Origin of the sequence: Pseudomonas arsenicoxydans, from assembly GCF_900103875.1 — a bacterium.
Lineage (GTDB): Bacteria > Pseudomonadota > Gammaproteobacteria > Pseudomonadales > Pseudomonadaceae > Aquipseudomonas > Aquipseudomonas arsenicoxydans.
The window spans coordinates 1,645,138-1,740,000 of sequence record NZ_LT629705.1 but is presented as its reverse complement, the minus strand read 5'-3'; the positions used below and the strand labels follow the sequence as shown (position 1 = coordinate 1,740,000).

Sequence of the window (94,863 nt, the reverse complement as noted above, 5' to 3'; positions counted from 1 at the left end):
CCTCACCATCTATACGCACACCACCAGAACCCAGAAGGTCTCGCGCGACAGCCGAGTTCTTGACCAGGCCTGCCTTATTAAGGACAGCTGCGATCGGCATGTCTTCTGCTGCAGTCAATTCGATCTCAGGCAGATCATCCGGCAACTGACCTTCCTTCATACGGTTACCCGCCGCACGATGCGCATTGGCCGCAGCCTCTTCACCATGGAAACGCGCAACGATCTCTTCAGCCAGCTTGATCTTGATATCGCGCGGATTGGCGCCTGCCTCTACATCGGCACGGAACGCATTGATCTCATCCATGGACCGGAAGCTGAGCAACTCGAAGTAGCGCCACATCAAAGCATCTGGAATAGAAACCAGCTTGCCGTACATGACACCTGGCGCTTCCTGGATACCGACGTAATTGCCCAAGGACTTGGACATCTTCTTCACGCCATCCAGACCTTCGAGCAAAGGCATGGTCAGAATGCATTGAGCTTCCTGACCATAGCCGCGCTGCAACTCACGCCCCATCAGCAGATTGAACTTCTGATCGGTACCGCCCAGCTCGACATCCGCGCGCAATGCGACCGAGTCATAGCCCTGAACCAGCGGATAGAGAAATTCGTGAATGGCAATTGGCTGATTGGTTGTGTAGCGCTTGTCGAAGTCGTCGCGTTCCAGCATCCGGGCCACAGTGTATTGCGACGTCAGACGAATGAAGTCCGCCGGCCCCATCTGATCCATCCAGGTGGAGTTGAACGCCACTTCGGTCTTGGCCGGATCAAGAATCTTGAAGACTTGAGTCTTGTAGGTCTCGGCATTCTCGAGAACCTGCTCGCGAGTCAGCGGAGGACGCGTCGCGCTCTTGCCACTCGGATCGCCGATCATCCCGGTGAAATCACCTATGAGGAAGATCACCTGATGCCCCAGCTCCTGGAACTGGCGCAGCTTATTAATAAGCACGGTATGACCCAGGTGCAAATCCGGCGCAGTCGGATCGAAGCCTGCCTTAATACGCAGCGGCTGGCCACGCTTGAGCTTTTCGATCAGCTCGGACTCGACCAACAGTTCTTCCGCACCACGTTTAATCAGCGCTAGCTGCTCTTCAACCGACTTCATAACAGACCCGCAAGGCTCGAATTCAAAGGGAACCAACCATACAAGATCACGCGTCAAATACAAAGTTTGGCCGGCGCAATGACGCCAATCCGGTGACAGAGCGTCCGCGGACTTGCTTCAGAGATGATTTGGTTATATTTTATACAGTTATTTCATCTTCATCATGTCATTCATCTTTTCCAATTCATCTTTTTCAAAGTCAAAAATTACTTATGACCAAAGAATCGTCTAAAGCGCCCCCGCTTTACCCGAAGACCCACCTGCTGGCAGCAAGTGGTATCGCCGCTCTATTGAGCCTGGCGCTTCTGGTATTCCCTTCCAGTGATGTAGAAGCCAAAAAGACGACCCTGAGTCTTGAACTGGAAAGCCCTGCTGAACAACTGACACAAGATCAAGACGCTGCTGAAGCCGTTCAAGCCACAAATGAGCCAGCAGTCTCCCCTTTCGCGCAGATCGAAAACAGCGCCGAAGACACTCAGGAAACCGCCCAAGCCGCACCAGCGCCAGCACCTGTACACGCCGCCGAAGCAAAGAAGGCGCCAAACCACAGGGAAGTGATCGTAGGCAAAGGCGATACGCTTTCCACGTTGTTTGAAAAAGTCGGGCTCCCTGCAGCCTCTGTGCATGAAGTCCTGGCCAGCGACAAGCAAGCCAAGCAGTTCAGCCAGCTCAAACACGGCCAGAAACTCGAATTCGAACTCAACCCCGATGGCCAGTTGACCAACTTGCACAGCAAGGTCAGCGACCTCGAAAGCATCACCCTGACCAAGAACGACAAGGGCTACACTTTCAATCGAATTACCGCCAAGCCTACCGTGCGCTCTGCCTACGTTCATGGCGTTATCAACAGCTCGCTGTCGCAGTCTGCCGCGCGCGCCGGCCTGTCCCACAGCCTGACCATGGACATGGCCAGCGTGTTTGGCTACGACGTCGACTTCGCTCAGGATATTCGCCAGGGTGACGAGTTCGACGTGATCTATGAGCAGAAAGTCGTCAACGGCAAAGCTGTCGGCAACGGCCCTATCCTCTCTGCACGCTTCACCAACCGCGGCAAGACGTACACCGCCGTGCGTTACACCAACAAACAAGGCAACAGCAGCTACTACACCGCTGATGGCAACAGCATGCGCAAGGCATTCATCCGCACTCCGGTAGACTTCGCCCGCATCAGCTCGAAATTTTCCATGGGCCGCAAACACCCTATCCTGAACAAAATCCGCGCCCACAAAGGCGTTGACTACGCAGCGCCGCGCGGCACGCCGATCAAGGCGGCAGGCGACGGCAAAGTGTTGTTGGCCGGTCGCCGTGGCGGCTACGGCAATACCGTGATCATCCAGCACGGCAACACCTACCGCACGCTGTACGGCCACATGCAAGGCTTCGCCAAAGGCGTGCAGACTGGCGGCAACGTCAAGCAAGGCCAGGTGATTGGCTACATCGGCACAACAGGCCTCTCCACCGGTCCGCACTTGCACTACGAGTTCCAGGTCAACGGCGTGCACGTAGACCCGCTGGGCCAGAAGCTGCCGATGGCCGATCCGATCGCCAAAGCCGAACGCGCGCGTTTCCTGGCTCAGAGCCAACCACTGATGGCCCGCATGGACCAAGAGAAAGCCACCATGCTGGCTTCGAGCAAGCGCTAAGCCATGACGCTCTATATAGGTGTGATGTCCGGGACCAGCCTCGACGGCCTGGACATTGCGCTGATCGAGCTGACTCCGGCGATCAATCTGATCGCCACGCACTACACCCCGATGCCTGATTCCCTGCGCGCCGAGCTGCTTGGCTTGTGCGCCAGCGGCCCGGACGAGATCGCCCGCTCCGCCATTGCCCAACAGAACTGGGTGAAACTGGCAGCACAGGGTATTCACGCTCTCCTCGACCAGCAGAACCTTAAGCCTGAACAGATTCGCGCGATTGGCAGTCATGGGCAGACCATCCGCCACGAGCCGGCGCGCGGCTTCACCGTGCAGATTGGCAACCCTGCCCTGCTGACCGAATTGACCGGTATTACAGTGGTCAGCGACTTCCGCAGCCGTGATGTTGCGGCTGGCGGACAAGGCGCGCCATTGGTCCCTGCCTTTCACGAAGCATTGTTTGAAGAGCACGCAGGCAATCGCGCGGTATTGAACGTAGGCGGGTTCAGCAACCTCAGCCTGATCGAGCCCGGGAAACCAGTAGCCGGTTTCGACTGCGGCCCGGGTAATGTCCTGCTGGACGCCTGGATTCACCAACAGCGGGGCGACAACTTTGATCGCGACGGTCAATGGGCCGCCAGCGGCAAGGTCGAACCGATTCTGCTGAATGAGTTGCTGAGCGATCCATTTTTCGTGACCAAAGGCCCAAAGAGCACCGGTCGCGAAGTGTTCAACTTGCCATGGCTGACGCAGCATCTTTCGAACCTGCCAACCTTCGCCGCCGAAGACGTGCAAGCAACGCTGCTTGAACTGACCGCACTGACCATCATCGAGTCACTGCAACACGCCCAGTCGGACACTCAGGAACTGCTGGTCTGCGGAGGCGGCGCACATAACGCCACGCTGATGAAGCGTTTGGCCACCCTGTTGCCGAACGCGAAGGTCAGCAGCACCGCAACGCACGGGGTAGACCCGGACTGGGTCGAAGCCATGGCTTTTGCCTGGCTGGCCCACTGCTGCCTGGAAGGCATAGCCGCTAATCGCCCAAGCGTCACTGGCGCCCGAGGCTTGCGGGTACTCGGCGCTATCTACCCGGCATAAACGCCACACAGCAAAATGCCGCAAAGCCTGGAGGCCATGCGGCGCTTGATGATGCCGTGAAGCGCGATCAGATCGAGAACGAGGAGCCGCAGCCACAGGTAGTGCTGGCGTTCGGGTTCTTGATCACGAAACGCGAACCTTCCAGACCTTCCTGATAATCCACCTCGGCACCCGCCAGGTACTGGAAGCTCATCGGATCGACCACCAGGCTCACACCTTCGCGCTCGACGATGGTGTCGTCATCGGCCACTTCTTCATCGAAGGTGAAGCCGTATTGAAAACCTGAACAACCACCGCCCGTAACAAATACGCGCAGCTTCAAGCGATCATTCCCCTCTTCATCGACCAGGCTCTTCACCTTGTGCGCGGCACCGTGGGTGAATTGCAAAGCCGTGGGGGTGAAGGATTCGACGCTCATGCTAATAATCTCCCGGCGTTACGCCGCCATAATGCGTGATGACGCGCATTATCCGCTTCTCCTAGAAAATTGGTCAACTATTGTTACGGTATATCAATCAACACATTTGTCAGCCCGAAATACAAAAAGGCCCGTCAGACGGGCCTTTTTGCTGTGCGAGATAACACCCTACGGCAGCATGCCCGCATGGGACAGGCCCAGACGCTCATCCAGGCCAAACAGGATGTTCAGGTTCTGCACCGCCTGACCCGACGCACCTTTGACCAGGTTATCGATCACCGACAGCACTACCACCAGATCACCATCCTGCGGACGATGCACAGCAATACGGCAAACGTTGGCACCGCGCACGCTGCGAGTTTCCGGGTGGCTCCCGGCCGGCATTACGTCGACGAACGGTTCATTGGCATAGCGCTTCTCAAACAACGCCTGCAGATCCACCGAGCGATCCACGACGGTAGCGTAGAGCGTCGAATGAATACCGCGAATCATTGGCGTCAAGTGCGGAACGAAGGTCAGACCCACGTCCTTGCCCGCTGCGCGACGCAGACCCTGGCGGATTTCCGGCAAGTGACGATGACCTTTCACGGAGTAGGCCTTCATGCTTTCCGATGTTTCGGAGTACAGCGAACCAACCGAAGCACCACGACCTGCACCGCTCACGCCGGATTTGCAGTCAGCGATCAACCGAGTGGTGTCAGCCAGGCCGGCTTCGAGCAATGGCAGGAAACCCAATTGCGTCGCGGTCGGGTAGCAACCCGGCACGGCAATCAGGCGAGCGCCCTTGATCTGCTCGCGATTGACTTCCGGCAGGCCGTAGACGGCTTCTTCCAGCAGCTCCGGCGCACCGTGCGGCTGGCCGTACCACTTGGCCCACTCCGCAGAGTCTTGCAGACGGAAATCCGCCGACAGGTCGATGACCTTGGTGCCGGCCGCCAGCAACTCGCCGGCCAGCGCATGGGCAACACCGTGTGGCGTGGCGAAGAACACCACGTCGCAAGCGCCCAGCGTCTTGATGTCCGGAACACTGAATGCCAGACCGTCGTAATGGCCTCGCAGGTTCGGATACATATCAGCCACGGCCAGACCGGCCTCGGATCGGGAAGTGATCACAACCACTTCTGCTTGCGGATGCTGTGCCAACAGACGCAGCAGTTCGACACCGGTGTAACCCGTGCCGCCGACGATACCGACCTTGACCATAAACCTGCCCTCAACGAACCCACTGGAAAGCCGTCGATAATAGGGGCCGCGCGGCCCTGCGACAACCGCTTAGGTGACGTGCGGCCGAACAAGCCTCTACTATCCGGGCTACCGTGAACTAGGGAATAACCAAAAATGCTTTATCTGTGGCTCAAAGCGCTTCACATCGTCAGCATGGTCTGCTGGTTTGCCGGCCTGTTTTATCTACCGCGCCTGTTTGTTTATCACGCGCAAAGCGAGGACAGCGTCAGCAAAGAACGCTTCAGCCTCATGGAACGCAAGTTGTACCGCGCCATCATGGGCCCGGCGATGATCGCCACCCTGATTTTCGGCATTGCGTTGATCTGGCTTAACCCAAGCATCTTCAGTTCGGGCGCGTGGATTCACGCCAAACTGACCTTGGTGGTCATCCTGATCGGCTACCACCACATGTGCGGCGCACAGGTAAAACGTTTTGCCCGTGGCGAGAACACCCGCAGCCATGTCTTTTATCGCTGGTTCAATGAAGTACCGGTTCTGATATTGCTGGCTATCGTCATTCTGGTCGTCGTTCGACCATTCTAATAAGCACAACTACCGGGGTACTTCCAATGTCGCTGCCCGCTTTGCTCGAACAACGTTTGCGATTGCCCGTGGTGGCAGCGCCGATGTTCCTGATTTCGAATCCGCAACTGGTCCTTGCCTGCTGTCGTAATGGCGTGGTTGGCAGCTTTCCTGCTTTGAACCAGCGCGAGAGCAGCGGCTTCAAGGCCTGGCTGGAAGAGATCGAAGCAGGTTTGGCGACACTGGAGAACCCGGCGCCTTACGCTGTGAACCTGATCGTTCACAACAGCAATCCACGACTGCAAGCCGACCTGACGATCTGCATCGAGCACAAAGTTCCGATCGTGATCACCAGCCTCGGTGCCGTGAAAGAACTGGTCGATGCCGTCCATAGCTACGGCGGCCTGGTGTTTCACGACGTGACGACCCGTCGTCATGCCGAGAAAGCGGCCGAGGCCGGTGTCGACGGCTTGATCGCCGTGGCCGCCGGCGCCGGTGGGCACGCCGGGACCTGGAGCCCGTTCTCGTTGATTGCCGAGATCCGCCAGTTCTTCGACAAGACCTTGCTGCTGGCCGGCTGCCTCAACCACGGCCACGAAATTCTCGCGGCACAATTGCTCGGTGCGGATTTGGCCTACTTCGGTACGCGATTTATCGGCACCACTGAAAGTCATGCCCCTGACGCCTACAAAGAAATGCTGCTGACGTCCAGAGCGGCTGACATCATTCATACTCCCGCGGTGTCGGGCGTACCGGCGAGCTTCATGCGCCAAAGCCTGGAAGCTGCCGGTTTCGACATGAAGGCGCTGCAAGCCAAAGGTGAAGTGGATTTCGGCTCCAAGCTCAAACCGTTGAGCGATGAAGCCAAAGCCTGGAAAACCGTGTGGTCCGCAGGCCAGGGTGTCGGCGAAATCGACGATTTGCCCAGTGTCGATGAATTGGTCGCACGACTGGACGCCGAATACCGCAAAGCACTGGAACTGGCAGCACAGCTGCCAAAACGCTGGCCGCGCTGAAATGAAAGCTTGGCCAGCCCGCCCTGGCTGGCCTTACACTTAACACCAGCAACCTCTTAAAACTCAATTATTCGCGACAAGGATGCCTCGCAATGAGCGACAACCGCTTCAAGATCGTATTCGACGGCGCTTTGCTGCCAGGTGTTGACGTCACAACCGCCAAACTGAATCTGGCCGCGCTGTACAAAAGCGAGGTCGCTGCCGTCGAACGGCTGTTCACCGGCAAATCGGTTACGCTCAAACAGGACTTGTCGCACGCCGACGCGCAAACCTATCTGCAGGCCCTGAATAAAACCGGCATTGATGCCCGGATCGAAAGCGAGCCGTCCATCGAGCTGAACCTGGCCGACGCTCATGAACACCCTCCCGCGAGTAGCCAGCCTGTCTTCACCGACCCGGCTTCCCCGTACGCCCCGCCTCGCTCCACCGTTGGCGAAAGCCTGCCCGCTTTCGCGACGCTCAAGCTCTTTAGCATCGAAGGTCGCATCGGCCGCTTGCGTTATCTCGCCTGGACGATGGCCCTGACGCTAGTGACGCTGGCCGTCGGCTCTGTATTGGCGATTTTCGCCTTTGCCATCATCAGCGCCGACTCCACCGCAGGCCTTATTCTTGGAGGCCTGGTTGCTTTTATCCTGTTCATCGTCTTGGCGGTCGTCAGCGTTCAGTTCAGTGTTCAACGCCTGCGCGATATCGGCTGGTCCGGCTGGCTCTGGTTGTTGAACCTCGTACCGTTCGTGGGCAGCTTCTTTCCGCTGGTCATCATGGTCGTGCCCGGCACTAACATCGCCAATCGCTATGGCGCGCCGCCTCCGCCCAATAGCACTGCGGTCAAAGTCCTGTCTTCGCTCTGGGTGGTATTCATCGCACTCATTCTGATTGGCGCATTGGCCGGCGGCATCACCGCCATCCAGAACGAGTACGAAAACGCCGCCCAAACCAGCTATGACAGCAGCTCGGTCATCACCGAAGACGTTGAAGTCGAGCCCGCCGCAGAGGCTGAACAAGCACCCGATTCCGCAGACGATGAAGCCGAAGAAGCCCCGGCCCCTGTAGACTCTGCAAAAGAATGAACAGCGCTCCCCGCCCGTGACACCTGCGTCGCCGGCGCGGAGCTGTTGCGATGGAGAACTGCATGACCCGTTACGCTCTGATCACTGGCGCTTCCAGCGGCATCGGCCTGGCGATGGCCGAAGCGCTGGCCCGGCGCGGCCGCAGCCTGATTCTGGTGGCCCGACAGCGTGATCAGCTGGAAAGTATTGCAATTGAACTGACTCAACGGTTTGGCGTGGAAGTGTTGTTTCGCGCTTGTGACCTTGGCGAGCCGTTACGGCTGTCGGGGTTCCTGCTGGAACTGGAAGAAGGTGACCGACAAATCGATTTGCTGGTCAACTGCGCCGGCATTGGCACTTGTGGTCCATTTCTGGCCCAGGACTGGATGACCGAACAGGACCTGATCGAAGTGAACATCCTGGCGCTGACCCGCTTGTGCCATGCCATCGGCAACAGTATGGCCTTGCAGGGCGGCGGGCAGATTCTGAACGTCGCTTCAATGGCAGCCTTCCAACCCGGCCCGTGGATGAGCACTTACTACGCCAGCAAAGCTTATGTGCTGCATTTTTCCGAAGGGTTGCGCGTCGAGCTGAAGAAATGTGCGGTCAAGGTCTCGGTGCTCTGCCCCGGCCCAACTCGCACCGGGTTCTTCCGAACGGCGCAACTGGATACCGGCAAACTGGCCGACAGTAAAATGCTGATGAGCCCGGAAGAGGTCGCGTTGTATACCGTACGGGCCCTGGAGAAAGATCGCGCGATTATCATTCCGGGTCGAGGCAACCGCTGGCGCGCCTTTCTGCCGCGGCTCGGCTCTCGCTGGTTGAACCGCACAATTGCCGGCATGGTCAACAAGGCCTACTGCCCGCGCTGACACAAGGCAGGGCTGGGCTCGGGGATAACCCATGAGTACACTCAGGCCAGCCCAAACAACGGAGAAAACAGCTGTGGATACTCTGTTCACCAAGATCATCAACCGGGAAATCCCGGCCAAGATCATTTACGAGGACGACCAGGTACTGGCCTTCCACGACATCGCCCCACAAGCGCCGGTGCATTTTCTGGTCATTCCGAAAAAACCTGTGCGCACCCTTAACGACCTCACCGAGGACGACAAGGCGTTGGCCGGGCATATTCTGTTCACCGCCCAGCGCCTGGCAAAGGAACTGGGTTGCGACGACGGTTTCCGCGTGGTCATGAACTGCAATGAACTGGGCGGGCAGACCGTCTATCACATTCATATGCATGTGCTCGGCCAGCGCCAGATGCACTGGCCGCCGGGCTGATTGTATTTATCCTGTGGGAGCAACCCCGCTCCCACAGGGGTTCTTGGCAACGCACCTGCTTCACAATGACCCAGCGCAAACCTTCCCCGGCCGATTGGGTTAAACTGGCCGCCGAGATTCTTCCCGGAGGTCAGCATGACTACCCAACGTCACTACTCGCCGATTGACCGTCTTCTGCTGCAAGCCGATGCCGCGATGCGTACCTTGCTACCCTTCAGTGGCCAGCCGTACCGTCCGTCGCCTGCCATTGTGCAGCCGGATGCGCAAATGAGCGACGAAGACACCCGGCACGTGGCCGGTCTGATGCGCATCAACCATACCGGCGAAGTCTGCGCCCAGGCGCTGTACCAGGGGCAGGCCCTGACCGCCAAGCTGCCGCACGTGCGTGCAGCGATGGAACATGCTGCCGAAGAAGAAATCGATCACCTGGTCTGGTGCGAACAACGCATCCACCAGTTGGGCAGCCACACCAGTATTCTCAATCCGCTGTTCTATGGCATGTCGTTCGGGATTGGCGCGGTGGCCGGGTTGATCAGCGACAAGGTCAGCTTGGGTTTCGTTGCCGCAACCGAGCATCAGGTGTGCAAGCACCTGAACGAACACCTGGAGCAACTGCCGGCCGAGGACGAGAAGTCCCGGGCCATTCTTGAGCAGATGCGTATTGATGAAGAACATCACGCAGAAAGCGCACTGGATGCAGGTGGTTTTCGGTTTCCGGCACCGGTGAAATTCGGGATGAGTTTGTTGGCCAAAGTGATGACCAAGAGCACTTATCGAATCTGATCTGTACTCCGAACATCAAAAAAGGCGACTGCCGTGAGGTAGTCGCCTTTTTTTTGTGCTCGAAAAATCTTAGCTCGGCATATTGCGCGCGTAGAAGATTTCCAGCATTTCGTGTTTCACACGGTCGGTTACCTGAGCGCGTTGCTCAGAGGACAGGCCGCTGGTCGCGTCACCGAACAGGTAGTTATCCAGTTCGAAGTTCTTCAGCAGCATTTTGGTGTGGAACAGGTTTTCCTGGTACACGTTCACGTCGGTCATCTGGTACGCGTCGCGGGTGTCTTCGGAGAGGTAATTCTGAATTGAATTGATCTCGTGATCGATGAAGTGCTTTTTGCCTTCAACGTCACGGGTGAAACCGCGCACGCGATAATCCACGGTCACGATGTCCGAGTCGAACTGGTGAATCAGGAAGTTGAGCGCTTTAAGCGGTGAAATGACGCCACAGGTCGACACGTCAATGTCCACACGGAAGGTCGCAATACCATCGACCGGATGGATTTCCGGGTAGGTGTGCACCGTGATGTGGCTCTTGTCGAGGTGGGCGAGGATGATTTCGGGCAGCGGGCCCGGAGACTCTTCGATCTGGCTTTCAGTCGGGGTCACCGGCTCTTCCGAGATCAGAATCGTGACGCTGGCGCCCTGTGGGTCGTAGTCCTGACTGGCAATGTTCAGGATGTTGGCACCAATGATATCGACAACTTCTGTGAGGATCTGCGTCAGGCGCTTCGCGTTGTACTCTTCATTGATGTACTCGACGTAAGCCTGTTGGTCTTGCGGGGTTTCCGCGTAGCAGATGTCATAGATGTTGAAGCTCAAGGTCTTTGTCAGGTTATTGAACCCGTGGAGCTTGAGTTTGCTTTTCACCGTTAAAAACTCTCTATGTATTGCGGCCCGGGCCGCGTGATCAAGCATGCCCGTCAGATGCGAACAACGCAGCTGCGTAGGACGGTTAACACCTCTTCGCGATGGCGATTTTGGTTGTCTGTTCGGGTGCGGGGCCTGTCGGGTGACGGGCCACGACCCTGAAAAAAGTGGCGCATTATGCAGACGTCAGCTTGGGATCGCCAGAGTCTGCACTGCTTTTATGATAGTTGAATGTCGAATCAACCGAGTTCGATGATTTCGTAGTCGTGGGTAATGGCGACGCCGGCCGCGCCGAGCATGATCGATGCCGAGCAATACTTCTCCGCGGACAGCTCGATCGCGCGTTTGACCTGAGCCTCCTTGAGCCCGCGCCCCTTGACCACAAAGTGCATGTGAATCTTGGTGAAGACCTTCGGATCTTCGGTCGCACGCTCGGCTTCGAGGAAGGCTTCACAGCTTTCGACGGCCTGACGGGATTTCTTGAGGATGCTGACCACGTCGAAATTACTGCAACCGCCGACACCCAGCAGGAGCATTTCCATTGGCCGGACACCCAGGTTGCGACCGCCGGCATCGGGCGGACCGTCCATGACCACGACGTGACCGCTACCGGATTCACCGAGGAACATGGCTTCGCCAGCCCATTGGATGCGTGCCTTCATCGCCAAGACTCCACTGTATAAAAAAGGGTCGCCAGCTTAGCACAGGGCCCGTGATTGACAGTGCCCTGGCTTTGTAGGGCATAACCTTCCGGGCAGTAGGTAATTTCTCGAAAAATGCCGGAAGTGTCTGTTAAGCTGGCGCCAATTCGCTGGCGCATAGCCAGCTTTGCAGCAACCTTGTCAACGACTCATAAAAAAACCAAACACACCGTGAAGCCTTTCGGGATACAACCATGGTTGCTATTGCCCCAACACCCAAGATCAAGAACCTCGACAAGCTGTTGATGCATTGCCAGCGCCGTCGCTATGCGGCCAAGAGCAACATCATTTGTGCAGGTGATCGCTCGGACACGCTGTTCTTCATCGTCAAAGGCTCGGTCACGATCCTGATCGAGGATGATGACGGCCGCGAGATGATCATCGCCTACCTGAACTCCGGGGACTTTTTTGGTGAGTTGGGGCTGTTTGAACAAGCGGGACTTGAACAGGAGCGCAGCGCCTGGGTGCGGGCCAAGATCGAATGTGAAGTGGCGGAAATCAGCTACGCGAAATTCCGTGAGCTGTCCCAGCAAGACCCGGACATTCTTTACGTACTCAGCGGACAAATCGCACAACGTTTGCGCAATACCACACGCAAGGTCGGCGACCTGGCGTTCTTCGATGTGACCGGTCGCGTCGCACGCTGCCTGCTGGAGCTGTGCAAGCAACCGGACGCGATGACTCATCCCGACGGCATGCAGATCAAAGTGACCCGTCAGGAAATCGGCCGGATTGTCGGCTGCTCACGTGAAATGGTCGGTCGTGTGCTCAAGGATCTCGAAGAGCGCAACCTGGTGGACGTCAAAGGCAAGACCATGGTGGTCTTCGGTACGCGTTAAATCGAGAACTCATGCCTCAAGCATGTCTGCCAGCAACTGGCGATACAGCGCATCAAGCCGCTCCAATGCATCAGGCGCGGCAAACTTCTCATGCAGGGCAATGTGGCTTTCGGCACGAACCCGCTGCTCCAGACCGCACGCCTGATTGAAGCGATTGACCGCCGCGACCATCGACTCCCGTTCGTTATCGAGCAACAAAGCGCCGTGCACCAACCCCACCGGACGCTGACCTCCCTTGCTCTGACGCCAGCGCTGAGCGGTGCCGACCATCTTGCGACCGTCGAGGTTGACGTTGAAACGGCCATCGCAGAATGCGCCGTCCACTTCACCCAGCGACGAAACCCCGCCCAGTTCATCGAGCAACTGACAAATCGGATCGCAGAGTCGGCGATAAGCGGTTTCGATCCGGTTCTGGTCACCCTCGCGACGCGGAGGTGCGTAGACCAGTGCGATATTGATGGTCGATGTCGATTGCGGCACCGGCTCCCCACCGGTTTCGCGTAATAACACTGGCCAACCAGCCGCAGCCGAGACTTCACACGCAGCCTCGAAGCCCGGCAGACGATTCAAGCGACGCGGCATGACCAGCGCCCGATCATTGGGCTGCCAGAACAGCAGGCCGAAGTCCGAATCGCCGGTGCAGACATGCGCCAACAGATCTTGCTCGGCTTGCAGGCCGGCTTCGACGGTCAGAGAGGTTGGCTGGTGCATGGACGACTCCGCAAGACAAGAAGTCTTTGGGGGCTTGATGGCCTCTTCGCGTGCAAGCCCGCTCCCACAGGGAATCGGGTTTGCCTGCGAAGATGTTTTCAGTCGAGCGTAGAACCACTCACCGCAGTACCACGCTCAGGAAAGAACAGGCGCTGCAACTCGGTACCCGGGCTTTCGGCACGCATGAACGCCTCGCCGACCAGGAACGCATACACGTCGCTGATTTCCATCAGCTCGACATCGGCCCGGTTGAAAATGCCACTTTCGGTAATCACCAGACGATCACGAGGGATGCGCGGCAACAGATCGAGGGTGGTTTCCAGATTGACCTCGAAAGTGTGCAGGTTACGGTTGTTCACGCCGACCAGCGGCGTGTTGAGGGTTTTCAAGGCCCGCTCCAGCTCGTCGCCGTCGTGCACTTCCACCAGCACATCGAGGCCGACGCTTTTGGCCACGGCCGCCAGCTCTGCCATCTTCACGTCGTCCAGTGCAGAGACGATCAACAGCACGCAGTCAGCGCCCAGCGCACGGGCCTCGACGATCTGGTACGGATCGATCATGAAGTCCTTGCGGATCACTGGCAGTTTGCACGCCGCCCGGGCCTGTTGCAGATAAGCATCGGCGCCCTGGAAAAAATCGATATCGGTGAGCACTGACAGGCAGGTCGCGCCGCCCTTTTCGTAACTTTTAGCAATGCTGGCGGGATCGAAATTCGCGCGAATCACGCCTTTGCTCGGTGATGCTTTTTTGATCTCGGCAATGACTGCCGGATGTTTCAGCTTGGCCTGGGCAATCAATGCCTTGGCAAAACCACGGGGTGCATCGGCCGCCTTGGCCAGGCTTTCCAGCTCCGCCAGACTCACACGGGCGCTGCGCTCGGCAACTTCCTGGACCTTGCGGGCCAGAATGTTTTCCAGAACCGTCGGTACACTCATCCCTCATTCTCCACTTTGAATACCGCGGTAAATGCACCCAATTCCTCGAGTTTTTCTCGGGCGAGGCCTGTGTGCAGCGCATCGTGCGCCAGGGCAACGCCTTCTTTCAAACTGGTCGCCAGGTCGGCGGCATACAGTGCGGCACCGGCATTGAGCACGATCATCTCGGCAGCTTTCTGGCCAAATTCGGTCTTGCGTTTGCCCAGGGCATCGCGGATCAGCTCAAGAGAGGCCGCCGGGCTTTCCACCGCCAGACCGTGCAAGCTCTGGCTCTTCATGCCCAGGTCTTCAGGCTCGACCCAATATTCGGTGATCTGGTCATTCTTCAGTTCTGCCACATACGTCGGTGCCGCCAGACTGAACTCGTCCAGGCCATCCTTCGAGTGCACCACCAGCACGTGCTTGCTGCCCAAGCGCTGCAAGACTTCGGCCAATGGCCGGCACAGCGCCTGGCTGAACACGCCCACCACCTGATGTTTCACACCGGCCGGATTCGTAAGCGGGCCGAGCATGTTGAACAGGGTACGCAGGCCAAGATCCTTGCGCGGACCGGCAGCGTGCTTCATGGCACTGTGATGGGTCTGGGCGAACATGAAGCCAATGCCGACGTTGTCGATGCAGCGCGCCACCTGGACCGGGCTCAAGTTGAGGTAGATACCGGCCGCTTCCAGCAAGTCAGCGCTACCGCTTTTGCCTGATACAGCACGGTTACCGTGCTTGGCCACGGTGCAACCGGCAGCCGCCACCACGAAAGAGGAAGCCGTCGACACGTTGAAGATGTTCGCACCATCGCCGCCGGTGCCGACGACATCGACTACACCGTCGAGGGTCTTGAGTTCGACCTTGTCTGCCAGTTCGCGCATGACCGACACGGCGCCGACGATTTCGTCGATGCTCTCGCTCTTCATGCGCATGGCCATCATGAACGCGCCGATCTGCGCATCCGTGCATTGCCCGGTCATGATTTCGCGCATCACATCGCGCATCTCATCGGTGCTGAGGTCGAGGTGATCGACGATACGGCTCAGGGCTGTCTTGATATTCATGGAAAGTCCTTAGCGCGTGCCGCCGGTTTGTTTGAGGAAGTTGGCGAACAGCTCGTGGCCCTGTTCAGTGAGGATAGACTCAGGGTGGAACTGCACACCCTCGATGTTCAATGTCTTGTGGCGCAGCCCCATGATCTCGTCGATCGAGCCGTCTTCGAGCTGGGTCCAAGCGGTCAGCTCCAGGCAATCGGGCAAGGTTTCACGCTTGACGATCAGCGAGTGATAGCGCGTTACCGTCAGCGGACGATTCAGGCCTTCGAATACGCCCTTGTCCTCATGGAATACCGGGCTAGTCTTACCGTGCATGACTTGACGGGCGCGGACCACATCACCGCCAAACGCCTGGCCAATGGATTGATGGCCGAGGCAGACGCCCAGAATCGGCAGCTTGCCGGCGAAATGCTTGATCGCTTCGATTGAGATGCCGGCTTCGGTCGGGGTGCAAGGACCGGGGGATACGACGATGCGCTCAGGGTTGAGGGCTTCGATTTCGGCAATGGTGAGTTCATCGTTGCGCACAACTTTGACTTGGGAGCCGAGCTCACCAAGGTACTGCACAACGTTGTAGGTAAAAGAGTCGTAGTTATCGATCATCAGCAACATGGCGTTCAGAACCTCTTGAATTCACTGACTTTTAAGACAGCCTTCGAACGATTACCCGCAGCGTCCTGCACTTTGTCTGTCGCAGGATGCGCCAGCAAAGCGGTATGTCTAACGGGTGAAGAAGGCAAAGCGGTACAGGTCCGGCCAGGCCGGCAGAAAAGATTCAGGCGCGCCAACGCCAGCGGGCATGTGCCTTGATGACTTGATCCAGGAGTTTGCTGATGATCAACACGGGGAAGGTCTCATTCATACGTCTCGGCACAGTAACTTAGCTGGGCAGAGCGTGCAATATGGCGGGGGTGACAGCTCGCGAAACAATCGAAGGGTTCGCGACAGATGGCAAAACGCCGGAAGTTTTTGGTACTGTCGTTTCGTTTACTACAACAATAAAATAAACGGACTTGCTCATGATCAAACAGACGTTGTTTGTACCTCTCGCAGGATGCCTGCTCGCGATGGCCTGCGCCCAGGCGAACGCCTCACCCAATCCGTACACCAATTTCATCGTCTTCGGCGACAGCCTCAATGACGCCGGCACGTTTGCCGATACCGGCGGGCCTGCCGGGGCGACGGAGCGCTTTACCAACCGTACGGGGCCGGTTTATCTGGATGGCAGCGGCGAAGTCCGCTCGCTCAACGCCACGCAGGTCCTTGGGGGGAAACTGGGGTTCTCGCCGGACCAGACGGCGTCATCGTCCTCGGCGGTGCGCGCCGGCGAAGGCCTGCCCGATGGCAACAACTGGGCCGTCGGCGGTTATCGCACCGACCAGATTCTCGACTCGATCACCAGCACTTCCGCCACCGGCGAACGCACCCGTGCGGGTTATCTGCCGTCGAACAACTTCCGCGCCGACCCGAATGCGCTGTATTACCTCTCGGGAGGCGGCAATGACTTCCTGCAGGGCCGCGTAACCAGCCTGCCCCAGGCCAGCGCCGCCGCCGATCGCCTGGCCAGCAGCGTGCAGACCCTGCAACAGGCCGGGGCGCGCTACATCATGGTCTGGTTGCTGCCGGACATTGGTTTTACCCCGGCTTTCAACGGCACACCCTTGCAAGCCTTCACGTCCCAGCTCAGCTCCCAGTTCAATACTGAACTGGTCAGCCAACTGCAGGGCATTAACGCCAACATCATCCCGCTGAACATTCCGGTACTGCTCAAAGAGACGTTTGCCAACCCTGGCCAGTTCGGCCTGGCCACCGACCAGAACCTGAGCGCCACCTGCTTCAGCGGCAACAGTTGCACCGAAAACGCCCGCTACGGCATCAACAGTGCCACTCCGGATCCGACCAAACTGATCTACAACGACTCGGTGCACCCGACCGAAGCCGGGCAACGCCTGATTGCCGATTACGCTTACTCGCTGCTGTCCGCACCTTGGGAAGCATCCCTTTTGCCACAAATGGCCCAAGGGACTTTGCGTTCTCATCAGGATGAGTTGCGCAACCAGTGGCTGGCCGATTGGGAAAACTGGCAAGGCGTGGGTCAATGGCGGGCGATTGTCGCCGCCGGCGGCCAACACCAGGATTTCGACAGCCAGCGCAGTGGTGCGAGTGCTGACGGCAATGGCGCCAATTTGAACATCGGTGGCAGCTATCGGCTCAATGACGCATGGCGCGTTGGCTTGGCGGCGGGCTTCTATAACCAAAAGCTCGAAGCGGGCGATAACGATTCGGATTACAAACTCAACACCTACATGGGCACCGCTTTCGCTCAATACCAACAGAATCGCATTTGGGGTGACGCGGCGCTGACGGCAGGGCATCTGGACTACGACAGTCTCAAACGCAAATTCCAGTTGGGGGTCAACGAACGCGGGGAGAAAGGCGACACCGACGGTTACCTGGTCGCCATCAGCGGCCGCCTGGGCTATGACATCGCGCCAGAAGCGAGCAGCCCATGGCACTTGTCGCCATTCGTGAGCGCGGACTTCGCGAAAGTTGAAGTGAACGGTTACTCGGAAAACGGCGCCGACTCCACCGCGCTGACATATGACGACCAGTCACGCATTTCCCGTCGTCTTGGCCTCGGGATCCAGGGCAAATACCAGATCACCACGCAAACCCAAGTGTTTGGCGAACTGGCCCACGAGCGCGAGTACAACGACGACACCCAGAACGTAACCATGAACCTCAACAGCCTGCCAAACAACCACTACACCCTGGCCGGCTACACCCCGCAGTCCAACCTGAACCGCTTGAACCTGGGCGTGAGCCATAACCTCACCAAGGACCTGGCATTGCGCGCCAGCTACGACATTCGCAAGGATGATGACTTCACCCAGCAAGGCATTAATGTCGGAGTTGCGTTGGACTTCTAGATCGCAGGCAACAAAAAAACGCGGCGCCCTCACAGGCGCCGCGTTTTTTATTGCTGATGAAGTCTGCGGCTCAAGCGTCCGGAGTCTGTTCGGCCAAGGCAACAGCGCGGAACATCGCGCGGCGCTTGTTCAAGGTTTCTTCCCACTCCAGCGCCGGCACCGAGTCGGCGACGATGCCGCCACCGGCCTGAACGTGCAGTTCGCCGTCCTTGATCACCGCGGTACGAATCGCAATCGCAGTGTCCATGTTGCCGTTCCACGCGAAATAACCAACCGCACCGCCGTAGACGCCGCGCTTGACCGGTTCCAGTTCGTCGATGATTTCCATCGCGCGAATCTTCGGTGCGCCCGACAAAGTGCCCGCCGGCAGAATGGCCCGCAGTGCGTCCATCGCCGTCAGCCCGGCCTTCAATTGCCCGGTGACATTGGACACGATGTGCATCACGTTGGAATAACGCTCGATGACCATCTTTTCGGTAAGTTTCACCGACCCGATTTCCGACACCCGACCGGTATCGTTACGACCCAGGTCGATCAGCATCAAGTGCTCGGCGATTTCCTTGTCGTCCGACAGCAGGTCTTTTTCCAGCGCCAGGTCGGCCTCTTCGTTGGCCCCGCGTGGGCGGGTGCCGGCAATCGGGCGTACGGTAATCAAGTTGTCTTCGACCCGCACCAGCACTTCCGGCGAACTGCCGACGACATGGAAGTCGCCGAAGTTGAAGAAGTACATATACGGGGTCGGGTTGAAGCAACGCAGCGCCCGGTACAGATCAATCGGCGCAGCCTTGAAGTCGATCGACATGCGCTGGGACGGGACGACCTGCATGCAGTCACCGGCCAGGATGTATTCCTTGATGGTGTCGACGGCTTTTTCGTAATCGTCCTGGGTGAAGCTGGAGCGAAACACCGGATCAGCCGATTGTTGCTTGCTGAAATCCAGGCCACGGCGCGGCGTGATAGGTTGACGGAGTTTTTCCAGCAGCGCTTCCAGACGCGCCTGACCTTGCTCGAAAGCCTCGGCCTGCGACGGGTCGGCCAGAACGATGGCGTGCATCTTGCCGGCGAGGTTGTCGAACACCACCACCGCGTCGGACACCATCAGCAGAATGTCCGGCACGCCCAGTGGATCGGGGTTCGGGCATTTGCCAAGACGCTTCTCCACATAACGCACGCAGTCATAACCGAAGTAACCCACCAACCCGCCGTTGAAGCGTGGCAGGCCCGGAATGGTCGGCACGTTATAGCGGGCCTTGAATGTTTCGACGAATGCCAGTGGGTCTTCGACATCATGGCTTTCGATCTCGACGCCATCGTGGGTCACGCTCACGTGATGATCGTGAACCCGCAACACGGAGCGGCATGGCAGGCCGATGATCGAATAACGGCCCCACTTCTCCCCGCCCTGTACCGATTCCAGCAAGTAAGAGTTGGGCTCGTCGGCCAGTTTCAGGTAGATCGACAGTGGCGTGTCGAAGTCGGCCAGGGTTTCGCAGGCCATCGGGATACGGTTATAGCCGGCAGCGGCCAAACGCAGGAATTCTTCGCGGATCATGGGGTAGCCTCGTGGCTTGAGGTGCTAACAGTCAGGTATGCAAACGCGCCGGCGAGCCGGCCAGAATCGAGTCAGGCGCGCCAACGCCAGCGGGCCAGGGCCTTCATGACTTTCATCCAGAGTTTGCGAGTGACCACCACGATGGCGTTTCCAGAAGGGGATTGAGCAACGTCGGGCAACGTTATCTCAGCGGCTGGATCCAGGCAACCGGGAATTAGTTTGCGCAGATCGTCGATCACCAGCGCTGGCGATTCTTCGGCAATCGGCCGGCCATGGTTGTAGCCATAACTGAGGGCCACGCACTTGACCCCCGCTGCTTTCGCCGCCTGCACGTCGCTGCGCGAGTCGCCGACAAACAATGATTGCGAGGCCGGGATGTTGGCCATTTTCATCACAAAGAACAGCGCAGCCGGGTCGGGTTTCTTCTGCGGCAAGGTATCGCCGCCGATGATCCATTTGAAGTAGCGGCCGATTTTCATCTGATCCAGCAGCGGCGCGACGAAACGCTCCGGCTTGTTGGTGATCAGCGCCATTTCCACGCCCTGCTTGTTCAGCCACTTCAGGGTGTCGCGCACGCCGGGGTACACCACGGTCAGATCATGGCTCTGGCTGTAGGCTTCCATGAAAATCTCCAGCGCGCCCTCGGCCTCACCGTCATCGACGGTCGAATGGTCGATTCCACCGGCCAGCGCACGGCGAACCAGCACCGGCGCGCCGTTGCCGACCCACTCACGCACCGATTCGATGCCGGCCGGCTCACGCCCCAGTTTGAGCAACATGTTATCCACAGCCGCCGCGAGGTCGGGGACCGAATCGATCAGCGTGCCATCCAGATCGAACATCACCAGTCGCGGCAGACGCCCCGGGAACAGCTGCTCAAAGCCACTCATGGACGAGCCAACGCCAGTTCGGAACGCATCTTTTCAATCACCTCTTGGTAATTCGGTGCATTGAAGATCGCCGAGCCGGCGACGAAGGTGTCCGCGCCCGCCGCTGCGATTTCACGAATGTTGTTCACGTTGACGCCGCCGTCGATTTCCAGGCGAATATCACGGCCGGACGCATCGATCAGCGCGCGTGCTTCACGCAGCTTGTCGAGGGTGCCGGGAATGAACTTCTGCCCGCCGAAGCCCGGGTTGACGCTCATCAGCAAGATCATGTCGACCTTGTCCATCACGTACTTGAGCACGTCCAGCGGCGTCGCCGGGTTGAATACCAGGCCCGACTTGCAACCGCCTTCGCGGATCAACTGCAGGGAACGGTCGACGTGCTGCGTGGCTTCCGGGTGAAAGGTGATGTAGGTCGCGCCGGCTTCGATGAAGTCGCCGACGATGCGGTCCACAGGGCTGACCATCAAGTGTGCATCGATGGGCGCGGTCACGCCGTACTTGCGCAGCGCAGCGCAAACCATCGGGCCGATGGTCAGGTTCGGCACGTAGTGGTTGTCCATGACATCGAAGTGCACGAAGTCGGCGCCAGCGGCCAGGACGTTGTCCACTTCTTCACCCAGGCGGGCGAAGTCGGCGGAGAGGATCGATGGAGCAATGACGAAGGGCTGCATGACGCACCTTTTTTGAACAGAATCACGATGGCGCGCATTGTATACCTCATGCTTTGGCCCGCGCACCGTGACCGCGATGATTGGGCCAGGCCCTAGTAGGCCGCGCGGTAGATCTTCTCGATATCAATCGCGCTTAATTTGCGTGGATTGTTGCGCATCAAGCGCTCAATCCCCGCGGCTTCCACGGCCATCGCCGGGATTGCATCCTCGGGAACGCCGAAGCTGCGAAGGCCCGGCGGGATTTCCACTGCGGCGCACAGTTCGGTCATCGCCTCCACGGCTTTGTCGGCCGCGTCAGTGGCGCTCAGATGAGCGGTCTTCACACCCATGGCCTCGGCAATATCCTGCATGCGCTCGACGCAGGCCATCTTGTTCCAGGTCATGACGTACGGCAGGAGCAAGGCATTGCTCACGCCGTGGGCGATGTTGAACCGCCCGCCCAGCGGATACGCCAACGCATGCACCGCGCCAACACCGGCATTGCCGAACGCCATGCCGGCCATCAGGCTGGCGGTGGCCATGTCTTCGCGGGCTTGCAGGTTGGACGGGTTGGCGTACGCCTTGGGCAGCGCCTTGGCGATCAGCTTGATGGCGCCGATGGCCAGCGCGTCGGTAATCGGCGAAGCGTTGAGTGACAGGTACGATTCGATGGCATGCACCAGCGCATCGACGCCACTGGCGGCGGTGACACTGCGCGGGCAAGTCAGGGTCATTTGCGGACTGACCAGCGCGACATCCGGTAATAGATAGTCGCTGACGATGCCTTTTTTCAGCTGCGCGACCTTGTCGGAGAGGATGGCAACGTTGGTCACTTCCGATCCGGTACCGGCCGTGGTCGGGATGGCGATCAGCGGTGGGCCTTTGCGCGGCACCTGATCGACGCCGAACAAATCCTCCAGCGCGCCGTGGTAACCGGCGTAGGCCGCGACACTTTTGGCAATGTCGATAGCGCTGCCGCCGCCCAGGCCAATCAGCCCGTCGTGCCCGCCTTCGCGGTAAACCCGCATGCAGTCTTCGACGATGGCGATTTCCGGGTCCGGCAACACACGATCGAAGATTTCGTAGGTTCGATCGCCCAGTTGCGCCAGCGCCAGCTCGACCGTACCGGATTTGACCAGGGCGGCGTCGGTGACGATCAGCGGGTTGTCGATGTCCAGGCGGTTGAGTTCAGCGGCCAGTTGCTCGATGGCGCCAGCGCCGGTGATCAGTTTGTGAGCGATTTTGAAAGAGGAAAGACTCATGCGCGCAGCCTCTTATGAATAGGGGAGCTGGGCACAAGAGTAGCTGGGGATTGGGGTTTGTCTGTTATTCAGGTCATGAATGAGCAACGACCTGTAGGAGCTGTCGAGTGAAACGAGGCTGCGATCTTTTGATTTTGTTTTTTAAAAATCAAAGTCAAAAGATCGCAGCCTCGTTTCACTCGACAGCTCCTACAGGGACTGGGTCAGACCTGGGCGGTGCGCAGTTTCTCGCTGCGGCCACGCAGCCATTCCAGGGTCAGCAGCAAGATCACCGAGAAAGCGATCAACAGCGTTGCAGCGGCGGCGATAGTCGGGCTGAGGTTTTCACGGATGCCGCTGAACATCTGCCGAGGCAAGGTCGCTTGTTCGGGACCTGCGAGGAACAGCGTCACCACCACTTCATCGAACGACGTTGCGAAGGCAAACAGCGCACCCGAGATCACACCCGGCGCAATCAGCGGCAACGTCACCCGGCGGAACGCCGTCAGGGGCGAAGCACCGAGGCTGGCAGCGGCGCGCACCAGGTTCTGGTTAAAGCCCTGCAACGTGGCCGACACGGTGATGATCACGAACGGCACACCCAGCACCGCATGCACCACGATCAGCGAGAAGAAGCTGTTACCCAACCCCAGCGGGGCAAAAAACAGATAACTCGCCACACCGATGATCACCACCGGCACCACCATCGGCGAAATCACCAGCGCCATGACCAGCGCCTTGCCGGGGAAGTCGCCGCGGGTCAGGCCGATCGCCGCCAGCGTACCGAAGACCATCGCCAGCACTGTCGCGGCCGGGGCAACGATGATGCTGTTCTTCAGCGAACGCATCCATTCAGCCGAAGCGAAGAAGTCCTGATACCAGTGCAGCGAAAAACCTTGCAGCGGGTACACCAGGAAGCTGCCGGAGTTGAACGACAGCGGAATGATCACCAACACCGGCAGAATCAGGAACAGCAGAACCAGGCCGCAGAGAATCCGCAAGCTGTAGAACCACACCCGTTCAATGGGCGACATATAAGGACTCAGCATTTCATTCTCCCCTTAGCTCAGGCGCAGGCGACTGGCGCCCACCAGCCAGCTGTAAATCAGATAAAGCACCACAGTCGCCAACAGCAGCAGCCCACCGAGTGCGGTCGCCATGCCCCAGTTGATACTGGTGTTGGTGTAGAAAGCGACGAAGTAACTGACCATCTGATCGTTCGGGCTGCCCAGCAACGCTGGGGTGATGTAGTAACCAATCGCGAGGATGAACACCAACAGGCAACCGGCGCCGACACCGGCATAGGTCTGCGGGAAGTAAACCCGCCAGAAGCTCGCGAACGGGTGGCAACCGAGGGAAATCGCGGCGCGCATGTAGGTCGGCGAGATGCCTTTCATCACGCTGTAGATCGGCAGAATCATGAACGGCAGCAGGATGTGCACCATGGAGATGTAGACCCCGGTGCGGTTGAACACCAACTCCAGCGGCTTATCGATGATGCCCATCGCCATCAGGCCGCTGTTGATCAAGCCTCCCGATTGCAGTAACACGATCCACGCGGCCACCCGCACCAGGATCGAGGTCCAGAACGGCAGCAGCACCAGAATCATCAGCAGGTTGCTTTGACGCGATGGCAAGTTCGCCAGCAGGTAGGCCAGCGGATAGGCCAGTAACAGGCAGATCACGGTGATGACCAGGCCCATCCAGAAGGTGCGGGCGAAGATATCGAGGTAGATCGCTTGGTCCGGCGTGGCCGGGGCGAGTTCGCCGAGGTCGTCGATGCGGTGATCGACCGCCGCCAGCAAGTAGTACGGCGTGATGCTGCTGGTGTTGCGACGCACCGCTTGCCAATAGGCCGGGTCACCCCAGCGCTCGTCGAGACCTTCGAGCGCTTCTTTATAAGAGGCCGGCTCAGTGGCGAACGGCAAGGCACGTGCGGTTTTGGTCAGCAGGCTGCGGTAGCCGGCCAACTCCATGTTCAAGCGTTTGGACAGATCGCCCAGGGTCTGATTCTTGCGGGCTTCGGCGAGGTCTTCGCTGGCCGCTTTGTAAACCGGTTCAGCGGGCAGGCCACGGCCGTCCCAGCTGGCGATGGCCGCCACGGTGCGCGGCATGCCGCCGACCACTTCCGGGTTACCAACGCTTTTGTAGAGCAGCGCCACGATGGGCACCAGGAACACCAGCAACAGAAACAGCACCAAGGGCGCAATCAAGGCCTGTGCCTTCCAGCGGTTGATCCGCTCGGCGTGCTTGAGCCGCTGCTTCAAGGTGGGGTCAGTGCCCGCGTTCAGGGGAATGGCGGTGGCCATGGCGTACTCCGGAAATCTTTGATCGTTACAGAGGCGGCAAACGCCGCCTCGAACTTTTGGTACTGATCGTTCCCACGCTCTGCGTGGGGACGCATCCAGTGACGCTCTGCGTCACAGGGACGCGGAGCGTCCCGGGCGGCATTCCCACGCACAGCGTGGGAACGATCATCCGGTGAACCGTCGTCCTGTGTGACGTGCTTACTTGGCAGCCCAGGAATTGAAGCGCTGCTCCAGTTGCTCGCCGTTATCAGCCCAGAAGCTGACGTCGATCTGCACCTGGTTGGCGATGTTTTCCGGGGTGGTTGGCATGTCTTTCAGGACATCCTTGGCCAGCAACGGTACGGCTTGGGTGTTGGCCGGGCCGTAGGCGATGTTTTCCGAGTAGGTCTTCTGCTGCTGCGGCATCACCGAGAAGGCGATGAATTTCTTCGCCGCTTCAGCGCGTGCCTTGTCCAGACCTTTCGGGATTGCCCATGCGTCGAAGTCGTAGATGCCGCCATTCCACACGACTTTCAGGTTGCTTTCTTTCTGCACGGCAGCGATCCGGCCGTTGTAGGCCGAGCTCATGACCACGTCACCGGAAGCGAGGTATTGCGGCGGCTGTGCGCCGGCTTCCCACCACTGGATGTTTGGCTTGAGTTCATCGAGCTTCTTGAACGCGCGGTCCTGGCCGTCTTTGCCAGCCAGCACTTTGTAGACGTCTTTGGGCGCAACGCCGTCGGCCATCAAAGCGAATTCCAGGGTGTATTTGGCGCCTTTGCGCAGGCCACGTTTACCCGGGAATTTCTTGGTATCCCAGAAATCCACCCAGCTGGTCGGTGCCGATGCCAGTTTGTCGGCGTTGTAGGCCAACACGGTCGACCACACGAAGAAACCCACGCCGCACGGCTGAATAGCGCCTTTGACGTAGTCTTCGGATTTGCCGAACAACTTCGGATCCAGCTGCTCGAACATGTCTTCATCGCAACCACGGGACAGTTCTGGCGATTCAACTTCTACCAGGTCCCAGGACACGCTCTTGGTGTCGACCATGGCTTTGACCTTGGCCATCTCACCGTTGTACTCGCCCGCCACGATCTTGCCGTTGCCTGCCGCTTCCCACGGTGCGTAGAACGCTTTGGCCTGCGCGGCCTTGTTCGCCCCGCCAAAGGACACCACGGTCAGGTCCGGGCCCGCCGCCATCGCGTGTGCCGCACCGATCATGCCCATGACCAAAGCGGTTAATTTCAGGGATCTCAACATTTATTGTTCTCTCCACGTGCAGGTTGGTGTTGGTGTAGCCGGGGCGATTAATGCGCCTCTAGAAGTGGGTCGAGCGCGCGAACGTGTTCGACCTGCCAGCCAAGCGGTACCACGTCGCCGACGGCGAGCGCGGGATCGAGCTCGGCAATCGGTTGTTTCACAAAGAAGTCGGTCTTGCCGCAGACTTCCAGACGAACCCGGACGTGGTCGCCCAGATAGATGAATTCCGCCACCCGCCCGGAGAAGCGGTTGACGCAGGACTCGCTCGAACCGTTGAGGCTCACGCGTTCCGGGCGGATCGACAGCGTGACCGGCTCGCCGGTCTTGCCGACATTGACCGCCAGCGCTTCAACTTTTTCACCGCGACCGAGTTCAACGATGCAACGGTCGCCCGTCTGGCTGTGCAAGCGCCCGTTGAGACGGTTGTTCTCGCCGATGAAGTTGGCGACGAAGGTGTTCTTTGGCTCTTCATAGAGGGTGCGCGGCGGAGCGATCTGCTGGATTTCGCCCTGATGGAACACCGCCACACGGTCGGACATGGTCAAGGCTTCGCCCTGGTCGTGGGTCACGTAGACCACGGTCACGCCGAGGCGCTGGTGCAGGTGCTTGATCTCCATCTGCATGTGTTCGCGCAGTTGTTTATCGAGTGCGCCGAGCGGTTCGTCCATCAGCACCAGTTGCGGTTCGAACACCAACGCACGGGCCAAGGCCACACGCTGTTGCTGACCGCCGGACAGTTGGGCCGGATAACGCTGGGCGAAGGTGTCGAGCTGGACCATGCTCAGGACACGCTTGACCCGGTCACTGACGTCGCTCTTGTTCAAGCCGCGCACGGTCAGCGGGAATGCCAGGTTCTCGGCGACCGTCATGTGCGGGAACAAGGCGTAGTTCTGGAACACCATGCCGATATCGCGCTTGTGCGGCGGCACATTGTTGATGGCGCGTCCGGCCAGCAGGATTTCGCCGGCGGTCGGTGTTTCAAAACCGGCGAGCATCATCAGGCTGGTGGTCTTGCCGGAACCGGACGGCCCGAGCAAGGTGAGGAATTCGCCTTTGCGAATATCCAGGTTGAGGTCTTTGACGATCAGGTTCTCGCCGTCGTAGCTCTTCTGCACTCCACGAAAGCTGACCAGAATGTCATTGGCCCCTGTACTTGAATCGACCTGGCTCATACCCACACCTTTGTTATTGATGACTGCTGTGGACTAAGCCTAGTGGACGCCGGGGAGCACGCAAATCGGGGCGCAGGAGAGAATCGCCTCAGCCATATGGAAGGTTGGGGGTAGGGATTGCCCTACAAGGATGGCGCGTTTTGGCAAACGCGCGGCAGGCGGTCAGCTGCAAGCCGCAAGGACAGGCAAGATCGGAGTCGCGGGGTGTCGCAAATGGATATGCCCGTCCAAAAGCCTGTAGGAGCTGTCGAGTGAAACGAGGCTGCGATCTTTTGATGTTGATCTTTAGAAAGCAAAAGATCGCAGCCTCATTTCACTCGACAGCTCCTACCTGGGGCGCGTGCAAATCTAGAGGAGTTTGTGTTCCATCGCGTATTTCACCAGTTCCGCCAAGGAAGTGATGTTGAGCTTCTGCATCAGACGCGCCTTGTGGGTGCTGATGGTCTTGCTGCTCAAGGCCAGTTGCTGGGCGATGTCGTTGACGTTGGCGCCCTGGGCCAGGCGCTCGAACACCGAAAACTCGCGCTCCGACAATAAGGAGTGCAACGGACGCGAATCGGTCAGGCCGACTTCGAAGACCATACGGTCAGCCAGGTCCGGGTCGATGTAGCGCCCGCCCGCCGCGACTTTGCGGATCGCGGTCAGCAGCAATGCCGGATCGCTGTCCTTGGTCGCATAACCCGCAGCGCCGACCTTCAGTGCCCGGGCGGCCATTTGCGCTTCATCGTGCATCGACAGCACCAGGATCGCCGGGGGATTGTTCAGCGCGCGAATCCGTGGAATCGCCTCCAGGCCATTGACCCCGGGCATCGAGATGTCCAGCAACACCACCTCGCAGGGCACATGACGCAAGGTTTCGAGCAGTTGTTCACCATTGCTCGCCTCCCCCACCACCAGCAAATCCTTGGCCAGGCCAATCAGCTGCTTGATGCCCTCACGGACGATGGTGTGGTCTTCGGCTACCAGTACACGGATCACGTTCTTCTCCAGGTTCAAGACCTATCGCGCCAGCTCAATCAACACAAAACCATCAGGTGTTATCCACCGGAACACGCACGCTCAACGTCGTGCCCTCCCCCGGTTCACTCTCAAGCGACAACTGCCCGCCCATGATCAACACCCGTTCGCGCATGCCCACTACGCCAAAGGACGTTGGCCGGCCTGTAGCCGGAACAAATCCTACGCCATCATCGCTGACGGTCAGGCACAACTCGTCGCCTTCAAGGGTCAGTGTCAGCTCAACAGTATGCGCCTGGGCATGGCGCATGACATTGGTCAGCGCTTCCTGAAGGATCCGGAACAGGCCAATCGCCTTGGCATCACTGAGCACCGGCAGATTTTCCGGCACCTGCACCAGGCACGGAATCTGTGTGCGCGCCTCGAATCGCCGGGCCTGCCACTCAATGGCCGAGGCGATGCCGGCATCGAGAATCGGTGGCCGTAGCGCCGTCGCCACATCACGCACCAACTGGAACAGCTGAGCGATCAAGCGTTTCATGCTGTTCAATCGTTCATGCAGGCCTGGGTCGAGCTGGGCGTAGGCCAGTTCGCACATGGACGTTTCCAGTTTGAGCACCGTCAACATCTGACCCAATTCGTCATGAACTTCCCTTGCGATGCGGGCCTTTTCCTCTTCCCGCACGCTCTCCAGGTGAGCCGACAACTCCCGCAGTTGCTCGCGGGAGCTGGCCAGTTCCAGTTCGATGCGCTTGCTCTCGCTGATGTCCCAGACAATCCCGTCCCAGACATAGGCGCCATCCTCAAACCGGCGGGTAATGGCCTTGATCTCGGCCCAACGCTGTTCGCCCGAGCGCGTGAGAATTCGTCCCTGCCATGACCAGTCACTGTCGGTGTCCAGTGCATGATCCTGGGTCTGGTGATAGCTGGCCTTGTCGTCCGGATGTACCAGGCTGCGCAGGCCTTTGTCGCGATGCGCCAGGGTGGCCGGCGAATAGCCGACCAGGCTCTCGCTGCCTTCACTGATGTAGGCAAAGTCGATCTGCCCTGTCACCGGAGCCCGCTCAAGGCGAAAGACCAGTCCCGGAACGTTGGCGGCAATTCCCTGCAACCGCGCCTCACTTTCCTGCAAGGCGGCCAGGGCGCGACGTCGTTCAGTGACGTCATTGAGGTAGACCACCAGGTATTCGCCGTCGCGAAAGCGCAGGAAACTCAACGAAACATCGGTCGGCAGGATGCTGCCATCGGCCCGAACGCAGTTGGTTTCGAAGCTCTGCGGCCCTTCTTCGCTGGCCCGCGCACGCTTCCACAGGTTCAGCCAACGGTCCATATGCAAACCGGGTTCGAAGTCGATCAGCGGCCGATCAATGATCCCGCCCGCCGGGTAACCGAGCATGGTTTCGGCGGCACGGTTGGCGTAGCGCACGTGGCTGTCCCAGTTGACCCAGAGGATGCCGACGGTGCTCTGATCGATGGAAAATTGCGTCAGGCGCAACGCCTCTTCGCTGGCTTCACGCAGGGCAATGTCTTCACGCGCCGCCAACAGGCGCTGCTCCAGGCTGTGCTGCTGGCGACGCTGCCAGATCACAATGGCCATGCTCGTCAGCATCAACACCGCCATCAGCAGGCAGAGGTTTTGCCAGAATCCCGGTGTTTCGGTCAGACGCGGGTACTTGGGTTGCAGCCATTGATTATGCAGTTGCTCCAGGTCTTTGGCCGGAATCGCCCGCAGCGCGCTTTCGACGATGCCGGCCAACTCCGGCAAGTCCCGGCGCGTGGCTACGCGCAGCAATTGCGGCAAACCGATGTCCCCCACCACGACCAGCCCGGCGAACTCGGGCTCAACGGACAAACGCCCCAACTGCGCCTCATCGACGATCGCGTAACCGGCCTGCTGACTCAGTAACAACTGCAACGCCTGGCGCTCGATCGGTACGCCTTGCAGGTTCAGATGCGGATAGTTGCTGCGCAGATAATCTGCCGTGAGGCTTGGCATGCGCACGGCAACGCGGATTTGGCTGTCGAGTTTCTCCAACTCCACCACGCCGGCGCTTTTCTGGTCACTGACCACCAGTTGCGGTACGCGCATGTAGGGATCGGTGAATTGCCAGAGCCTCAGGCTGGCCGGGGTTTGGGTCAGGCCTGGGGCGATGTCGATTTCACCCTCGCGCGCGGCGGCCTCCAATTGTTCAAGGTCGGGAAAATTGCGCCAGCTCAGTTCGACCTTGAGGGCCTTGGCCAGCCATTTCATCAACTCGACGTTAACCCCGGACAATCGCTGCAAACGGCGATCGTATTGCGCATAAGGCGCCTGCAACACCAGCCCGACGCGTAATTCGCCATGCTCTGCCAGCCACTGTTGTTGCCGGGCCGACAAGGGCGCGACGTGCGCCGCTGGCGCGGAGGCAGCCCAACTGATCAAGGGAAACCACAAACAGCCGATAACCCACAGGCAGCGAAAACGCATCATTGAAGTCCCACACACTGACAAATACTGACCAACCCTTTAGGCTGCCGGAATAACTTCTGGCCTGGAATATCCGATGCCCCCTGTCTACCGCCTGGCACTGCCAGCATTGTGCCTGTCGCTGATCCTGCCTTGTGCCTTTTCCGTCGAAGCGGCCGATCCGACGCCTGCTGCGGCGGAAAAACCCGCAGGAGAAAAACCGCTCGAACGCCAGCCGCTGCTTGAGCGTAGTCAGGAAGAAGCAACAGCACTCGAACGAAAAATCCCTGCTCAGGAACAGCAACAACTGCAAGCCGGTGCCGACACTTTCCTCGCGCTGTGGAAACCGGCCAATACCGCCGAGCCCAAAGGTGCGGTGATTATCATCCCGGGCGCTGGCGAAACCGTTGACTGGCCGCAAGTAATCGCTCCATTGCGGCGCAAATTACCTGACGCCCAGTGGAGCAGCCTGAGTATCACCCTGCCGGACCTGCAAAGCGATGCCATTGCGCCACGCGTCGTGGAAATGCCGCCAACGCTCAAGGCGCCGCAAACCGGCAGCAAGGACTCGACCACGGCGGCCCCCATCGAGCAAGCTGCCGGCGGCGAAGCGGAGGTGGCTGACAAGGCCATTGCCGAAACCACCGAGGAGCAAGCCAAGGCTGACGCAGAACGCATCTTCGCCCGTATCGATGCCGCCATTGCCTATGCCGAGCAACAAAGTGCCCGGCGCATTGTGGTGTTGGGTCATGGCACCGGCGCTTACTGGGCCGCGCGATATCTGAGCGAGAAGCAACCAGCGCAAGTGGAAAAATTCGTGATGGTCGCGGTGCAGACGCCAGTGGCGGCGAAACCCGAGTTGGTTGAATTGACGCCGACGCTGAAGCTGCCGACGGCAGACATTTTCTATATGGACAAACCACTGGACCGCAACGCGGCGCTGGAGCGGATGCAGGCCAGCAAGCGTTTGAAGACTTCGGCGTTCAGCCAGGTATCGCTCAAGGCATTGCCCGGCAATGCCGCGGCGGAGCAAGAGCAATTGGTGCGTCGAGTGCGCGGCTGGTTGAATCCGCAGAAACCGGCGAACTGATAGACCCTACCACGCCATTCGCGGGCAAGCCCGCTCCCACGGGATCTGAGTCGCACGCAATATTTGCTATCGACAAAGAACCTGTGGGAGCGGGCTTGCCCGCGATGGCGGTATCACTGGCGACACATTTCTACCCTGCTACCGAAAATCCCGCCGCTGACGAATCAACGTGTAGGCGCTATGCAGTTCACGTGTCTTGTCCGTCGCTTCACGCACCTGCAACGCCGTGGCGCCGCTGCCGGCAATCTTGTCCGGGTGATGGCGACTGAGCAGGCGACGATAGGCACGTTTGATTTGCGCCGGCTCGCTGGTCGCCGACACACCCAATAGCCGCAACGCATCCTGATAAGTCAGGGTGCCGCTGACTTGCGGTCGTTTGTGCTGTTCATAGTCGGCCGCCAGTGCTTGCACCTGATGGGTTGTCCAGCCTAGCCATTTGCCCCACTGCGCAATCAGCTCGCGCTCGCGGCTACCGGCACGACCATCGGCCCAGACCATCCGCCAACAGGCGCGCAATACACCTTCTGCCGCATGGGGCTGCGCACTCAAGCGGCGCAGATACCCGCGTAACCGGTCATTGCCCGACTTGCCACGATTGAACGCAGCAATGGCACGTCGCTGCGCCGATTCGGTCATATCCAGCGAACGCATTTCCTGACGAGCCTGCTGGATGTGGCCGTCCACCACACGCCCATCGCTCTTGGCCAAACGCCCCAGCAACACGAATAACAGCTCATCGTTGCGCAGCATCGGACGACCGCCGAGCTTTTCACGCAAATGCCCCCAGCTCTGCAAGTGCAAGCGCCGATCCAGCGCCTGCCCCAACAAAGCGCCGAGCATGGCCCCCGGAATACTGGCTATGGCCAAGCCCGCTCCGGCTCCAATCAGAGTCCCTGGCCACAGCATCTCAGCGTCTCGCTTCTATCAAGGCTTCAACTTCAGCCAGACGCTCGTGCGTGCCGACATCCACCCAATGCCCTCGCAGGTGTTCGCCCGTGACCTGCCCATCGGCCATGGCCTTGCGCAGCAGCGGTGCGAGTTTGAAGGCGCCGCCCGAGCAACCGTCGAACAGCTGCGGATGCAGTACGGCAATGCCGCTGTAGGTCAGGGTCGCGGCGCCCGGTTGAGCGTCGTGCACTTGCCCGTCAACCAGTGTGAAGTCGCCGGCTGGATGATGGGGGGGGTTATCCGCCAACACCAGGTGGGCCAGCCCGGCAATGGGTTGATGCAACACGCTGAAGTCGTAGTCGGTCCAGATGTCACCGTTGACCACCAAAAAGGCCTCGTCACCCAATAATGGCAACGCGCGGAAAATCCCGCCGCCGGTTTCCAGCGGCTCACCTTCTCGGGAGTACTGAATACGCATGCCGTATTGCGAACCGTCACCCAGGTAGCTTTCGAGTTGTTGTCCAAGCCAGGCGTGATTGATCACGACCTCGGTGAACCCGGCGATCGCCAGGGCTTTCAAGTGATACTCGATCAGGGGCACACCGCCGGCACGAACCAGCGGCTTTGGCGTGGACAGGGTCAACGGGCGCATGCGCTCGCCTTTGCCTGCCGCCAGAATCATCGCCTTCATGCCGGGACTCCAGCGCGCAGGCTCAGCAACAACACATCCAGCTCAGCCAGCTCAGGGCGGCGGGCAATCACCGCATCTATATAGGCAAAGAAGCGTGGCACATCAGCCAGGTAGCGGGGTTTGCCATCGCGATGGCAGATGCGCGCGAAAATGCCGATCACTTTCAGGTGCCGCTGCACGCCCATCAGGTCGCTGGCCCGCAGGAAGTCTTCGAAGTCGGGCTGCACGGGAATACCGAGCTCGCCCGCTTGCTGCCAGTAGTTTTCCAGCCAGCCGCGGACACGTTCTTCAGGCCAGCTCAGAAAGGCATCCTTGAACAGGCAGGTCACGTCGTAGGTCACCGGGCCATAGACCGCATCCTGGAAATCCAGCACGCCAGGGTTCGGCTCGCTGAGCATCAGGTTGCGCGGCATGTAGTCGCGGTGCACCAGCACTTTTGGCTGAGCCAGGGCGCTGTCGATCAACAAATCGGTGACGTTCTGCCAGAGCATTTGTTGCGCCGCGTCGAACTCGATGCCCAGCTCGCGTTTCACGTACCACTCGGGAAACAACTCCAGCTCGCGACGCAACAGTGCCACGTCATAACTCGGCAGCGGCGCAACCATCGGCAACTGCTGAAAAGCCAGCAACGCATCCAGGGCGTCCTTGAATAAATCGTCGGCGTTTTCGCTGTCGATCACGTCCAAATACGTCTTGTTGCCCAGGTCATTGAGCAAAAGAAAACCGCGTTCGAGGTCTTCGGCATAAATTTTCGGCACATTTATTCCGGATTTCGCCAGCAAAAAAGCGATATCCACGAAGGGTTTGCAGTTTTCCTGGGGCGGTGGCGCGTCCATCACGACGAAACTTCTGCCTGCGCCTTCCCAGCGGAAATAGCGCCGAAAACTCGCATCACTACTGGCCGCAGTCAACGTGGCCGGGGGTACGGCGCCCCAATCCTGTTCTGCAAAAAGGACTGCCAACTGCTCATCGAGCCAAACTTTCAGGTGTTGCAAACGTACATCTTGGTCAGGCATTGCAAGGGTCTCCGACGGCGCTAGCCGTCAAGCGGGTCATGCTTTATTATCCAGCATCTTTTTCAGACCATCGAGAGGCGTGCGGCCCACACCGCGGGCAGATGGCACGCAGGAAGCCCGGACTAATAAGATGGCATTGAAATCCCCCGCGTTTCGTAAAAAATTTCCGTTGTTGGTTACCGGCAGTCTGCTGGCCCTGCAACCCCTAGCCACTTCATTCGTGGTCGCCGCGGAACAGTATGACTGCTCAGTCTCTGCTTCGGGTGCCTGGGCCTGTGCGCCAAAATCGCCAGCGGCGGCCTTGCCTCCGCGCCCCGTCCATGAGGGCAGCGCAGTTTCCGCCACGGGCGAAGCCTCGACCGAAGGCGGCACCAGTGAAGACACTGGCGCCAAGCCTGCATTGGTTACCGAGGCCAAAGGCCGCGGCCTGAAGTCGCGTAGTGCAGACTACAGTCACCTCGACTGGGTTCCGCGCGAGAACCTCACGGCTGCGCAATTAGCTGAGGCAGGTCCTTACTGCTCTGGTTCCTATATCGAACCGATTCGTCCTGGCATGAATGACAAGACGAATAAAAGTGACGCACCGACCTTTATCGGCGCCAAGGCTTCGCGCTATAACACCGAAGATCAGGTCGGCACACTCGCCGGTGACGTCGTCATGCGCCAAGGCAGCATGCAGGTCGAAGCCGACGAAGCGAACCTCTACCAGGCCGAGAGCCGTGGCGAACTGAGCGGCAACGTCCGCATTCGCGACAACGGCGCCCTGCTTGTCGGCGACCATGCCGACGTGCAGCTCGACACCGGTGAAGCCAAGGTCGATAACGCCGAATACGTGATGCATAAATCGCGTATCCGCGGTAACGCGCTGTACGCCAAACGGGCCGAAAACGCGATCATCCGCCTCAAGGACGGTACGTACACCACGTGCGAACCGAATAGCAACTCCTGGCAGCTCAAGGGCAACAACATCACCTTGAACCCGGCGACCGGTTTCGGTACCGCAACCAACGTGACATTGCGGGTCAAGGACATTCCAGTCCTGTACACGCCTTACATCTATTTCCCGATCGACGACCGTCGCCAGTCCGGCTTCCTGCCGCCGACCATCGGCACGGGCAGCGATACCGGCTTCATGCTGGTCACACCGTATTACTTCAACCTGGCACCGAACTACGACGCCACGTTGTACCCGCGCTACATGAGCAAGCACGGCCTGTTGATGGAAGGCGAGTTCCGCTATCTGACCAAGTCGAGCGAAGGTCAGTTTGGTGGTGCGTACCTCAATGACGAAGACACCGATCGTAGCAAGCAGACCGACTACCAGAAAAACCGCTACATGTATAACTGGCAGCACAAGGGCGGCCTGGATTCGCGGGTGCTCACGCAGGTCGATTACACCAAGATCAGCGATCCGTACTACTTCCAGGATCTGCAGACTGACCAGATTGGCGTGAAAAGCGCTGACTACGTAAACCAGCAGGGCTCGGTCACCTATCGTGGAGATAGTTACACCGCCCGCATCAACGCCCAGGCTTACCAGCTGGCGACCGTTTCCAACATCACGCCGTACGATCGCCTGCCGCAGATCACCTTCAACGGTGCGTTGCAGGAGCATCCGGGCGGACTGAATTTCGCTTACGAAACCGAAGTGGTGCGGTTTGATCGTGACCTGAAAAACGGCACCTTTACCGATGAAGACGGCAATGTAAGTCCACGTCTGGATACTAACGTTCAAGGCTTGGCACGTGCTAACGGTGATCGTCTGAACGTCGCCCCGGTTGTCAGCTATCCAATGAATGCCAGCTATGGTTTCCTGAAGCCGTCCCTGAAGTACCAGTACACGCAGTACCAACTGGACCTGGACAGCATCGGCAAATCCCAGATTGCTGCACAGACCGCAGAACAAGACCAACTCAACGGTACCTTCGGCACCAACCAAAGCCGTGGCGTACCCATCGCCAGCATCGACAGCGGCCTGTACTTCGATCGCAACACTCAATGGTTCGGTAAAAACTATCGCCAGACCCTCGAGCCGCGCCTGTACTACCTCTATGTACCGGAGAAGGATCAGGAAAACATTCCTGTTTTCGACACCGGCGAATACACGTTCAACTACGCGTCGCTGTTCCGTGACAACCGATTCTCGGGCTCCGACCGTGTAGGCGACGAGAACAAGCTGTCCCTGGGCATCACCAACCGCTGGATCGAAGACAACGGTTTCGAGCGTCAACGGATCAGCGTAGGCCAGGCCATGTACTTCAAGGACCGCGAAGTCCAGCTGCCGGGTATCGACCCAAAAACCCGCGAAGACGCGCATTCCAATGTGTCGCCGTATGCACTGGAATACGAATACCGCTGGAACCGCGATTGGCGCACCACCGCCGATTACAACTGGGACCCGGACAGCCGCAGCCCTCGCTCGGGCAGCGCGATGTTCCACTACCAGCCTGAAGACAACCCGAACAAGATCATCAACGCCGGCTATCGCTATCGTAACGACCAGGTTCGTTATGACCAGAACACCGGTAAGTGGTCCGTGGGTGGCGGTGACTACGGCACCCCTGGCCAGCCTGGCTATGTGAAGGACTACTACAAGATTGAACAGCACGACTTCTCGGTGATGTGGCCGATCGTGCCGCAATGGAACGCCATCAGCCGCTGGCAGTATGACTACAACCGCAACCGTACCCTGGAAGCCTTTGGTGGTTTCGAGTACGACAACTGCTGCTGGAAACTGCGCCTGATCAACCGTTACTGGGTTTCGTATGACGAGTTCAGTCAACAAGCCCCGCAAAACGAAAAAGGCGACCACGGCGTCTTCCTACAAATCGTTCTGAAAGGTCTCGGCGGCCTCACCGGCGCTAAAGTAGAGAGCTTCCTCGACAAAGGCATCCAAGGTTATCGTGAACGTGAAGAGCAAGCTTTCTGATTGTCTGCGCCCGCTATTGCTGGGCGCGATGTTCCTGGGTACTGCGGCCAACGCCGCAGTGCAGTCCATCGATAAAGTGGTGGCCATTGTCGATAACGACGTGGTCATGCAGAGCCAACTGGACCAGCGTGTCCACGAAGTTCAGGCAACCATTGCCAAGCGTGGCTCCGCCGCGCCGCCAGCCAGCGTGCTGGAGCAGCAGGTGCTTGAGCGCCTGATCGTCGAAAACCTGCAGTTGCAGATCGGCGAACGTTCCGGCATCCGCATTACCGATGAAGAGCTGAACCAGGCCGTCGGCACCATTGCCCAGCGCAATAACATGTCGATTGATCAGTTTCGCGCAGCCCTGACTCACGACGGTCTGTCTTACGACGACGCCCGTGAACAGATTCGCCGCGAAATGATCATCAGCCGTGTGCGCCAGCGTCGTGTAGCCGAACGTATCCAGGTGTCCGAGCAGGAAGTGAAGAACTTCCTCGCCTCCGACCTCGGCAAGATGCAGCTGTCCGAAGAGTTTCGTCTGGCGAACATCCTGATTCCTACACCGGAAAGCGCCAACTCCGATGCGATTCAGAATGCGGCCAAACAAGCGGACGCGGTCTACCAGCAGCTCAAGCAAGGCGCTGACTTCGGTCAGTTGGCCATTGCCAAATCCGGCAGCGAAACCGCACTGGAAGGCGGCGACATGGGCTGGCGTAAAGCGGCTCAGTTGCCACCGCCATTCGATCGCATGCTGAGCACCATGGCAGTCGGTGATATCACCCAACCCATGCGCACACCGGGCGGCTTCATCATCCTGAAGATCCTCGACAAGCGTGGCGGTGCAACCCAGACACGCGATGAAGTGCACGTGCGTCATATCCTGGTCAAACCGAGTCCGATCCGCGACGAAGCAAAAACCAAGGCACTGGTCCAATCGCTCTACGCCCGTATCGAAGCCGGCGAAGACTTCGGCGAATTGGCAAAAAGCTTCTCGGAAGATCCGGGTTCAGCCCTCAATGGCGGCGACCTGAACTGGGTCGACCCGAACGCGCTGGTACCCGAGTTCCGCGAAGTAATGGCCAAGACCCCGCAAGGTCAGCTGTCCAAGCCGTTCCAGACCCAATACGGCTGGCACGTTCTGGAAGTCCTTGGCCGTCGCGCCACCGACAGCACCGCCCAGGCTCGCGAGCAACAGGCAATGACCGTACTGCGTAACCGCAAATACGACGAAGAGCTGCAAACCTGGCTGCGTCAGATCCGTGACGAAGCGTACGTAGAAATCAAACTCCCTGGTGCAGACCAGGCAGCGCAGTGAAACCCAAGCGTTTCGCGCTGACACCCGGCGAACCGGCCGGCATAGGTCCCGACCTGTGCCTGCTGCTCGCCGCGCAAGCCCAGCCGCACCCCCTGATTGCCATAACCAGCCGCGACCTGCTCCTTGAGCGGGCCGCGCAGCTGGGCGTGGTTGTCGACTTGCTCCCGGTCACGCCGGACAGCTGGCCAGACGCTCCGGCGCCCGCCAATAGCCTGTATGTCTGGGATACCCCGCTCAGTGCACCGGTCACCGCCGGGCAACTGGACAAGGCCAATGCCGCATTCGTCCTGGAAACCCTGACCCGTGCGGGCCAAGGCTGCCTCGATGGGCATTTCGCAGGGATGATTACCGCCCCCGTGCACAAGGGTGTGATCAATGAATCCGGGATAGCCTTTTCCGGGCACACCGAGTTTCTTGCTGACCTGACCCATACTGCACAAGTGGTGATGATGCTCGCCACGCGCGGCTTGCGTGTTGCGCTGGTCACCACTCACCTGCCCCTTCGCGAGATTGCCGATGCGATCACGCCGGAGCGCCTGGAACGGGTCACGCGGATCCTGCACAGCGACCTGCAAGAAAAATTCGGCATCGCCCAGCCACGCATCCTGGTCTGCGGACTCAACCCGCATGCCGGTGAAGGCGGACACCTGGGCCACGAAGAAATCGATATCATCGAACCTACATTAGAGCGCCTGCGCGGTGAGGGCATGGACCTTCGCGGCCCCCTGCCCGCCGACACTCTGTTTACCCCCAAATATCTGGAGCACTGCGACGCGGTGCTGGCGATGTACCACGACCAGGGCCTGCCCGTACTGAAATACAAAGGTTTCGGCGCGGCAGTCAACGTGACCCTCGGCCTGCCGATCATCCGCACGTCAGTCGACCACGGCACCGCCCTGGACTTGGCCGGCAGCGGTAAAATCGATACCGGCAGCCTGCAAGTCGCCCTGGAAACCGCCTACCAGATGGCCGAGACCCGTTTATGACCGAGCATTACCAACACCGGGCGCGCAAGCGTTTCGGCCAGAACTTCCTGCACGATGCCGGCGTTATCGACCGTATCCTGCGATCCATCCACGCCAAACCGGAAGACCGCCTGCTGGAAATCGGCCCGGGCCAGGGTGCATTGACCCAAGGCCTGCTGGGGAGCGGCGCGCAACTGGACGTAGTCGAGCTGGACAAGGACCTGATCCCGATCCTGAACCAGCAGTTCGCCGGCAAGAGCAATTTCAACCTGCACCAAGGTGATGCACTGAAGTTCGACTTCAACAGCCTGAATGCGGCGCCGGGCAGCCTTCGGGTCGTCGGCAACCTGCCATACAACATCTCGACGCCACTGATTTTTCACCTGTTGCATAACGCCAGCCTGATTCGCGACATGCACTTCATGCTGCAAAAGGAAGTGGTCGAACGCATGGCGGCGGGACCTGGCGGCGGTGACTGGGGTCGCCTGTCGATCATGGTTCAGTACCACTGCCGGGTCGAACACCTGTTCAACGTCGGCCCCGGTGCGTTCAACCCGCCACCGAAAGTCGATTCGGCCATCGTGCGCCTTGTGCCTCACACCGTGCTGCCGCACCCGGCCAAGGATCACAAACTGCTGGAGCGTGTGGTGCGCGAAGCCTTCAACCAGCGCCGCAAGACCCTGCGCAACACCCTCAAGCTGCTGCTGAGCAACGACGAGATCACCGCCGCCGGTGTCGACGGCAGCCTGCGCCCGGAGCAGCTCGACCTCGCCGCCTTCGTGCGCCTGGCCGACAAGCTCAGCGAACAAGTCCTGCTGGCGCCTGCCGCCGACTGACAGGCGATGAACGTTATCGGGTGGGACGCCAGACGCGATGTCTGGTTTACTACCCGGTACTTGGCCTAGACTGATTTGTATCAGCTAAGCCCCGCGTCCCGCTTTGATTTAAGGCCTCTTGCATGTCCGATCCTCGTTATCAGGTCGACGTCAGCGTCGTCACCCGCTATCTGGCGGAACAATCGCAACCCGAACACAACCGCTTTGCCTTCGCTTACACCATCACCGTGCACAACAATGGCGAGCTACCGGCCAAACTGTTGTCACGGCACTGGGTGATTACCGACGGTGACGGACATGTGGAGGAGGTTCGCGGTGCCGGCGTCGTGGGCTTGCAACCCTTGATCCAGTCCGGTGAAGTACACACCTACAGCAGTGGCACCGTGATGACCACCAAGGTCGGTACGATGCAAGGCACCTACCAGATGCTTGCCGATGACGGTAAGCATTTCGATGCTGTCATTGCGCCCTTCCGGCTGGCGGTGCCCGGAGCCTTGCACTGATGGCGACGTATGCGGTCGGCGATTTGCAAGGCTGCCTTGAAGCCCTGCAATGCCTGCTCAAAAAAGTAGCCTTCGACCCGACAAAAGATCGTCTGTGGCTGGTGGGAGATCTGGTCAACCGTGGTCCGCAGTCGCTGGCCACCTTGCGCTTCCTCTATAGCATCCGCGAATCGCTGGTGTGTGTGCTCGGCAACCATGACCTGCACTTGTTGGCCGCCGGGAAAAATATCGAACGCCTGAAGAAATCCGACACCCTTCGCGAGATTATTGAAGCCCCCGATTGCGCCGAACTGTTGGAATGGCTGCGTCAGCAAAAGCTCATGCACTACGACGAGCAACGTAACGTCGTGCTGGTGCATGCCGGTATTCCACCGCAATGGTCGCTGCGCAAAGCCCTCAAGTGCGCCGCCGAGGTCGAGACGGCCCTGCGCGACGATAATCTGCTGCCACCCTACCTCGAGGGTATGTACGGCAATGATCCGGCGAAATGGGACAGCGACCTCAAAGGTGTCACGCGCCTTCGGGTGATCACCAACTATTTCACCCGCATGCGTTTCTGTACCGCCGAAGGCAAGCTGGACCTCAAGACCAAGGAAGGCGTGGACACTGCGCCCCCGGGTTACAAACCCTGGTTCCAGCACAAGGAACGCAAGACCAAGGGCGTGAAAATCATTTTCGGGCACTGGGCCGCGCTTGAGGGCCAGTGCAACGAACCGGGCGTCTCAGCCCTCGACACAGGTTGCGTCTGGGGCGGGGCCCTGACCCTGATGGATGTCGACAGCGGGGAACGCCTGTCCTGCAAATGCGACGAGCATGGCCATGCCGCCGAGCCACCAGTCGCCCCACGAACCAGCGAACAAACGCCAGCCAGCGCACAGCGCTAGACTGCGCTTTCAGCCGAGCCACAGGAGCCCGCCATGAGCGAATTCAAACGTATTCCCCCGGAACAGGCCCAAGCCCTGCGCGAACAAGGCGCAGTGGTGGTCGATGTCCGTGACCCGCAAACCTATGCCGCGTTGCATATCGCAGGCTCGAAGCATCTGGACAATCATTCTCTGCACGCCTTTATTCAGGCTGCCGATCTGGATGCACCAACTGTAGTGGTTTGCTACCACGGTAACTCCAGCCAAGGCGCCGCCGCTTACCTGATCAGTCAGGGCTTCTCCGACGTCTACAGCATGGATGGCGGTTTTGAACTGTGGCGTACGACTTATCCTTCGGAAACGGCGCAAGGCACTTCCGAATAATTTTTTTGTAACGCGCGAGCCCCGGCCCCCGTGGGTTAGCGCGGTGGCAGACGAACGGTCTGCCACAACTAATTACGCATCTTGCCTTTACCTCACGAATTCCCAACTATCCTTAAGCGCAGGCCATCCAAAACAGGGGAGAGCCGGTACACCGGCGCGCGGGTCATCGGGAGTAGCTTTCGGGATAGTAAGCTCCGAAAGAGTTCTGGGGGGTAAACAGCGACTGCATATCCGGTTGCTGCCAGCATCGACTGAATGATCCGGCGTCGGCTCCACGTATCGAGCGAGGTGACGTCATGAGTATCTTTAGCCACTTCCAACAACGATTCGAGTCCACACGCCAGGAAGAACTCACGCTGCAAGAGTATCTTGAACTGTGCAAACAGGACCGCAGCGCCTACGCCTCCGCCGCCGAGCGTCTATTGCTGGCCATCGGAGAACCGGAGCTGCTCGACACCTCGACCAACTCGAGACTGTCGCGAATCTTCTCCAACAAGGTAATCCGCCGCTATCCGGCCTTTGAAGACTTCCACGGGATGGAAGAATGCATTGACCAGATCGTGTCGTATTTCCGCCATGCGGCTCAGGGACTGGAAGAGAAGAAACAAATCCTCTATCTCCTCGGCCCCGTCGGTGGCGGTAAATCGTCCCTGGCCGAGAAGCTGAAACAGCTGATCGAGAAAGTGCCCTTCTACGCGATCAAGGGCTCGCCGGTATTCGAGTCGCCTCTGGGTCTGTTCAACGCCACCGAAGATGGCGCGATCCTCGAGGAAGATTTCGGCATTCCACGGCGCTACCTCAACACCATCATGTCGCCATGGGCGACCAAGCGCCTGGCCGAATTCGGCGGTGACATCAGCCAGTTCCGCGTGGTGAAGCTCTATCCGTCGATCCTCAATCAGATCGCGGTGGCCAAAACCGAGCCGGGAGACGAAAACAACCAGGACATCTCGGCACTGGTGGGCAAGGTCGACATCCGCAAACTGGAGGAATACCCACAGAACGACGCCGACGCTTACAGCTACTCGGGCGCGCTGTGCCGGGCCAACCAGGGCCTGATGGAATTCGTCGAAATGTTCAAGGCGCCGATCAAGGTGCTGCACCCATTGCTGACCGCCACTCAGGAAGGCAACTACAACAGTACCGAAGGCCTCGGGGCAATTCCGTTCACCGGGATCCTGCTCGCGCACTCCAACGAATCAGAATGGCACACCTTCCGTAACAACAAGAACAACGAAGCCTTCATAGACCGGATCTACATCGTCAAAGTACCGTACTGCCTGCGGGTCAGCGATGAAGTGAAGATCTACGACAAGCTGCTGTTCAACAGCTCCCTGGCCAAGGCTCATTGCGCGCCCGACACCCTGAAAATGCTCGCCCAGTTCACCGTGCTCTCGCGCCTCAAGGAGCCGGAAAACTCCAACATCTACTCCAAGATGCGGGTATATGACGGCGAGAACCTCAAAGACACCGATCCGAAAGCCAAGTCGATCCAGGAATACCGCGACAACGCCGGTGTAGACGAGGGCATGAACGGTCTGTCGACCCGGTTCGCGTTCAAGATCCTGTCCAAGGTGTTCAACTTTGACCCGCACGAAATCGCCGCAAACCCGGTGCATTTGCTCTATGTGCTGGAACAACAGATCGAACAGGAACAATTCCAGGCCGAGACTCGCGAACGGTATCTGCGCTTCCTCAAGGAATACCTGGCACCGCGTTATATCGAATTCATCGGCAAGGAGATCCAGACCGCCTACCTCGAGTCTTACAGCGAGTACGGTCAGAACATCTTCGATCGCTACGTGCTGTACGCCGACTTCTGGATTCAGGATCAGGAATACCGCGATCCGGAGACCGGCGAGATTCTCAACCGTGTCGCCCTGAACGAAGAGCTGGAGAAAATCGAAAAACCGGCTGGCATCAGCAATCCGAAGGATTTCCGCAACGAAATCGTCAACTTCGTATTGCGCGCGCGGGCCAACAACAATGGCAAGAACCCGACCTGGCTCAGCTACGAAAAACTGCGGGTGGTCATCGAGAAGAAAATGTTCTCCAACACCGAGGACCTCCTGCCGGTCATCAGCTTCAATGCCAAGGCCAGCAAAGAGGACCAGCAGAAGCACAACGACTTCGTCACACGGATGGTCGAGCGGGGTTACACCGACAAACAGGTACGGCTGCTGTCCGAGTGGTACTTGCGGGTCAGAAAATCACAGTAACCCGCTGCCGGTCAGACCGGTTGTCGTCAGCCAGAGACCTGTGTGCGCTTTTTCTGTTACACAGGCCTCTGGAAGGTGTTCGAAAGTCGGTAGCGAGTTCAGGCAGCATCCAAAGCGTTTGGGGGAGCGTTCAGTATCCCTTGGCTCTCGGTCCGATGCTGCATCACCGCTCGCCCCTTTCAGGACAGCTTCTAAGGAGCAGTCATGAGCTATGTGATCGACCGACGTCTCAATGGCAAGAACAAGAGCACGGTGAACCGCCAGCGGTTTCTGCGGCGTTACCGTGATCACATCAAAAAGGCTGTCGAAGAGGCCGTCAGCCGGCGTTCCATTACCGATATGGAGCACGGCGAGCAAATCAGCATTCCCGGACGTGATATCGACGAGCCGGTGCTTCACCATGGCCGTGGTGGCAAGCAGACCGTCGTGCACCCCGGCAACAAAGAGTTCACCAGCGGCGAGCACATTGCCCGTCCACCCGGAGGAGGCGGCGGCAGAGGCCCCGGCAAGGCCGGCAACTCGGGCGAAGGGATGGACGAGTTTGTCTTCCAGATCACCCAGGAGGAATTCCTCGAGTTCATGTTCGAGGACCTTGAGCTGCCGAATCTGGTCAAGCGCAACCTGACCGGCACCGACACCTTCAAGACCGTACGCGCGGGTATCAGCAACGAGGGTAACCCGTCGCGCATCAACATCATCCGCACCCTGCGTTCGGCCCATGCCCGGCGTATTGCCCTGTCTGGCAGCAGCCGGGCGAAATTGCGCGAAGCCAAAGAGGAACTGTTGCGGCTCAAACGCGATGAACCGGACAACTTTGGCGATATTCAGGAAATCGAAGCGGAAATCGAAAAACTCAGTGCACGTATCCATCGCGTACCGTTTCTCGACACCTTTGACCTCAAGTACAACCTGCTGATCAAGCAGCCGAACCCGAGCTCCAAGGCCGTGATGTTCTGCCTGATGGACGTGTCTGGCTCCATGACTCAGGCGACCAAGGACATCGCCAAGCGCTTCTTCATCCTGCTGTACCTGTTTCTCAAGCGTAACTACGACAAGATCGACGTCGTGTTCATCCGCCACCACACCAGCGCCCGCGAAGTGGATGAGGAAGAGTTCTTCTACTCCCGGGAAACCGGCGGCACCATCGTCTCCAGCGCCCTGAAACTGATGCAGGAGATCATGGCCGAACGCTATCCGAGCAATGAGTGGAACATCTATGCCGCTCAAGCATCCGACGGCGATAACTGGAACGACGACTCGCCGATCTGCCGCGACATCCTGATCAACCAGATCATGCCGTTCGTGCAGTACTACACTTACGTTGAGATTACTCCGCGCGAACACCAGGCGTTGTGGTTCGAGTACGAGCGCATCGCCGAAGCCTTCTCTGACACTTTTGCCCAACAGCAACTGGTCTCGGCCGGGGATATCTATCCGGTCTTTCGTGAACTCTTCCAGCGCAGGTTAGTGACATGACCGCCAAAGAGCAGAAGCGCCAACCCATTTCCACCGGCTCCGAATGGACGTTCGAGCTGATCCAGGCCTACGACAAGGAAATCAGTCGCCTGGCGGCTCGCTACGCACTCGATACCTACCCCAACCAGATTGAGGTGATTACCGCCGAGCAAATGATGGACGCCTACGCCTCCGTCGGTATGCCGCTGGGTTATCACCATTGGTCCTACGGCAAGCACTTTCTCAGCACCGAGAAATCCTACAGCCGCGGGCAGATGGGACTGGCCTATGAGATCGTGATCAACTCCGACCCGTGCATCGCCTATTTGATGGAAGAAAACACCATCTGCATGCAGGCACTGGTCGTCGCCCACGCCTGCTACGGGCACAACAGCTTTTTCAAAGGCAATTACCTGTTCCGCACCTGGACCGATGCCAGTTCGATCATCGATTACCTGGTCTTCGCCAAGCAGTACATCATGCAGTGCGAAGAACGCCACGGCATCGACGCGGTGGAGGATCTCCTCGATTCCTGCCATGCGCTGATGAACTACGGGGTCGACCGCTATAAACGTCCATATCCGATTTCGGCGGAAGAGGAACGTCGTCGCCAGAAAGATCGGGAAGAGCATTTGCAGAAGCAGATCAACGATCTGTGGCGCACCATTCCTAAAGGCGCGGACAAGTACAGTGACAAGGACAATGCACGCTTCCCTGCCGAACCTCAGGAAAACATCCTGTACTTCATCGAAAAACACGCGCCGTTGCTTGAGCCCTGGCAGCGGGAGATCGTGCGGATCGTGCGCAAGATTGCCCAATATTTCTACCCACAACGCCAGACCCAGGTGATGAACGAGGGCTGGGCTACGTTCTGGCACTACACCCTGATGAACGACCTGTATGACGAAGGACTGGTGACTGACGGCTTCATGATGGAGTTTCTGACTTCCCACACCAGTGTGGTCTATCAACCCGGCTTCGACAGCCCCTACTACAACGGCATCAACCCCTACACCCTGGGCTTCGCCATGTACCGGGACATCCGCCGCATGTGTGAAAACCCTACCGAGGAGGACTACCGCTGGTTCCCGGAAATAGCGGGCACCGACTGGCTATCGAGCATCAAGTTCGCGATGAGCAGCTTCAAGGACGAGAGCTTTATCCTGCAATACCTGTCACCGAAGGTGATTCGTGACCTGAAACTGTTCAGCATTCTCGATGACGATCAAAAGGACGACTTGCTGGTTCCGGCCATTCACGATGAGGGTGGCTATCGCATCATCCGCGAAACCCTGGCCGCACAGTATAACCTTGGTAACCGCGAGCCCAACGTACAGATCTACAGCATCGACCGGCGTGGTGATCGCTCGCTGACCCTGCGCCACCAGCAACACGACCGCAAACCGCTGGGCGAGTCCACCGAGGAAGTGCTCAAGCATCTCCATCGGCTATGGGGTTTTGATATTCACCTGGAAACCCTGCAAGGGGATCAGGTGATGAAAACCCATCATGTTCCCCCCAGAAGCGAGCACGGCGAGGGCGATTACGGCCGGCTGGACTTGGCGGTCATTCACCTTTAAGCGTCTTTGTGCCTCCGGAAGCTCGATGCAACGGTTATTCTGTCGAGCTAACGGAGGTTTTTTATGCGGATTTATAAAGTCGGCGGTGCAGTACGCGATCGCCTGCTGGGCAAGCCTGTCACCGATATCGACTGGGTCGTGGTCGGCGCCACCACTGAAGAAATGCTCGCCAAGGGCTATCGCCCGGTAGGCGCGGATTTCCCGGTCTTTCTTCACCCCAAAAGCGGTGAGGAATACGCCCTCGCCCGCACCGAACGCAAAAGCGGTCGCGGTTATGGCGGTTTCACCTTTCACGCCAGCCCCGAAGTCACCCTCGAAGAGGACCTGATCCGTCGCGACCTGACAATCAACGCCATGGCCGAAGACGATCAACAGAATCTGACTGACCCCTACCACGGCCAGCGTGATCTCGAGGCGCGCATACTTCGCCACGTTTCTCCCGCGTTCGCAGAAGATCCACTCAGGGTCTTGCGCGTTGCCCGCTTCGCCGCTCGCTATTGCGGCATGGGATTTACCGTCGCACCTGAAACCCTGGAGCTGATGCGCCAACTTAGCCAGTCCGGCGAACTGCAAGCCTTGACCGCCGAACGCAGCTGGAAAGAAATCTCCCGAGCATTGATGGAAGACCAGCCTCAGGTATTTATCGAGGTGCTGCGTGAATGTGGCGCGCTCAAGGTACTGATGCCGGAAGTCGACGCCCTGTTCGGCGTGCCGCAGCCCGAAGCCCATCACCCGGAAATCGATACCGGCGTGCACACCCTGAGCGTGCTTGAACAAGCGGCGCTGCACAAACAACCGCTGACCGTGCGCTGGGCGTGCCTGCTGCATGATCTGGGCAAAGGATTGACGCCCGAAGAAGAATGGCCTCGTCACATTGCCCACGAACACACAGGCCTGAAGCTGATCAAAGCGGTCAATGAACGCTTCAAGGCACCCAAGGATTGTCAGGAACTGGCATTGCTGGTGGGCCAATATCACACCCATGGCCATCGCGCTCTGGAGCTGAAGCCTTCGACCTTGCTGGAGTTGTTGCAGAGTTTTGACGTTTACCGTCGCCCCCAGCGATTTGAAGAGTTTATTGCGGCGTGCGAAATGGATGCGCGTGGGCGCAAAGGGCTGGAGCAGCGAAGTTATCCACAGGCGGATTACTTGCGCGGCGCAGCGATTGCCGCCCGCAGCGTGGCGGTTCAGCCGTTGCTTGAGAAGGGATTTAAAGGGCCGGAGCTGGGAGAGGCGATCAAACGTGAACGGCTCAAGACGCTGAAAGCCTACAAAGAGGCGGCGTCCGCCTGAAAGCATCGCGAGCAAGCCCGCGCCCCACAGACTCGATGTAAATCCCTGTGGGAGCGGGCTTGCCCGCGATTGCGTCAGTCAGATCCCAGTAGATTCGCAGGGGTCAACTGTTGGCCGCGCCACTCGAACGCCACCGGCGCCAGCACCTGATCAATCTGCGCTTCGCGCCACAACGCCGCAAAGCTTTTACCTACGCCTGGATGGACGCGATCCGGCGCAATCAGCGACAACGGCCACAGCACAAAGGCGTTTTTCAGAATCTCTGCCCGCGGCAAGGTCAGCCCATCGAAATTGCCTACAAGATCGCCGAACAGCAGCACGTCGATGTCCAGCGGCAAACCCTTGCGATCAGGGGCATAACGACCGTTATCCGCCTCGATGAACTTCAAGCGGCGATCCAGCTCCATCAACGGTAGATCGGTGTAAGCCGAGACGACGAAATTGAAAAACGGTCCGCTCTTGATCCCCACCGGCTGGCTTTCGAACACCGCCGAGCAGCGTATATCCACCAAAAAAGCCGACAAGGCTTCCAGGCCTGCCTGCAAATGGGTTTCGCGCTCGATATTGCTACCGAGCCCTAGGTACACCTGAGTCAGCGACATCCGCGCTCGATCTCCACGCCCACACCACCGGTGGCCGCCGGGACAGCGCCTGGCTTGGTCAGTCTGAGGCGCATCCAGGTGATCTTGAATTCGCTCATCAACACTTCCACCAGACGTTCGGCGAAGGTTTCGACCAACTGGAACTGTGCCTGCTCGGCAAAGGCCTGGATGCGCGACGAAACGCTCGCGTAATCGAGTGCCAGGGTCAGGTCATCACCGGCGGCGGCCGGGCGATTGTCCCAGGCGAAACTCAGATCAAGTCGCAAGCACTGTCGGATGCCTCGTTCCCAGTCATAGGCACCAATCACGGTGTCGACTTCCAGGCCCTCGATAAACACTCTGTCCAAGCACTTTTCTCCGCTGCACGACAAGGGCGCAATGCGCCGTTAGAATCAGGGCGTCCTCGCCCGGAATAGTTAGCATGTTTTGGTTATTGGCGACCCTCGCCTACCTGCTCGGCTCGCTGTCCTTCGCCATTTTGCTCAGCCGCCTGACCGGTAACCCCGATCCGCGAATGAGTGGCTCGGGCAATGCCGGCGCCACCAATATGTTGCGCCTGGCCGGCAAAAAACTCGCCGTCCTGACTTTACTCGGCGACCTGTTCAAAGGCCTTTTGCCGGTGCTGATCGCAGGTCTTGCCGGGCTTTCGCTGCAGGAGCAGGCCTGGATCGGCATCTGCGCCGTCATCGGCCACCTGTTTCCACTGTACTTCCGCTTTCGCGGTGGCAAGGGTGTCGCCACCGCGGCCGGCATGTTGCTGGGACTCTACCCGCCCGCGGCCCTGCTGGCGGTCTGTGCCTGGATGCTGACGTTCTACCTGACCCGCACCAGCTCATTGGCCGCGTTGATCGCAACGCCACTGACCCTGCCGCTGCTGGCCTGGCAGGAACCCGCAGCCCTGTTGCCCATGAGCGCACTTACAGGGCTGATTGTATGGCGCCATCGCGGCAATCTACGCGACCTGTTTGCCGGGCGCGAACGGCATTTTTGAATCCGGCACGCGAGTGCCGCTCATCACAGCGCCGACAACTGCTCCATCGGCCAACGCGCCTGCACACTGATTGCCAAGCTTTCGTGCTGACCGGCCTGTAGGCGCTGGCAACCGGCAAACGCAATCATTGCGCCATTGTCGGTGCAGAATTCCGGACGGGCATAAAACACATCGCCCTTCATGTCGCCGAGCATTTTCTCCAGGGACGCACGCAGTGCCTTGTTGGCGCTAACGCCCCCAGCGATCACCAGACGCTTCATGCCCGCCTGTTTCAGGGCTCGCTTGCACTTGATGGTCAAAGTCTCCACCACGGCCTCCTGGAACGCCAGCGAGATGTCGCAACGGGCTTGCTCGCTGTCGTCCCCGGCGCTGACGCTCTGCTGCCAAGTGTTCAGGGCAAAGGTTTTCAAGCCGCTGAAGCTGAACGCCAAGCCCGGACGGTCGCACATCGGACGCGGAAAAGTGAAACGTCCGGCAACGCCCTGCTGTGCCAGCTTGGCGATCTCCGGACCACCCGGATAATTGAGCCCCATCATCTTCGCAGTCTTGTCGAATGCTTCACCGGCGGCGTCGTCGAGGGTCTCGCCCAACAACGTGTAGTGGCCGATACCATCGACCTGAACAAGCTGTGTATGACCACCCGACACCAACAAAGCGACGAACGGGAATTCGGGCGGTTGCGGCTCCAGCATCGGCGCCAACAAATGGCCTTCCATGTGGTGTACGCCGAGAGCCGGAATGCCCCAGGCAAAGGCCAGTGCCTGGGCACAGGACGCCCCCACCAGCAATGCGCCGACCAGGCCGGGACCCGCGGTATAAGCGATGGCGTCGATCTCGGTCGGCACACAGTCGGCCTCGGCCAACACCTGACGGATCAAGGGCAGCATGCGCTTGACGTGGTCGCGCGAGGCCAGCTCCGGCACCACACCGCCATAGGCGCGGTGCAGGTCGATCTGGCTGAACAGCGCATCGGCCAACAGGCCGCGTTCACTGTCGTAAAGTGCGACACCGGTTTCGTCGCAAGAGGTTTCTAATCCCAGTACTAGCATGGGTTTACGCCTTGTTTAGGCTGAATTCGAAGGCGCGCATAATAGTCGCCGCGTGATGCCCCGACTAGCGGTTTTCGATCAGAGGCTTTGCATTCCGAGCGATGAGGGGTTAACATCCGCAACCCTTAAAAACCGACGTCTTCAAGTGCTCTTTTGCCACGAGGATGTTGACCCCGGTAATGAATGAAGGTAGCTCTGGATGCCAGCCGTCAAAGTAAAAGAGAACGAACCCTTCGACGTAGCTCTGCGTCGTTTCAAGCGCTCCTGCGAAAAAGCCGGTGTACTGGCTGAAGTTCGTAGCCGCGAATTCTACGAGAAGCCTACTTCTGAGCGTAAACGTAAAGCAGCAGCCGCTGTTAAGCGTCACGCCAAGAAAGTACAGCGCGAACAGCGCCGCGCCGTTCGTCTGTACTAATACACAGACGTTCGTAGCAAGCTTCTGCCAAGCCCGGCCCTCAGCCGGGCTAATGGCATTTGCGGAGTACGCTTGATGCTTCACCGTCAAAGCCGCAGACGCGACCGAGACAAACCGCTTCACAGCGTCAGACCTGGCTCTTTTGCCAGCGGTGCACGTCTTTTCTGACGAGCCTTCCAAGGCTACTGACGAGCACACCCACTGATTCCTCTCACGACGATCAGCCCAAGGCACCTTCTTGCGTGCCCGCTTATGAGCTATCCGAGGCTATCGACTGGCCGCAGCGGAGTTAAGCGCAATACTTTCACATAGTCGAATACTGATTGGTACTAACGTCAGTGGATTTTCGGCAGATACACTTCCCGACAGCGATTAAGCAGACGACACCGGTCGAGCCGCACATTTTGCGCGCCTCAAACAACGACCCGCGTTCGGCCGCCCTTCGTTTCAGGTCCATTTCAGCGCAGATGACGAGAACGCCATGGCCGGGCTAATTCCCCAGAGCTTCATTGACGACCTTCTGAACCGCACCGACATCGTCGATGTGGTCAGCTCTCGCCTGCAAATGAAAAAGGCCGGCAAGAACTACACCGCCTGCTGCCCGTTTCACAAAGAGAAAACCCCGTCCTTCAGCGTAAGCCCCGACAAGCAGTTCTACTATTGCTTCGGCTGCGGCGCTGGCGGCAACGCCCTCGGCTTCATGATGGACCACGACAACCTGGATTTCGTCCAGGCTGTCGAAGAACTGGCCAAAGCCGCCGGCATGGAAATACCCCGCGAAGAAAGCGGCCGGCCGCACAAACCGCGCCAGCCGACCGATTCGCCGCTGTATCCGCTGCTCACCGCAGCTGCCGACTTTTACCGTCAGGCGCTGAAAAGCCATCCATCGCGCAAAGCCGCCGTGGACTACCTGAAAGGTCGCGGATTGACCGGCGAAATCGCCCGGGACTTCGGCCTCGGCTTCGCCCCGCCCGGCTGGGACAATCTGTTCAAGCATCTGAGCAGCGACACCCTGCAACAGAAAGCCATGGTCGATGCCGGCCTGCTGATCGAGAACGCCGAAACCGGCAAACGCTATGACCGCTTCCGCGATCGCGTGATGTTCCCTATCCGTGACAGCCGCGGGCGCATCATCGCTTTCGGCGGCCGGGTTCTGGGCGACGATAAGCCGAAATATCTGAACTCACCGGAAACCCCGGTATTCCATAAAGGCCAGGAGCTCTACGGCCTGTATGAAGCGCGAAAAAACAATCGCAACCTCGACGAAATCATTGTCGTCGAAGGCTATATGGACGTCATCGCCCTCGCCCAGCAAGGCCTGCGCAACGCTGTCGCGACCTTGGGCACCGCCACCAGCGAAGAACACATGAAACGACTGTTTCGTGTCGTGCCCAACGTACTGTTCTGCTTCGATGGCGACCAGGCTGGCCGCAACGCCGCATGGCGAGCACTGGAGGCTACGCTGCCGTGCCTGCAAGACGGACGGCGCGCACGCTTTCTGTTCCTGCCTGAAGGCGAAGACCCGGACACACTGGTCCGCTCCGAAGGCACTGACGCTTTCCGCGCGCGAATCAACCAGCACGCCCAGCCATTGGCGGATTATTTCTTTCAGCAGCTGACGGAAGAATCCGATCCGCGCTCGCTCGAAGGCAAGGCCCATATGGCCACCCTCGCCGCGCCGCTTATCGACAAAGTCCCGGGCGCGAACCTGCGCATCCTCATGCGTCAGCGCCTGACCGAGATTACCGGGCTCAGCGGTGAAGCCGTGAGCCAACTGGTGCAAAGCGCGCCTCAGGATGCACCGCCGACCTACGACCCGGGCGTCGATTACGACGCCATGCCGGATTACAGCGACTACCATCAGCCGCAGGCACAAGAGATGTATGTGCCGCAGCAGGAATGGACACCGAAAAAACCCGGCGCCGGCGGCAAGAAGTGGGACAAGAAGCCATGGGACAAAAATGGCAAGCGCGGCGGCGATCGCGATCAACCGGGCGCCCCACGCACGCCGATTGCAGTGGAAGCCCCGACCCTGATTGCGCTGCGCACCCTGATCCATCATCCAGACCTGGCTGGCAAGGTCGAAACCGCCAACCACTTCGCCAACGAAAGCAATACCTACGCTCAGCTGCTAGTCGCGCTGATCGAGGCAGTGCAAAAAAATCCTAAGCTAAACTCAATCCAGTTAATGGCCCGCTGGCACGGGACCGAACAGGGGCGTTTGCTCAAGGCGTTGGCGGAAAAGGAATGGCTGATTGCGGGCGACAACCTTGAACAACAGTTTTTAGACACCATTACTAGGCTATCGGCCTCTCAACACACGGATAGCCTGGAAGCATTAATCAGAAAAGCAAGGCAGCCAGGACTGACCGCGGAGGAAGCAAATCAGATAGCAAATCAGATGCGCGACCTATTAAAACGCAATATGGCTGTATCAACCCCGACCTCAACTGGCGCGTGAGGTCATAGCTCAGGTATAATCCTCGGCTTGTTTTTTGCCCGCCAAGACCTTCAGTGGATAGGGTGTTATGTCCGGAAAAGCGCAACAGCAGTCTCGTATCAAAGAGTTGATCACACTTGGTCGTGAGCAGGGTTACCTGACTTACGCGGAGGTCAACGACCACCTGCCGGAGGATATTTCAGATCCGGAACAGGTGGAAGACATCATCCGCATGATCAATGACATGGGGATCAACGTATTCGAGGTTGCGCCAGATAAGGATTCCCTTATGCTGGCCGACGCCGATACCGACGAAGCCGCGGCCGAAGAGGCAGCAGCAGCGTTGGCAGCGGTCGAGACCGACATTGGTCGCACCACCGACCCAGTGCGCATGTACATGCGTGAAATGGGTACGGTAGAGCTCCTCACACGTGAAGGCGAAATCGAAATCGCCAAGCGTATTGAGGAAGGCATCCGCGAAGTGATGGGCGCAATTGCGCACTTCCCTGGCACGGTTGACCATATTCTCTCCGAATACACTCGCGTCACCACCGAAGGTGGCCGCCTGTCCGACGTCCTGAGCGGTTATATCGACCCGGACGACGGCATTGCGCCGCCTGCTGCAGAAGTGCCGCCGCCAATCGATCCGAAAGCCGTGAAAGCGGACGACGACACCGATGACGACGAAGCCGACGCGACGGATGACGAAGAAGAAGCCGAAAGCGGTCCGGATCCAGTCATCGCAGCACAGCGCTTTGGCGCTGTCTCCGATCAGATGGAAATCACCCGCAAGGCGCTGAAAAAGCACGGTCGTGGCAACAAGCTGGCAATTGCCGAGCTGGTGCTTCTGGCTGAGCTGTTCATGCCGATCAAACTGGTTCCGAAGCAATTCGAAGGCCTGGTCGAGCGTGTTCGCAGTGCCCTTGATCGTCTGCGTCAGCAAGAGCGCGCGATCATGCAGCTTTGTGTTCGTGATGCCCGCATGCCGCGTGCTGACTTCCTGCGCCAGTTCCCGGGCCACGAAGTCGACGAAAGCTGGACGGATGCGTTGGCCAAAGGCAAAAGCAAATATGCTGAAGCCATTGGTCGCCTGCAACCGGACATCATTCGTTGCCAGCAGAAGCTGAAAGCGCTGGAAACCGAAACCGGTTTGACGATCGCAGAGATCAAGGACATCAACCGTCGCATGTCGATCGGTGAGGCCAAGGCCCGCCGCGCGAAGAAAGAGATGGTTGAAGCGAACTTGCGTCTGGTGATCTCCATCGCCAAGAAGTACACCAACCGTGGCTTGCAATTCCTCGATCTGATCCAGGAAGGCAACATTGGTTTGATGAAAGCGGTAGACAAGTTCGAATACCGCCGCGGCTACAAATTCTCGACTTATGCCACCTGGTGGATCCGTCAGGCGATCACTCGCTCGATCGCCGACCAGGCCCGCACCATCCGTATTCCGGTGCACATGATCGAGACGATCAACAAGCTCAACCGTATTTCCCGGCAGATGTTGCAGGAAATGGGTCGCGAACCGACCCCGGAAGAGCTGGGCGAACGCATGGAAATGCCTGAGGACAAGATCCGCAAGGTATTGAAGATCGCTAAAGAGCCGATCTCCATGGAAACCCCGATCGGTGATGACGAAGACTCCCATCTGGGTGACTTCATCGAAGACTCGACCATGCAGTCGCCAATCGATGTCGCCACCGTTGAGAGCCTTAAAGAAGCGACTCGCGAAGTGCTGTCCGGCCTCACTGCCCGTGAAGCCAAGGTACTGCGCATGCGCTTCGGTATCGACATGAATACCGACCACACCCTCGAGGAGGTTGGTAAACAGTTCGACGTGACCCGTGAACGGATTCGTCAGATCGAAGCCAAGGCGTTGCGCAAGCTGCGCCACCCGACGAGAAGCGAGCATTTGCGCTCCTTCCTCGACGAGTGATCACAAACCCCCCGGCCCAGGCCGGGGGTTTTGCTTTATGCAGATTAAATCCCCCGCAACTCTCCCCCGCCGTATTGCCGGTCTACACTCGAAACATTCCCCCGAGCCATAACGAGACCGGTTATGCCCATATTGCCGTCCGTGCTTTTTTTGCTGTCGCTGATGACCTGGACCGCAACGGCTGGCGCGCTGACTCTCACCGACGAAGAACGTGGCTGGCTGAAGGTTCACCCGGACTTGCGCCTGGGTGTCGATGCATCCTGGCCGCCGTTTGAGTTTCGCGACGATCAAGGTCGCTACCAGGGCCTGGCAGCGGACTACATCAACGTTATCCGTCAACGGTTGGCCATCAAGCTGACACCCATCGAGCCGATCAGCTGGACCGAAGTCTTGCAGCAGGCCAAACAAGGCAAACTCGACATCCTTCCGGGCATCATGTCGACTCCGGAGCGCCAGTCGTACCTGTCGTTTACCCGTCCCTACCTGGACTTTCCGATCGTCATCCTCGCCCATGTCGGAGGCCCGCAACCGCGCAAACTTGAAGACTTGTACGGGTTGAAGATCGCCGTGGTAGAAAACTATGCGCCCCATGAGCTGTTGCGCACGCACCACCCCGACCTGAATCTGGTGGCGATGCCCAATGTCAGCTCGGCCTTGCAGGCGCTGGCTACCGATGAAGTGGACGCTGTTGTGGGAGATCTCGCCTCCAGCGTCTGGAGTCTGCGTCAGCTCAAGCTCGAGGGCCTGTACGTCAGCGGCGAAACGCCCTATCGCTATCAGCTGGCAATGGCCGTGCCCCCTGACAACAAGCTACTGGTTGGCATCCTCGATAAAGTCCTGGCGGATATGACCCCAAGTGAAGTCAATGCCATTCAGGAGCATTGGGTCGGCAATGTCCTGGATCATCGAACCTTCTGGTCGGACTTACTGGTTTATGGCCTGCCTGGGCTGCTGTTTTTGATAATCATGCTGGCGGTTGTCATACGTATTAACCGCCGGTTGAGTTCGGAAATTGCTCGTCGAGTCGATCTGGAGCAAGAACTGCGCAGTAGTGAATATCATTACCGTGGACTGGTAGAGAGCCTTTCGGCGATCGCCTGGGAAGCACGGATGAGCGATTACACCTACAGCTACGTGTCGCCCCACGCCGAAGCCCTGCTTGGGTATCCCCTGTCCCATTGGTTGATTCCAGGCTTCTGGCGCAACATCATTCACCCGGCAGACCTGACCCGAGCCCAGACATTCTGCGATCACGAAGTGTTGGCCGGGCGCGATTACAGCCTCGATTACCGGGTCATCACGGCCGATGGCCGATGCCTTTGGGTGCGCGATATCGTCAGCCTGATCGAGCATGGTCATGAACCGGTGCTGCGCGGGTTGATGATCGACATCAGCGATGCCAAGCGCACTGAAGAGGCATTACGCCTTTCCGAGCAGAAATTCGCCTCTGTGTTCCAGCAATGCCCGGACATTCTGGTGATTGCGCGGCTGTCCGACGGCTGCCTGCTGGAGGTCAACAAAGCGTTCGAGGAGCAGATTGGCCTAAAGGCCGAAGACGTCATCGGCCAGACCGCTACTGACCTGAATATCTGGGGCATACCCGGTGTAGGCCCGGGTTTGTTGCAGCGCCTGCAGGCTGGCAGCATCCGCAACCTGGAAATGCCCTTTCGCCGCAACAACGGCCAGGTGTTTACCGGCCTGATTTCCGCCGAGCCTTTCGACCTCGATACGACGCCTGCCCTGGTCGTCGTGGTGCGCGATATCAGCCAGCTCAAGGAAACCCAGCAACAACTGCAAACCTCCGAAGAAAAATTCGCCAAAGCCTTCCACGCCTCCCCGGACGGCTTGTTACTGTCCCGGCAGAGCGACGGGTTGCTGCTGGAGGTCAACGAAGGCTTCAGCCGCATCACCGGCTTCAACAGCGCAATGTCTGTGGACCGCTCAGCCCTGGAACTGGGGATTTGGGTCAATCTGAACGAACGCAAACAGATGCTCGACTTGCTGCATCGCGATGGTTTCGTCCGCGACTTCACCTGCCACATCCGCCGCAGCGACGGGCAGATCCGTCTCTGCGAAGTGTCCAGCCGTCCGCTGCCCATCGGCGATGAAGACTGCATGCTGACCATTGCGCGGGACATCACCGAGCGGCACATGATGCAGGAGAAACTGCAACAGGCCGCCACGGTGTTCGAGAGCACTGCCGAAGGCGTGTTGATCACCGACACCCAGCAGCACATCAGTGCGGTCAACCGCGCCTTTACCGAGATTACCGGCTACAGCGAGAGCGAAGCACTGGGCCACACCCCCCGCTTGCTTGCCTCCGGCCTGCACGACAGCGCGTTCTACGCAGCAATGTGGCATCAGTTGACCGCCGAAGGTCATTGGCAAGGCGAGATTTCCAACCGCCGCAAAAATGGCGAGCTCTACCCAAGCTGGCTGACCATCAGCGCCGTGCGCAACCGCGAAAAGTTCATCACCCATTTCGTGGCGGTATTTGCCGACATTTCCAGCCTCAAGCACGCTCAAGCCAAACTCGACTACCAGGCGCACCACGATCCGCTGACCGGCCTGCCCAACCGCACGCTGTTCGAGAGCCGGCTGCTGACTGCACTCAACACCCAACAGGAAAATGGCGGTCAGGGCGCAGTGCTGTTTCTCGACCTGGACCGTTTCAAACACATCAACGACAGCCTTGGCCATCCGGTCGGCGACCTGCTGCTCAAAGGCATCGCCGTGCGCCTCAAGGAGCAGCTGCGCGATATCGATACCGTTGCGCGCCTGGGCGGTGACGAATTCATCATCCTGCTGCCTGGCCTGCAGCAGTCCAGCGACGCAGACAATATTGCGACCAAGCTGCTTAATTGCTTCGCCGCCCCTTTCCAGGCCGGCGAACACGAGTTCTTCATCAGCGCCAGCATCGGCACCAGCCTGTACCCCAGGGACGGCTGTGATGTCGCCACACTGGTCAAGAACGCCGATGCTGCCATGTATCGCTCCAAGGCCAAGGGGCGTAACCGGGTCGAAAGCTACACCCGCGACCTCACGGCCCAGGCCAGCGAACGCGTGGCGCTGGAACATGAATTACGGCGAGCCATGGAACGCAATGAGCTGGTTCTCTACTACCAACCGAAAATCAGCCTCGATGACCATCGACTGGTCGGTGCCGAAGCGCTCATACGCTGGCACCACCCGACCTTCGGTGCGGTGCCACCGGAACACTTCATTCCGTTGGCGGAAGAAAACGGCATGATTCTGCAAATCGGCGACTGGGTACTGGAAACCGCCTGCCGGCAGATGTACGAATGGAACCAGGTGTATGAAAGCGTCGGCCCACTGTCGGTAAACCTTGCCGGCGCTCAATTACGTCAGCCGAACCTGCTTGGACGAATCGAACAACTGCTCAATGACCACGGCCTGGCGCCTGGTTTTCTGCAACTGGAAATTACCGAAAACTTCATCATGAGCCAGGCCGAAGAAGCCCTGGCGGTGCTGCACCAACTCAAACACCTGGGCGTGCAATTGGCGATCGATGACTTCGGTACGGGCTACTCGTCCCTGAGCTACCTCAAGCGCCTGCCGTTGGACATTCTCAAGATCGACCAGTCCTTCGTCCGCGGCCTGCCTGACGATCCGCACGATGCGGCGATTGTTCGGGCGATTATTGCCTTGGGCCGCAGCATGCAATTCACGGTCATCGCGGAGGGCGTCGAAACCCTGGCGCAACAGCAATTCCTTGCCGAAGAAGGCTGTGAACAGATCCAGGGCTACATCGTCAGCCTGCCTCTGCCCCCGGATGAATTCGCCGCGACGTTTCTTCGTATAGCCGTATCGGATTTTTCGGATAGCACAGCCGAGAAACCATCGCTATAATCCGCGGCCTACTGAGGGCCTATAGCTCAGTTGGTTAGAGCAGAGGACTCATAATCCTTTGGTCCACGGTTCAAGTCCGTGTGGGCCCACCAAACACGAAAGCCGCGCAAATGCGCGGCTTTTTCGTTTCTGATGTTCAGGTTTCTGCAAGCGTGTTTTTTTCAAAAGAGGCTTAAAACATCCACAAAGTGTCCACATGGGTTACTAACGAAACAACGTTAATCGCAGACACACAATCGAATTTGACAATCCAGTCTTGAACTTTAGGATAGCCCAACCTATAAATACTATAGAAAACCAATGAGCCTCCTTCCTTTTCCACTACCCAAAAAGAAAGCTCTCGAAATAATACGTGAGCTTTCGGAGGTATCTGATCGCATCTTTTACTCTCCGCATGCCAAAGCTCGAATGATTGAGCGAAGTGTGACCATGCCGGATGTGATGGACTGCCTAGGAAAAGGGCAGATCACCGAAGGGCCGTTTCGGCAGCCTGGGGGTGATTGGAGATTTACTATTTCCTGGTTTAGAGCTGGGTCGCCTCTCCAGGTCATCGGCGCTATCGACGTTGATGACGACGGGACATTTCTCGTCATAGTGACCACGATACAAAAGCAGGGGTGAATTTTATGTACCACTACGTAGAAAGCGGCCTACCGAACGTATGGCTTAGCAATGGCTTCGTGGTGAAACAGACCGCATATGGCGAGTCTGTCGCCATCACGGATGTGAAGGGCCTGCATGACGTAATCGGCAAGGCCATCGCTGAGAAGCCTTCAGTGCTGACGGGGGCTGAGTTTAGATTTTTAAGAAAAGAGCTTGGGCTGTCTCAGGAAAGTCTCGCCGAGATCGTCGGTTTGACGAGTCAAGCCGTAGCGATCTGGGAAAAAACCGACAAAATCCCGATGGTAAACGACCGGTATTTGCGTGGCCTTTATCTTGAAGCCAAGACTGGCGAAGCGGATCTGATGGCGGCTATCAATACCATCAACAAACTGGACCACGACCTTTATAAACTGAATCTGGAGTTCGAAGGCGAATGGCACAATCAGGCGAAAGTATGCGCATGAGCCTGACTACGTTGCTGACAGCCCCGGCAGAAATGCCGGGGTTAATAAGTTCTGACACCTGACGCAGGGATTGCCCGCACAGCCTGAAGCCCTTCCAGCACATTCCTCGTCAACACCCCCTCATACGTATCCGCCGCCCTGCCCCATTGCTCGACAATGACCATGCCGTCTACCAGCATCCCCGCCAATCCGGTAATCGTATCGGCCAGTTCTTCGACGATGGTTTGAGTCCGAAACCACAGGCGATCCGTAATCTCTTTCAGCTCGGCCGCTGTACGGTCAGACGACGCCGGATTCGTATCGGGGTAAGTGATGTTGCGCAGCAAGTGTCCTAGCTCTCTTATTTTTGCGTAATCCTGTTCCGCCCCCTGCTCCCCTTTCAGGATCTCGGCCGCCTTGCGCTTATCGGCGCGTTTTCCGAAAGACTGCTCCGAGGCCAATGACTGCCCCATCGCGCCAGCGAAGAGCACCATCATCCGGGCTTCGAGATAGTCCTTGATGGCGTCTATCGACGACATTGACCGCGCCAGGGTAATGGAGGCCCCCGCTTGATGCCTCAAGTCCATGGTGACTGTCAGGGTTACGCCACCCGTTTCAAACCCCAAGGCGCGGGCGACGACGTAGTGCCCCATTTCGTGATGGGCAATCTGCATCGCATGATCCCGTACAGCGAAAGGCATTTTCTGCGTCATGTTCATCACCTCGCATCCCTCGATATCGCATTCGACTATGACTGTCCGTTGGTGTCCATCCTGGCATCCGCACCCCAACCGGGTTGAACTCCACAATAGAAAAAGCCGCGCAATGGCGCGGCTTTTTCGTACCTGCGATTCAGACCTTACTTGGGCAAAGCGTAGGCAATCACATAGTCACCGCGATCCGGCGACTGACGTGCGCCACCGACCGTCAACAGGATGTACTGCTTGCCGGTTTTAGGCGAAACGTAGGTCATCGGCCCCGACTGGCTACCGACGGGCAAACGCGACTTCCAGATTTCATTACCGTTGCCGGTATCGAAAGCACGCAGGTAGAAATCCTGAGTACCGGCGAAGAACAACAGGCCCGACTGGGTGGCCAGCGAAGCGCCGAGGGTCGGCATGCCGATCGGGATCGGCAGGTGCATGCGGATGCCCAGCGGACCGGTGTCTTGCACGGTGCCGACCGGGACCTGCCACATCAGTTTGTGGGTCTTCAGGTCGATGGCGGACATCGTGCCGAACGGCGGTTTCTGGCACGGAATGCCGGCTGCCGAGAGGAAGCGCTCGCGCATGGCACCGAACGGCGTGCCTTCTTGCGGTACTACGCCCATTTCAATGCCACTGGCCCCGGCGGCAATCTTGTTGCGCGGGATCATGTAGTTGGCCAGGCCCAGGCGCATGTCGTTGACGAACATGTAGTTCGTGTTCGGGTCCACCGAAACGCTGCCCCAGTTCATGCCCCCCAGCGAGCCGGGGAATTGCAACGCACGATCAAGGCCCGGCGGGGTGTAGACGCCTTCGTGGCGCATGCCTTTGAACTGGATGCGACACATCAACTGGTCAAACGGCGTGGCGCCCCACATGTCGGACTCGGTCAGGGTTTTGTTGCCGATTGACGGCATGTCCACCGAGAACGGCTGGGTCGGCGAGTAGCGTTCACCGGGTACGTTGCCCTGAGGCACCGGACGTTCCTCGACGCGGGCGATTGGCACGCCGGTTTCGCGGTTGAGCAGGAAAATCTCGCCCTGTTTGGTGACTTGCGCCAAGGCCGGCTGAATGCCGCCTTTTTCGTCCGGCACGTCGTACAGCAGTGGCTGCGCCGGCAGGTCAAAGTCCCACAAATCGTGGTGAGTGGTCTGGAAGTGCCAACGCACCTGACCGGTCTTCACATCGACGGCAACGATGGACGAGTTCCACTTGTCATCGAATGCCGTGCGCTGCCCGCCGAAAAAGTCTGGTGTGGCGTTGCCGGTTGGCAGGTACACGAGACCGAGTTTGGCGTCATAGGACATGGCCGACCAGACGTTCGGCGTGCCGCGGGTGTAGGTCTCACCGGCCGGCGGACGTTTGGTTGTGTTCGGGTTACCCGGATCCCACGCCCACACCAGTTCACCACTGCGCACGTCGTATGCGCGGACAACGCCTGGCGGTTCGCCGGTGGAATAGTTATCGGCAACACGACCGCCGACAATCACCACATCACCTGCAACCAATGGGGTCGAGGTCTGCTGGTAGTAACCGGGCTTTACTTCGCCCATGTCGGTGGTCAGATCGACCGTGCCTTTGTTGCCGAACTCTTCGCAGGGCTTGCCGGTGTCGGCATTGATCGCGATCAGACGCGCATCGCCGGTCGGCAGAAACAGACGTTTCGTACAGGCGGTGGGCTGGGTGTCCGACGACGCAGGGGTTTCGGAATAGCCCAGGCCCCGGCAGCGTTGCCAGTTAGGCGCGGTGCCTTGCGGATCGAATTTCCAGCGCTGAGTGCCGGTGTCGGCGTCCAGGGCGAAGACTTTGCCGTAGGCGGTGCAGGTGTAGACCGTGTCGCCGATTTGCAGCGGCGTGTTCTGGTCTTCGGCGCCAGCACCGGTACTTTGCGGGATGTCGCCGGTGCGGAAGGTCCACGCCACCTGCAACTTGTCGATGTTGCCTTTGTTGATCTGATCCAGCGCGGCAAAACGGTTGCCGGCCGTGGTGTTGCCCCAGTGGGCCCAGTCCTTCTGCTCGGAGCCGGGTGTGACCGGCGTTACAGCCGGCTCAGTGCTGGCTTTGACGACGTGAGTCGGCACGAACATGTACGCCATCGTGGCAACAACGCCGAGGCCGAGGATACCGGCCAAACCATAAGCGCCGCGGCCCGCCGTCGCGCCCGAAGCACGCACCAGCGTCGGATAGATCAGCGCCACGACCAGGCCGATCACGGCAAAGGTCAGCACGCGCGAGACCAGCGGCCAGTATTCAAAACCGCCGTCCCACACCGCCCAGATCGCCGTCAAGATCAACGCCACGCCATACAGCCACGCGCCTTGCGGCTTGCAACGGGCAATCATCAGCCCCGACACCAGCATCGCCAGGCCCATCAGCAAGAAGTACGCGCTTCCGCCGAGCGACATCAGATAACCACCGCCGCCGGCCAGGCCGAGTCCGATCAACGCGATCAGGACACCCAGCCCCAACAGCAACTATTTGCCGCCGCCGGCAGCCCCAGAACTATTCATGTCGGAAATTATCCCCATTTGTGACAAGCGCGAAATGATGTACTACCTAGTTACTTATGGCAATTTGTCGCAGATAAAAATGTCCCGAACGGTACTGGGGCCAGATCAAACCTGCGCTGTGCGAGCCGTGCTGTAACATGCCAAATCAAAGTTTTGTGTTGCCGGAGACGACCCTTGCCTGACACCCGCCCGCCCGTCCTTGACGAAATCGACCGCCAATTGATCGCGGCCTTGCAAATCAACGCTCGCGAGAGCGTGGCCATGCTCGCTCGCCAACTGGGCATCGCCCGCACCACGGTGACCTCACGCCTGGCGCGACTGGAGAAAACCAAAGTCATCACCGGTTATGGCGTGCGTTTAGGTCAGCGGGTGGTCGATGGCGGCTTGCAGGCGTATGTCGGGATCACGGTGCAACCGCGCTCGGGCAAGGAAGTGTTGCGCCGGCTCAGCGCCATGGCACAGGTGCAGCAACTGTGTGCAGTGAGTGGCGAATTTGATTACGTGGCGTGGTTGCGCACCGATTCGCCGGAGCAGCTGGATCAGTTGCTCGATCAGATCGGCAGTGTGGACGGGGTGGAGAAGACGACGACTTCGATCATCCTGAGCAGCAAGATTGATCGGGGGCAGCCGGTTTGAGTTTTGACCGGTCGTTCTCGATTGCCTGATCAGACCTCATCGCGGGCAAGCCCGCTCCCACTTTGGACGGTATGTAGCAGATGATCGTCATATTGATCAGTTATTCGGCAAAACGACGACACATTGCGTCTTATTAACGTGTTCTACGCTCTCTAGAATGGCTGCCATCTTTTCCTATACTCAGATGCGCATTCCGCGTCGGGTCGCCAGCAAGGTCAGCCATGAACAAGAACAATCGCCATCCTGCAGACGGTAAAAAACCAGTCACTATTTTCGGCCCGGACTTCCCTTTCGGCTTTGACGACTGGATCGAACACCCGGCCGGCCTGGGCAGTATTCCTACACACAACCACGGTGCCGAAGTGGCGATTGTCGGCGCGGGTATCGCCGGCCTGGTAGCAGCTTACGAGTTGATGAAGCTGGGTCTCAAACCCGTCGTCTACGAAGCCTCGAAAATGGGCGGCCGTCTTCGTTCGCAGGCGTTCAATGGCGCTGAAGGCATCATCGCCGAGCTGGGCGGCATGCGCTTCCCGGTATCGTCCACCGCGTTTTATCACTACGTCGACAAGCTCGGCCTGCAAACCAAGCCCTTCCCGAACCCGCTGACGCCCGCGTCGGGCAGCACGGTGATCGACATCGAAGGCAAAACCCATTACGCACAGAAACTGGCGGATCTTCCTGCACTGTTCCAGGAAGTGGCTGACGCCTGGGCGGACGCACTGGAAGCCGGTTCGCAGTTCGCCGATATCCAGCAAGCCATCCGCGACCGCGATGTGCCGCGCCTCAAAGAGCTGTGGAACACCCTGGTTCCGCTGTGGGATGACCGCACCTTCTACGACTTCGTCGCCACCTCCAAAGCCTTCGCCAAGCTGTCGTTCCATCACCGCGAAGTGTTCGGTCAGGTCGGTTTCGGCACCGGCGGCTGGGACTCCGATTTCCCGAACTCGATGCTGGAAATCTTCCGCGTGGTCATGACTAACTGCGACGATCACCAGCACCTGGTGGTTGGCGGCGTGGAACAAGTACCACTGGGCATCTGGCGCCATGTGCCGGAGCGTTGCGTGCACTGGCCTGAAGGCACCAGCCTGAGTTCGTTGCACCGGGGCGCACCACGCTCCGGGGTGAAGAAAATTGCCCACGCGCCGGGCGGCCGTTTCGCCGTCACCGACACCTATGGCGACACCCGCGAATACGCAGCGGTGCTGACCACCTGCCAGAGCTGGCTGCTGACCACGCAGATCGAATGCGACGAAACGCTGTTTTCGCAAAAGATGTGGATGGCCCTGGACCGCACCCGCTACATGCAATCGTCGAAAACCTTCGTCATGGTCGACCGCCCGTTCTGGAAGGACAAGGATCCGGAAACCGGCCGCGACCTGATGAGCATGACCCTGACCGATCGCCTGACCCGCGGCACGTACCTGTTCGACAACGGCGACGACAAGCCAGGGGTGATTTGCCTGTCGTACTCGTGGATGAGCGACGCGTTGAAAATGCTCCCGCACCCGGTTGAGAAGCGCGTGAAACTGGCGCTGGACGCATTGAAGAAGATCTACCCGAAAGTCGACATCGCAGCGCGCATCATCGGCGATCCGATCACCGTGTCATGGGAAGCCGACCCGCATTTCCTCGGGGCTTTCAAAGGCGCCCTGCCCGGTCACTACCGCTACAACCAGCGCATGTACGCGCACTTCATGCAGGACGACATGCCGGCCGAGCAACGCGGGATCTTCATTGCCGGTGACGACGTTTCGTGGACGCCGGCGTGGGTCGAAGGTGCGGTACAGACCTCGCTCAATGCGGTGTGGGGGATCATGAAACACTTCGGCGGTGAAACTCACGCCGAGAACCCGGGTCCAGGTGATGTGTTCAACGAGATCGGTCCGATCGCCCTGCCCGAGTAAAAGGAATCGAGAAATGCGCGTAGCCCTGTACCAATGTCCACCGTTACCCCTGGATGTCGCCGGTAATCTGCAACGTCTGCATCAACTGGCGCTGGAGGCCAAGGGCGCAGACTTGCTGGTGCTACCGGAGATGTTCCTGACCGGCTACAACATCGGCCTCGATGCGGTCAGCGTCCTGGCGGAAGTGCACAACGGTGAATCGGCCCAGCAGATCGCGCGCATTGCCAAGACGGCGGGGATCGCCATTTTGTATGGCTACCCCGAGCGCACCGAGGACGGGCAGATCTACAACGCCGTGCAGTTGATCGACGCCAACGGCGAGCGCCTTTGCAACTACCGCAAGACGCACCTGTTCGGCGACCTCGATCACTCGATGTTCAGCGCCGGGCAAGACGAGTTTCCGCTGGTTGAACTCAACGGCTGGAAGCTCGGCTTTCTGATCTGCTACGACCTGGAGTTCCCGGAAAATGCTCGCCGCCTGGCCCTGGCCGGCGCCGAGCTGATCCTGGTGCCGACGGCGAACATGATTCCCTTCGATTTCGTGGCCGACGTCACCGTGCGTTCCCGCGCCTTTGAAAACCAGTGTTATGTGGCGTATGCCAACTATTGCGGGCAGGAAGGCGAGATCCACTATTGCGGCCAGAGCAGCATCGCCGCACCGGATGGCAGCCGTATCGCCCAGGCGGGCCTGGATGAAGCGCTGATTGTCGGCGAGTTGGACCGGCAGTTAATGATCGATTCCCGCGCGGCCAACCGCTATTTGATCGATCGTCGTCCCGAGCTTTACGGTGCACTGAACAAGCGCTGAGTCAGCGTTATCCGCTAGCATTAGCGCTTCTCTGTTCTGGAAGTGCTCATGCCTGCGCTGAATCCCCCTCGCCCCCACACTGAAACCCTGGCCAACGGCCTGCGGGTGACGCTGCGTCATGCACCAGATTTGAAGCGCTGCGCTGCTGCGTTGCGGGTTTCTGCGGGCAGCCACGACGTGCCGCTGGCGTGGCCCGGTCTGGCGCATTTTCTTGAACATCTGCTGTTTCTGGGGACGGAGCGTTTTCCCGCGGGGCAAGGGCTGATGGCCTACGTCCAGGGTCATGGCGGTCAGGTGAACGCGCGCACCAGCGAACGCACCACCGATTTCTTTTTCGAACTGCCACCGCAAGCATTTTCCGCTGGCCTTGATCGTCTATCAGACATGCTCGCTCATCCGCGTATGAATCTGGACGATCAGCAGCGGGAACGGGAAGTGCTGCATGCAGAATTTGTCGCCTGGTCGCAGGATGAGAAAGCGCAACAGCAATTGGCGCTGTTCAACGGACTGTCACCGAGTCACCCATTGCGTGGTTTTCATGCCGGCAATCGCGACACCCTTCCCGTGCAGCAACTAACTTTTCAGCAAGCGCTGAAAGATTTCCATCAGCAGTTTTATCGAACCGGGCAGATGACGCTGAGCATGGCCGGCCCGCAAAGTATTGAAGAGCTCAAGCAACTGGCGCAGAGCTTCGGCGCGGCGATTCCTGCGGGAGCAAACATCCCGCAAGTGGCACCTGTGCCGCTGATGGAGTCTTCACAGACAAGTTATCAACAGGTAAACGAACCCAGGCTCGATCTGCTGTTTGCTTTCGAATCGCTACTGCCTTCATCGGCCCAAGCGTTGGCGTTCCTGTGCCATTGGTTGAACGCTGCGAAACCTGGAGGGTTGCTGGCTGAATTGCGCTCGCGCGGTTTGGCTGACCATTTGAACGCCAGACTGCTGTATCAGTTTTCCGGACAAGCCGTACTGCACATCGAGTTGACACAAGCTGCGCCGGCGAGCGCGATTCGCGAGAAACTCCAGGATTGGCTGGGCTTTTTTTCCTCGAAGCAAGACTGGGCTCGCCTGCGCGAAGAGTACGCCACGGTGCTTGAGCGCCAGCAACAAGTCAGCAGTGCTCTGGAATTGGCCCGGCGCGACAGCGAACAGCTTGAAGACGGGTTATCCGGAGAAGGCGTTGTAGCCCTCAAGGACATCCTGAAGAAAATCGGCGCTGTGGATAATTTCATTGGCGACTGGCAACTGCCAACGCCCAACCCGTTCTTACACGTCGAGGCACCGGCGCAAAATGCCGGGCTGATTCGCGGGCAAACCAGCAAACACCGAGGCCTGAGAACGTTTGCCCAGGACCGCTCACGCAGTCGCCGGGAAAACTCCCCGATGCAGTTCAGCCAGGCCTTGCCGGACAACACGGCACAAGGTGCGATTTATCTGCGCTGGCGCCTCGAGTCCAAACCGCACTCGCGCCTTCAATACCATCTGGAAAATGGCCTGCAGTCGTTGCGCGAAGATGCACGTCAGGCTGGCGTTGACGTGTCTTTCTGCGCCTCAGGCAATGAATGGTTGCTGAAGATGACGGGGCTTCAGGCGCCGATGCCGACGGTCCTCGAACATGCGCTCAAAGCACTTACAACGCCTGACAGAGATTTCTCACAGGAAGAGCCGAAAAGCCCTGCACTCATACCAATTAAACACCTGCTCAAGGCACTGCCCGATCTTTGCCTCGAGCGTTTGGCCGTCTCTGGCGACTTGCAGCAACTGTGGTCGAGTGCACGCTGGGAAGGCCTGGCGGTCGGCTTGTCAGCACACACTCAAGCGGCCTTGGGTATGACCCTGAGCCGCGTGCCCGGCGTTGCCGACACCCAAGCGTCTACGCCACCATCGATCAACTCGCAGCGTCTGTGGGCAACGCTCGACACCGGTTCCAGCGAACATGCGTTGGTACTGTTCTGCCCGGCGGCAACGCAGGACATCTGCGAAGAAGCTGTCTGGCGCTTGTTGGCGCTCGTCTGTCAGACCCCGATCTATCAGCGCCTGCGCGTGGAGCTGCAACTGGGTTACGCGGTGTTCAGCGCACTGCGCCAGATCCATGGGCAGACCGGCATTGTGTTTGGTGTGCAATCTCCGGGCACCGCACCATTGAAGTTGCTGGAGCACATGGAACGCTTCCTGAGCGACTTGCCCGCCATGATCAGCGAAATCGAGGAGGCTACATTCATCGCACAGCGTCAGGCGTTGTCCGATCAATTCAAGGAGGCAGCATTACCTTTGGCCCAAGCCGCCGAACTGCTCTGGCAAGGCAAGCAGGCTGGCCGTTCGTCGGATTACCTGACGCAACTGCCCTTGTCGATTCTGGCCATCGACCGCGACGCCCTGCTCGCCGCCGCGCATAGACTGAGCAACGCCGAAGGTGGCTGGCGCTGCCTGGCCAGCAGTTCGGAGCCGCAAGCACCTTGGCAAGTGACAAAATGATCATTACCGCTGGCGCAATTAGCTTTTTCCGAGATTGCAGGCCAATCAATCGGTAATTTTGAGTAACATAGCCACCTAACTATCTGAACATCTCCGGCTGGAGGTGGACTATATGTATAGATCCCAACCGTCCCATCACCCTGAGGAGCGCTCCCATGTCCTGGTCCAAACCTGCTTACACCGACCTGCGTATCGGCTTTGAAGTCACCATGTACTTCGCAAGCCGCTAAGATTGTCGTGCGGTTCAACGCCTCGGTATTGCCGAGGCGTTTTTATTTTCAGTGTTGAAATGATGGAGCGGCCATGTTTGTCCAGATTCTAGGTTCCGCCGCTGGCGGTGGTTTCCCCCAGTGGAACTGCAACTGCGTGAACTGCGCAGGTTTTCGCAACGGCAGCCTCAAGGCCAAGGCGCGAACCCAGTCATCCATCGCGATTTCCGATGACGGCGTGAACTGGATCCTGTGCAACGCATCGCCGGACATCCGTGCCCAGCTTCAAAGCTTTACCCCGATGCAACCGGGCCGCGCCCTGCGCGATACCGGCATCAGCGCGATCATTCTGATGGACAGCCAGATCGACCACACCACTGGCCTGCTCAGCCTTCGCGAAGGTTGCCCGCACCAGGTCTGGTGCACCGACATGGTCCACGAAGACCTGAGCACCGGTTTCCCGCTGTTCACCATGCTGACCCACTGGAATGGCGGGCTGGATTGGAACCGCATCGAACTCGATCGCAGTTTCATCATCCCGGCCTGCCCGAGTTTGCGCTTCACCCCGCTGCCCCTGCGCAGCGCCGCGCCCCCCTACTCGCCGCATCGCTTCGACCCGCACCCGGGCGACAACATCGGCCTGATCGTCGAGGACCTGAACACCGGTGGCAAACTGTTCTACGCCCCGGGCCTGGGCAAGGTCGACGCGCCGCTCCTGGAGATCATGGCCGCCAGCGATTGCCTGCTGGTGGACGGCACGATGTGGGATGACGACGAAATGCAACGCCGTGGCGTCGGCACACGTACAGGTCGGGAAATGGGTCACCTGGCGCAGAACGGCCCTGGCGGCATGCTCGAAGTGCTGGAGCAATTGCCCAAGCAGCGCAAGGTGCTTATCCACATCAACAACACCAACCCGATTCTCGATGAGGATTCGCCGGAGCGTGCGGAGTTGGCTCGGCGCCAGGTTGAAGTGGCGTATGACGGCATGAGTATTGTGTTGTAGGACATCAAGACCGCGGCGCAGTCTATCGCCAGCAGGCTGGCTCCCACAGGGGAATGCGATCACTTGTGGGAGCCAGCCTGCTGGCGATGAGGCCGGTCCTGACACCCAAGAATCCACCGGTCGTACCCGGAGAACTGAAATGACTGACACCCCGATGTCCCCCGCCGAGTTCGAAGCGGCCCTGCGCGCCAAGGGCGCGTATTACCACATCTATCACCCGTATCACGTGGCGATGTATGAAGGCCGGGCGACCCGCGAGCAGATCCAGGGCTGGGTCGCCAACCGGTTCTACTATCAGGTGAACATCCCCCTGAAAGACGCTGCCATCCTCGCCAATTGCCCGGATCGCGAGATCCGTCGCGAGTGGATTCAGCGTCTGCTCGACCATGACGGCGCGCCCGGCGAAGACGGCGGCATCGAAGCCTGGCTGCGTCTGGGCCAGGCTGTCGGCCTCGACCCGGATCAGTTGCGCTCCCAGGAACTGGTCCTGCCCGGCGTGCGTTTCGCCGTGGACGCCTATGTCAACTTCGCTCGCCGAGCCTGCTGGCAGGAAGCCGCCAGCAGTTCGCTGACCGAGCTGTTCGCACCGCAGATCCACCAGTCGCGTCTGGACAGCTGGCCGCAGCACTACCCGTGGATCGATCCGGCCGGCTACGAGTATTTCCGCACCCGCCTGGGCCAGGCACGCCGCGATGTCGAGCACGGTCTGGCCATCACCTTGCAGCACTACACCACGCGCGAAGGCCAGGAACGCATGCTGGAAATTCTCCAGTTCAAACTGGACATTCTTTGGAGCATGCTCGATGCCATGAGCATGGCTTACGAACTGAACCGCCCGCCGTATCACAGCGTGACCGCGCAACGGGTCTGGCATAAAGGAATCACCTTATGAGTTTCGATCGCAGCAAGATCCCGACCTGGCGTCAGGGCTACCGCTACCAATATGAACCCGCGCAGAAAGGCCATGTCCTGCTGTACCCGGAAGGCATGATCAAACTCAACGAAAGCGCCGCGCTGATCGGCGGCTTGATCGACGGTGAACGCGATGTTGCGGCGATCATCGCCAAACTCGACGAGCAATTCCCCGGCGTGCCCGAACTCGGTGAAGACATCGAGCAATTCATGGAGGTCGCCCGTGCTCAGCACTGGATCGAACTTGTCTGATTCCGTGTCAGTCACGTTACCGCCTAAACCTGAAATCGGCTTGCCGCTCTGGCTGCTCGCCGAGCTGACATATCGTTGCCCGCTGCAATGTCCCTACTGCTCCAACCCGCTGGACTTCGCCGAGCAAGGCAAAGAGTTGAGCACCGAGCAGTGGATCAAGGTGTTCCGCGAAGCGCGGGAGATGGGCGCCGCGCAACTGGGCTTTTCCGGCGGCGAGCCGCTGGTGCGCCAGGACCTCGCCGAACTGATCGCCGAGGCGCGTAACCTGGGTTTCTACACCAACCTGATCACCTCCGGCATCGGCCTCACCGAGCAGAAAATCAGCGACTTCAAGAAGGCCGGCCTGGACCATATCCAGATCAGCTTTCAGGCCAGCGACGAACAAGTGAATAACTTGTTGGCCGGCTCGAAAAAAGCCTTCGCGCAGAAACTGGAAATGGCCCGAGCGGTGAAAGCCCACGGCTATCCGATGGTGCTGAACTTCGTGACCCATCGGCACAATATCGACAAGATCGACCGGATCATCGAGCTGTGCATAGCCCTTGAGGCCGACTTCGTCGAGCTCGCCACGTGCCAGTTCTACGGTTGGGCGCAGCTCAATCGGGTCGGCCTGTTACCGACCAGGGAACAGCTGGTCCGAGCCGAACGCATCACCAACGAATACCGCGCCAAGCTGGAAGCCGAAGGGCATCCGTGCAAGCTGATTTTCGTCACGCCGGACTACTACGAAGAGCGCCCGAAAGCCTGCATGAACGGCTGGGGCAGCATCTTTCTGACCGTCACGCCGGACGGCACCGCATTGCCGTGTCACGGCGCGCGGCAGATGCCGGTGCAGTTTCCCAATGTGCGCGACCACAGCATGCAGCACATCTGGTACGACTCGTTCGGCTTCAACCGCTTTCGCGGTTACGACTGGATGCCCGAGCCGTGCCGCTCCTGCGACGAAAAGGAAAAGGACTTCGGCGGCTGTCGCTGCCAGGCGTTCATGCTCACGGGTGACGCAAGCAATGCCGACCCGGTGTGCAGCAAGTCCGAACATCACGGCGTGATCCTCAAGGCCCGCGAAGAAGCCGAGCACGCGACTCAGACCATCGAACAACTGGCCTTTCGCAATGAACGAAACTCACGACTCATCGCCAAGGGCTGAACCCTTCAGCGCAACCCGGGCCGTCGCGGCCGGTATCGACTTCGCCGAGTTGCAGGTCGGCAAGCATGGCCTGTTCTGGAACGAGTACCGTCCCGAGGATGCCGCCTGCCGGATCTGGCACTGGCGCGATGGCCAGGCGCAGTGCCTGACGCCGGCAGGCTTCAGCGTGCGCAGTCGGGTGTACGAATACGGCGGTGGCGCGTTTTGCCTGACCGATGACGGGATTGTTTTCGTCAACGAGGCGGACCAGCAGCTGTATCGGCAATCAATGGCTGGAGAGGCGCCTGAGGCGCTGACGTCGGGGGAGTGCCGTTACGGCGACCTGCAGTTCGCCAACGGTCAGGTGCTGGCGGTTGAAGAGCATCGTGATCGGCATCAACTGGTGGCGATCGATGTGGCAGACGGCCGGCGACATCTGCTGGCCGAGAGCGCCGATTTCTACGCCGCACCGACGCTGAGTCCCGACTCGCAACGATTGGCGTGGATCGAATGGAGCCGTCCGGATCAGCCATGGACCGCGACCCGCCTGATGGTTGCCGAACGCCAAAGCGAGGGTGGTTTCGCCCAATCGCGTTGCGTGGCCGGCGAGGGTATTCAGGAGTCGTTGCAACAACCTCGTTTCGATAGCGACGGCCGTCTGTTTTGCCTGACCGATCGCGGCGGTTATTGGCAGCCTTGGGTGGAGTCGGCGGATGGCCTGAGCCCACTGCCGAGCGCCGCCGCCGATCATGGACCGGCGCCGTGGCAGCTGGGTGGCAGCACTTGGTTGCCGCTGGGCGACAGCAACTACCTGGCAAGCTGGACGGAAGGCGGGTTTGGTCGTTTGGGTTTATGCGGCGACGTCAGTGAGGATTTCACTGGCGACTACAGCCGCTTTCGCCATCTCGCCCTGGATGAGCAATCCATTTACTGCATCGCCGCTTCGCCGGTCAGTCCAGCAGCGGTCATTGCTATCGACCGCACTACGCGGCAGGTCAATGTATTGGCCGGAGGCATTGCCCCGTTGCCCGCCGAACAGATCAGCGTCCCGCAAACCCTGCGCTACCCCAGCGGCGCGGGTGAAGCCCACGGCTTCTTCTATCCGGCGATGACCGCCGACGCAAAGCCGCCGCTGGTGGTGTTCATTCACGGCGGCCCGACTTCGGCGTGCTACCCGATGCTTGATCCGCGCATCCAGTACTGGACGCAACGCGGCTTCGCTGTGGCGGACCTCAACTATCGTGGCAGCAGCGGCTATGGCCGGGCTTATCGCCAGGCCCTGCATTTGAGTTGGGGCGAGGTGGATGTGGAGGACGCCTGCGCTGTCGTCGCCCATCTCGCCGGACGCGGATTGATCGACGGCGACAAGGCATTTATTCGCGGTGGCAGTGCCGGCGGCTACACCACTCTTTGCGCGTTGGCCTTTCACAAGGTCTTCCGCGCTGGCGCCAGCCTCTATGGGGTCAGCGATCCGGTTGCACTGGGGCGGGCGACCCATAAATTCGAAGGCGATTATCTGGACTGGCTGATCGGCGATCCGCTGCTCGATGCCGAACGCTACGCTGCGCGGACGCCGCTGCTGCATGCGCACAATATCAGCGTGCCGGTGATTTTCTTTCAGGGCGAACTGGACGCCGTGGTGGTGCCGCAACAGACCCGCGACATGGTCACCGCGCTGCAGGGCAACGGGATTCTGGTGCAAGCGCATTACTACGCGGATGAACGCCACGGCTTTCGCAAGGCGCGGAACCAGGCCCATGCGCTCGAGCAGGAATGGATGTTTTATCGGCAGGTGATGGCGTTGGCGGACTGAAGTCGGCGCTTTGTGCAGAAATGGCGGCGGTACATTCGTCGGATCGCCGCCCGGAGCCGGCTCCGGGCGCGATCGATGTTAGCGGTTTATCTGACGTCGCTAAACTCAGCGCTTGGCGATGATGTACACCGCATGCACGATCCCAGGAATGTAACCGCACAACGTCAGCAGAATATTCAGCCAGAACGCGCCGGCGAACCCGACTTGCAGAAACACACCCAATGGCGGCAACAGAATGGCAATGATGATTCGAATAAAGTCCATGGGGTCAGCTCCTGATTAAAGTTGGCTCGTGTGAGCCACACAGTCAATCGACCAGCGTCGTTCGTCAGGGTTCAGTGCGGACCATCAGGCCAATATCTCAAGACCGTGTTTCTGCACGATGCTCAACAATTTCAGCGCCATGCCGCTGGGGTGTTTATCCCCTGCCTCCCATTTCTTTACAGTCGAAGCACTGGTGTTCAGATAACGAGCGAACACGGGTTGGCTGACATTGTTGCGCTCGCGTAGCGCTTTAATCTGCTCTGCATCAATGGACTCTGGCACCGTTGCAAGGCACGACTCGTCGAATTCGCGCATGGTTGCCTTGCTGATTGCTCCGACAGCAAACAGGGCTCTGGCCGATTCGTGTATCGATTCAGACACTTCACTTTTGAATTTTTTACTCATGAGATATCTCCACAAACTCCTTCATATCCAGCAGCCGTCGCACTTGCACATCTGTCAGCCCGGCGTACGTCTTCGCCAGTGTGCGTAAATCACTCAGTTCCTTGGGACTGATATTGCTCCGATCCTGCTTGGCAAACAGCACCTGATAGATCCAATAACGCCCACTCTTCGCCAGAACGATCGATCGATGGCGGTTGGCATTCAAACGCTTTTTCCAGACCCCGCCGCCGAGATCATCCGCTTGGCCATTGAGCATTTCGGTGAATGCTTCCCGAAGTTCTTCATCACTGATCCATGCTTTACCAGCCTGCATCGCAAAGCTTTTTGTCTTGAATAACCTTGGTGACATCGGCGTCCCTTCCAAAAAACATACCACTCAGTGGTATAGATTTCAAAACCAGTTCTTCAATAAGGTTGTTTCACTGGCACCAGCAGTCCTTGCTGGTCCTTTTAAAAAGCCATCGATCCTGCTCACGCTCAAGTACTGAATCCATTTGGCAAAACGCAGAGACAAAAAAACGCCCCACGCGAAAAGATCCAACGTGGGGCGATGCGTTATTACCGCGAGACGGTTCGGGAATTCGTGTAGGTCGGGTCTGATCAGACTGCGATCCCTTTGCGGCATTGCAGTTGCGCAGTGCGCACTCGGGAGAAGGCGCGGGCCAGTCGCAGGAGCATCTCGTCGATGTTGGCTTTGCTGACGGTGAGGGCCGGGGTAAAGCGCAGGCAGTCAGGTTGTGGGGCGTCGAGCAACAAGCCTTCGTACAACGCTGACTTGACGACGGCATCAGCCGAATCATCGGACAGGCTTAGCCCCCAAAGTAATCCTTGGCCCCGTAACTCGCCGTGACCATAGCGATGGGACAAACGCTGCAGGCCTTCGCGCAGGTGCTGGCCGGTTTGCCCGACATGATCGAGAAAGCCCTGGTCTTGCACGCTGTCGAGGACCACCAGCCCGGCGACCGTCATCAGTGCGTTGCCATGGTGGGTGCCGGCCAAGTCACCAATGTCCAAACAGCACGCCTTGCCTCGCGCCAACAACGCGGCCAATGGCACGCCACCACCGAGCCCGCCACCGAGGACGACGATGTCTGCCCGAACGCCGTAGGACTCTTCGGCAAGCAAGGTGCCGCAGCGGCCTATGCCGGTTTGTACTTCGTCGAGGATCAACAGAATCCCAAGCTCCCGGCATAGGCGTTCGACACCTTTGAGGTAAGACTCGGTGGCTGCAATCACTCCGGCTTCGCTCTGGATCGGTTCGAGCATGATCGCCACGGTCCGGGCATCGACCGCCGCGTGCATCGCCATAAGGTCATTGAAAGGAACGTGGTGAAAGTCTCCAGTGGAAGTCATCCCCGGACGCTGGCCATTAGTGGCAACAATAATCCGAGAAGCCCCACCGCGATGACGTTGACCCCATTTACGTGCAAGTTGAATCGCTGCTTCACACGCCTCGCTGCCGCTGTTGAGCAGGTAGGCCTGATCACTGCCGGTACGGGCGCAGAGTTGCTCGGCAAGGCTGAGCATGCCGCGGTTATGCAAGCCGAATCCCGGATTGATCAGCGATCGGGCCTGCTCCGAAATTGCGTTGACCAGCACCGACGGGCTGTGTCCCAGGCTATTGGCGCCGCCGCCCTGTGAAAAATCCAGGTACGCGCGGTCATCGCTATCCCACAACCACGAGCCCTGGCCACGGACGAAAATCTGGCTGGGCCGTTCGACACTGGGCATCAGGAACTCACTGGAAAGGTTGTCGCTACGCGATGGCCGGAAAGTGTCGACGGCCAGGTCATCAAGACTCGGCGGAGTGCGCCGCAAACTGAACAAATTCATGCAAAAAAGCCTCGCGGGAGGTTTTTTGTCTTACCTATGCAAACACCATCGAGGGAAACGGTATTCATCGCGTTCTATGGCCCTGTAAGCCTTGTGAATGCGGTTAGACTAGGCCCAGACAAGGCGTTGAGCCATTTCGATTTCCCAGCATTTTCGATAAGCGCACCTTATGGATTTCAAGCAACTGCGTTATTTCGTCGCGGTCTACGAAGAAGGCCACGTGGGCCGGGCGGCCGAGCGACTTTCCATTTCCCAGCCGGCACTGTCCCAGCAGATCCGTCATCTGGAACAAAACCTCGATGTGAGCCTGTTCGAGCGCAGCAGCAAACGCCTGTTGCCCACGTTGGCCGCACACACGTTGTACAACCACGCCCTGCCCTTGCTCGATGGCTTGCAAAGGGCGCGCGAGGCGTTGGGCAATTTCAAGGGCCAGGCGTTGCGCACGTTGGCCATCGGCGTGCTGCAAACGGTTCACAGCAGTCTGGTGCCGCAGATGCTGGAGCGCGTGCGCAAAGCGCAGCCGCACCTGGTGGTGCAGATTTATGAATTGACCGGTCTGGAGATCGAACGCCGGCTGCTCAATGGCTCACTCGATATCGGTATCAGCTACCTGCCGCCCCGTCAGCCGGGTCTGCATGGCGTGATGCTGTACGAGGATGAACTGACGCTGGTCATCCCGGCGGACCACCCGTTGCGTGAATTCAAGAAAGTCTCGATGAGTCAGGCCGCCGAGTTGCCGATGCTGTTGCTGGGTGAAGAGTTTCAGATACGGCAGATCTGGCAGACACAACTGGCCAATCTGGGACGGCGTCCGCAGGTGCAGGCGGAGTTGAATAATATGGCGGGGATTCTCGACAGCTTGCCCCACACGCGGCTGGCAACGGTCCTGCCGGGGCGCTCGCAAAAGGCGCTCGACAATAATGAACTGCTTTGGAAGCCGCTGACCGAGCCGCGGGTGCCGCTAAAAGTCGGATTGGTGTGCCGGGATGTGCAGCGGCAACAGGCCTCGCTGGCCTTATTGCGAACATTGCTGGAGGAAGTCATGAATGGGCCGGATGACCGCTTGAACAGCGCACCAACCCTCGACGCACTGAGCTGAATACTTTTCTGCAGGCAAAAGAAAACCCCGCCGAAGCGGGGCTTTGCAGACTGTTTCCCTGACATCCATTTCACTCCGCCGTCCTGGCAGAATCCTACGTGTCCGTGTTGTTGCTTTGCGCTTCCTGCGCGACGTCCATGTGAAGTAGATTAGCTCTGGATCCAATCTTCGCATATGGGAAAACAGCAGTACGTCATGTAAGAGAATGCTTACATGACGCTACATTGTCAGAATTGTGCGGCATCCAGCAGGAACAGCGATTCGCTGCCGGCCTTCACCGACGCGCTCAACGAGTGAATGCGCGGCAGCAGGCGGGCGAAGTAGAACCGCGCCGTGCCCAATTTGCTCGCGTAGAAATCGTCCTGCGCTTCTTTGCCCAAGGCGGCCTTGGCCATCAATGCCCACATGTACGCGTAGGCTACATAACCGAAGGTTTGCAGATACTCGACCGACGCAGCGCCGATTTCGTTCGGGTTGCTTTTCGCGCGGTCCAGCAGCCAGGCGGTCAGTTCATCGAGGGTGGTCACGGCATCGTTCAGCGGCTTGGTGAACTCCGCCAAGTCAGCGCTGGCCGTGGCAGTGAAATGACGAATCTCGTCGGCAAACAGGTTGTAGAACGCACCGCCGGTGCCGACGATCTTGCGTCCGACGAGGTCCAGCGCCTGAATACCGTTGGTGCCTTCGTAGATCTGGGTGATACGCACGTCGCGCACCAGTTGCTCCTGACCCCATTCGCGGATGTAACCGTGGCCGCCGAAGATCTGTTGGCCATGAACCGTGGTTTCCAGGCCCAGATCGGTGAGGAACGCCTTGGCCACCGGGGTCAGCAATGCCACCAGGTCTTCCGCACGCTTGCGGGTGGTCGCGTCTTCGCTGAACTTGGCGGTGTCCAGTTGCATCGCCACGTAAGTCGAGAATGCACGGCCGCCTTCGTTCGAGGCTTTCATGGTTAGCAGCATACGACGCACGTCCGGGTGGACGATGATCGGGTCAGCGACTTTGTCTTTGTTCTGCGCGCCGGTTGGCGAACGGCTTTGCAGACGGTCGCGGGCGTACTCGATGGCGTTCTGGTAGGAACGCTCGCCGGTGGCCAGGCCCTGGATACCGACGCCCAGACGTTCGTAGTTCATCATGGTGAACATGGCCGCCAGGCCTTTGTTCGGCTCACCGACCAGATAACCCACAGCTTCGTCGAAGTTCATTACACAGGTCGCAGACGCCTGGATGCCCATCTTGTGTTCAATCGAACCGCAGTTCGCCGGGTTGCGCGCACCCAGGCTGCCATCGGCATTGACCATGAACTTCGGCACCAGGAACAGCGAAATGCCTTTCGGCCCCGCCGGTGCATCCGGCAGCTTGGCCAGTACCAGGTGGATGATGTTTTCGGTCAGGTCGTGTTCACCGCCGGTGATGAAGATCTTGGTGCCGCTGACTTTGTAGGAACCGTCGGCCTGAGGTTCGGCCTTGGTGCGAATGATCCCAAGGTCCGTGCCTGCGTGCGGCTCGGTCAGGCACATGGAACCGGCCCAGACGCCCGCGTACATGTTCGGCAGGTAAGCGGCTTTCAGCTCGTCGCTGGCGTGGGCGTTGATCGACAGGCAGGCGCCGGCGGTCAACATCGGGTACAGACCGAACGACAGGCTCGCGGAGTTGACCATCTCTTCGACTTGCGCCGAAACCGCCTTGGGCATGCCCATGCCGCCGTAGGTCGGATCGCCACCGACACCGACCCAGCCGCCTTCAGCGTAAGTCTGATAAGCCTGTGGGAAACCTGCCGGCGTGGTGACGGCACCATCCGCCCAATGGCAACCTTCTTCGTCAGCCGCACGGCTCAGCGGCGCGATGCTTTTGCTGGTGACTTTGCCGGCTTCTTCGAGAATGGCCTCGACGGTTTCCGCATCGACGGTATCGGCCAGCGCAGGCAGTTCGGCCCAGAGTTTGGCGACCTCGAATACTTCATTGAGGACGAAGCGCATATCGCGCAGGGGCGCTTTGTAGTCAGCCATGGCAAACCTCGCAAGATCTTTACAGGTGATTCGTAGGAATAGTGCTTTCGTTGGGTCCGAGTGTACCCCAACAACTTTTGCGACACATAGGGTCAGGCAGTGACCATTTTGTAATGTTTAGTCACTGACTAAACAGTCATAAAAAAGCCCGCAATAGCGCGGGCTCCTTTGTCACTGGTTTTAAAGATTAAAGCGCAAACAACTCCGCCGGCAGCTTCATCAGGCAATCACTGCCCGCCTCAATGGCTGCGCGATGAGCGGCGGTGCGCGGCAGCAATCGCTTGAAGTAAAACTCGCTGGTCGCCAGTTTGCCCTTGCAGTAATCGGCATCGCCGCTGCCAGCATTGAGTTGGGCCTGGGCCACCAGCGCCATGCGCAGCCACAGATAGCCGAGGATGATGTAACCGCTGTACATCAGGTAATCCACCGATGCAGCACCGACTTCGTCCGGGTTTTTCATCGCGGCCATGCCGACCTTGGTGGTCAACTCGCCCCACTGCTGGTTCAGCTCGTTGAGCTGTGCCACATAGCGGGCCAGTTGCGGATGCTCAGCGTTCGCTGCGCAGAACTTGTGGACGATTTTGGTGAAGCCGCGCAGCAGTTTGCCCTGGCTGCCAAGCACTTTGCGCCCGAGCAAATCCAGCGCCTGAATGCCGTTGGTGCCTTCATAGATCGGCGCAATCCGGCAGTCGCGAACCAATTGCTCCATGCCCCATTCGCGAATGAAGCCGTGACCGCCGAACACTTGCATGCCGTGGTTGGTCACCTCCAGCCCCGTGTCGGTCATGAACGCTTTGCAGATGGGCGTGAGGAACGCCAGCAGGTCTTCGGCATCCTGGCGTGCGGATTCGTCCGGGCTCAGATGCGCCGCGTCCAGCAGTTGCGCGGTGAAGTACGTCAGTGCGCGGTTGCCTTCGTTGAAGGCTTTCATGGTCAGCAACATCCGCCGCACATCGGGATGAACGATGATCGGGTCGGCGGCTTTTTCGGGTGCTTTCGGGCCGGTGAGCGAACGCATTTGCAGGCGATCATTGGCGTACTTGATCGCCCCCTGGAAGCTAGCCTCGCCCAGACACAAGCCCTGCATCCCGGTGCCAAGACGCGCATGGTTCATCATAGTGAACATGCAATTCAGGCCTTTGTTCGGCTCACCGATCAGGAAGCCCTTGGCCTCATCGAAGTTCAGCACGCACGTGGCCGACGCCTTGATGCCCATTTTGTGCTCGATGGACCCGCAGGAAACACCATTGCGCTCGCCCGCTTCACCCTCGGCATCGGGCAGGAATTTGGGAACGATAAACAACGAAATACCCTTGGTACCCGCCGGAGCGTCCGGCAGTTTCGCCAACACCAGGTGAATGATGTTGTCGCTCATATCGTGTTCGCCGGCAGAGATGAAAATCTTGCTGCCCGAGATCGCATAGCTGCCGTCGGCCGCGGGCACCGCCCGGGTCTTGATGATGCCCAGGTCGGTGCCGCAGTGGGCTTCGGTCAGGCACATGGTGCCGGTCCATTGGCCTGCGGTGAGTTTGCTCAGATAGGTGCTTTTCTGTTCTTCGGTGCCGTGGGCGTGGATGGCTGACATCGCGCCGTGGGTCAGGCCGGGGTACATGCCCCAGGAGGTGTTGCTGGAGCCGACCATCTCGCTGATAACCAGCCCCAGCGAACTCGGCAGCCCCTGGCCGCCATACGCAGGATCTGCCGCCAGACCATGCCAGCCGCCTTCAACGTACTGTGCGAATGCCTGCTTGAAGCCTGTAGGCGTCGTCACCACGCCATTGTCGAAATGGCAGCCTTCTTCGTCGCCGCTGCGATTGAGCGGCGCAAGAACGTTCTCGCAAAACTTCGCGCCTTCTTCAAGGATCGCATTGACCATGTCCGGGCTGGCGTCGGTCGCGCCCAGCGCTGCGTAGTTGGCGTGAAAGTCGAAGACGTGGTCGATCAGAAAGCGCATGTCGCGCAAGGGGGCTTTGTACTCGGGCATGGTCGTTCTCCGTCAGCAGATCGTTCAAACCTACTGCCGCCCACCACGCCTCACAATCACAGTCCAGACGCTGAATGCGCCATCATCACTCAACCCGCAGCGGTGTCCATGCGTACCGCGCCACGGCGGCTCTGACCGAACGCCACCACACAATTTCGCCCGGCGCCCTTGGCGCTGTAGAGCGCCTCATCCGCGGACTTGAGCACTTTTTCAGGGGTGCGCTGATCCACTCGTTCGGCGACGCCAATGCTGACGGTGACCGAAACACTGGCAGCACCCGGCCCCGCGCGCCGCTGACGACCTTGCTGATCGTCCTGAGGACGACTGTCCTGGTTGCGCAGCTGAATGTTGTAGGTGGCGATGGATTCGCGAATGACTTCCAGGTGCGGCATGCACTCTTCAAGCGTCTTGCCCGCGAACACCAGCGCAAATTCCTCACCGCCGTAGCGATACGCCCTACCGCCCCCGCCGATTTTCGACAGCTTGCTGGCGACAAGTCGCAATACCTGGTCGCCGACGTCGTGACCGTGGGTGTCGTTGAATTTCTTGAAGTGATCGACGTCGCTCATGGCCAGCACATAATTGCGCCCCAACCGCTGCATCCGCTCGTTCAAGGCTCGACGCCCCGGCAAACCGGTCAGTTCATCGCGAAAGGCCATTTGGTAGGCCTCGTGGGCGACCGCCGCCGCAATCATCAGCATCACCTGACTGCACATGATGTTCAGGGTGAATGGCAGGATGAACGTTTTCGGCAGCGCCCAGAACAACCCCAGCAAACCCACCAATTGCGCGGCGTGCAAGGGTCTCGGGTTGCGCCAGTATTGCCAGCTCAGCAGCAGGAACGATGCGATGAACACCGGATAGGACAGCTGGATCAGGCTCATCCACGCACCATGCAGGGCTGGCCAGCGAATTTCCGACAGCCACAGCAACAGAGCCTGTGGGTAACTTTGCTCCAGGCCCAACGCGATACTGCCGACGGCCAGCAAGACAGCGAAGCGCGCCACCATGTCCTGAAACAAGTGGGTGCGTTCCTGCCAGGCACCGAACACACCGAACATCAACGGCAACAACAGGCAACACAGGTGAAACACCACCGCGGCGTCATCACGGACTTTGCCGTTGTCGCGGTAATAGTCGGTCTGCGTATCGAGCAGGAAGTAGGCGATGTACACCGTGACCATCAGAAACAGCTCTCGCTGACGTCGGTAAACCGCGCAATACGCACCGCCGAGCAACAGCACCAACGTTGGCAGCACGTTGAACAGCGAGGTGAAGAAGACGTTGAGATCCTTGACGTAGGCAGCCGCCAGCCCCGCAAGCAATAGCAGTAACGACGGCAGGAAATGGCTGAAACGTACAGCAGAAGAACGCGGCAAGGGTAAAACTCCGACCGTCATAGCAATAGATGGCATTGTGCCCACGTACTGTAACGGCAGAACCCCCGATATGCTGAGTGAAATACTGCGGTATTTACAAAAGGGCGTCACTGGCGTCCATCAACCGCCAGTGACGCAAAGGGAATCAGGATTACAGGTCGTTGTTGAACGGTTGCAGCGGCCCCTCCAGACTTGGGCGACCTTCAGCACCGACCGGTTTGAGCTGGATTTCGGCATCCTGCGCTTGCCGGGTAGTGATCTTCGGACTTGCCGGCTTTTGCCCGACGGAGTTTTCATCACCCTTTTCGCCCTGTGCCAGCACCAGCGACGGATGATCAAACGGCGCCCGTTCCCATGCGACCCGAGGATCGGTCAGTCCGACTTCCATGAATTTGACCAGTGCATCCACTTCATCCGGGGTGAGGTTCAGCCGCGTCATGTCCGGGTCGAGGTTTGAGCCGTTGTGCTGATTGACCGCAGGGTGGTCAAAGCCACTGGTATTGCTGGCATCTTCACCACGCCGGTCGCCGCCACGGTTGTAGAACTCCATGACCTGACGCAGCGTTGCGCGACTGCCGTTGTGGAAATACGGTCCGGTCAACGCGATGTTACGCAGGGTCGGCGTCTTGAAGGCGCCATCGACTGCGTCGCGGAAACCGACATTCGGCTTGAGCGTCGCATCACAAGGGATCGCCGAGCTCAAACGCGCTTCGAAGGTGCACACATCGACCTCCAGCGGGTCAGGGATCTGGCCGCCCTGGAGTACGGTGTTGTACTCACGAGTGAAGGACAATGGATTGCCCCAGGCATCCGAGCCACCGAGCGCCAGGTCTTCCGACGTTGGACGCACCCCGGTGTTGTAGAAGCCGTTGTCATACAGCGTGGTCAGGTTGTCGGCCATCACCATGCGCTCGATCCGTTCCCGGGGATGGAACAGCAACCGGCTGCCGGCGTTGGTCAACTCCGCACCGCCGTGGCAACTGATGCACTTGCCCTTGCCCAGGAACAGATTCATGCCCTGGACCTGCTGGTCGTTCATGGCCGTATGATCGCCCTGCAAATAGGCATCCAACGGCGCTTGGTCCGAGATCAGCGTGGACTCATACAGCTGAATCGCCAGCCCGAAGAACAGCGGGAAATTCGCTTCCATCTGGGTGTAAGGCGCACCACCCAGCGAGACCTGCTGCGTGGCATTCCACAAGCGCGGCTGGAACGCGTTCTTGATCAGCTCACGGTAGGTCGGCCGGCGGGCGCCGGACACTGGGCCCAGTACCGAATCGGTAGACGAAATCCGCTGCTGCTTGAGCATCAAGGTGTCGAGCATGCGCCGGCCAATGTCGGCGAAGGTACGACCGCCGCAGGACATTTCCACCGGACTCCCGGGAGGCCCTACCGCTTGTGAAGCGGCGGAAGCATCCTTGAGCGCCAACCTGACTTTGGTCGCCACGCCACTGCGATCGCTGGTCACAAAAATCCCGGCGTCAGGATCACGATTGCCAAATGGAGAGAAGCCGTTGAAGACGTTATTGGCGCGGCCATCCCAAAAATTACGCACGTTGAACGCGGCATTGATCACCGTGGGTGCGTTGCGCCCGGTGCTGCGGCGAACATTGATGCCACCGACCTGGAAGATGCCGTCCGGTTGCTGAATGCACTTATCGAAACGAGCCTGATGAGGTTTGACGAAGTTGGCGTCGAATACGCCCTGGGACCCAATCACATCGTCAGTCGAATAGACAATCGCCGAATTGCGATCCATCGGATCAGCCAGCACATGGGTCGGAAAGTCAGCTTTCTTCAGCAGGTAGTTCGGGCCGCCCTTGCCTCCTGATTTGGTGGTGTAGCTTGGCACGTCGCCTGGAATGTTCGAGGCGGTGAACGGCTTGTTGAAGATCGACGAGACGTTCGCGTTGGTGTTCGCCTGACCTGGATTGATCTGGTTGGTGGTGCGGTGATCAACACCCGCGTGGAAGTGGCAGGAGGCGCAAGCCGTCGAACCGTCACTGCCGATCTCCATGTCCCAGAACAGTGCTTTGCCCAAGAGAACCGCCGCAGAGCGATTAAGCACGTAGTCAGTCATGAGGTCGACTTTGCGCCCGCCTTCGGTTCCCGACGGGTCGGGCGGTAGCATCCCACGCAGCGATTGCAGAGTGGGCACGTCCGGTACAGGCGGATCGACCGCTACCGGGTCAGCGGCCCAGGCACTCGCGGCCGGTAGACCGATGGTCAGTAGAACGCCCGCCATCGCACAGGGTAAACGGGTGATTCGATAGAGGTCCAAGTAATTAAACATCATGACATTCTCGATTCAGTGCGGAGTAGCCAGGCTCCGGGATTGTCCTGTTGCGAGATGAACTCATCGCCACAATTCTTGCCGCTTGCACCAGTAGTTACACCACTCGAAATGGCTCGGGCAAGGCAACGCTTAACTGGCAAAGTACTCTCTTGGCTCAGGCTTGATTAAGACACTGCTCTGTCACACCGACGGTGCGCTTAACCGAACTTTAGCTGTAACAAAAGATTTCAACCAAAAAAAATCAAAATTTTTTCTGAATCACTAAAGATGCCTTACAAACACTCCTGGCACACAAAACAAAACGCCCCTCAAATCTGGTGAACTTCCCCCACTACTGGGTAAGAACCCCCAATACAAGCAAACACCGGTTACATAGACACTCAAAACTATATGATTTTAAAGGTAAATATTTTTTTAAAATTTATTAAACGGCTTGGCATAGCAAATGCTGATTCACAATTCAGAGAAACTAAATTAATTGATCGCACCGTATACAAGCCTGGTTATCAGGGGAATAACCTTTTATAAGAATTAAATACTCCGCGAGTGCATTAGTTGCACTGCGCGAGCTATGGCTTTTGTTTAATATCACGACAAAACTTCATGATTTATACCCCAATACGTTTTTCTTGAAATATTATTCTGCTCGGAGTGAATATAGACAACCTTTCTCATTAAGTACCTAGGGCCAAAGTGATACAACGAATACCTAAACCTCACTTCGCACACTCCCAATCATGGGTATATATCCCCCCCTATGTTGGTGGATAGTAATTCGATAGTGTCATGCGCAACATCATCCTTGGCCGCGCAGCCCGCATTTTTAGTGTGTCGGCGAGTATTTGTGTCTAATTGTTTCAAAACAGGCACGACAACTGCTTTGTACGCTTCAGGCTCAAGGAAATGTCTCTCGCGTTTGCGTCCATAACCGGCCGACGCAACGCAGGTGAAAGCATCCGAACGGCAAGTGTCGACCGCACACAGGCACTTATCCCGCTGGATCGAGCCAGAATTCGACACTCACGGCTTTGCGTTTTTTTGCGCAGGATTCAGCGCATCTGCAGATCTAAGGGCTCGATTGGCCGGCATTTGGTCTTGCAAGATACTGGAGTGAGCCATGAGCTTATCTTTGTACGAAAAAACGCTCGCCATACCGCCGCTGCCTCACAAACGATTCAACGGCTTCTTCAGTCGCCAAGCACTGTTCGCCAGTGCCGTCGCTGTCGCACTGACCATTGGTGGTGGCGGAGATGCATTTGCCAAAAACGGAGCTGGCGGTGGCGGTGGCGGTGGCGGCGGGACTGCCAAGCCCCCTGGTGTGCCCTCGCCGTTCACGACACCCACACTGCCCGACCCGGTTTTTACCAACCCGACTGCGATTCACGGGTTCAGCGTTACAGGCTTTATCCAGAACATGACGCTGGACTCCACCAACGCGAATTGCCCCAATACCAGCGCCCCGGGCCGCTTTGGGGGGACAGTCCAATTAAACGGCGTCACGATAACGGTTCCTTGCAACACTGTTATACAGATGCCGGCTAATACCCTGACCTGGGCCGAGTTCGTCAGGGGTGGAACCCTGGCACTCGGAAAATCAGCGGCGGCCTACCCCTCGTTCGAAATTCATGTGGTAGGCAATGCCGTCTCCAACAAGCAGATTGCCGGACTGATCTTTGTCTCCCAGCAATCAGTCAACGCGGGAAGCGGATTCATTACCCGGATCGACTACACCAACGGCAACCTTGAAGTTGACAGCGGGAACCCGACGCAACCCACGATTATTCAGATCAACGACCCTAGCGGACGTTTTGGCCGTCCCCAAAGCCCCGACCCACGCTTCTCCGTCGATGATGCCAACCCGACCATCCATGCAGCCACCGGCTACCCGATGTGCGTGCCACGCACGATTTCCGGGGACGATGCGCTCTGCCCACAGAAAAACCGCCCAAAAGTGGTCACCCCGACCACGACCAACAACTGCCGCAATTTCAGCCAGGCCGGTGTCACGCTTCCAGCCAGTGGGGAACTCTCGGCGCCCGCAGTGGGGCAGGTCTATTGCAGCCAGTACGTCATGAAGAGATTCAGCGATGCTACACGCACGGCGACGGACCCCGATCCGACACAACAGGCCCCCTTCGAAGTTGGCGACTTCATCAGTTGGTCCGGCACTCTGTTCAAGTCTGCAACAGCGGGATCCCCGGACTTCATCTCTGCACACACGATCGAAGCGAATGTCGGGATCTACACTCAGCCTGGTTCGCAGCCCAGCTACATGGCTATCGGGGAATTTGGCATCGGTACGGCCGACCCCGCCGCAACGGCCATCAACGGGGTAGCCCAAGAGACGCAGGACCGGATTTTCCTTGAAGCCTCGACCACCGACATCAAGACCCCGGTTGACATCTATCTGATAGATGTCAATCCATCGACAGGTGTACAAACCAATCGCTGGATTACGCCCTATGAGATGACGGGTGAATGCAACCCTGGGCTGGGCCTTGCGACCACTTGCCTGGGAGCCTCGGGTGGGATTACCACACAGAACACGGGTGCTCAGCCACAACGCGCCAGATTGCGTGCGACCAAAGCGCCCACTGGGCTTCTTAGCCAGCCGACACGTACCTTGCGCGTCGTTGCGCGGTCACTTTGCGTTCCGCAGCAGAGCTTATCCCAGACTGCCGTGGACAGTTGCCTTCAGAATGCGAGCAGGCTGACCGTCGCCAATGGACTGATTGCCGGACAGTATGTGGCACCGGTGTTTGAGTTCATCTTTCCGGAAGGCGTCAAGCCTGGCGATCCTGTGGTGCCTAACGACTTCTGGCATCTGCCGTTCATACGTAACGGCGAAGGCGTGAGCACCCCGACTGGCGTCGGCCCGCTGGATCCGACGCCATGGTGATCAAGGCGTGACCTCAGCGCAAAAAAAAACCGCCGTTCCCGAAGGAGCGGCGGTTTTTTTCAAAGACTGACTTAAGGCTTAGTAGCCCAGCGCGAAGTCTTCTTCTTTCATGTCCATCAGGTTATTGGCGCCCGACAGCATGGTTGCAACGTGAGTGCGGGTACGCGGCAGGATGCGCTGGAAGTAGAAGCGCGCAGTCTGCAGCTTGGCGGTGTAGAACGCCTCTTCGGAAGTGCCGGCAGCCAGTTTCTCGGCAGCCAGGCGCGCCATGTCAGCCCAGAAGTAGGCCAGGCAGGCGTAACCGGAGTACATCAGGTAGTCCACCGATGCCGCGCCGACTTCTTCGCGGTCTTTCATGGCAGCCATACCGACCTTCATGGTCAGCTCGCCCCACTCTTTGTTCAGCGCAGCCAATGGCTCGACGAATTCTTTGACGGCTTCGTTGCCTTCGTTGGTCTGGCAGAACTTGTGGACGATCTTGGTGAAGCCTTTCAGAGCCTCGCCTTGAGTCATCAGCACTTTACGGCCCAGCAGGTCGAGTGCCTGGATACCGGTAGTGCCTTCGTACAGCATCGAAATGCGGCTGTCGCGAACGTTCTGCTCCATGCCCCACTCGGCGATGAAACCGTGACCGCCGTAGATTTGCACGCCGTGGTTGGCGGATTCGAAGCCGACTTCAGTCATGAAGGCTTTGGCAATTGGCGTCATGAACGCCAACAGTGCGTCGGCTTTCTTTTTCTCTTCTTCGTCCACGCCGTATTTGACGATGTCGACTTGTTTGGCAGTGAAGTAAACCATCGCGCGGTTGCCTTCGGCGAACGCCTTCATGGTCAACAGCATGCGACGTACATCAGGGTGCACGATGATTGGGTCCGCAGCTTTTTCCGGCGCTTTCGGGCCAGTCAGGGAGCGCATTTGCAGACGATCGCGAGCGTATTTCAGGCCGCCCTGGAAGCCGATCTCGGCGTGAGCCAGACCTTGCAGCGCGGTGCCCAGACGTGCGGTGTTCATAAAGGTGAACATGCAGTTCAGGCCTTTGTTCGCCGGGCCGATCAAGAAACCGGTGGCCGCGTCGAAGTTCATCACGCAGGTCGCGTTGCCGTGGATGCCCATCTTGTGTTCCAGGGAACCGCAGGTTACCGCGTTGCGAGCGCCGATCGAACCGTCTGCGTTCGGCATGAACTTGGGAACGATGAACAGCGAGATGCCTTTGGTGCCAGCCGGTGCATCCGGCAGGCGTGCCAGCACGATATGCACGATGTTGTCGGCCATGTCGTGTTCACCGGCCGAGATGAAGATCTTGGTGCCGGAGACTTTGTAGGAACCGTCGGCCTGAGGTTCAGCCTTGGTGCGCAGCATGCCCAGGTCAGTGCCGCAGTGCGGCTCGGTCAGGCACATGGTGCCGGTCCATTCGCCGGACACCAGCTTGGTCAGGTAAGCCTCTTGCTGCTCAGGCGTGCCGTGCTCGGAAATGGTGTTCATCGCGCCATGCGACAGGCCTGGGTACATGCCCCACGACCAGTTGGCTTCGCCAACCATTTCGCTGACAGCCAGACCCAGAGATTCCGGCAGGCCTTGGCCGCCGTGCTCTACGTCGTGAGCCAGGCTTGGCCAGCCGCCCTCAACGAATTGCTTGTAGGCTTCTTTGAAGCCCGTCGGGGTTTTAACGCCGGACTCACTCCAGGTGCAGCCTTCGGTGTCACCCACGCGGTTCAGCGGAGCCAGCACCTGCTCACAAAACTTGGCGCCTTCTTCGAGAATGGCGCTAACCATGTCTGGAGTTGCGTCCGCACAAGCCGGAAGGCTCTGATAGTGCGCTTCGTAGCCGAGCAGTTCGTCACGAACGAAGCGAATATCACGCAAGGGGGCCTTGTAGTCAGGCATAGCGATAAACCTCTGCTGATGTAACCGGGAATGAACGACCGTGTTGATTTGTTGTGACGGTCAAACAGTTGTTTGAAACATACGTTTACGCCCAAATCTTGTCAAGCGCCGATCTTTTGCCGTTCGTCATCACGCCTCACAAATGACAGGCACGCAGCCGCGCACCGTTGTTGACCGAGCAACACGTCGTGTAGGAAAGATTAGTTGAGAGAGAAGGACTTACGCACAAAAACGCCGCGAAGAGTCGCGGCGTTTGGAGAGACGGATTCAGCGAGGGATCAAGCGAAGGTATCGATCAACGTTCCGAGCATTTCATCGGAAGCCTTGGCGACCTTGGCACCGGCCTCGACCTGGAACTTGCCCTGAGCCATCTCGACCATGTTACTGGCCAGGTCCGATTGCTGACTGCGATCTACCGAACGCAGGCGATCGACCTGAGCCTGGGAAGACTGACTGGTCACCGAACGCTCGACGGTGTTGCCGGCGATCTGGCTCGAGGCCTGATCGACACGGTTCTGCCCTGCCTGAATAGTGCTCAGACCGGCATAAAAAGCGCTGTTTCCTGAGATTTCCATAAAGGACCTCGTCCTACAAAGGAGCAACAGTGGCCATTGAAACAGACCCACTGACAAAAGACCCGACAAAAACACTAATGGCACAGTGCCTTGTCATAGAGAGAACCGACGTCAGTCCAGCAGATCCAGCTGAAGATGCTCTGCCACCGCTTCGGCCGTGACCGATTTGAGCTTCGGCACGCGCCCAAGACAAGGCGCGGGAATCCGCTCGGCGAGGGTCGCAAGGTTCTCCTCCAGCCGCGAGGTCTTCGGATCGATGATATTCGCCACCCAACCTGCCAGTTGCAAGCCGTCCTGGGCAATCGCTTCGGCCGTCAGCAGCGCATGATTGATGCAACCCAAGCGCACGCCGACCACCAGAATCACCGGCAGGCCCAGCGCTTTCGCAAGATCGGACAGATTGTCCTGATCCGCCAACGGCACGCGCCAGCCGCCAGCGCCTTCGATCAAGGTGAAATCGGCCTGCATGTCGAGAATCTCGAGCATGGGCGTCAACAGCGATTGCACCGTCAGTGCCACACCGGCTTCCCGCGCCGCCAGATGCGGAGCGATCGGCGGTTCGAATGCCACCGGATTGACCTGTGCATAAGTCAAAGGCAATGAGCACTCGGCCAGCAGCGCCAGCGCATCGGCGTTGCGCAATCCCTTGGGCGTCACGTCGCAGCCCGAGGCGACCGGCTTGCCCGCCGCCGTACTCATGCCCGCCGACCGCGCAGCATGTAACAAGCCGGCAGCAACGGTGGTCTTGCCGACATCAGTGTCAGTGCCGGTGATGAAATAGGCTGCGCTCATACGGGTTTCTCCAACACGGCGTAGACCACCTGATAAGTCGCCGGCAGTCCTTTGGCCTCACGAAACTGCTCATAAGCCTCGATCAAGCCGAGGATACGCGCCCGACCGGTCAAACCACCCGGTCGACCGGGGTTCAGGTTGTGCGCACCCAATGCCTTGAGCTCATGGGTCAGGCTGCGCACGTCCGGGTAATACAACACGTGAGGAAGGGCCTGCAGACTTTTAATGTTCAGGCCACTGGCCGCACACAGCTGTCGATAAACCTCCAACTCGCGGAAGCGATTGACATGCACCATGCCATCCACCACACGCCAGCTGTCCCGCAACTCGAACAACGTCCCTACACAAAGACTAGCAAACGCGAAAATTCCGCCCGGTTTGAGTACCCGGAACGCCTCGCTGAGCACCGATTCGAAGTCCGCACACCACTGCACCGCAAGGCTGGAGAAGACCAAGTCACAGGTCGAATCGCGCAGCGGCAATCGTTCCGCATCGCCGGCGATAAAATGGCTGGCGCCGCCCAATGGTCGGGCGTGGTTGAGCATGCCTTCGGCAATGTCCATCGCCAATCCGTTACCCGCGGGAAATCGCTCGCCCAAGGCCCGACTGAAATACCCGGTGCCGCAGCCCAGATCCAGCCAGACACGCGGAACAAAATCACCGGGCAAAAGGCTCAACAATTGGTTGCCGACATCGCGCTGCAGTTGAGCCACGCTGTCGTAACTCGCCGCCGCACGGGAAAAGGAGGCCGCTACCTGGCGCTTGTCGGGCAAGCCGCCGGGCAGATGGGGAAAAGATAAATCAGTCATCACCGGACTCGTGCAAAAAGGCCTGGATCGCCCCGGCCACGCCGTGGGGGTCTTCCAGAAGAAACGCATGGCTGGCCTGTTCGATCAGGCCGATTTCGACATCCGGCAGCAACGCCAGCAAGTCCCCCGCCGCTTCAGCCGGGACCAACCCGTCGAGGCCGGCGAACAAATGCAGTTGTGGGCCGCGGAACGCCTGCAACGCCTGGCGCGTATCCAGATGTGCAAGCAGCTCCAGACCGCTCATGAGAATCGATGCAGACGTATTCGGCGCACCACCGAGCAACAATCGCGACAGTCCGCGCGGGTCTTCCGAGCCCTGAGCGCAAAGCAGTGAAAAGCGTTTCAACGTCAGGCGCGGATCAGCCTTGCAACCGGCCAGAAACGCATCAAAGGTCTCGCCGGCCATCGCGCTCGGCCATTGCTCATGGGCGACAAAAGAAGGGTTGCTCGCCAGCGTCAGCAAACCGCAGCAACGATCGCCACGGCGCGCCGCCAACTCGGACGCGAGCATGCCGCCAAGCGACCAGCCGCCGAGCCACGTATCCTGCGGCACCGTTGAATCCAGTTCATCCAGCCATTCTTCAAGATCGCTCGATTCCAGTTCCGGCAATGGCTCGATCTCGACCCGCAGGTGCTCATCCAGCCCTTGCAGCGCTGCCGCCAACGGCTCCAGCGGAGAAATTCCGAGGCCCCAGCCGGGGAGCAGAATCAGTCGATCACGCATGGTTTGGCTCCGGTCCAAGTTGTTGGAAACAATCGGCCAGTCCATTCAACAATAGCTGCACCTGCGCCTCGCTGTGGGCGGCAGTCAGGGTCACACGAAGACGGGCACTGCCGGCAGGCACGGTGGGCGGCCGGATCGCCGTCACCATCAAACCGCGCTCGCGCAGCATCTGCGACAACCGAACCGCACGCCCAGCGTCGCCGATCATGATCGGCTGGATCGGCGTGAAGCTGTCCATGAGCTCCAGGCCGATCTGCTCGGCGCCATGGCGGAACTGACGGATCAGCGTTTTCAGATGCTCGCGTCGCCAGTGCTCTGTGCGCAGCAACTCGAGACTCTTGAGCGTCGCGCAGGCCAGCGCCGGTGGCTGGCTGGTGGTGTAGATGTAGGGACGGGCAAACTGGATCAGGCTTTCGATCAGCTCTTCGCTGCCGGCGACAAACGCCCCGGCCGTGCCGAAAGCCTTGCCAAGGGTCCCGACCAGCACCGGCACGTCTTCCTGGCTCAAACCGAAATGCTCGACGATCCCGCCGCCATTGGCGCCCAGCGGGCCAAACCCGTGAGCATCATCGACCATCAGCCACGC

At 58.9% G+C, this 94,863-nt stretch carries 82 protein-coding genes and 1 tRNA gene (2 of these 83 cut by a window edge); 42 read left to right on the top strand and 41 right to left on the bottom strand.

Annotation, left to right across the window (positions count from 1 at the left end; genetic code table 11):
- Positions 1–1,105 carry the 5' portion of a tyrosine--tRNA ligase gene (gene tyrS / locus BLQ41_RS07870; protein ID WP_090179206.1) on the bottom strand. The gene continues 95 nt to the left of window position 1, outside the view, so 1,105 of the gene's 1,200 nt are visible here — the first part of the coding sequence; its start codon is at positions 1,103–1,105; its stop codon lies beyond the left edge, outside the window.
- Positions 1,106–1,317: 212 nt separating this feature from the next.
- Between tyrS and BLQ41_RS07865 the strand changes: the two genes are divergently transcribed.
- Together BLQ41_RS07865 and BLQ41_RS07860 are read left to right on the top strand one after the other, a co-directional pair.
- Positions 1,318–2,748 (top strand): peptidoglycan DD-metalloendopeptidase family protein, encoded by a 1,431-nt coding sequence (locus BLQ41_RS07865; RefSeq protein WP_090179203.1) that lies wholly within the window; start codon positions 1,318–1,320, stop codon positions 2,746–2,748.
- Between the two features lie 3 nt (positions 2,749–2,751).
- Positions 2,752–3,843, top strand: a complete 1,092-nt coding sequence (locus tag BLQ41_RS07860) for an anhydro-N-acetylmuramic acid kinase (protein ID WP_090179201.1) — start codon at positions 2,752–2,754, stop codon at positions 3,841–3,843.
- Positions 3,844–3,910: 67 nt separating this feature from the next.
- Here BLQ41_RS07860 and erpA read toward each other — a convergent pair whose 3' ends face one another.
- Both erpA and argC read right to left on the bottom strand, forming a co-directional pair.
- Positions 3,911–4,261 (bottom strand): iron-sulfur cluster insertion protein ErpA, encoded by a 351-nt coding sequence (gene erpA, locus BLQ41_RS07855; protein ID WP_007947969.1) that lies wholly within the window; start codon positions 4,259–4,261, stop codon positions 3,911–3,913.
- A gap of 168 nt (positions 4,262–4,429) precedes the next feature.
- Positions 4,430–5,464 (bottom strand): N-acetyl-gamma-glutamyl-phosphate reductase, encoded by a 1,035-nt coding sequence (gene argC / locus BLQ41_RS07850; RefSeq protein ID WP_090179196.1) that lies wholly within the window; start codon positions 5,462–5,464, stop codon positions 4,430–4,432.
- Positions 5,465–5,599: 135 nt separating this feature from the next.
- On the opposite strand from argC, the gene hemJ reads away from it, so the two are divergent.
- The 6 genes from hemJ to coq7 all read left to right on the top strand — a co-directional run bounded on the left by hemJ (position 5,600) and on the right by coq7 (position 10,139).
- The gene (hemJ, locus tag BLQ41_RS07845; RefSeq protein WP_090179192.1) at positions 5,600–6,028 is read left to right on the top strand and encodes a protoporphyrinogen oxidase HemJ; all 429 of its coding nucleotides are present in this window, start codon (positions 5,600–5,602) and stop codon (positions 6,026–6,028) included.
- Positions 6,029–6,054: 26 nt separating this feature from the next.
- Positions 6,055–7,023: an NAD(P)H-dependent flavin oxidoreductase gene (locus BLQ41_RS07840; RefSeq protein WP_090179188.1), complete on the top strand. Its 969-nt coding sequence runs from the start codon at positions 6,055–6,057 to the stop codon at positions 7,021–7,023.
- 92 nt (positions 7,024–7,115) lie between these two features.
- Positions 7,116–8,093 carry a DUF805 domain-containing protein gene (locus BLQ41_RS07835; protein WP_090179185.1) on the top strand — a complete coding sequence of 326 codons (978 nt, stop codon included), beginning with the start codon at positions 7,116–7,118 and terminating at the stop codon, positions 8,091–8,093.
- A gap of 62 nt (positions 8,094–8,155) precedes the next feature.
- Entirely contained in the window at positions 8,156–8,944 is a 789-nt protein-coding gene (locus tag BLQ41_RS07830) for an SDR family NAD(P)-dependent oxidoreductase (protein ID WP_090179182.1), read from the top strand.
- A 73-nt stretch (positions 8,945–9,017) separates the two neighbouring features.
- Positions 9,018–9,356: a histidine triad nucleotide-binding protein gene (locus BLQ41_RS07825; RefSeq protein WP_090179179.1), complete on the top strand. Its 339-nt coding sequence runs from the start codon at positions 9,018–9,020 to the stop codon at positions 9,354–9,356.
- 135 nt (positions 9,357–9,491) lie between these two features.
- Positions 9,492–10,139: a 2-polyprenyl-3-methyl-6-methoxy-1,4-benzoquinone monooxygenase gene (gene coq7 / locus BLQ41_RS07820; RefSeq protein ID WP_090179176.1), complete on the top strand. Its 648-nt coding sequence runs from the start codon at positions 9,492–9,494 to the stop codon at positions 10,137–10,139.
- Positions 10,140–10,208: 69 nt separating this feature from the next.
- On the opposite strand, the gene speD is transcribed toward coq7, so the two are convergent.
- Both speD and BLQ41_RS07810 read right to left on the bottom strand, forming a co-directional pair.
- The gene (speD, locus tag BLQ41_RS07815) at positions 10,209–11,003 is read right to left on the bottom strand and encodes an adenosylmethionine decarboxylase (RefSeq protein ID WP_090179172.1); all 795 of its coding nucleotides are present in this window, start codon (positions 11,001–11,003) and stop codon (positions 10,209–10,211) included.
- A 239-nt stretch (positions 11,004–11,242) separates the two neighbouring features.
- Positions 11,243–11,665, bottom strand: a complete 423-nt coding sequence (locus BLQ41_RS07810) for an OsmC family protein (RefSeq protein WP_007941657.1) — start codon at positions 11,663–11,665, stop codon at positions 11,243–11,245.
- Between the two features lie 233 nt (positions 11,666–11,898).
- On the opposite strand from BLQ41_RS07810, the gene crp reads away from it, so the two are divergent.
- Entirely contained in the window at positions 11,899–12,543 is a 645-nt protein-coding gene (gene crp / locus BLQ41_RS07805) for a cAMP-activated global transcriptional regulator CRP (protein WP_090179169.1), read from the top strand.
- A gap of 9 nt (positions 12,544–12,552) precedes the next feature.
- Here the strand turns inward: crp and BLQ41_RS07800 are convergent, their stop codons facing one another.
- From BLQ41_RS07800 to BLQ41_RS07785, 4 genes are all read right to left on the bottom strand, one after another.
- The gene (locus tag BLQ41_RS07800; RefSeq protein ID WP_090179167.1) at positions 12,553–13,254 is read right to left on the bottom strand and encodes a lipoate--protein ligase family protein; all 702 of its coding nucleotides are present in this window, start codon (positions 13,252–13,254) and stop codon (positions 12,553–12,555) included.
- 98 nt (positions 13,255–13,352) lie between these two features.
- The gene (trpC, locus tag BLQ41_RS07795) at positions 13,353–14,189 is read right to left on the bottom strand and encodes an indole-3-glycerol phosphate synthase TrpC (protein ID WP_090179164.1); all 837 of its coding nucleotides are present in this window, start codon (positions 14,187–14,189) and stop codon (positions 13,353–13,355) included.
- Entirely contained in the window at positions 14,186–15,235 is a 1,050-nt protein-coding gene (gene trpD, locus BLQ41_RS07790) for an anthranilate phosphoribosyltransferase (protein ID WP_090179161.1), read from the bottom strand. Before trpD ends, trpC begins: the two co-directional genes overlap by 4 nt.
- A gap of 9 nt (positions 15,236–15,244) precedes the next feature.
- Positions 15,245–15,838, bottom strand: coding sequence for an aminodeoxychorismate/anthranilate synthase component II (locus tag BLQ41_RS07785; RefSeq protein WP_090179158.1), 594 nt, complete (start codon positions 15,836–15,838; stop codon positions 15,245–15,247).
- 407 nt (positions 15,839–16,245) lie between these two features.
- On the opposite strand from BLQ41_RS07785, the gene estP reads away from it, so the two are divergent.
- On the top strand, positions 16,246–18,156 hold the full coding sequence (estP, locus tag BLQ41_RS07780) for an esterase EstP (RefSeq protein ID WP_090179155.1): 1,911 nt from the start codon (positions 16,246–16,248) through the stop codon (positions 18,154–18,156).
- A 70-nt stretch (positions 18,157–18,226) separates the two neighbouring features.
- Here estP and trpE read toward each other — a convergent pair whose 3' ends face one another.
- The 10 genes from trpE to BLQ41_RS07730 all read right to left on the bottom strand — a co-directional run bounded on the left by trpE (position 18,227) and on the right by BLQ41_RS07730 (position 30,639).
- Positions 18,227–19,708 (bottom strand): anthranilate synthase component I, encoded by a 1,482-nt coding sequence (trpE, locus tag BLQ41_RS07775; RefSeq protein ID WP_090179152.1) that lies wholly within the window; start codon positions 19,706–19,708, stop codon positions 18,227–18,229.
- Between the two features lie 71 nt (positions 19,709–19,779).
- The gene (locus BLQ41_RS07770; RefSeq protein WP_090179149.1) at positions 19,780–20,598 is read right to left on the bottom strand and encodes a phosphoglycolate phosphatase; all 819 of its coding nucleotides are present in this window, start codon (positions 20,596–20,598) and stop codon (positions 19,780–19,782) included.
- Entirely contained in the window at positions 20,595–21,269 is a 675-nt protein-coding gene (gene rpe, locus BLQ41_RS07765; RefSeq protein ID WP_008035979.1) for a ribulose-phosphate 3-epimerase, read from the bottom strand. Before rpe ends, BLQ41_RS07770 begins: the two co-directional genes overlap by 4 nt.
- Before the next feature lie 92 nt (positions 21,270–21,361).
- On the bottom strand, positions 21,362–22,510 hold the full coding sequence (locus BLQ41_RS07760) for an iron-containing alcohol dehydrogenase (RefSeq protein ID WP_090179147.1): 1,149 nt from the start codon (positions 22,508–22,510) through the stop codon (positions 21,362–21,364).
- A 203-nt stretch (positions 22,511–22,713) separates the two neighbouring features.
- On the bottom strand, positions 22,714–23,538 hold the full coding sequence (locus BLQ41_RS07755) for an ABC transporter permease (RefSeq protein WP_090179144.1): 825 nt from the start codon (positions 23,536–23,538) through the stop codon (positions 22,714–22,716).
- 12 nt (positions 23,539–23,550) lie between these two features.
- Positions 23,551–24,798 carry an ABC transporter permease gene (locus tag BLQ41_RS07750; protein WP_090179141.1) on the bottom strand — a complete coding sequence of 416 codons (1,248 nt, stop codon included), beginning with the start codon at positions 24,796–24,798 and terminating at the stop codon, positions 23,551–23,553.
- Between the two features lie 198 nt (positions 24,799–24,996).
- Positions 24,997–26,040, bottom strand: a complete 1,044-nt coding sequence (locus tag BLQ41_RS07745) for an ABC transporter substrate-binding protein (RefSeq protein ID WP_090179138.1) — start codon at positions 26,038–26,040, stop codon at positions 24,997–24,999.
- A 47-nt stretch (positions 26,041–26,087) separates the two neighbouring features.
- Positions 26,088–27,212 (bottom strand): ABC transporter ATP-binding protein, encoded by a 1,125-nt coding sequence (locus BLQ41_RS07740; protein WP_090179135.1) that lies wholly within the window; start codon positions 27,210–27,212, stop codon positions 26,088–26,090.
- Between the two features lie 348 nt (positions 27,213–27,560).
- Positions 27,561–28,190 carry a response regulator gene (locus BLQ41_RS07735; protein WP_003210977.1) on the bottom strand — a complete coding sequence of 210 codons (630 nt, stop codon included), beginning with the start codon at positions 28,188–28,190 and terminating at the stop codon, positions 27,561–27,563.
- Positions 28,191–28,242: 52 nt separating this feature from the next.
- Entirely contained in the window at positions 28,243–30,639 is a 2,397-nt protein-coding gene (locus BLQ41_RS07730; protein ID WP_090179133.1) for a PAS domain-containing sensor histidine kinase, read from the bottom strand.
- Between the two features lie 73 nt (positions 30,640–30,712).
- Between BLQ41_RS07730 and BLQ41_RS07725 the strand changes: the two genes are divergently transcribed.
- A complete protein-coding gene (locus tag BLQ41_RS07725; RefSeq protein ID WP_090179130.1) occupies positions 30,713–31,705 on the top strand; it encodes an alpha/beta hydrolase family protein in 993 nt (330 codons plus the stop codon).
- Positions 31,706–31,843: 138 nt separating this feature from the next.
- Here the strand turns inward: BLQ41_RS07725 and BLQ41_RS07720 are convergent, their stop codons facing one another.
- The 3 genes from BLQ41_RS07720 to BLQ41_RS07710 are packed head-to-tail and all read right to left on the bottom strand — an operon-like array spanning position 31,844 to position 34,300.
- Positions 31,844–32,611, bottom strand: coding sequence for a TerB family tellurite resistance protein (locus BLQ41_RS07720; protein WP_090179128.1), 768 nt, complete (start codon positions 32,609–32,611; stop codon positions 31,844–31,846).
- A gap of 1 nt (position 32,612) precedes the next feature.
- Positions 32,613–33,284, bottom strand: a complete 672-nt coding sequence (gene murU, locus BLQ41_RS07715; protein WP_090179125.1) for an N-acetylmuramate alpha-1-phosphate uridylyltransferase MurU — start codon at positions 33,282–33,284, stop codon at positions 32,613–32,615.
- Entirely contained in the window at positions 33,281–34,300 is a 1,020-nt protein-coding gene (locus BLQ41_RS07710) for an aminoglycoside phosphotransferase family protein (protein ID WP_090179122.1), read from the bottom strand. Before BLQ41_RS07710 ends, murU begins: the two co-directional genes overlap by 4 nt.
- Before the next feature lie 130 nt (positions 34,301–34,430).
- Between BLQ41_RS07710 and BLQ41_RS07705 the strand changes: the two genes are divergently transcribed.
- The 11 genes from BLQ41_RS07705 to BLQ41_RS07655 all read left to right on the top strand — a co-directional run bounded on the left by BLQ41_RS07705 (position 34,431) and on the right by BLQ41_RS07655 (position 48,624).
- Entirely contained in the window at positions 34,431–37,229 is a 2,799-nt protein-coding gene (locus tag BLQ41_RS07705) for an LPS-assembly protein LptD (RefSeq protein WP_090179119.1), read from the top strand.
- Positions 37,204–38,526 (top strand): peptidylprolyl isomerase SurA, encoded by a 1,323-nt coding sequence (surA, locus tag BLQ41_RS07700; protein ID WP_197678918.1) that lies wholly within the window; start codon positions 37,204–37,206, stop codon positions 38,524–38,526. The genes BLQ41_RS07705 and surA overlap by 26 nt, the downstream gene beginning before the upstream one ends.
- Positions 38,523–39,512, top strand: a complete 990-nt coding sequence (gene pdxA / locus BLQ41_RS07695) for a 4-hydroxythreonine-4-phosphate dehydrogenase PdxA (protein WP_090179111.1) — start codon at positions 38,523–38,525, stop codon at positions 39,510–39,512. Before surA ends, pdxA begins: the two co-directional genes overlap by 4 nt.
- Positions 39,509–40,327: a 16S rRNA (adenine(1518)-N(6)/adenine(1519)-N(6))-dimethyltransferase RsmA gene (rsmA, locus tag BLQ41_RS07690; protein ID WP_090179108.1), complete on the top strand. Its 819-nt coding sequence runs from the start codon at positions 39,509–39,511 to the stop codon at positions 40,325–40,327. Before pdxA ends, rsmA begins: the two co-directional genes overlap by 4 nt.
- 122 nt (positions 40,328–40,449) lie before the next feature.
- Positions 40,450–40,830: a Co2+/Mg2+ efflux protein ApaG gene (gene apaG / locus BLQ41_RS07685; RefSeq protein WP_090179104.1), complete on the top strand. Its 381-nt coding sequence runs from the start codon at positions 40,450–40,452 to the stop codon at positions 40,828–40,830.
- The gene (locus BLQ41_RS07680) at positions 40,830–41,714 is read left to right on the top strand and encodes a symmetrical bis(5'-nucleosyl)-tetraphosphatase (RefSeq protein WP_090179100.1); all 885 of its coding nucleotides are present in this window, start codon (positions 40,830–40,832) and stop codon (positions 41,712–41,714) included. The genes apaG and BLQ41_RS07680 overlap by 1 nt, the downstream gene beginning before the upstream one ends.
- A 33-nt stretch (positions 41,715–41,747) precedes the next feature.
- Positions 41,748–42,077, top strand: a complete 330-nt coding sequence (glpE, locus tag BLQ41_RS07675) for a thiosulfate sulfurtransferase GlpE (RefSeq protein WP_090179096.1) — start codon at positions 41,748–41,750, stop codon at positions 42,075–42,077.
- A gap of 296 nt (positions 42,078–42,373) precedes the next feature.
- Positions 42,374–44,296: a PrkA family serine protein kinase gene (locus BLQ41_RS07670; RefSeq protein ID WP_084318392.1), complete on the top strand. Its 1,923-nt coding sequence runs from the start codon at positions 42,374–42,376 to the stop codon at positions 44,294–44,296.
- 204 nt (positions 44,297–44,500) lie between these two features.
- Entirely contained in the window at positions 44,501–45,772 is a 1,272-nt protein-coding gene (locus tag BLQ41_RS07665; RefSeq protein WP_010467159.1) for a YeaH/YhbH family protein, read from the top strand.
- Positions 45,769–47,331: a SpoVR family protein gene (locus BLQ41_RS07660; RefSeq protein ID WP_090179091.1), complete on the top strand. Its 1,563-nt coding sequence runs from the start codon at positions 45,769–45,771 to the stop codon at positions 47,329–47,331. Before BLQ41_RS07665 ends, BLQ41_RS07660 begins: the two co-directional genes overlap by 4 nt.
- 63 nt (positions 47,332–47,394) lie before the next feature.
- Positions 47,395–48,624 carry a multifunctional CCA addition/repair protein gene (locus BLQ41_RS07655; protein WP_090179089.1) on the top strand — a complete coding sequence of 410 codons (1,230 nt, stop codon included), beginning with the start codon at positions 47,395–47,397 and terminating at the stop codon, positions 48,622–48,624.
- Positions 48,625–48,698: 74 nt separating this feature from the next.
- Here the strand turns inward: BLQ41_RS07655 and folK are convergent, their stop codons facing one another.
- Together folK and folB are read right to left on the bottom strand one after the other, a co-directional pair.
- The gene (folK, locus tag BLQ41_RS07650; RefSeq protein WP_090179086.1) at positions 48,699–49,226 is read right to left on the bottom strand and encodes a 2-amino-4-hydroxy-6-hydroxymethyldihydropteridine diphosphokinase; all 528 of its coding nucleotides are present in this window, start codon (positions 49,224–49,226) and stop codon (positions 48,699–48,701) included.
- Positions 49,217–49,573, bottom strand: a complete 357-nt coding sequence (folB, locus tag BLQ41_RS07645) for a dihydroneopterin aldolase (RefSeq protein WP_090179084.1) — start codon at positions 49,571–49,573, stop codon at positions 49,217–49,219. The genes folK and folB overlap by 10 nt, the downstream gene beginning before the upstream one ends.
- A 74-nt stretch (positions 49,574–49,647) precedes the next feature.
- Between folB and plsY the strand changes: the two genes are divergently transcribed.
- Positions 49,648–50,217, top strand: a complete 570-nt coding sequence (gene plsY / locus BLQ41_RS07640) for a glycerol-3-phosphate 1-O-acyltransferase PlsY (RefSeq protein ID WP_090179081.1) — start codon at positions 49,648–49,650, stop codon at positions 50,215–50,217.
- A gap of 23 nt (positions 50,218–50,240) precedes the next feature.
- Here the strand turns inward: plsY and tsaD are convergent, their stop codons facing one another.
- Positions 50,241–51,266 carry a tRNA (adenosine(37)-N6)-threonylcarbamoyltransferase complex transferase subunit TsaD gene (gene tsaD, locus BLQ41_RS07635; protein ID WP_090179078.1) on the bottom strand — a complete coding sequence of 342 codons (1,026 nt, stop codon included), beginning with the start codon at positions 51,264–51,266 and terminating at the stop codon, positions 50,241–50,243.
- Positions 51,267–51,465: 199 nt separating this feature from the next.
- Between tsaD and rpsU the strand changes: the two genes are divergently transcribed.
- The 7 genes from rpsU (at position 51,466) to BLQ41_RS07600 (ending at position 60,994) form a co-directional block, all read left to right on the top strand.
- Positions 51,466–51,681 (top strand): 30S ribosomal protein S21, encoded by a 216-nt coding sequence (rpsU, locus tag BLQ41_RS07630; protein WP_002551877.1) that lies wholly within the window; start codon positions 51,466–51,468, stop codon positions 51,679–51,681.
- Between the two features lie 481 nt (positions 51,682–52,162).
- Positions 52,163–54,142 carry a DNA primase gene (dnaG, locus tag BLQ41_RS07625; protein ID WP_090179075.1) on the top strand — a complete coding sequence of 660 codons (1,980 nt, stop codon included), beginning with the start codon at positions 52,163–52,165 and terminating at the stop codon, positions 54,140–54,142.
- A 67-nt stretch (positions 54,143–54,209) separates the two neighbouring features.
- Entirely contained in the window at positions 54,210–56,057 is a 1,848-nt protein-coding gene (rpoD, locus tag BLQ41_RS07620; RefSeq protein WP_090179072.1) for an RNA polymerase sigma factor RpoD, read from the top strand.
- A 123-nt stretch (positions 56,058–56,180) separates the two neighbouring features.
- On the top strand, positions 56,181–59,927 hold the full coding sequence (locus BLQ41_RS07615; RefSeq protein WP_090179070.1) for a bifunctional diguanylate cyclase/phosphodiesterase: 3,747 nt from the start codon (positions 56,181–56,183) through the stop codon (positions 59,925–59,927).
- 15 nt (positions 59,928–59,942) lie between these two features.
- Positions 59,943–60,019, top strand: a tRNA-Ile gene (locus tag BLQ41_RS07610).
- A 208-nt stretch (positions 60,020–60,227) separates the two neighbouring features.
- A complete protein-coding gene (locus tag BLQ41_RS31340; protein WP_090179067.1) occupies positions 60,228–60,548 on the top strand; it encodes a DUF4258 domain-containing protein in 321 nt (106 codons plus the stop codon).
- Positions 60,549–60,553: 5 nt separating this feature from the next.
- Positions 60,554–60,994, top strand: a complete 441-nt coding sequence (locus tag BLQ41_RS07600; protein ID WP_090179064.1) for a transcriptional regulator — start codon at positions 60,554–60,556, stop codon at positions 60,992–60,994.
- A 41-nt stretch (positions 60,995–61,035) separates the two neighbouring features.
- Here BLQ41_RS07600 and BLQ41_RS07595 read toward each other — a convergent pair whose 3' ends face one another.
- Together BLQ41_RS07595 and BLQ41_RS07590 are read right to left on the bottom strand one after the other, a co-directional pair.
- Positions 61,036–61,686: a peptidase M41 gene (locus tag BLQ41_RS07595; RefSeq protein ID WP_090188407.1), complete on the bottom strand. Its 651-nt coding sequence runs from the start codon at positions 61,684–61,686 to the stop codon at positions 61,036–61,038.
- Positions 61,687–61,832: 146 nt separating this feature from the next.
- On the bottom strand, positions 61,833–64,151 hold the full coding sequence (locus BLQ41_RS07590) for a glucose/quinate/shikimate family membrane-bound PQQ-dependent dehydrogenase (protein WP_231997089.1): 2,319 nt from the start codon (positions 64,149–64,151) through the stop codon (positions 61,833–61,835).
- A 210-nt stretch (positions 64,152–64,361) separates the two neighbouring features.
- Here BLQ41_RS07590 and BLQ41_RS07585 point away from each other — a divergent pair, with 210 nt between their 5' ends.
- The 10 genes from BLQ41_RS07585 to BLQ41_RS07540 all read left to right on the top strand — a co-directional run bounded on the left by BLQ41_RS07585 (position 64,362) and on the right by BLQ41_RS07540 (position 75,328).
- A complete protein-coding gene (locus tag BLQ41_RS07585; RefSeq protein ID WP_090179061.1) occupies positions 64,362–64,823 on the top strand; it encodes an Lrp/AsnC family transcriptional regulator in 462 nt (153 codons plus the stop codon).
- Between the two features lie 221 nt (positions 64,824–65,044).
- On the top strand, positions 65,045–66,727 hold the full coding sequence (locus BLQ41_RS07580; protein ID WP_090179059.1) for a flavin monoamine oxidase family protein: 1,683 nt from the start codon (positions 65,045–65,047) through the stop codon (positions 66,725–66,727).
- Between the two features lie 13 nt (positions 66,728–66,740).
- Entirely contained in the window at positions 66,741–67,535 is a 795-nt protein-coding gene (locus BLQ41_RS07575) for a carbon-nitrogen hydrolase family protein (protein ID WP_090179056.1), read from the top strand.
- Positions 67,536–67,583: 48 nt separating this feature from the next.
- Positions 67,584–70,010 carry a pyrroloquinoline quinone biosynthesis protein PqqF gene (gene pqqF, locus BLQ41_RS07570; protein WP_090179053.1) on the top strand — a complete coding sequence of 809 codons (2,427 nt, stop codon included), beginning with the start codon at positions 67,584–67,586 and terminating at the stop codon, positions 70,008–70,010.
- Between the two features lie 155 nt (positions 70,011–70,165).
- Positions 70,166–70,240 carry a pyrroloquinoline quinone precursor peptide PqqA gene (gene pqqA / locus BLQ41_RS07565; RefSeq protein WP_009045898.1) on the top strand — a complete coding sequence of 25 codons (75 nt, stop codon included), beginning with the start codon at positions 70,166–70,168 and terminating at the stop codon, positions 70,238–70,240.
- A gap of 73 nt (positions 70,241–70,313) precedes the next feature.
- A complete protein-coding gene (gene pqqB / locus BLQ41_RS07560) occupies positions 70,314–71,225 on the top strand; it encodes a pyrroloquinoline quinone biosynthesis protein PqqB (RefSeq protein WP_090179050.1) in 912 nt (303 codons plus the stop codon).
- A gap of 139 nt (positions 71,226–71,364) precedes the next feature.
- Positions 71,365–72,117 (top strand): pyrroloquinoline-quinone synthase PqqC, encoded by a 753-nt coding sequence (gene pqqC / locus BLQ41_RS07555; protein ID WP_090179048.1) that lies wholly within the window; start codon positions 71,365–71,367, stop codon positions 72,115–72,117.
- Positions 72,114–72,389: a pyrroloquinoline quinone biosynthesis peptide chaperone PqqD gene (pqqD, locus tag BLQ41_RS07550; RefSeq protein ID WP_090179045.1), complete on the top strand. Its 276-nt coding sequence runs from the start codon at positions 72,114–72,116 to the stop codon at positions 72,387–72,389. Before pqqC ends, pqqD begins: the two co-directional genes overlap by 4 nt.
- Before the next feature lie 4 nt (positions 72,390–72,393).
- The gene (gene pqqE, locus BLQ41_RS07545) at positions 72,394–73,536 is read left to right on the top strand and encodes a pyrroloquinoline quinone biosynthesis protein PqqE (protein ID WP_167360526.1); all 1,143 of its coding nucleotides are present in this window, start codon (positions 72,394–72,396) and stop codon (positions 73,534–73,536) included.
- Positions 73,502–75,328 (top strand): S9 family peptidase, encoded by a 1,827-nt coding sequence (locus BLQ41_RS07540; RefSeq protein WP_090179037.1) that lies wholly within the window; start codon positions 73,502–73,504, stop codon positions 75,326–75,328. The genes pqqE and BLQ41_RS07540 overlap by 35 nt, the downstream gene beginning before the upstream one ends.
- A 105-nt stretch (positions 75,329–75,433) precedes the next feature.
- Here the strand turns inward: BLQ41_RS07540 and BLQ41_RS07535 are convergent, their stop codons facing one another.
- The 4 genes from BLQ41_RS07535 to BLQ41_RS07520 all read right to left on the bottom strand — a co-directional run bounded on the left by BLQ41_RS07535 (position 75,434) and on the right by BLQ41_RS07520 (position 77,830).
- Entirely contained in the window at positions 75,434–75,592 is a 159-nt protein-coding gene (locus tag BLQ41_RS07535; RefSeq protein WP_007904205.1) for a YqaE/Pmp3 family membrane protein, read from the bottom strand.
- A gap of 84 nt (positions 75,593–75,676) precedes the next feature.
- Positions 75,677–75,997: a helix-turn-helix domain-containing protein gene (locus BLQ41_RS07530; RefSeq protein WP_090179034.1), complete on the bottom strand. Its 321-nt coding sequence runs from the start codon at positions 75,995–75,997 to the stop codon at positions 75,677–75,679.
- Positions 75,990–76,346 (bottom strand): type II toxin-antitoxin system RelE/ParE family toxin, encoded by a 357-nt coding sequence (locus BLQ41_RS07525; RefSeq protein WP_090179032.1) that lies wholly within the window; start codon positions 76,344–76,346, stop codon positions 75,990–75,992. The genes BLQ41_RS07530 and BLQ41_RS07525 overlap by 8 nt, the downstream gene beginning before the upstream one ends.
- Positions 76,347–76,597: 251 nt before the next feature.
- Complete coding sequence (locus tag BLQ41_RS07520; protein WP_090179029.1) at positions 76,598–77,830, bottom strand: aspartate aminotransferase family protein; 1,233 nt, start codon at positions 77,828–77,830, stop codon at positions 76,598–76,600.
- A gap of 169 nt (positions 77,831–77,999) precedes the next feature.
- On the opposite strand from BLQ41_RS07520, the gene BLQ41_RS07515 reads away from it, so the two are divergent.
- Positions 78,000–78,929 (top strand): LysR family transcriptional regulator, encoded by a 930-nt coding sequence (locus BLQ41_RS07515; RefSeq protein WP_090179025.1) that lies wholly within the window; start codon positions 78,000–78,002, stop codon positions 78,927–78,929.
- Positions 78,930–79,156: 227 nt separating this feature from the next.
- Here BLQ41_RS07515 and BLQ41_RS07510 read toward each other — a convergent pair whose 3' ends face one another.
- The 4 genes from BLQ41_RS07510 to BLQ41_RS07495 form a co-directional block, all read right to left on the bottom strand.
- Positions 79,157–80,935, bottom strand: coding sequence for an acyl-CoA dehydrogenase C-terminal domain-containing protein (locus BLQ41_RS07510; RefSeq protein ID WP_090179022.1), 1,779 nt, complete (start codon positions 80,933–80,935; stop codon positions 79,157–79,159).
- Between the two features lie 187 nt (positions 80,936–81,122).
- On the bottom strand, positions 81,123–82,919 hold the full coding sequence (locus tag BLQ41_RS07505; protein ID WP_090179021.1) for an acyl-CoA dehydrogenase C-terminal domain-containing protein: 1,797 nt from the start codon (positions 82,917–82,919) through the stop codon (positions 81,123–81,125).
- A gap of 89 nt (positions 82,920–83,008) precedes the next feature.
- Positions 83,009–84,298, bottom strand: a complete 1,290-nt coding sequence (locus BLQ41_RS07500) for a GGDEF domain-containing protein (protein WP_090179019.1) — start codon at positions 84,296–84,298, stop codon at positions 83,009–83,011.
- A gap of 151 nt (positions 84,299–84,449) precedes the next feature.
- On the bottom strand, positions 84,450–86,591 hold the full coding sequence (locus BLQ41_RS07495; protein ID WP_197678938.1) for a cytochrome-c peroxidase: 2,142 nt from the start codon (positions 86,589–86,591) through the stop codon (positions 84,450–84,452).
- 1,120 nt (positions 86,592–87,711) lie between these two features.
- Between BLQ41_RS07495 and BLQ41_RS07490 the strand changes: the two genes are divergently transcribed.
- Complete coding sequence (locus tag BLQ41_RS07490; RefSeq protein ID WP_090179016.1) at positions 87,712–89,493, top strand: hypothetical protein; 1,782 nt, start codon at positions 87,712–87,714, stop codon at positions 89,491–89,493.
- Positions 89,494–89,571: 78 nt separating this feature from the next.
- On the opposite strand, the gene BLQ41_RS07485 is transcribed toward BLQ41_RS07490, so the two are convergent.
- From BLQ41_RS07485 to bioF, 6 genes are all read right to left on the bottom strand, one after another.
- The gene (locus BLQ41_RS07485; protein ID WP_090179015.1) at positions 89,572–91,377 is read right to left on the bottom strand and encodes a phenylacyl-CoA dehydrogenase; all 1,806 of its coding nucleotides are present in this window, start codon (positions 91,375–91,377) and stop codon (positions 89,572–89,574) included.
- Positions 91,378–91,655: 278 nt separating this feature from the next.
- A complete protein-coding gene (locus BLQ41_RS07480) occupies positions 91,656–91,952 on the bottom strand; it encodes a pyrroloquinoline quinone biosynthesis protein PqqE (RefSeq protein ID WP_090179011.1) in 297 nt (98 codons plus the stop codon).
- Positions 91,953–92,063: 111 nt separating this feature from the next.
- The gene (bioD, locus tag BLQ41_RS07475) at positions 92,064–92,744 is read right to left on the bottom strand and encodes a dethiobiotin synthase (protein WP_090179008.1); all 681 of its coding nucleotides are present in this window, start codon (positions 92,742–92,744) and stop codon (positions 92,064–92,066) included.
- Positions 92,741–93,553, bottom strand: a complete 813-nt coding sequence (gene bioC / locus BLQ41_RS07470; protein WP_090179005.1) for a malonyl-ACP O-methyltransferase BioC — start codon at positions 93,551–93,553, stop codon at positions 92,741–92,743. The genes bioD and bioC overlap by 4 nt, the downstream gene beginning before the upstream one ends.
- The gene (locus BLQ41_RS07465) at positions 93,546–94,277 is read right to left on the bottom strand and encodes an alpha/beta fold hydrolase (RefSeq protein ID WP_090179001.1); all 732 of its coding nucleotides are present in this window, start codon (positions 94,275–94,277) and stop codon (positions 93,546–93,548) included. Before BLQ41_RS07465 ends, bioC begins: the two co-directional genes overlap by 8 nt.
- Positions 94,270–94,863, bottom strand: the 3' portion of a protein-coding gene (bioF, locus tag BLQ41_RS07460) for an 8-amino-7-oxononanoate synthase (RefSeq protein WP_090178996.1). Its footprint extends 585 nt past the window's final position; 594 of the gene's 1,179 nt are visible here — the last part of the coding sequence; the start codon falls outside the window, past its right edge; it ends in the stop codon at positions 94,270–94,272. The genes BLQ41_RS07465 and bioF overlap by 8 nt, the downstream gene beginning before the upstream one ends.

What these genes read in the sequence shown, in the direction of transcription:
- BLQ41_RS07865 (WP_090179203.1), top strand. Translation starts at nt 1,318, where the DNA reads ATGACCAAAGAATCGTCTAAAGCGCCCCCGCTTTACCCGAAGACCCAC.
- BLQ41_RS07860 (WP_090179201.1), top strand. Translation starts at nt 2,752, where the DNA reads ATGACGCTCTATATAGGTGTGATGTCCGGGACCAGCCTCGACGGCCTG.
- erpA (WP_007947969.1), bottom strand. Translation starts at nt 4,261, where the DNA reads ATGAGCGTCGAATCCTTCACCCCCACGGCTTTGCAATTCACCCACGGT.
- argC (WP_090179196.1), bottom strand. Translation starts at nt 5,464, where the DNA reads ATGGTCAAGGTCGGTATCGTCGGCGGCACGGGTTACACCGGTGTCGAA.
- hemJ (WP_090179192.1), top strand. Translation starts at nt 5,600, where the DNA reads ATGCTTTATCTGTGGCTCAAAGCGCTTCACATCGTCAGCATGGTCTGC.
- BLQ41_RS07840 (WP_090179188.1), top strand. Translation starts at nt 6,055, where the DNA reads ATGTCGCTGCCCGCTTTGCTCGAACAACGTTTGCGATTGCCCGTGGTG.
- BLQ41_RS07835 (WP_090179185.1), top strand. Translation starts at nt 7,116, where the DNA reads ATGAGCGACAACCGCTTCAAGATCGTATTCGACGGCGCTTTGCTGCCA.
- BLQ41_RS07830 (WP_090179182.1), top strand. Translation starts at nt 8,156, where the DNA reads ATGACCCGTTACGCTCTGATCACTGGCGCTTCCAGCGGCATCGGCCTG.
- coq7 (WP_090179176.1), top strand. Translation starts at nt 9,492, where the DNA reads ATGACTACCCAACGTCACTACTCGCCGATTGACCGTCTTCTGCTGCAA.
- BLQ41_RS07810 (WP_007941657.1), bottom strand. Translation starts at nt 11,665, where the DNA reads ATGAAGGCACGCATCCAATGGGCTGGCGAAGCCATGTTCCTCGGTGAA.
- crp (WP_090179169.1), top strand. Translation starts at nt 11,899, where the DNA reads ATGGTTGCTATTGCCCCAACACCCAAGATCAAGAACCTCGACAAGCTG.
- BLQ41_RS07800 (WP_090179167.1), bottom strand. Translation starts at nt 13,254, where the DNA reads ATGCACCAGCCAACCTCTCTGACCGTCGAAGCCGGCCTGCAAGCCGAG.
- trpC (WP_090179164.1), bottom strand. Translation starts at nt 14,189, where the DNA reads ATGAGTGTACCGACGGTTCTGGAAAACATTCTGGCCCGCAAGGTCCAG.
- trpD (WP_090179161.1), bottom strand. Translation starts at nt 15,235, where the DNA reads ATGAATATCAAGACAGCCCTGAGCCGTATCGTCGATCACCTCGACCTC.
- BLQ41_RS07785 (WP_090179158.1), bottom strand. Translation starts at nt 15,838, where the DNA reads ATGTTGCTGATGATCGATAACTACGACTCTTTTACCTACAACGTTGTG.
- estP (WP_090179155.1), top strand. Translation starts at nt 16,246, where the DNA reads ATGATCAAACAGACGTTGTTTGTACCTCTCGCAGGATGCCTGCTCGCG.
- trpE (WP_090179152.1), bottom strand. Translation starts at nt 19,708, where the DNA reads ATGATCCGCGAAGAATTCCTGCGTTTGGCCGCTGCCGGCTATAACCGT.
- BLQ41_RS07770 (WP_090179149.1), bottom strand. Translation starts at nt 20,598, where the DNA reads ATGAGTGGCTTTGAGCAGCTGTTCCCGGGGCGTCTGCCGCGACTGGTG.
- rpe (WP_008035979.1), bottom strand. Translation starts at nt 21,269, where the DNA reads ATGCAGCCCTTCGTCATTGCTCCATCGATCCTCTCCGCCGACTTCGCC.
- BLQ41_RS07760 (WP_090179147.1), bottom strand. Translation starts at nt 22,510, where the DNA reads ATGAGTCTTTCCTCTTTCAAAATCGCTCACAAACTGATCACCGGCGCT.
- BLQ41_RS07755 (WP_090179144.1), bottom strand. Translation starts at nt 23,538, where the DNA reads ATGCTGAGTCCTTATATGTCGCCCATTGAACGGGTGTGGTTCTACAGC.
- BLQ41_RS07750 (WP_090179141.1), bottom strand. Translation starts at nt 24,798, where the DNA reads ATGGCCACCGCCATTCCCCTGAACGCGGGCACTGACCCCACCTTGAAG.
- BLQ41_RS07745 (WP_090179138.1), bottom strand. Translation starts at nt 26,040, where the DNA reads ATGTTGAGATCCCTGAAATTAACCGCTTTGGTCATGGGCATGATCGGT.
- BLQ41_RS07740 (WP_090179135.1), bottom strand. Translation starts at nt 27,212, where the DNA reads ATGAGCCAGGTCGATTCAAGTACAGGGGCCAATGACATTCTGGTCAGC.
- BLQ41_RS07730 (WP_090179133.1), bottom strand. Translation starts at nt 30,639, where the DNA reads ATGATGCGTTTTCGCTGCCTGTGGGTTATCGGCTGTTTGTGGTTTCCC.
- BLQ41_RS07725 (WP_090179130.1), top strand. Translation starts at nt 30,713, where the DNA reads ATGCCCCCTGTCTACCGCCTGGCACTGCCAGCATTGTGCCTGTCGCTG.
- BLQ41_RS07720 (WP_090179128.1), bottom strand. Translation starts at nt 32,611, where the DNA reads ATGCTGTGGCCAGGGACTCTGATTGGAGCCGGAGCGGGCTTGGCCATA.
- murU (WP_090179125.1), bottom strand. Translation starts at nt 33,284, where the DNA reads ATGAAGGCGATGATTCTGGCGGCAGGCAAAGGCGAGCGCATGCGCCCG.
- BLQ41_RS07710 (WP_090179122.1), bottom strand. Translation starts at nt 34,300, where the DNA reads ATGCCTGACCAAGATGTACGTTTGCAACACCTGAAAGTTTGGCTCGAT.
- BLQ41_RS07705 (WP_090179119.1), top strand. Translation starts at nt 34,431, where the DNA reads ATGGCATTGAAATCCCCCGCGTTTCGTAAAAAATTTCCGTTGTTGGTT.
- rsmA (WP_090179108.1), top strand. Translation starts at nt 39,509, where the DNA reads ATGACCGAGCATTACCAACACCGGGCGCGCAAGCGTTTCGGCCAGAAC.
- apaG (WP_090179104.1), top strand. Translation starts at nt 40,450, where the DNA reads ATGTCCGATCCTCGTTATCAGGTCGACGTCAGCGTCGTCACCCGCTAT.
- BLQ41_RS07680 (WP_090179100.1), top strand. Translation starts at nt 40,830, where the DNA reads ATGGCGACGTATGCGGTCGGCGATTTGCAAGGCTGCCTTGAAGCCCTG.
- glpE (WP_090179096.1), top strand. Translation starts at nt 41,748, where the DNA reads ATGAGCGAATTCAAACGTATTCCCCCGGAACAGGCCCAAGCCCTGCGC.
- BLQ41_RS07670 (WP_084318392.1), top strand. Translation starts at nt 42,374, where the DNA reads ATGAGTATCTTTAGCCACTTCCAACAACGATTCGAGTCCACACGCCAG.
- BLQ41_RS07665 (WP_010467159.1), top strand. Translation starts at nt 44,501, where the DNA reads ATGAGCTATGTGATCGACCGACGTCTCAATGGCAAGAACAAGAGCACG.
- BLQ41_RS07660 (WP_090179091.1), top strand. Translation starts at nt 45,769, where the DNA reads ATGACCGCCAAAGAGCAGAAGCGCCAACCCATTTCCACCGGCTCCGAA.
- BLQ41_RS07655 (WP_090179089.1), top strand. Translation starts at nt 47,395, where the DNA reads ATGCGGATTTATAAAGTCGGCGGTGCAGTACGCGATCGCCTGCTGGGC.
- folK (WP_090179086.1), bottom strand. Translation starts at nt 49,226, where the DNA reads ATGTCGCTGACTCAGGTGTACCTAGGGCTCGGTAGCAATATCGAGCGC.
- plsY (WP_090179081.1), top strand. Translation starts at nt 49,648, where the DNA reads ATGTTTTGGTTATTGGCGACCCTCGCCTACCTGCTCGGCTCGCTGTCC.
- tsaD (WP_090179078.1), bottom strand. Translation starts at nt 51,266, where the DNA reads ATGCTAGTACTGGGATTAGAAACCTCTTGCGACGAAACCGGTGTCGCA.
- rpsU (WP_002551877.1), top strand. Translation starts at nt 51,466, where the DNA reads ATGCCAGCCGTCAAAGTAAAAGAGAACGAACCCTTCGACGTAGCTCTG.
- dnaG (WP_090179075.1), top strand. Translation starts at nt 52,163, where the DNA reads ATGGCCGGGCTAATTCCCCAGAGCTTCATTGACGACCTTCTGAACCGC.
- rpoD (WP_090179072.1), top strand. Translation starts at nt 54,210, where the DNA reads ATGTCCGGAAAAGCGCAACAGCAGTCTCGTATCAAAGAGTTGATCACA.
- BLQ41_RS07615 (WP_090179070.1), top strand. Translation starts at nt 56,181, where the DNA reads ATGCCCATATTGCCGTCCGTGCTTTTTTTGCTGTCGCTGATGACCTGG.
- BLQ41_RS31340 (WP_090179067.1), top strand. Translation starts at nt 60,228, where the DNA reads ATGAGCCTCCTTCCTTTTCCACTACCCAAAAAGAAAGCTCTCGAAATA.
- BLQ41_RS07600 (WP_090179064.1), top strand. Translation starts at nt 60,554, where the DNA reads ATGTACCACTACGTAGAAAGCGGCCTACCGAACGTATGGCTTAGCAAT.
- BLQ41_RS07595 (WP_090188407.1), bottom strand. Translation starts at nt 61,686, where the DNA reads ATGACGCAGAAAATGCCTTTCGCTGTACGGGATCATGCGATGCAGATT.
- BLQ41_RS07580 (WP_090179059.1), top strand. Translation starts at nt 65,045, where the DNA reads ATGAACAAGAACAATCGCCATCCTGCAGACGGTAAAAAACCAGTCACT.
- BLQ41_RS07575 (WP_090179056.1), top strand. Translation starts at nt 66,741, where the DNA reads ATGCGCGTAGCCCTGTACCAATGTCCACCGTTACCCCTGGATGTCGCC.
- pqqF (WP_090179053.1), top strand. Translation starts at nt 67,584, where the DNA reads ATGCCTGCGCTGAATCCCCCTCGCCCCCACACTGAAACCCTGGCCAAC.
- pqqB (WP_090179050.1), top strand. Translation starts at nt 70,314, where the DNA reads ATGTTTGTCCAGATTCTAGGTTCCGCCGCTGGCGGTGGTTTCCCCCAG.
- pqqC (WP_090179048.1), top strand. Translation starts at nt 71,365, where the DNA reads ATGACTGACACCCCGATGTCCCCCGCCGAGTTCGAAGCGGCCCTGCGC.
- pqqD (WP_090179045.1), top strand. Translation starts at nt 72,114, where the DNA reads ATGAGTTTCGATCGCAGCAAGATCCCGACCTGGCGTCAGGGCTACCGC.
- BLQ41_RS07540 (WP_090179037.1), top strand. Translation starts at nt 73,502, where the DNA reads ATGAACGAAACTCACGACTCATCGCCAAGGGCTGAACCCTTCAGCGCA.
- BLQ41_RS07535 (WP_007904205.1), bottom strand. Translation starts at nt 75,592, where the DNA reads ATGGACTTTATTCGAATCATCATTGCCATTCTGTTGCCGCCATTGGGT.
- BLQ41_RS07530 (WP_090179034.1), bottom strand. Translation starts at nt 75,997, where the DNA reads ATGAGTAAAAAATTCAAAAGTGAAGTGTCTGAATCGATACACGAATCG.
- BLQ41_RS07525 (WP_090179032.1), bottom strand. Translation starts at nt 76,346, where the DNA reads ATGTCACCAAGGTTATTCAAGACAAAAAGCTTTGCGATGCAGGCTGGT.
- BLQ41_RS07520 (WP_090179029.1), bottom strand. Translation starts at nt 77,830, where the DNA reads ATGAATTTGTTCAGTTTGCGGCGCACTCCGCCGAGTCTTGATGACCTG.
- BLQ41_RS07515 (WP_090179025.1), top strand. Translation starts at nt 78,000, where the DNA reads ATGGATTTCAAGCAACTGCGTTATTTCGTCGCGGTCTACGAAGAAGGC.
- BLQ41_RS07510 (WP_090179022.1), bottom strand. Translation starts at nt 80,935, where the DNA reads ATGGCTGACTACAAAGCGCCCCTGCGCGATATGCGCTTCGTCCTCAAT.
- BLQ41_RS07505 (WP_090179021.1), bottom strand. Translation starts at nt 82,919, where the DNA reads ATGCCCGAGTACAAAGCCCCCTTGCGCGACATGCGCTTTCTGATCGAC.
- BLQ41_RS07495 (WP_197678938.1), bottom strand. Translation starts at nt 86,591, where the DNA reads ATGTTTAATTACTTGGACCTCTATCGAATCACCCGTTTACCCTGTGCG.
- BLQ41_RS07490 (WP_090179016.1), top strand. Translation starts at nt 87,712, where the DNA reads ATGAGCTTATCTTTGTACGAAAAAACGCTCGCCATACCGCCGCTGCCT.
- BLQ41_RS07485 (WP_090179015.1), bottom strand. Translation starts at nt 91,377, where the DNA reads ATGCCTGACTACAAGGCCCCCTTGCGTGATATTCGCTTCGTTCGTGAC.
- BLQ41_RS07480 (WP_090179011.1), bottom strand. Translation starts at nt 91,952, where the DNA reads ATGGAAATCTCAGGAAACAGCGCTTTTTATGCCGGTCTGAGCACTATT.
- bioD (WP_090179008.1), bottom strand. Translation starts at nt 92,744, where the DNA reads ATGAGCGCAGCCTATTTCATCACCGGCACTGACACTGATGTCGGCAAG.
- bioC (WP_090179005.1), bottom strand. Translation starts at nt 93,553, where the DNA reads ATGACTGATTTATCTTTTCCCCATCTGCCCGGCGGCTTGCCCGACAAG.
- BLQ41_RS07465 (WP_090179001.1), bottom strand. Translation starts at nt 94,277, where the DNA reads ATGCGTGATCGACTGATTCTGCTCCCCGGCTGGGGCCTCGGAATTTCT.